Raw genomic sequence first — 115,343 nt, 5'->3', positions numbered from 1 at the left:
AATAAACTTTATAGTATTAGTCTATTTTTTTTCACGAACTTTTTCAAAAAAAATTGGTAAAGTCCTAGAAGATAGAAAAAAACTGGCTTTATCTGAAATGGAAATTGTTGAAAATGAAAAAGAAAAACTGGAAGATCAAAAAAAATCAATTGAAAAATTGAAAAAGGAATCTAAAAGACGTGCCAATGATATTTTGATAAAAGCTGAAAGACAGGCTGATGACAGAAAAGATCAAATTATATCGCTGGCTATGAGCAATCGTGAAAGAATGATGATGAAGGCGGAAGCTGATATTGAAAAAATGCGTCAAAATGCTAAATTTGAACTTCAAAAGGAAGTTGGAGAAATGGCGGTTGAACTTGCTGAAAAAATTATCAAGGAAAACATTGACGAAAAGCAGGATAAAACTATAAACAAGTTTATTAATGAGATAGGAGATTAAAATGGCTAATGATGAGATTGCAAAAAGATATGCATCAGCAATTTACAATATAGCAAAATCTTCTGAAAGTATAAATGAAGTTAGGGAAGTATTGAATATTCTTAAGGAAAATTACGCAGAGGAAGAGGAGTTCAGGAAGATTTTGGAAGATCCTCTTAAAAAGTTTCCAGAAAAGGAGAAATTTTTGGAAAAATCCTTTAGTCACGTATCTAGCGAAGCACTTGGAATAGTAAAATACATTGTAAGAAAGCAGCGGTTATCGTTGATTGGCGATATAAAGGAATATTTTTTGAAACTTTATTATGAGGAAAATAATAAACTTCCAATAACTGCTATATTTGCAAAGGAGCTATCGGAAAAACAAAGGGATCTGTTAGTACAGAAACTTGAAAAAAAATATGGTAAAAAAGTCGTTCTTGACCTTAAAGTTGACAAGGGAATTATCGGTGGAGGAATTTTAAGAATCGGTAATGAGGTTATTGACGGTTCAATAAAAAATCAAATTGATGAAATAAAGAAAAATTTTTAGAAATGGAGGTGCTTTTCTTTGAGAATCAAGCCAGAGGAAATAAGTAAAATAATCCGAAGCGAAATCGAAAATTACAAAAGTTCACTGGATATTTCCAATACTGGAACGGTTTTGGAAGTGGGAGATGGAATTGCCAGAATTTACGGATTAAGTGACGCTATGGCAGGAGAGCTTTTAGAGTTTGAAAATGGAACTATCGGAATGGCACTAAACTTGGAAGAAAGTAACATCGGAGCAGTAATTTTTGGGAAAACACAAGGAATAAAAGAAGGAAGCATAGTAAAAGGATTGGGAAAAGTAGCTGAAGTTCCAGCTGGAAATGAGCTGCTTGGAAGAGTTGTTGATGCGCTTGGAAATCCTATTGATGGAAAAGGTTCAATAACTGCTGACAAATATATGCCAATCGAAAGACAAGCATCAGGAATTATCGCAAGAAAACCTGTTACACAGCCTATGCAAACTGGAATTAAGGCAATAGATGGAATGTTCCCAATAGGAAAAGGACAAAGGGAATTAATAATCGGAGATAGACAAACTGGTAAAACAGCAATTGCAATTGATGCAATTATAAATCAAAAAAATAACGATGTTTTGTGTATTTATGTGGCAATTGGGCAAAAGAGATCGACTGTTGCGCAAATTTATAAAAAATTGGAGGAAGCAGGTGCATTGGAATATACAACTATTGTTGCGGCAACTGCTTCAGAATCAGCGCCACTTCAATATTTAGCACCATATTCAGGGGTTGCTATGGGTGAATATTTTATGGATCAGGGAAAAGATGTATTGATAGTTTATGATGACTTATCAAAGCATGCCGTTTCATATCGTGAAATGTCATTATTATTGAAACGTCCACCAGGAAGGGAAGCATATCCAGGTGACGTATTCTATCTTCACTCAAGACTTCTTGAAAGAGCGGCAAAATTAAGTGATAAATTAGGTGGAGGTTCGATTACAGCGCTTCCAATTGTAGAAACACAGGCTGGAGATATTTCAGCATATATTCCAACAAATGTTATTTCAATAACAGATGGACAAATATTCTTGGAAACAGATCTGTTTAATTCTGGATTTAGACCAGCGATAAATGCAGGAGTTTCAGTATCACGGGTTGGAGGAGCAGCACAAGTTAAGGCTATGAAACAAGTTGCTTCAAAAGTAAAACTAGAACTTGCGCAATACAATGAATTGCTGGCATTTACACAATTTGGATCAGATCTGGATAAGGCTACTAGAGATCAGCTTAACCGTGGATCTAAGATTATGGAAGTATTAAAGCAGCCGCAATATAGTCCATACAGAGTTGAAGAACAGGTAATTTCATTTTACTGTGTAACAAATGGATATTTTGACAATGTTCCAAATGAAAAATTGAGAACATTTGAAAAGGATTTAATTGAAGCAATTAGAAATGATTCAAATATTTTAAGTGAAATTTTAGAGAAAAAATCATTAGATGATAACTTGAAGAATGAACTTGATGAATTTATAATTAATTATAAAAAAGAATATGTCTGGTAAAGCAGGTGAAAATATATGGCAGCAAATATGAAGGAAATAAAGGAACGTATTGACAGCGTAAAAAATACCAGTCAAATTACAAATGCGATGAATATTGTATCTTCTACTAAATTTAAAAGATTTCAAGTTCTTACTTTAAAATCAAGAAACTATGCACGTGCTGTAAATGAAGCTTTTGATAATCTAGTTGCAAGCCTTACAGGAAATAAATTTGTAATTTTTGATGGAAAAACTGAAGTTAAAAGGGTTGGAATTATTGTGATGACATCGGATAGAGGACTTTGCGGAAGTTTTAACTCAAATACTTTTAGAAGGCTTGAAAGCATGAAGAAGGAATTTCAAAAGGAAGGCAAGGATGTTTCAGTTATAACAATTGGAAGAAAGGCTAAAGAATATTGTAAAAATCGGGATATTAACGTGGATAGCGAATATACGCAGATGATTCCTGAGACAATGTTTGAAACTGGGAAAAAAATTAGTGAAGATGTTGTGCAGTTTTACTTAAATGATTTTTATGATGAAGTTTATATGATTTATTCAAAATTTGTATCGGCAGTTGAGTATAATATTCAAGTGGAAAAATTGCTTCCAATTGAGAAAAAGGAAGGATTGCCGACAAAGGAATATGTATTTGAGCCATCAGAGGAAGAAGTATTAAATTCATTTGTGCCACAAGTGCTGAATATAAAACTGTATCAATCGTTGCTTGAAAATTCGGCAAGTGAACATTCGGCCAGAATGTCAGCGATGAAGCAGGCTAATGACAATGCTTCTGAAATGATAAGAAACTTGGAAGTACAGTATAATCGTGAAAGACAAGGAAAAATAACACAGGAACTGACAGAAATAATAAGTGGTTCATTAGGTGTACAGTAATTTTTAAATTAATAGAAATATTAACAAAATTAAAAGAGCAGAATTTTAAGAAGGAGGTTAGACTTAACCTATGAATAAAGGTAAATTAGTTCAAGTAATTGGACCGGTTATTGACGTAAAATTTGAAAAGCAGTTGCCGGATATTTACAATGCGCTTGAAGTATATAATGAAAATGGTGAAAAACTAGTAGCTGAAGTTCATGCACACAATGGAAATAATGTTGTAAGAGCAGTTGCAATGTCTGGAACTGAGGGATTAAGACGTGGACTTGAAGTTATAGATACTGGTAAGCCAATTCAAGTTCCCGTTGGAAGATCTACACTGGGAAGAATTTTCAATGTGCTAGGAGAAACAGTTGATGATGGGGAAAAACTTGATACAGATGTTTTAAGGGAATCTATCCATAAGGATGCTCCATCATTTGAACAGCAAGGTACTGATTCAGAAATATTGGAAACAGGAATAAAAGTAGTTGACTTATTGGCTCCTTACCTAAAAGGTGGAAAAATTGGACTATTTGGAGGAGCAGGAGTTGGAAAGACAGTATTAATTCAAGAATTAATTAACAATATTGCAAAAGGGCATGGAGGGCTTTCTGTATTTGCAGGAGTTGGAGAACGTACACGTGAAGGACGTGATTTGTATAATGAAATGACTGAAAGTGGAGTTATCGACAAAACAGCGTTGGTGTATGGGCAAATGAACGAACCGCCTGGTGCAAGATTAAGAGTTGGACTTACAGCGCTTACAATGGCAGAATATTTTAGAGATAAGGAAGGACAAAATGTGCTTTTATTTATTGACAATATATTCAGATTTACTCAAGCAGGTTCAGAAGTATCTGCACTTCTTGGAAGAATGCCGTCAGCTGTAGGATATCAACCAAACTTGGCAACTGAAATGGGAGCATTGCAGGAAAGAATTACATCTACAAGTACAGGTTCAATTACATCAGTGCAAGCTGTATACGTACCGGCAGATGACTTGACAGATCCGGCTCCAGCAACAACATTTGCCCATTTGGATGCAACTACAGTATTATCAAGACAAATTGCATCGCTTGGAATTTATCCGGCAGTTGACCCACTTGATTCAACATCAAGAATATTAGAGCCAGAAATTGTTGGAAATGAACATTATAAAATTGCAAGGGAAACTCAGAAAGTGTTGCAAAGATATAAGGAATTGCAAGATATTATAGCAATTTTGGGAATGGATGAACTGGATGAAAGCGATAAATTGACAGTAAACCGTGCTAGAAAAATCCAAAGATTCTTCTCTCAACCATTCTCTGTAGCAGAACAGTTTACAGGAATGAAGGGAAAATATGTTCCGTTAAGGGAAACAATACGTGGATTTAAGGAAATTTTAGATGGACTTCACGATGACTTGCCTGAACAAGCATTCCTATATGTTGGAACAATTGACGATGCAGTTGCAAAAGCAAGAGAATTAATGAGTGAATAATTAATTTTAAAGATTATATTAAAGGAAGCAGGGATTTAACATTCCCTGTTTTCCCATAAATTTTTTTAAATTTTTAAAAATCACTTTTAAATGGAAGGAGGCTTTATGGCAGCAGAATTTATTTTGGAAGCAGTAACTCCAGAAAGACTCGTTTTTGAAAAGCCTGTCGAATTTGTAAAATTACGTACAGAAAGTGGAGATATTGGAATACTTGCAAAGCATATTAATTACATAACAGCTATTGGTGCAGGAGAGATGCTTGTACGTGAAAAGGACAAGGAAGATGTGACATATTATCTGGAAGGTGGATTTTTAGAAGTTAGACAGGATAAAGTTGTTATTTTGGGAGTAAATATAGTTGAAACAACTAAGGCAGAAGCTGAAAGAATGGCAAGACAAGTTGCTATTGAAAAGGCAAAAAATCAAAAGTTAAAAGAAGATCGAGATATTTTAGGAACAAAAAAACGTATTCAGAGTAATTTGAGCAAAAAGTAAATTTTAAAAAATGTGTTAAAATAGTTTCAAAAAATCAAGTAAATTAAAATAAAAATATTTGAATTTCTCTTTTATTTATGATAAAATATAAACAAAGAAATAAAGTTCTTTTTATGAAGTAGTATTTGGTTTAAAAAATTTTTTAAACAAGGAATAGTAAAGAGATTCTTTAGAAAAAAAGCTAATAATAACAATTTTGTTAGATTTAGCAGTGGTATCCAGTATACCATTTATTAAGATTTAATTTTAATAATAAACTTAAAAAATATAAATTCTTATTTTTTAAGAACTGTTATAAATATTATAAATAAAAATTAAATAAATAATTAATGTAAAGGTGGAATGGGAATGGAGCAAGCAAGAAAAAATAGAAAAAGAACACATTATAGAAATTACATAAATGAAAAATTAGTTGGAAATAAAAGAAAAAGCTTTAAAAAAGTTGAAGAAATAGTTTCTTTTGAAGTTATTGAAAGAGAAATTATTGAGAGAATTTTAGTAAAATGTTTTTTAATAAAAAGAAGCAGAACGTTTTATAGAAATTTCATAAATAGAAAATTAGTTGGAAATTTTGGGAAAAAATATAAGAGAATGTTTAAATCTTTGAATTTTGACTTTGAAAAAATTTCGCCAGATCAAATAAGACGTAGATATGTAGAAACTGAAATTAACCGTTCAAAATTTGCAAAAGGTGTTGAATATGATGGAAACTCAAACCATGAGGATATTTACTTCGATAAAGCTCCATTGCCAGCAGCATATTTTGTTGATGAAATCGTGCTAATGCCAAAAAATCCTACAACATTGTTTATGTATTGGGAAATTCGTGATGATACGTATGAAAGATTATCATCAAATAATGGAGTCATTGACAATGTAGTTATAAAACTTTTCAAGGATGGACAAGAATACAGAAAAATTATAAGACATGAAAGAATAGGTTCACACTATATTACTGGCATTGATGTAAATCAAGATTATGAAGTATCTATCGGATATGAAGATCAGTACGGAAACTTTTCTGAAGTAGCTCGTTCGGTACAAGCTATAACACCAAATGACAAAGTTTCAGATAATTTTGACTTAGTATGGGGAACTGTAAGATTAGATGAAAATACAAATCAATTAATAAAATATATAAATACACCAGTTTCTACTCCAGAAGGAAGAGAACTTTTAGGAATACCTGAAGGTTCTTATGTTTCAGAAGAAAATGATGAATTTATAATTGAAGTTATAGAAAGATTGACAAAAGTTGGAGCTTCAGAATCATTAATTGAAAGAAGAGTAGTAAAAGGAAAACTTCCAGGTCTTAGACTTGATATGAGCGGAGCAAGAAGTAGTTAAAATATTCTTAAAATAAATTAAAATGAAAAGGAAGGGAATGAAATGGCTATTTTAAACATGTTGCACGCTTGCTTACGTGTAGAAAATTTGGAAGCGTCTATTGAATTTTATGAAAAGGCATTTGGATTTAAAGAAGATCGACGTATGGATTATCCAGAGCATAAGTTTACTATTGTTTATTTGGCTCTTCCAGGTGAACATTTTGAAATTGAGCTAACTTACAATTACGGTCACGGACCATATATGATTGGTGATGGTTTTTCACATCTTGCAATTGCTTCAAATGATTTGGAAGGTGACAATGCAAAACATAAGGCACTTGGATATGAAACAACTGATATTAAGGGCTTGCCTGGAAAGCCAGGACATTATTATTTTGTGACAGATCCAGATGGTTACCGTATGGAAGTAATTCGTGCAAGATAAAAATGTTAAGAGCAGTTAAATAGAAATTTTGATAAAAATAATATAAAAAGACCGAGATTTTCGGTCTTTTATAATAATGGTAAAAAATTGAGTTTAAAATTATAAGGAGGTTGTTAAATGAAAATAGTAGTTTACGGTGCTGGAGTTATGGCACAATATGTGAAGGAATCTGTAATAAATTCTGGAAATGAATTTGTTGGATTTGTTGACCCGCTTGGAAATGGAGATTTTAAAAATTTGAAGGAAAATAATGTGGATTTTGATGCAATTATAGACTTTTCACACTTTAGCCTTTTGGAAGATGTGCTGGAAGCGGGAATTAATAAAAAAGTTCCAGTGTTAATCGCTACAACTGGACATTCTGAAGCTCAAATAAAGGAAATTGAAGAAGCTTCAAAAAAAATACCGGTAATTAAGGCTACAAATACTTCGGTTGGAGTAAATATTGTCAATGAAATTGTAGCTTTTGCAACAAAATTATTAAAAGATTTTGATATTGAAATAGTTGAAAAGCATCATAACAGAAAAATTGATGCTCCAAGCGGTACGGCAGACACTTTGCTGGAAATTGTGAAAGAAAACTTGGATAATAATGGAAAAGATTACAGAACAGTTTATGGAAGAGAAGGACATAGTAAACGTGCTGAAAAGGAAATAGGAGTTCATGCTATCCGTGGTGGAAATATCGTGGGAGAACACACTGTGATTTATGCTAAAAATGATGAAATAATTGAGATAAAACATGAAGCATTGTCAAGAAAAATGTTCTCAGATGGTGCAGTTAGGGCTGTGGAATTTCTTTTTGGGAAGAAAGCAGGGCTTTATACTATGAAGGATGTATTGGGATTATAGGAAAAATTATTTTGAATAATTCAAAGAATTAATATTAAGGAAATTTTAGTATACAATAAAATTTAGTGTTTTTAACAAAAAGATAGCAAGAAGTCTCCGACTTCTATAGGTGGGAGATGAATTGCTTTTTTTGTAAAAAAATTGAAAAAAGGATATGCCTATGATACAATTTTTGTATAAAATATCGAAGAGAAATAATTAAAAATAATATTCAAAATCAAAAGGAGGTGTAATTTATGAAATATAATTTAGCATTCTTATCCAAATAAGGAACAGGAATTATTGATAAATAAGACTTTTGGATGTGTCCGTTTTGTTTACAATACGATTTTGTATGCTGCAAATAAATTTTATGAAGAAACTGGAAAAAATAAAATAGTTACACCTGCTAGTTTGAAAAGTGAAAATCAATTTCTAAAAGAAGTAGACAGTCTAGCACTTTCAAATGCTCAATTGAATGTAAAACGATCGTTTACGAATTTTTTTCAGAAGAGGGCAAAATTTCCAAGGTTCAAATCTAAAAAGAATAGTATTAAAAGTTACACGACAAATTGTGTGAATAATTCAATACGAATTGAGGAAAACAAATATTTGGTTTTGCCAAAATTGAAAAAAGTTAAATTAAAATATCATAGAGAAATACCGAAGGATTACAAGATAAAGTCAGTAACATTGACAAATAGCAATGGAAATTATTATGTTTCTGTTTTGACAGAATTTGAAAAAGAAATTCAAAAAAATCCAAGTAATGATAAAGTAATTGGACTTGATTTTTCAATGTCTGAATTATTTATCAGTTCTGAAAACCAAAGGGCTGATTATCCAAGATATTTTAGAATGTTGGAGGAAAAATTGAAGAAATTACAGAAATCATTATCGAGAAAAGTAAAGTTTTCTAAAAATTGGTATAAGCAAAAAATGAAAATATCAAAATTACATGAATATATTAAAAATTGTCGAAGAGATTTTTTACATAAATTATCGAAAAAATTGTCTGAAGCGTATAATGCTGTAGTTGTTGAGGATTTGAATATGAAAGGGATGAGCCAGGCATTAAATTTTGGAAAAAGTGTAGGAGATAATGGATGGGGAATGTTTTTGAGAATGCTTGAGTATAAACTGATGTTTTTTGGAAAGCAATTTTTGAAGATAGATAAGTGGTTTCCATCGTCGAAAACTTGTAGTAAATGTGGAAATGTTAAAGATGAACTGAAATTATCAGAAAGAAGTTATAAATGTGAGTGCTGTGGGATTGAAATTGATAGAGATTACAATGCGGCATTGAATATAAGAAACGTTGGAAAAGAAATAATGGGATATTAGAAAAATAAAAGAAAACAGGGCAGGGACTGCCCGAAGAGCTTGGTAAATATATTTGGCTAACAGAAGCAGATACTTCCCAAGAAGCTCCCGCTTCTAAAAGCGGGAGTAGTTCACTAATCTAAATATAAGAAAAAAATGGAAAAATCAGAGAAAGTGTGCTATACTATACGTAATAAAATCGCTTTAAAACCGAACTTACAAAGTTATAACTATTTTAAGGAAGATTCCGATATTATTTAATTTTATCAGTTTGATGTTAAAGAGATTCGAATATATAAAATTAGGAGGAAACTTATTATGAAAAAAAGTATTTTTGCATTATTTGCAATTTCTATGACAATGTTTGCGGCTGGAGAAAGTAAGAAAGTTCACGAAGTAACAGCAAAACTTCAAAAGGATTCTTATTGTAATGTTCCGAAGGAAGATGGTGAATTTAAAAAGGTAGACGGCAAGGATTATTCTAGAATGGATGTAAATTTTGAAAAATGTGTGTTTGATGGAGAAACTTATGAAAATGTAAAAGTTGGAGTGATAGTTAAGGATATTGAAAAAGCTAAAAACTATTTGAAAAAATATAAATACATGCATTTGAAGGCAGGTAGAAATTTAGTCTACAATTCAAGTGATAATAGCTATTATTATACTGGTTCTTGGGCTTTTAACAATGATAAGGCATATCCAACAGTATTTGACGGAAAATAGTAAAAAAGGTTTTAAGTGCGTTAAAATATGCAGCTAAAACAAATAAGAAAAGGAGAGGAATGTATGATTAGAAAAGTATCATTGTTAATGTTGTCGTTTCTGATGATAATGATGGCAGGCGTGATATCATACAGCAGGGAATATAAGATGAAAGTAAAAATTATGACTGAAAAGGGTGATATAAATATTAATTTATTACCTGAAAAATCGCCTGTAACTGTGGCAAATTTTGTAAATTTGGCTAAAAAGGGATATTATGATGGATTAAAATTTCATAGGGTAATTGACAACTTTATGGCTCAAGGTGGAGATCCTACGGGAACCGGTGCTGGAGGACCTGGATACCGATTTGAAGATGAAGTTAATAATGGACTGAATTTTTCAAAGGCTGGGAAATTAGCTATGGCAAATGCAGGACCTGGAACAAATGGAAGTCAGTTTTTTATTACAACTGTTCCAACAGAATGGCTAAATGGCAATCATACAATTTTTGGAGAAGTTGTGTCAGATGATGATTTAAAAGTTGTAAAAAAATTGTCTAATGGAGATGTAATGAAAAAAGTTGTAGTTGAAGGAGATGTTGATGCATTTTTAAAAACACAAAAAAATAGAGTTGACAGTTGGAATAAAACATTGAAACAAAATTTTCCAAACAAATTTTAATTGGATAAATCTTAAATTAGAAAGGACAAAAATATGGCAAAAGAAAAAGTAGTTTTAGCATATTCAGGTGGACTTGATACATCAATTATCATTCCTTGGCTAAAAGAACATTACGACTTAGATGTAATCGCATGTTGTGTTGATGTGGGACAAGATGATGATATGGAGGAAGTAAAGGTAAAAGCTATTGAATCAGGTGCTTCAAAAGTTTATGTGGAGGATATGAAAGAAGAATTTGTAAGAGATTATGCATTCCGTGCATTAAGAGCAGGAGCAGTTTATGAAAACAAATATCTTTTGGGAACTTCAGTTGCAAGACCTTTGATTTCTAAGGCATTGGTAGATGTGGCTCATAAAGAAGGGGCGGCATATATTTGCCATGGATGTACTGGAAAAGGGAATGACCAAGTTAGATTTGAAACTGGTGTATTTTCATTGGATCCGACATTAAAAATAATTGCACCTTGGAGAATTTGGGATATTTCTTCAAGAGAAGATGCGATTGACTATGCACAAAAAAAGGGTATAAAAGTAAGTGCAACAAAAGAAAAAATTTATTCGAGAGATCAAAATTTATGGCATATTTCGCATGAAGGTGGAGATATTGAAAATCTTGAAAATGAACATAAGGAAGATATTGTATACATGATGACAACTCCGCCTGAAAAAGCTCCAGATAAGCCAACTTATGTGGATATTACATTTGAACAAGGATGGCCTGTAAAAGTAGATGGTGAAGCTCTAGAGCCTGTGGAATTATTGAGAAGATTAAATAAAGTCGCTGGAGAAAATGGTGTTGGAGTAATTGACATTGTGGAAAATAGACTAGTTGGAATGAAATCAAGAGGGATTTATGAAACTCCAGGTGGAACATTGCTAATGGAAGCATTAAAGGAACTGGAAACTTTGATACTTGATAAAGATACTTTTGAATTTAAAAAATTGGTATCACAAAAATATGCGAGCATCGCATATTCAGGACAATGGTTTACACCGCTTAGAGAAGGGCTTGATGCATTTGTAGATGAAACTTCTAAAAATGTGACTGGTACAATAAAATTAAAATTGTATAAGGGAAGCATAAAAATCGCTGGAAGATTTACTGATTTTGCATTGTATGACGAAGAAATTTCTTCATTTGGTGCAAGTGAACTATACAGCCATAAGGATGCAGAAGGATTTATTAAATTATTCTCACTTCCAAATAGAATCAGATCTTACAAAAAACATAAATAAATTTTAGTTAAAAATTCCTGGAATTAAAAAATTCTGGGGATTTTTTTGTATTTTTTAATGTAGTTTAATACTATTTACACTTAAATAGTAAAACTCTAACGGAAACTAGTATAAATTTAAAAATTATAACTTTTAAATTTTGCTATAACTAAAATTTATTGTAAACAAAAACTAAAAAATATAGTTTAAAAATTTACAAAATGGATTTTTTGTAGTACAATATAAGAGAATTGATAATACAAATGTAAGTGATATTATAGTAAAATTGCTTTAAAACTGAACTTAAAAATTATAACTATTTTATTCAAATCCTAAGTTCATGTGATTTTTAATAGTTCGATTTTAAATAGAGTTGAGTATATTTTTTATTTAAATAGCAGAGTTGCTTTAAAAAAATATAAAAATAAAAAGTTTTTGCAAATTAATTAATAACGAATTTATGTAATCAGAAATTAAAAATTTTTGTTGTGAAATTGAATAAGAATAGGAAACATAAAATTGAAAAAGAGTGTGTTAATAGGGTTTTGTAAACTTTTAAAAATAATTTAAATTGGGAGGATTTATGAGAATAAAAGATTTGTTTGAGAAAAAGGAGCATCTGATTTCCTTTGAGATTTTTCCGCCAAATAAAAATTTTTCTGAAGAAAAATTAAAGGATGTAACGGCTGAATTAGTGCAATATAAGCCTGATTTTATCAGTGTTACTTATGGAGCGGGCGGAAAGACTAAAGGCGGGACTATTGAGATGGCTTCGCATATTAAAAATAATTTGAAAACGGAAGTGCTGGCTCATTTGACTTGTGTTGGAAGTAAAAAAAGTGAAATTAATGATTATTTGCAGGAGGCTAAAAAATGCAATATCAAAAATATTTTGGCACTTCGTGGGGATGTTCCGCAAGGAGAGACAGAAGATATTTATAATAGAGGGGATTATAAGTATGCTTCGGAGTTAATTAGCGACTTGAGAAAAAATAGTGAATTTAATGATTTGTCAATTGGCGGTGCATTTTATCCTGAAACTCACTATGAAAATAATGATTTAGTTGACTTGTTTCACTTAAAGAATAAAGTTGAAGCTGGTACTGACTTTTTGGCTTCACAAATGTTCTTTGACAATGATGTTTTTATAAAATTTAAGGAACAGGCTGAAAAATTAGATATAAAAGTTCCGTTAATTGCAGGAATTATGCCAGTTACAAATGCAAAACAGATAAAAAGAATTATAGAATTGTCAAAATGCTCTGTGCCTGAAAAATTGGATAAGTTATTGGAAAAATATGGAGATAATCCAGAATCTATGAAAAAAGCGGGAATAATGTATGCAAGTGAACAGATTATAGAATTACTGGCTTATGGAATTAGAGGAATTCATATTTATACGATGAATAAGCCTGAAATTGCTAAGGAAATTATGAAAAATATTGAATTTGCAAGATAATTTAATAAAAAAAATACAAAATAGGAGGTAGCATAATGTCTATAAAAAAAGTTTTAACAATTGCAGGATCTGATACGAGTGGAGGAGCTGGAATACAGGCGGATTTAAAGACTTTTCAGGAAAGAGGAGTTTATGGGATGAGCGCCCTTACGGTTATTGTTACCATGGATCCACGAAATAGATGGGCACATAAGGTTTTCCCAGTTGAAATGAATGTTATTAAAGAGCAAATTGATACTGTTATAAATGGAATTGGAGTGGATGCATTAAAAACTGGAATGCTTCCAACAGTGGAAATTATTGAATATGTGGGATCTGTTTTAAAGGATTTGAAAAATCCGATTGTTATTGATCCTGTCATGGTTTGTAAAGTAACTAGCGGATCGACTGAAAATCTTTTTCCAGAAAATGTAGAGGCAATGAAAAAATGCTTGTTGCCTTATGCAACTGTTGTTACTCCAAATCTATTTGAAGCAGCGCAGTTAGCTGGAATGGAAAAAATAGATACAGTTGAAGAAGCAAAGGAAGCGGCTAAGAAAATATGTGACTTAGGTGCAAAAAATGTTGTAATTAAAGGAAGAAAGTTTTTTGCAGGAGATAAATCTGTAGATATTTTATATGATGGAAAGGATTTTGAATTTTTTGAATCTGAAAAAATAGATACAGAATGGAATCATGGGGCAGGATGCACATTCTCAGCTTCAGTAACTGCAGAAATCGCCAAAGGGGCGACAGTATCTCAAGCTGTTGCTACAACTAAAAAATTAATAGCAGAAGCCTTGAAGCAATCCTTTAAATTAAATGATTATACTGGACCGTTGAACCATAAGGCATTTGCACTAAAATAATATTTTGAAGTATGAAAAACTAAAGGATAAAAATAATTTGGAGAAAATTTATTGTAATTGGATTTTACAGTTAATTTTCTCTTTTTTTTATTTTAAAATTTTTAAATATGTTTTTGTAGGAACTTTATTTTTGATAATTTTTTCAAAATATAGTATAATGTAAAAGTAAATCAAATATTGAATAAAATTAGGAAATAATATAATTTTTTATGAAATAAAAAAACAAAAAATTATAAAATTAAAGACTATGAAAATTAATCAACGTTAGTATTTATTGCAGTAGAAAATTAAGAACTTTTATTGGAAAATAATAGAATACTGTGTTAATTGGAGTTTTAGATTTTTACAAATGATTATATTGATAAAAATTGATAAGGAGGGAGAATGATTTATTTAGATAACTCTGCTAGCACAAAGCCGTATAAAGAAGTTATAGATGTGCTAGTTCAGACAATGGAGGAAAATTATGCGAATGCTGATGCGATTCATGATTTTTCTCATAAAATTCTTTTGAAAATAAAAAAGGCTAGAAAAATTGTGGCTGAATATCTAAAAGTGGAGGCTGACAGAATTTATTTTACAGCAGGAGGCGGAGATGGAAATAATCTTTTGCTGCAAGGGGTTATCAATGCAAATTCCCGTATAAAAAAGCATCTGATTACGACAAAGATTGAGCATCCATCTGTTTATGAAGTATTTAGGCATTATGAAAATGCTGGATTTGAAGTTGATTATCTGGATGTTGACAAGGATGGATATATAGATTTAAAGCAATTAGAAAATTTGGTTCGTGAAGACACGATTTTGGTTTCTGTGGGTGCTGTAAATAGTGAAACTGGAGCAATTCAGGATTTGGATAAGATTTCTAAGATTATTCGGAATAAAAATAAGGATACATATTTTCATACTGATTTTGTGCAAGGATTTGGGTGTACAAATATAAAATTTGATAAAATTCCTGTGGATGCGATAACGGTGAGCGGTCATAAAATTCATGCACCAAAGGGAATTGGGGCGATTTATGTAAATAAACATGTTAAAATTACTGATGTAGTTTTTGGTTCAAATGCAGAAAATGGGATTGTAAAAAGAACAATGCCGACAGAATTGATTCTTGCATTTGCGAAGGCTGTGGAAATTTTGTCAAAAGAGGATAAAAAAGATATGGAACATTCTCAAAATATAAAAAAAATGCTTGCTGATAAAATTTGTGAAGAAATTACGGAGATTAAACTTAATTCATCGCTTGATCCTGAAAAATCGAGTCCAAAGGTTTTGAATGTTTCTTTTAAGGGGACAAAAGGTGAAGTGCTGACACATTTTTTAGGGATGTATCAGATTTATGTTTCTACAGGTTCGGCTTGCTCTTCTAAAAAAGGGAATAGCAGAATACTGGAAGCTATGGGTCTTAATCAGTCGGAACTGGATGGGGCGATAAGATTTAGCTTTTCAAGTGAAAATACAGTGGAGCAAATTGATGAAGTTGTAAAAAGGCTGAAGGAAAGTGTGGCAAGAATTAGGAAAATGAGATAGTTTTATTATAAATTTAGATAAAATATGGAAAGGAAAAAAATGAACAATTATACTGACAAAAATTTATTGAATGCAGTGGGGCTTTCTTATGGGGAGTTGTCGTTAAAGGGGAAAAATAGAGGGCAGTTTGAAAAAAAATTGCGAAATAAAATTAATAAAGTGTTGAAGGGGTTTGAATATCAATTATTTGATGATTTGTCAAAATTATATGTTTTTATAAATCCTGAGAATTTAGATGAAATAACAGATAAATTAAAAAAGGTTTTTGGAATTGTGGGGCTTAATCAGTCGGCTAAGGTTGAGAGAAACGATGAATTTATTAAGGAAAAGGTGCTGGAGTTTGCAAATTATGCTTATGAACAAGGGGCAAGGACATTTAAGATAAAAGTTAATAGAAGTAATAAGGGATTTGAGAAGAAATCTATGGATTATGCACGTGAATTGGGGGCTTATGTACTTGTAAGCAGTCCCTTTGAAAAGGTTAAGATGAAGGATCCTGATGTTATGATAAATGTCGATATTAGAAAAAATGTTTATATTTATACAGATAGAATAAAAACTTATGGTGGACTTCCACTTGGGTCAACTGGAAAAGGGCTTGTGCTTTTATCTGGAGGAATAGATAGTCCTGTTGCGTCTTTTATGATGGCAAAAAGAGGAATGCGTCTGAATTTTGTAACATTCCATAGTTTTCCATTTACAAGTCAACAGGCTCTTGAAAAGGTGAAGGAACTGACAGATATTTTATCGCTTTATGTCGGAAAAACAAGACTTTATTCATTAAATATATTAAAAATTCAGGAAGCAATAAATACACAGACAAAAAAAGACCTGGCTACGATTTTAACAAGACGTGCTATGATGCGTCTGGCTGAGAGAATATCGAATACTATACAGTATCAGGCTTTAGTTACAGGAGAAAGCCTTGGGCAAGTTGCTTCCCAAACAATGGGAGGGCTTACTTGTACAAATGCTTCGGTAAAAAAATTGCCAGTATTTAGACCGCTTATTGGGATGGATAAAACGGAAATAATAGAAATTGCGAAGGAAATAGAGACTTATGAAAAATCTATTGAGCCGTATGAGGATTCCTGTGTAATTTTTGCTCCAAAACATCCAGTTACAAATCCTAAGTTGGAGGATGTGCTGGCTGAAGAGGCAAAAATTGAAAATTATGATGAAATTATGGATGAAATTTTTGAAGAAAGGGAATATTTTAATTTTGGATAAAAATTATAATAAAATTATTTTAGTTAGATAATTGTAAAAATAAAGTAATGGAAAATTAAATAAAAGCAGCAATTTAAAATTTTTTGTTAAAATTTTTAGAAAAAATAAGAAAAAGTATGGAAAAATTGCTATATTTAGGAGAAATTTGCTAATTTTTACGAATGGTTATTTAAAAAAATAATAGTGGATAAATTTATGAAAGAAAAAAAAGACTTGAAAGGAAAGAAGGAAAAAAAAGAAGCTAGATTGAAAAAAAGAATTGATGAAATCAGAAGGATAATTTATTTAATTTATAGAAATTACCGGGATGGAGAAACTCAAATACTTGCTATATCCCTGACTTATTATTCGCTTCTTGCAATTTTTCCTGTGGTTGCCCTTGTATTGGGAATCACAAAAGGATTCGGGCTAGACAAGATATTTATACAGAAATTTTTTGAACTGTGGCCTGGAAATAATAGCTTTTTAAAAGTAATTGTGGATATAGCCCAAAGACTGCTTTTATCAACTGAAAGCAGTATATTAACTGGAGTTGGAATTGTAATTTTAATTTATTCTGCGGTAAAAGTGCTCATAATGCTTGAAAATTCATTTAATAAAATATGGAAAATAAATAAAAAAAGATCACTTGCAAGAAGAATAGTTGACTATGTTGCAATTATATTTTTAGGGCCGATATTTTTTGTTTTATTATCTGCATTAAATTCAGTTGTAGTTGAAGAAATGGTAAAAAAATTTCCAAATAATGTCATTTTAACAAATTTATTTATTGGATTTTTTGGGCCTGCGACTTATATTATTTTATTTAGTTATTTATTTTATGTTATTCCAAATACAAATGTGAAAGTTAAGCCAGCTGTTTTTGCTGGAGTTGTTACAACTGGACTTACTTTTGGATGGAAATTGATATTTTTGCTGTTGCAATCTTCAATTACAAAATATAACATAATTTATGGAAGTCTTGCATTAATCCCAATTTTTCTAATCTGGGTTCAATATGTATGGGTAACAATTTTGCTTGGAGCCCAAATAGCCTTTTCAATACAGACTTCAGATGAATTTTTGTATAATGAAAAAATTGAAATGCCGATAAAGATAAAAAGGGAAGCAGGAATACTGATTTTATCGCTGATTATTAAGAATTTTGTAGAAAAAAAAGAAGCCTTCACATATCAGAAATTGACTGACAGGCTTGGAATGGAAGTGTTCTTTGTAAAGGAAGTGCTTTCAGACCTTGAAAAAATGGGATTTATAAATGAAGTATTCTATGACAAGAATTCAGATAGCCAATATCAGGTTGCTTATAGTCCAGAAGCTATAACAATTAGGGAATTTATGAAAAAATTTGATACTAAAAATATTGAATATTATGAAAATATTTTTGACAATTTAAATGAAGAAGATCGAAAATTACTTGAAAAAATACGGGAAAAACTGGCAATGAAAAAGATTGAAAATCCAGAAAGTGAAAATGGAAGTAAAAATGAGGGTGAAGATGAATTTCAAAAGCAGAAATCACCACTTCCAAAAGCAGAATATGCTGAAAATTTAGAACGTCCTGTAAAGCCAAGAAAATCAGAAGAATTAAAAATAGATTTTCAAATTTCAAAAGAGCCGAAGCAAAAGGATGAAAATATTCAAGTGAAAAAATCGCAGGAAACAGTAAAAAAAGAAATAATAAATTTTGAAGATAAAGAGCAAGAAACTGAAGAAAAAATAGAAAATCAAACTGAAGAAGAAATGGGTGAATCAGAAGATTCTGAAAACAATAGAAAAAAAGTTAGATATGAAGATGGAACTTGGAAATTTTTCTAATAGCAGTGTGAGTAATAAAAGAAGGAGAATAGCAAATGATGCTGATAGCAGTAGCAGTTATTATAAATATTCTTATAATAGCTATGATAATTGTTTTTTTAAATAAAAAAAATAATGAGAATTTAGAAAGATTAATGTTAAATCAGATTAATGAAAATAATCGACAAAATTTTGAAGAAAATAAGCGAAAATTTGATGAAATTGAAAAATCAATAAATTTAGGTACAAAAAATAGTTTGCTTGAAGGGACAGGAAATATTGGTACACTTTTGGCAGAAAATAATGAAAAAATGCTTTTGAGATTTAATGAGCTTGGGCAGAATATAAATGGGACGATAAATACGAATAATCAGCTTTTGTCTAAGAATTATACGGAAAATAGCCAACTTTTGACTGATAGTATGAATAATGCTATTCAAAAGCTGTCAACGGGATTGAGTGAAAATAATACAGTGCTGACAGGAGTTATGACTGAGAATAATAACAGGCTGACAAAAAATATAAATGAATTTAAGGATGTGCTTAATCAAAATATAAATGAGAATTTTGAGAAATTAAATCAGAAGGTGGAAAATAGACTTGATTTGATGAATACAAAAGTGGAACAACGTTTGTCGAAGGGTTTTGAGGAAACAACAAAAACTTTTGGGAATGTTTTGGAACGGCTTAGTAAAATTGATGAGGCACAGAAAAAAATTGAAGCATTGTCAAGTAATGTCGTTTCGCTTCAAGATGTTCTTACTGATAAGAAAAGCCGTGGGATATTTGGCGAAGTTCAACTTTATCAAATTCTGGCATCAGTTTTTGGAGAAAAAAACGACAAACTTTACCAGAAGCAATATAAACTTTCAAACGGCACAATAGTTGACTCAATTATTTTTACACCTGAACCATTGGGAAATATCGCAGTCGATTCAAAATTTCCGCTGGAAAATTATAGAAAAATGTATAATAATGAATTGAACCAAATTGAGCGGGAAAGTGCGAGAAAAGATTTTGTAAATGACCTGAAGAAACATATAGATGCAATTTCTTCAAAATATATAATAAAAAATGAAACAAGTGAACAGGCAGTGCTATTTTTACCTGCCGAAGCAATTTTTACTGAAATAAATGCCTATCATACTGACATAATAGAATATGCCAACAAGAAAAATGTAAGAATAGCTTCACCTACAACATTAATATCGGTATTAACCGTAATTCAAGTTATAATGACAAATATGGAACGTGATAAATATGCTAGCGTTATTCAGCAGGAACTTGAAAAATTAAATATTGAATTTGGAAGATACCAAACTCGTTGGAACAGTCTTCAAAAGGATATTGAAAAAGTTTCCAAAGATGTAAAAGACATTACAACAACTTCCAATAAAATAAGCAAACGTTTTACAGAAATTTCAAATGTAAAATTTGATAAAAAATCAGATAATTTATTTGAAACTGTTCAAAGTCAAATTACTGAAAATTAAATTAAGTAAAATATTTATTTTATCAAATAATAAAAAAATATAACTTGAAAAAATTGCAGACAAACTAAGAATAAAAACAATAGAGATAAATAATAACAAGATTTATAACCAGGAAGCAGAAAAAAATAATAAATCTAAAAATGCTGTGTTTATTGGAATTTTATAATCTTAAAAATGGTTAAATAAAAAACAGAAAAAGGAGAAAATTTAGATGTTAAAAAATGGAATAATATTTGGAAAATTTTATCCACTTCATATTGGACACGTTGATTTTATACAGCAGGCAAGCGGTTTTGTGGAAAATTTATACGTTGTTGTCTGTAGTGATGTTGACAGAGATAAGAAACTTTTTGAAGAATCAAGGATGAAAAAAATGCCGACTGTAAAAGATCGGCTTAGATTTGTTGAAAAAACCTTTAAACATCAGAAAAATATAAAAATCATACATTTGGCAGAAGATGGAATCCCATTTTATCCAAATGGCTGGAAATTATGGAGTGAAAGAGTACAGGAAACACTTTTGAAAAATAATATAAAAGTAGATGTGATTTTTACAAATGAAACTCAAGATGTAGAAAATTACAAAAACAATTTTTTAACATTACCAAATTTTGAAAGCACATTCAATAAAAATTTAAAAATCCAAATGATAGATACAAATAGAAATAATTTTCATATAAGTGCAACAGAAATAAGAAAAAATCCTTATAAAAACTGGTTTTTTATTCCAAAATACGTAAGAGAATTTTTTGTCTTGAAAGTGGCAATAATAGGTTCACAACATTCAGGAAAAACTAATTTAACCCATAAATTAGCAAATTATTACAATACAACTTATGTAAAAGAGTATAAAAAAGAATATGTAAAAGAAGAATTACAAAATAATGTAGATAATCTTCAATATGATGATTACAGCAATATAGCCTATGAACATAACAGAAGAATAATGGATTCTATAAAAAATGCAGAAAAATTAAGTTTCATTGATACAGATTTTTATTCTTTGCAATCCTTTTCAATTCTTGAAACGGGAGAAAAACATCCAGTAGTGGAGGATTTTGTAAGACATACAAATTTTGATGTATTATTATATATAAAAAAAGATACAACTGATAAAGCTATTTTAGATCAAGATTCTGAATATGATAAAATATTACAAAATTTATTAAAAGAAAATAATCAAAAATATATTGAATTATTACATAAGTCAAACAAGAGTCTTACAGAAAATTATATAAAAAGTATTCAAATAATAGATAATTATTTAGAAAATCAAAAAAATTAAGAAATATGCTCAAACTCTTTTAATATCGAATAAAAATAGAATAGCTGAATGGAAATAAATATGGAAAATTGAAAAATTTTAAAAAAATCAAAAAAAATTTCAAAAAAGTAGTTGACAAATATTTTCTTTTATGATAATATATATCTTGTCGATACGAAAATGTATCAACGGACAATAGAGATATTAATAACATAAAGAAGCAATTAAGTGTATAATCAATAAAGTCAAGTATCTTGAAAAAGATAACGTCAAGACTAATTAGGTGAAATTTAAATATATGTAAATATATTGAATGAAGAGTTTGATCCTGGCTCAGGATGAACGCTGACAGAATGCTTAACACATGCAAGTCTTTGGCGAAGTTGTGCTTGCACAGCCTAGCCAAGGCGGACGGGTGAGTAACGCGTAAGGAACTTGCCCTGCAGTCAGGGATAACAGACGGAAACGACTGATAAGACCTGGTAAAGTCAGGCGGACTCATGTCCAGCCTGATGAAAGGAGATGCTGCAGGAGAGCCTTGCGTCCTATTAGCTTGTTGGTGGGGTAACGGCCCACCAAGGCGATGATAGGTAGCCGGCCTGAGAGGGTGGACGGCCACAAGGGGACTGAGATACGGCCCTTACTCCTACGGGAGGCAGCAGTGGGGAATATTGGACAATGGGGGCAACCCTGATCCAGCAATTCTGTGTGCACGATGAAGGTTTTCGGATTGTAAAGTGCTTTCAGCAGGGAAGAAAAAAATGACGGTACCTGCAGAAGAAGCGACGGCTAAATACGTGCCAGCAGCCGCGGTAATACGTATGTCGCAAGCGTTATCCGGAATTATTGGGCATAAAGGGCATCTAGGCGGCCAGATAAGTCTGGGGTGAAAACTTGCGGCTCAACCGCAAGCCTGCCCTGGAAACTATGTGGCTAGAGTACTGGAGAGGTGGACGGAACTGCACGAGTAGAGGTGAAATTCGTAGATATGTGCAGGAATGCCGATGATGAAGATAGTTCACTGGACGGTAACTGACGCTGAAGTGCGAAAGCTAGGGGAGCAAACAGGATTAGATACCCTGGTAGTCCTAGCTGTAAACGATGATTACTGGGTGTGGGCATGAAGAGTGTCCGTGCCGAAGCTAATGCGATAAGTAATCCGCCTGGGGAGTACGGCCGCAAGGCTGAAACTCAAAGGAATTGACGGGGACCCGCACAAGCGGTGGAGCATGTGGTTTAATTCGACGCAACGCGAGGAACCTTACCAGATCTTGACATCCTGCGAAGGCCTGCGAGAGCAGGCTGTGCCTCCGGGAACGCAGAGACAGGTGGTGCATGGCTGTCGACAGCTCGTGTCGTGAGATGTTGGGTTAAGTCCCGCAACGAGCGCAACCCCTATTGCTAGTTGCCATCATTAGGTTGGGAACTCTAGCAAGACTGCCTGCGAAGAGCAGGAGGAAGGCGGGGATGACGTCAAGTCATCATGCCCCTTATGATCTGGGCTACACACGTGCTACAATGGCCGGTACAGAGAGCCGCAAGGCGGCAACGCCAAGCCAATCTTTAAAGCCGGTCCAAGTTCGGATTGAAGTCTGCAACTCGACTTCATGAAGCTGGAATCGCTAGTAATCGCAGATCAGCAATGCTGCGGTGAATACGTTCTCGTCTTGTACACACCGCCCGTCACACCACGAGAGTTGTCTGCACCTGAAGCTGCCGGTCCAACCGCAAGGAGGAAAGCATCTAAGGTGTGGATAGTGATTGGGGTGAAGTCGTAACAAGGTATCCGTACCGGAAGGTGCGGATGGATCACCTCCTTTCTAAGGAGTATAAGCACTGCTTCTTTATATATCTTATGGGCGTGTAGCTCAGGTGGTTAGAGCACTGTGCTGATAACGCAGGGGTCGCTGGTTCGAGTCCAGCCATGCCCACCATAAGAAGTCTTGGGGATATAGCTCAGTTGGGAGAGCGCTGCCCTTGCAAGGCAGAGGTCAGCGGTTCGAACCCGCTTATCTCCACCAATATTATTATTTAGGACAATGGGAAATGAATAGTAGGTAAAAGATTATAACTGAACTGGAGTAAAAAGTTATTCTGGATATAAAAGCTAATAAGGGCACACGGAGGATGCCTAGGCAGCAACAGCCGACGAAGGACGTGATAAGCTGCGATAAGCCGGGAGAAGATGCACATAATCATTGATTCCCGGATTTCCGAATGGGTAAACCTGCATGCCTGGAGGGCATGCGTGAAAACGGCAAGCCTGCGAACTGAAACATCTAAGTAGCAGGAGGAAAAGAAAGTAAAAACGATTCCCTAAGTAGCGGCGAGCGAACTGGGAAAAGCCTAAACCGTGCCAGTGTCAAGCGGACAGCGTTGCTGGCACGGGGTTGCGGGACTTCCATTAACGGATTGTCATAATGTTTAATCTGTATATGTGTAAGTGGAATCAGCTGGGAAGCTGGACCGAAGAAGGTGAAAGTCCTGTAGAACATAAAGCATATGTGGAGACTGGAAGCACCCGAGTAGCGTCAGGCACGAGGAATCTGGCGTGAATCAGCGTGGACCAAATCACGTAAGGCTAAATACTGTTGTTGACCGATAGTGAAGAGTACCGTGAGGGAAAGGTGAAAAGAACCCTGAGCAAGGGAGTGAAACAGAATTTGAAACCGTGTGCTTACAAACGGTAGGAGCACATTATGTGTGACTGCGTGGATTTTGGTTAATCATCCTGCGAGTTATGGCTGGTGGCAAGGTTAATAGACGGAGCCGAAGGGAAACCAAGTCTTAACAGGGCGACAAGTCGCCAGCCATAGACGCGAAACCTAGTGATCTAGGCCTGTCCAGGCTGAAGCTGAGGTAAGACTCAGTGGAGGGCCGAACTCACCGCCGTTGAAAAGTTGGGAGATGAGATAGGTCTAGGGGTGAAAAGCCAATCGAACTAGGAGATAGCTCGTTCTCTCCGAAATGCATTTAGGTGCAGCCTTGAACTGAGATATGTGGGGGTAGAGCTCTGTATGATCTAGGGGGCGTACTGCTTACCGAAATCAAGCAAACTTCGAATACCATATATTATGTTCAGGAGTGAGTCCGTGGATGACAAGGTCCTCGGACGAGAGGGGAACAGCCCAGACCGCCAGCTAAGGTCCCTAATTATGTCTAAGTGGGAAAGGAGGTGGACATTCATAGACAACCAGGAGGTTGGCTTAGAAGCAGCCATGCCTTGAAAGAGTGCGTAATAGCTCACTGGTCGAGAGTGCCTGCGCCGAAGATGTAACGGGGCTAAGACATAAACCGAAGCTGCGGAAGATACACCGTATCTTGGTAGGAGAGCGTTCTGTAGGCCGTCGAAGGGATGCCGCAAGGCCGTCCTGGAGGTATCAGAAGCGAGAATGCAGGAATGAGTAGCGAGAAGGCGGGCGAGAATCCCGCCGGCCGGAAGTCCAAGGTTTCCAGGGGAAGGCTTGTCCGCCCTGGGGAAGTCGGGACCTAAGCATAAGCAAAATTGTGATGGCGAATGGAAAACAGGTTAATATTCCTGTACCGCTGTTATCGCTTGAGAGACGGAGTGACGCAGGAAGGTATGCGAGAAGGCTGACGGTTTAGCCTTTCTAAGGGCCCAGCGTGGGCGTGCAGGCAAATCCGCACGCCTAAACGTGAGACCTGACGGGGAAGTGCATTTGCATAAGTCGCAGATCCTACACTGCCAAGAAAAACTTCTATCGATGAGAAGCAGCGCCCGTACTGTAAACCGACACAGGTGGACAGAGTGAGAAACTTAAGGCCGACAGGATAACTCTAGCTAAGGAACTCTGCAAAATAGCCCCGTAACTTCGGGAGAAGGGTGCCTGACATACCTGAAGGAGAGAAGCGCTCCCAGGGGAAACAGGCCGCAGTGAAGAGTCTCAAGCAACTGTTTACCAAAAACACAGGTCTATGCTAAGCTGAAAGGCGACGTATATGGGCTGACACCTGCCCAGTGCCGGAAGGTTAAGAGGAGGAGTGAGAGCTCCGATTTGAAGCCCCGGTGAACGGCGGCCGTAACTATAACGGTCCTAAGGTAGCGAAATTCCTTGTCGGGTAAGTTCCGACCTGCACGAATGGTGAAATGATTTGAGAGCTGTCTTGGCTGGAGACCTGGTGAAGTTGTAATGCCGGTGAAGATACCGGCTACCTGCAGTAGGACGGAAAGACCCCGTGGAGCTTTACTGTAGCTTGGCATTGGGTTCTGGCAATGTGTGTATAGGATAGTTGGGAGACTGTGATGTGATGGCGTCAGCCATTGCTGAGTCGCTGTTGGAATACCAACCATATGCTGTCGGAATTCTAATCTGGCAACGGAGACAGTGCTAGGTGGGCAGTTTGACTGGGGCGGTCGCCTCCCAAAGAGTAACGGAGGCGTTCAAAGGTTCCCTCAGGCTGGATGGAAATCAGCCTAAGAGTGCAAACGCATAAGGGAGCTTGACTGCAAGACTGACGGGTCGAGCAGGTACGAAAGTAGGAGTTAGTGATCCGGCGGTTCCGCATGGAAGGACCGTCGCTCAACGGATAAAAGCTACCCCGGGGATAACAGGCTGATACTTCCCAAGAGTCCATATCGACGGAAGTGTTTGGCACCTCGATGTCGGCTCGTCTCATCCTGGGGCTGGAGAAGGTCCCAAGGGTTGGGCTGTTCGCCCATTAAAGAGGCACGCGAGCTGGGTTCAGAACGTCGTGAGACAGTTCGGTCCCTATCCACTGCAGGCGCCTGAATATTGAAAAGATCTGACCTTAGTACGAGAGGACCGGGTTGGACAGACCTCTGATGTATCAGTTGTCACGCCAGTGGCATGGCTGAGTAGTCACGTCTGGCACGGATAACCGCTGAAAGCATCTAAGCGGGAAGCCGGCTTTGAGATGAATATTCGTAGTATCCATAGAGAACATATGGTCGATAGGCTAGGGGTGCAAGTGCAGCAATGCATTTAGCTGACTAGTACTAATATTACGTCTGCTTTTAAGATAATCTTTTGCTGCTGCTATTTATTTCTCATTGTCTTAATGGACAGTATATATATCTAGTTTGGTAATGATAACGACAGGGATACACCCGGAAACATTTCGAACCCGGCAGTTAAGTCTGTTAGTGCCTAAAATACTTGGATTCGTCCTGGAAAGATAGGTAGTTGCCAAACTTTTTTAAATATGTGTGTCTCCGTAGCTCAGCCGGTTAGAGCATCTGACTGTTAATCAGAGGGTCGTTGGTTCGAGTCCAACCGGGGACGCCATTTTTTTATTTGCAGAATTGAATTTATTTTTGTCATGTCATATTCTCCTTAGCGGAGTTTTTTTTATTTATAGTAAACTACTTTAAAACTGAACTTAAAAATTATAATTATTTTGCTCAAACCTTAAATTTATATAATTTTAAATAGGTTTCACTATATTATGATAATTTTTTGATTATTTACTAGATACTATTTAAAAAAAGGTCGAGATTTTGATTTATAATAGATCTGTTATTTTAATAGGAAATAGTATAAATAGAATTTAAGTATTAGATAAATATTTGTAAATTTGTGTAATATATATTACACTTTTTTTTGTTATTTTATGTTATAATTCACTCATAATAAAATTGTTTTAAAATCAAAATAAAAAATAGAGAAATTTAGGAGAATGTAGTATGTTTAATTTAGATGATACGCTTTATGAGATTATAAAAAAATATCCTGAGGCTTTAGATTTTTTTATTGCTAATGGGTTTGAGCAGCTTAAAAATAAGCAGATGCTTGAGGTTATGGGGAAAAATATTAAGTTGCGAATGGCACTTATGTCTAAAAAGATTAATCAGGAATTGTTTGTTGAGAAATTAAAAATGTTTTTGAAAAAGGATGCGGATATTGATGTTTCTTTGGATGAAAGTAAGGCTGATGAAAATAGTGATTTAATCATTGAGGGAGTTTTGCCTTGTCCTATTAGAATACCGCTTTTGGAGGGAATTAAGGATTGGGTAAATGAGCAAAATGTGAAAAATGATTATTCTATTTCGTATAATTTAAAATCGGCGAATTTGGGACTTGACTGGGTTGTGGAAAAAGTTAAGACAGGAAATCCTGATAAGGTTTCAGATGTGCTGCTTTCGGCTGGATTTGAGCTGTTTTTTGATAAAAATTTGATGGGTCAGTATATGGAAAATGGGATTTTTGAGACGTATATTGAAGATATGAATAGTGATTTTTGTAATGAAAATATTGATTTGAGAGATCCTAAAAAGTGTTATGCAATAATGGGAGTTGTTCCAGCAATATTTTTGGTGAATAAAACTTCTTTGGGTAATAGAAAAATGCCTGAAACTTGGTCAGATTTATTAAGTGAAGAATTTGAAGATTCTGTTGCATTGCCGATGGCTGATTTGGATTTGTTTAATGCATTGCTTGCTAATCTTTATAAGGATTTTGGAATGGATGGGATTCATAATCTGGCTCGTTCTTATAAAAAAAGTTTGCATCCAGCTCAAATGGTAAAGGCTAGAACTAGAACACCTGAAGCACCTGCAGTTAGTATAATTCCATATTTCTTTTCACAAATGGTTAATGGAACAGGAGATTTAGAAGTTGTTTGGCCTAAAGATGGGGCTTTGTTAAGTCCAATATTTATGATTACTAAAAAATCGAAGGCTGATAAAATTAAGCCGTTTATGGAGTTATTTATATCAAATGAAATTGGAACGATTTTTTCTGCAAATGGTAAATTTCCGTCAACAAATCCAAATGTGGATAATCATTTGGAAAAATATCAAAATTTCAAATGGATTGGATGGGATTTTATCTATAGTCACGATATTGGAAAAATTATTCGTGAATGTGAAGAGGAATTTAATAATGATGTGAAAAAAAGTCTTGAACAATAAAGTAAAACATTGATAAAAATTATAAAAATTTTGAAAAAATTTATGTTTATTGAAATTTTTGGATATTTAAAAATAATTAAATTGATTAAAGACTAAAGAAATTCAGGATTTGTGGCAGTAAAGATAAAAAGAGAAAGTAAAGAAAATAAATTTTTAGAAATAACTAAGAAATAAAAAAAGAAATAGACAATTATGAATGTAAAGATTAGAATTAGAGATTGAAGAAATGTTGTATTGATTTAGATTTTTAATTTTTAAAAATAGAAAAAAGGAGAAGAAATTATGAATTTAATAATATTTTCAGGTCCGCCATCTTCAGGGAAAACGAGTGTTATTTTAAAAACTGTGGAAGCCTTGAAATCGCAGGGAATGTCGGTTGGAGTGGTAAAATTTGACTGCCTTTATACAGATGATGATAAATTGTATGCGAAGGCAGGGATTCCTGTAAAAAAGGGAATTTCTGGGGCTTTATGTCCAGATCACTTTTTTGTGTCTAATATTGAAGAAGTTGTGCAATGGGGGAAAAGTCTTGGGCTTTCAATATTAATTACAGAATCGGCAGGGCTTTGTAATAGATGTTCTCCGTATATTAAGGATATAAAGGGAGTCTGTGTGATTGATAATTTATCAGGAATTAATACCCCAAAGAAAATTGGACCGTTATTAAAGGCTGCGGATATTGTTATTATTACAAAGGGAGATATTGTTTCGCAAGCTGAAAGAGAAGTTTTTGCTTCACGTGTGAACTCTGTAAATCCAAAGGCTGTGACTATGCATGTTAACGGGCTTACTGGACAGGGAGCTTATGAATTGAGTACGCTTCTTTATGAGAAAAAACTGGAAATAGACAGTGTTCAAGGAATGGAACTTAGATTTCCGATGCCATCGGCACTTTGTTCATATTGTCTGGGAGAAAAGAGAATTGGGGAAAAATATCAGATGGGTAATGTTAGAAAAATGAATTTACAGCAATAAAAAAATAATTAATAAAAAGGAAAAAATATGAAAAAAAAAGATTTGATAAATAAATTAAGTATTAGTGAACTTGTTCAGAAATATCCGTTTGCAGAGAATTTTTTTACTGAAAATAACTTGCCTGTGGAAACTTTTTACAATAGTACTTTTCACGAATTTATTGCAACTTTTGCAGAAGATAAAATTGAGGATTTTGCATTAGATGTGGAAAAAATTGAGGAAAGTTTAGTTGACTATATTGAGCAAATGAAATTATTTTTGGGAATGGAAGATGAAAATTCGATTGATGTGCTTACAATTGTCGCTGGGCAAGATAAATCGGGAAATAAAGAGGGGTTTGAAAGGCTTGATATTCATAAATCAGAAATTATTTCAATTGTAGGACCTACAGGTTCTGGAAAATCAAGGCTTCTTGCTGACATCGAATGGACTGCCCAGAAGGATACGCCGACAAAGCGTCAGATTCTTATAAATGGTGAATTTCCAGATAAAAAATGGCGTTATTCTTCAAATAATAAATTAGTCGCACAATTATCCCAAAATATGAATTTTGTTATGGATTTGTCAGTAAAGGAATTTCTGGAACTGCATGCACAAAGCCGAATGATTGAAAACATTGATGAAACTGTGGAAGAGATCATTAGTGCGGCAAATAAGCTGGCTGGAGAGCAATTTGACTTAACTACTGCAATTACAGCTTTAAGTGGTGGACAGTCTCGTGCCTTGATGATTGCTGATACTGCAATTTTAAGTTCATCTCCAATTGTTTTGATTGATGAAATTGAAAATGCTGGAATTGATAGGAAAAAAGCCTTGGAATTGCTTGTTTCTTCAGATAAGATTGTGTTAATGGCAACACATGATCCAACGTTGGCATTAATAGCAGATAAACGGATTATAATAAAAAATGGGGGAATTAGTAAAATTATTACAACAAGTGCTGAAGAAAAGAAAATTTTGAAAAAACTGGATGAAATGGATGATGTCATTCAGAAAATGAGAAGTGATTTAAGAAAAGGGGAAATTTTGAGAAATGAATTTTAGTCGAGAGATTTGTTTCACATCTAAACAGTAGGATAGTTATAAATTTTTTTACAAGGGGTCAAAACCCCTTGTTTGTAAAATATAATTTTTATTTTTTAAATAGTTTCCTTAAACATTATTATAAATACAAAAATTAGCAAAATACAGCAAATTAATAGAGAAATTATCCCATAAATATTTACTAAAATTACACAAAGTAATGATCCAATAAGGAAAAATCCATCTAAGCCTAAATATATCCAGAAACTTTGTAAATGTGATTTGTCTTTAGTTTTGATGTATTTAACTAAGTTGTCCATTCCGCTTCGCAGGTTTCCTGTGCACATTGTAGTGGCTCCTGCAAGACCTCTGATTTTTCTGAAGCCTTGATACTGAATGGCGGCGATGAAGGACATGATTATGTTTACGATAATGTTCCAGTTTCCGCTTGGTATGAAAGAAATAAAAAACATTACTATAACCTGATAGATTATTACGATTTGCTGCCATCTGAAAATCTTATGCTTTTCAAATTTCGTTTTTATAAGTTCAGTAAATAATATGCCAAGTGCAAAAAATAAAATTGGCATAAAGTAATCAAAGGATTTTACCCATTCTCTTTTTCCTAAATTTATTGCAAGGTAGACAATGTTTCCAGTTTGTGCATTGGCAAGTACTTTTCCACGTGTAATGAATGTGTATGCATCCATAAATCCTCCAACCATACACAGCATCATTCCTAATCGAAATGTTTCTGGAGGATATTCTTCTCCATTAAATAAGATTTTTTTTATTTTTTTACTCATTAAAAAAATCTGCTCCTTTCTTTTCTTTTTTTTCTTCAAATTAATTATTATTTTTCTAAAATATCAAATTTATACCCAACACCCCAAATTGTCTTAATATTCCATTTTTTATGCTCATAGTTGTCTAATTTTGCACGAAGCCTTTTTATATGCGTATCAACAGTACGGCTTTCTCCAAAATAATCAAATCCCCAAATTAAGTCTAACAAATTCTCCCTTGTAAAAACTTTATTCTGATTTGTTGCAAGAGTCCATAAAATTTCAATTTCTTTTTTTGTCAATGGAATTATCTCGTCATTTACCTTTACCGTAAAATTGTTTAAATCAATTTCAAGATTATCAAAAGTAAATATTTTTTCACTTTCATCATTTTTAGGCATTATTCTACGCAAAATTGCATTTATTCTGGCAATTATTTCTCCTGGCGAGAATGGTTTTACAATATAGTCATCTGCCCCAATTTCAAGCCCCATTATTTTTTCATAATCTTCTCCACGTGCTGTAATCATTATAATTGGAACATTTGAAAATTTTCTCGTTTCACGGCACACATCAAATCCATCTTTTTTCGGCATCATTACATCCAGCAAAACTATATCAAACTTATTTTTCTCGATTTCCTTTAATGCTTCTTCTCCATCAAAAACAGTACTTACAGTAAAATTATTTTTTTTGCAGTATTCTGAAAGTATTGACACAATTTGCTTATTATCATCTGCAATCAGTACTTTATACATATTTCCCTCACTTCTTTTCAAAACTAATATAATAAAATTTTATCATAAATTCCTTAAAATATAAACATTAATTTTTATGTTATAGTAAAACTGAACTCAAAAACTATGACTATTTTACTTAAATACTAAGTTTGTATAATCTTTAATAGTTTAATTTTGAATAGGTCTGAGTGTATGTTTAAATATTTAATTTCTTTAAAAATTAAGTTGAAAAAAATAATTGAATAAAATATTTTAGTATTTAGACTAGACTTAAACTAGTCTTTTTTATATAATATAACAAATAAAAAAGGAGAAAAGGAGGGAAAAATGAAAGAAATTATAAAAGTTTTACAAATTTTGTATAAAATTATTGTTTCTTATATTATTTCTACAAAAGTAAAACTTATGCGAAATGAAAATAAATATTTGAAAAATGATGTTCGTTTAAAGAAGTTTAAGTTTAAGATATTAAAAAATTAGAAGAACAAATAAAAAATTTGAAAAAAGAATGTGAAAAAGATAAAAATAAAAAAAATATACAAAAACTTTATTACAAGCGAAAAAAATATTTGAAAATAAAAAATAATCAAATTAAAATAATGGATTTTTCCCAATTCTTTTTGGAAATCACAGTTTATGCAATGTTGATATTGACTTCTTTAAATATCGCCTGGCAAATTAAAGTTTTGAATTATCACATTTATTTATTGATTTTTGTGAGCTGGATAACATTTGTCATAGTTTGGATGAGTTTGGTTTTTATAAGGTGGGCAAGTCTATTTTTAGTGCAGATGACGAAAAAGTTTTATATTGGTGCTTTTTATTTGCATATTAAATGGGATAAAATTATAATTGGGATAATTTTGCTGTTTTTGGCAAATCTTACTTTTCAGAATTATACAAAAAAACTTTTGGAGAAAAATCAGAGTTTTTTAATTTTGGAAAGCGATGATGTGGATGATACAAATTTATTAAAAAATTCAACTATTGAAATTTTGAATGAAAATTATCACTTTAAATGGTCGGTTGATAAAAATGGGAAAATTATTGATTCGAGAAATAAAATAGAAGGAAATTATAGAGTTGAAAATTTGTTAGTCAAGGAAAATAGCAGTCTTATGCTTTATTATGAAAAAAATAGAAGTAATTTTGAAGAAGAAAATGGAAATTTGAATTCACAAAAGGGTGAATATGTTGATTTAAAAAATAATGTTGTGAAAATTTTTTCCAAAAATAAAATTTATAGCGGAAATATTATTTCAGGAAAAGTTATAAAACTTTCAAATGGAATTTATTTACCGTTAAACAGCAGTTATCGGTATTTTCAAAAAGATAAAGGGAAAGAAATTTTCATTGTGGATAAAAAATTGAAAATAAAAAAACAAATTAATTATGTGATGTTTTTAATTTCTGTAATTTTTATGTTGCTTTTGACTTTAAAAAATAGATATTTTGAGTTGGAATTTATTACAAAAGAAAAAATTATGTATAAAATTTTGCAAAGAGAGAAAAAATATTCTTTTGAAATAAGAAAACTTGTACTTTCAATATTAAAAATAATCCGCATGGCAACTGCAATTTATATCCCTGTGCAAGTTTATTTGCTAAGAAATATCGTTTTTAGCCTTTTTTTGGAAAAAAGTTTGTACAAAATCAACAAAAACATAAATTTATTATTTTCATTATTATTTTCACAAACTTTTCTTTTGACAATTTTAATATTTTACGGATTGAGAAAACTTTATAAAATTTTGAGGGTTATTGCAAAAATAATTTATGAGGAAGGAAGCAATGATTTAAGAGATTTGATTGAAGATGAGAAAAATAAAATAAATTAGTGAGTAAGTTATAAAAAGATCACGACAATTTTTACATTGTATCAAAATTTAAAATGATGGAGTATTTTTAATTTGACTAATATTAATAAAGAAAAGGACTGGAAATATTTAATCAAAATATTAAAGAAATTAATTTTAGAAAGGAAATAATAAAAAATGGAAAAAAATAATCTTGAAAAATTGGAAAATTTGATGTGGAAAAAATATAAAAAACAAATAAGTTTTCAACAATTACAAAAGGAATTTTTAAAAAATGATGATGAAAGAATAGAGTATATAAAAACAGAGTTGGAAAAAGCATATAATGAAAAAAATGGAGACAGCGTATATATTTTAATTTCAGCAATTTACATGTTCGAATTATACAGTGAAAAATTTGTTGATATTTTATGCAAATTAACAAAAGAAGAATGGCATGGAAAACACGAAGACATAGTGTTTTATCTCCAGCAACTAGAATTACCTTCTACGATAGATTGCATTTATGAATTAGCAACTTCAAATTTTGAAAAATACCGTTGGGATGATAATTTCGCATTAGTGAGAAAATGTTGCTTTGCTTTAGGAGACATAAACACTCCTAAGGCGAAAGAAAAACTGGAACTATTGTTGCAAAGTGATGAAGAAATGATAAGAGAACATGCAATGGAGCAGTTGAAGAGATGTGATTTTACAAATAAGGATGTTGAATGAAAAGATTAATTATGAAATCCCACATCTTAAAATCTTTAGTCAATTGTGGTATAATAATTTATAAAATAAAATTGACAATATTAATTTAAGAAAGGAAAAAATTATGATAGCTGCCTTAAAAGGAATGAAAGATAGATATTCTGATGATGTGAAAAAATACGATGCGATTGTAGAGGCTTCAAAAAAAGTTTTTGGAAAATATGGATTTGAGCGAATAATTACGCCGATTTTGGAGGAAACGGAGCTTTTTAGAAGAGGTGTTGGAGATGAGACTGATGTTGTTTCAAAAGAAATGTATGATTTTAAGGATAAGGGAGAAAGAGATGTTACAATGCGTCCAGAAGGGACTGCGGGAGTTGTAAGAGCGTATCTTGAAGCTGGATTTCATAAGTCTTCTCCAATAGTGAAATGGTTTTACAACGGTCCAATGTACAGATACGAAGCACCGCAAAAAGGTAGAATGAGAGAATTTCATCAAACTGGAGTGGAAATGTTTGGTGTGAGAAGTGCTTATTTAGATGCGGAAATTATTAAAATGGGTTGTGATTTTCTTGAAGAGCTTGGAATAACTGGCTTAGTTGTGGAGATTAATAGCTTAGGAAATGTTGAGTCGAGAAAAAAATATATTGAGGATTTGAAAAAATTTATGTTTGAAAGACTTGATAAATTGAGTGAAGATTCGCAAAAAAGATATGAGAAAAATCCTTTGAGAGCTTTGGATTCTAAGGACAAAGGCGACCAAGAAGAGTTTAAAAATGCACCAAAACTTTACGATTATTTGGATGAAGAAAGTAAAAAATATTTTGAAGATACTAAAAAATATTTGGAATTGTTGGGCGTGAATTATGTCGTGAATGATAAATTGGTTAGAGGACTTGATTATTATTCGGACACAGTTTTTGAAATTAAATCGAATAAATTGGGATCGCAAGCAACAGTTCTAGCGGGTGGACGATATGACAGATTGCTTGAAATATTAGGAAATGCGAAAGTTCCTGGAATTGGATTTGCCGCTGGAATGGAAAGAATTGCGATGTTAATGGATGATTCTATAATTTCTGAAAATGAAGAAAAAATTTATGTAATTTATTTCGATGACACAAAAGAGTATTTTGTGAAAACTGTAAATGAACTTAGAAAAAATGGTATTAAAGTAAACTTTGACTATAACGCAAAAAGTTTTGGAGCACAAATGAAAAAGGCAAACCGTGAAAATGCTGAATATGTGTTGATTTTAGGAGAAGAAGAGCGAGATGAAAACGTGATTACAGTTAAGAAGTTTAGTACTGGGGAGCAGAAAAAATATAACTTCGAGGAAGTTTTGGAGATTTTGAAATAAGTTGTGCAAGTTAAACTGTGGGAAAGGGAAAAATTGAAGTTTGTGGAGTTGATGCGAGTATGAATATGAAAGAAATATTTTCGGATGTTTTGGCAAATTATGATAGTGAAGTTATAAAACTTATTTCAGAAAAATATGGATTTAGTGAAATGGAATCAATGAGAAAATTTTTGTATTCAGAAACTTATGAAATGCTTTCAGATTTTGAATTGGAAATGTGGGAATTTAGTCCATTAGTAATTTTAGACATGTAGGAAAATGAGAAAATTACTGGAGATCCTAGAAATTCTGTATATATCAGAGGTGAGAGCGGTGTCTAAAAAATGAAGTTTTTTGTGTATTTGCTCGAAAAATATGCAGAATGGAAAAATGAGAATGCAAAAAATATTTTAGAAAAATGGGATAAACTTCTGGTAACTGAAAAAATATTTGATATGTATGAAATGTATCATATAGAAGCGATAGAAAATGCATTTGAAGATATTGAGTTGATTTGTGCTGAAAAAGAGGCACTAGATTGAAAATTCAAAAAGATTTGACTATTTTTATTGATTAAAATTAAGAATAATAAAAAAACTTAGGTTATCAAATGTATCTTTAAAAAAAATAAAATATAAAATCATTAAATAAAAGAAAGGATAAAAAATGTATAGAGATTATAAATTAAATGAATTAAGAATGGAAAATATTGGCGAAGAAGTGACTTTGTCAGGATGGATTTCTAAAGTTAGAGATTTGGGTCACTTTGTGTTTATTGATTTGAGGGATAGATATGGGGTTACTCAAATTTTGTTGAATGAGGAAGTTTCTGGGAGTGAACTTTTTGAGGAAGCTAAAAAATATAAGAATGAATGGGTTTTGAAGGTTACAGGAGTTGTGGCTGAAAGAAGTAGTAAAAATAAAAATATTCCAACTGGGGATATTGAAATTGAAGCGAAAAAAATTGAAGTTTTAAGCCGTGCGAAACAGTTACCGTTTGAAATTAGTGAAACTGGGAATCTTAGCGAAAATATGAGATTGACTTATAGATATTTGGATATTAGAAGACCGAAAATGTTGAATAATATTATTAAAAGAAACGATATGCTGTTTTCGATTAGAAAATTTATGAATGAAAATGGATTTTTAGATGTTGATACTCCGATTTTGGCAAAAGCGACACCTGAAGGTGCGAGAGATTTTATCGTGCCAAGTAGAACTAACAAAGGTGATTTTTATGCATTGCCACAATCACCACAATTGTTTAAGCAGATACTTATGGTTTCTGGAATTGACAAATATTATCAGTTAGCAAAATGTTTTAGAGATGAAGATTTGAGAGCGGACAGACAGCCTGAATTTACTCAATTAGATGTGGAAATGTCGTTTGTTGAGCAAGAAGATGTGATTTCAATGGCTGAAGAATTAACAAAGACAGTATTTAAAGATGTTACAGGAATTGAAATTACTGAAAAATTTCCAAGAATGAGCTACGATGATGCGATGAATTTTTATGGTTCAGATAAGCCAGATTTGAGATTTGATATGAAATTGATTGATTTATCTGAAGAAACTGCTGATTGTGGATTTGGCGTTTTTGAAAATGCGTTGAAAGATGGCGGAAATGTAAAAGCGATTGTTGCACCAAATGCAGAAAAATTCTCGAGAAAATACATTAAAGATTTGGAAGATTATGTGAAAACTTACTTTAAAGCAAAAGGTTTAGCATATATTAAAATGAATGAAAATGGAGAGATAAATTCTCCAATTGCGAAATTCTTCTCAGAAGAAAAATTGGCACAAATTATTGAAAAATTGGGAATCAAAAATAATGAAGTTGCGTTAATTTTAGCTGATAAATATAAAGTTGTACATGATGGATTGGGAGCGTTGAGATTGAAACTGGGAGAAGAGTTGGAATTAATTGACAAAAATGCGTTTAAATTCTTATGGGTAGTTGATTTTCCTATGTTTGAATGGAGTGAAGAAGAAAATAGATATAAAGCGCAACACCATCCGTTTACTTCAATTAAGGAAGAAGATAGAAAATATCTTGATACGAATGAACTTGCAAAAATTAAGACAGATTCATATGATATTGTCTTAAATGGTTATGAAATCGGTGGAGGAAGTATCAGAATTCACGATGAAGATTTACAAGCGAAAGTTTTTGAAAAATTAGGATTTAGTCAAGAAGAATTGGAAGACAAATTTGGATTCTTCTTGGAAGTGTTGAAATATGGGGTTCCACCACATGGAGGACTTGCTTACGGAATTGATAGATGGCTTATGGCAATGTTGAAGGAAGATTCAATAAAAGAAGTAATTCCGTTCCCTAAAACTAATAAAGGACAAGACTTGATGACTGGAGCACCTGCAGGAATTGAAGAACAAGTGCTTGAAGATGATTTGAGATTGAAATTATTGGAAGTTGAAAAAGAAGATTAATAAAGTCTCCCACTTTATAGGAGTGGGAGCAATTTTACTCAAAAATTAAGAGGTGACTTTATTTAAAATGATTTTAGTATTTGGAACAAAAAGAAAATTTAAAAATTTAGGAGCATTGGAAAACTGTCATTGCACAAGATGTAACAACACATCTGACTGGAATTTTATGGAATATCGTGACTGGTTTACTTTGTTTTGGATACCAGTTTTTCCAATAAGTGGTAGAAAAGAATATTTGGAATGTCCAATTTGTCGTCAGATTTATGATGTGCCAAAGGATTAGTTATTTGAATTAATGAGTATTAGAAGATATTTTTTTGGGTTTTATACTATTTCCCGTTAAAATAATAGATTTATTATAACTTCTATTATGCAAGGGGTCAAGACCCCTTGTCAGGAAATAAATAAAATATAATTTCTATTTTTCAAATAGGATTTAGTATTAGATTAAAAGTGTGAGGAAATAAATGATTTATTTTATTGGAGGGAAAAAGCAGAGGGAATTTAAGTATTTCGAGATTTTGGAGAAAATACGGAAGGAAAATGTGGGGATTAGTGAGAGTTTTTTTGATGTGGATCTAAAGGAAAATGAGCAGTTTTTGGAGAAAATTAATATTAATTCGATATTTTCAAGTCGGGAACTGGTTGTGTTAAAAAGGGCAGAAAAACTGAAAAATATTGAGGAAATCTTGAAATACATAGCAAATCTTGAGATAGTAAATAAGGAAATTATTATTGATTATGACAAGGAAGATGGGAAATTTGGGGCAAAGTTAAAAAAGTTGCTGGATGAGCTGGAAAAAAATAGGAAAATGAAAGTCTTTTTGTTTCAGAAGGAGACTGAAGAGGAAATACGGGCCTATATTGTGAATGAACTAGGAATAAATGGCAGAGATCTGGCATTGCTTCTGGAGATGATTGGAAATAATCCGTTTAAAGTTAGAAATGAAGTGGAGAAAATTAAGGTTTTTTTGAATGGAGAGAAATTTGATATTGAAAAAATAAAAAATGTTGTGTCGGTTGAAAAGGAGTATCAGATTTATGAGATGACACGGAATATATTATTGAATAATCCAGCGGATGTAATGAGATATTTGGAGCAGAAGAAGGAATATATGGGAATTTTGTATTCTCTTTACAGTGAACTTGAAACGATGTATAAAATAAGTTCGTTAAAAAAACGAGGAAGAAAATTTAGTAAAAATTATAATACTTTCAAAATGGAATTTGAAGAGATAAAGGAAATTTTTAAATCCAATAACCGAATTCCAAATTCTTATGTGATTTTTAAAAAGCTGGAACTTGAGCAAAATTATACAAAATTAAATTTAAAAAAATTAGTTTTTAGATGCTGGGAAATTGAAAGAGAGATAAAGACTGGTAAAATAGAGATGGAAACAGGGGTTGAAATGTTAATTATGGAAATTTGCTCATTATTTAGAAAAAAATAATTTGAGAAATCGTAAAATATGAATAAATATAAACATTGAACCAAGATGTTTAAATAATTGATTTATAATTAGATTGCTTAAAAACTACTTTAACTGCAACTCTATGAAAAGTATGATAGAATCTCAGCAAAAAATTAAAGAATACGAATAAAATTTAAAAGCAAACAGAAAAGAGGTGTATTTCTAATGGGAATATTAAAAAAAATATGGGATATGCTGCCAGAAGGACGTCCGATTTGTGTGCCAAAACCTGAGGCTTGGGGAGTAAAACAGGAGGAAGAAAAGGAAACTGACAAAGATTTAAAGAAGAAAGATGATGTGGAAAAAGTAAAGAAATAAAACTTATTGTGAAATTAAATTTTAATATAAACTGATTATTGTTAGAAAATAACGAAAGAGGGTGCATTTAGACGCTCTCTTTTTTATTTTATAGGAATTTTTAAAATCCCATTTAAAAAATAGAAATAAAAAAATTTTTGAACAAACTTGACATTGATAAGATTTAATTGTATAATCTTTACAGTGATAAGATAATAAAAGTTAGGGGAATTTAAATATGGAAAAAACCAAAAAAAGTTACCACCATGGAAATTTACGGGAAGAATTGATTGAAAAAGGGATAGAGGTGATAAATGAAGAAGGAGAAGAAAAATTATCTTTAAGAAAAGTAGCTAAAATGTGCGGGGTAAGTAATGCGGCACCATATACATACTTTAAGAAAAAAAGTGATTTGCTTTACGCAATGAGCGATTATATATGGGGAATATTGGCGGCGGAACTTGATAGAACAAGGAAAAAATATGAAAATCAAGAGAATTTACTGGTAAAATTAGGAAAAACATACGTTATGTTTTTTTGTGAGAATCACAGATATTATCATTTTATGATTTCAAGAAAAAATATGAAAATAGATTTATTTTCAAAGTTTTCAGAAATAGAAAATAATAACGAAAAAGCCTTTAGTATATTAAAAATCGAGGCGATAAAAATACTTGAAAAAATGGGAGTGCCAAATCAGGCTATGCAAGATAAAATTATAGCAATGTGGGCATTAGTACAGGGATTAGTAACAATAATGATTATGAATGATATAACATATTCTGAAATTTGGGAAGAAAAAATAGAAGAGATAATAAAATCAGTTTGTATAGTAAAGTAATATTAAAATGAAATTTTAAAGTTGTTATGCTATATGAGTTTAAATCTTAAATAAGGTGAGAAATATGGAATTGGTTATACATGATTTAAATAATGAAAAATTGAAAAATTTGAAGTGGAAAATTGAAAAAAAAGAAAAAATTATAGATAAAATAAAAGAAAGTATAAATAAAAAGAAAATAATAGCTGATGAAGATATGTTTATAATTTGTGATAATAATAAAATTAAAAGCTGCATGGGGTGCTTTGAATGCTGGATTAAAACTCCTGGGAAATGTAAAATTAGGGATGGATATGAAAATTTAGCAAAATTATATTCAAAATCAGACAAAGTTGTGATTATAAGTCAATGTGTCTATGGTTCTTATAGTCCGTTTGTAAAAAATGTGCTGGATAGGACAATTCCATATTTGTTGCCATTTTTTAAATTTAAGAATAAGGAAATGCATCATATCGCACGAAATAAAACGAGATTTGATTTAAATGTATATTTTTATGGAGAAAATTTGACACAAAGTGAAAAAATGGCGGCTAAAGAAATAGTAAAGGCTAATAGTGTGAATTTAAATACAAAAAATTTTAAGGTTTCTTTTTTAGAAGATCAGGGAGAATGATAAAATATGAAAATCACTGTAATAAATGGAAGTCCAAAAGCAGTTAAAAGTAATTCTGAAATATTAAGAAACTATCTTTCGTCTTTACTTAAAGAAAATGAAATAAAAAAATATTATTCAATTTCTTTTAAGTTAAATGATAAAATTAAAAATGAAATCTATAATAGCGATGTTTTAATATTTCTTTTTCCTTTATATGTTGATGGAATTCCATCCAATCTGCTGAAATTACTTGTAGAATTTGAGAAGGAAAAAGTTATAAAGTCTGGAAGTAAAATTTATTGTGTGGTTAATAATGGATTTTATGAAGGAAAACAAAATCATTTAGCAATTCTGCAGATGAAGAACTGGTGTGAGAAGGTTCAGGCAAAATGGGGGCAAGGAGTTGGCGTGGGTGCAGGAGAATTGTTGCCATATTTGAAAAAATGTAAATTGGGTAAAGGACCTCTGAAAAATTTAGGTATAGCATTAGAAAAATTTTCTGACAATATTTTAAATTTGAAAAGTGATGAAGATATTTATATAAATCCAAATTGGCTAAGAATTTTGTATTTTGTACAAGGATCGATTTCTTGGATTTTAAAAGCGAGAAAAAATAATTTGCGAGTAAGGGAACTTTTTAGAAAAAATGATTAAAATTGTATAATTAGTTGTTCAAAAATTATATGTATAGTAAAACTGCCTTAAAACTGAACTCAAAAGTTATAACTATTTTACTCAAACTCTAGTTTTATATAATTTTTAACAGTTATATTTTAAATGGGTTCGAGTATATAATAAAAAGACTACCTTAAAAATAGGATAGTCTTTTTTTCATTAATCTTAAAAAAATTTTTTTAAAATCAATCAGTGGCAAAAAATTAATTTGCCAATGAATTAACTTTTAATGTAAGTCTTGATTTTTTTCTTGATGCGGCGTTTTTCTTGATAACACCTTTTGTTACAGCTTTATCTAATTCTTTGTATGCTGCGCTTAATGCTGATTTAGCTTCGTCGACATTTTTAGCTTCAACAGCGGCAAGCACTTTTTTAACGAAAGTTCTAGTTCTGCTTCTAATAGCTTGGTTTCTAGCTGCATTTCTTTCACCAATGAAAACTCTTTTTTTAGACGCTTTTGAGTGTGCCATTTATGCTTCTCCTTTCAATGATTTCTCTTTATTTAATAAAATGCCACATAATTTAAATATGTGCAAACTACATAATATATTATCATTTTTTTCAATAAAAATCAAGTTGTTTTCACTAGAATACAAAATAATTTTTATTTTTTATTTGCTTTAACAAAAGATAGCAAGAAGTCTCCGGCTTCTAAAAGCGGGAGTAGTTCACTAAGCTGCTAGTGTAAAAAATATAAAAATAAAACACATAATTTCTTGAAAATTTGTGAAAAAATTAGTATAATAAATGTAGTAAGTTAGCAAGTGAAATTTAATATATTAATTTGAAAGGACAATTAAGATGAAAAAAAGACCTGTAGTTTTAGTAATTTTAGATGGTTGGGGAATGAATCACCACGACGATCAAGTTAATGGGATTAAAATGGCAAAACCATTAAATTTTGAGAGATATAAAAAAGAATATCCTTTTACAGAACTTCGTGCTGATGGAGGACATGTTGGGCTTCCAGACGGACAATTTGGAAACTCTGAAGTTGGACATACAAATATTGGAGCAGGAAGAACAGTTTTCCAAATGCTTCCAAAAATTTCAAAAGCAATTAACGATGGTTCAATTTTAGAAAACGAAGTTTTAGCAAATGTGATGGACACAACTAAAAATAATGGTAAAGCTCTTCATATCTTAGGACTTGCATCTGATGGTGGAGTTCACTGTCACATTGACCATATTATTGGATTAGTTGACATGGCAGCTAAAAAGGGACTTACAGAAGTTTATGTTCACCCTATTACAGATGGAAGGGATACAGCGCCTGAAAGCGGAGTAAATTATTTGGCTCAGTTGCAAGAAGGCTTGGATAAAATTGGCGTTGGAAAAATCGCAACTGTAATTGGAAGATATTATGGAATGGACAGAGATAACAACTGGGACAGAGAAAAATTAGCTTACGATGCGTTGACTATCGGAGATGGAGAAGTTTACCCAACTGCTGATGAAGCAATCAAAGCGTCTTATGCAAAAGGTGTAACTGATGAATTTGTAGTTCCTGTTAAAATTGGTTCAAAAGACAATGGATTAATCAAAGATGGAGATGGAGTAATTTTTGCAAACTTCAGACCAGATAGAGCAAGACAGCTTACAAGAATATTTGTTGATCCAGAATTTAAAGGATTTGACAGAAAAGTTTATCCTAAAGTAAACTTTGTTACAATGGCTCAATATGATGCATCATTTGATTCGCCAATCGCTTTCCCACCTGAAAAAATAGTAAACTGCTTTGGGGAAGTTGTTTCAAAAGCTGGATTAATTCAAGTAAGAACAGCAGAAACTGAAAAATATGCACATGTTACATTCTTCTTCAACGGTGGAAAAGAAGAACCTTATCCAGGAGAAATCAGATTGCTTTCTGATTCACCAAAAGTTGCAACTTATGACTTGCAGCCAGAAATGAGCGCTTACAAAGTAAAAGACAGATTAATCGAAGAATTAAATACAGGAAAAGTTGACACAGTTATCTTAAACTTTGCAAATCCTGACATGGTTGGACATACAGGAAATGTACAGGCAGTAATTGAAGCTTGTCAAGCTGTGGATAATTGCTTAGGACAAATTGTAAGAAAAGTGCTAGAAATGGACGGAGCATTATTTATAACTGCAGATCACGGAAATGCTGATTTATTAGTAAATCCAGAAACAGGAGAACCTCATACAGCTCACACTGTAAATCCTGTTCCATTCATCTTCATTTCAAACGACATGAAAGATGCTAAATTAAGAAAAGGTGGAAAATTAGCTGATATTGCACCTACAATGTTAGAACTTTTAGGATTGGAAAAACCTGCTGAAATGGATGGAAGCAGTTTGATAGAAAAATAATTTTCTCATATTTTGATTAAATCTCGCTCATAAAATCTCTCTAAATAATATATTTGGAGGGATTTTTTATTGATTTTATAATTAAAAAATAATGCAATTAATAAATAAGGCTTAATAAAATATTATAAATAAATATATTGTAATGAAAATAAAAAAATGATATAATGTAATAAGTTCAGATTAAAAGTATATTCAAATTGTAATTTATACAAAAAATAATAAAAAAAATATGGAGTTTTGCAGGTTGATTATGGTTTTATGAAATAGGTTTTGTTATAAAAATTAAAATTATAAAAAAATTAGGATACTATAAAAGCAATAAAGATTGAATAATAATCGTAATATTTGCAGAAGAATGGAAAAAACAGGGAAATTAAGCGTAAAAAATACAGTGTTTATTGAATTTTTAGGCTTTTATAAATAACTAATTAAAAAAAATAAAAAGGAGAAGTTTATGAGTAACAATTTAAGACAGGCAAAGAAAGATCTAAAAGCATTTGCCAAAAGAGCAAAAGATGTAAAATATACAGAATCATTGCTGTTTTCATACTTGATAACGGGAATGATAACTTTTTCAATTGGGTTAAATACATCTTCAAACGTGCTTTATGAGCGATTAAATAAAGAGCTGGTAATGTCGGCAGATAAGACACGTACTGCGATTAAGAAAAAGAAAAAGGCAAACGAAGAGGCGATAGAAGACTTGAACTTGGAATTAATCCAGTTAATGGAACAAGGAGATCAGGTCGTAAAATCTCCATGGCAATCATGGCAATTCGGTGCAAATACCTTTATATCAAGCAATAACGGTACTTATAAAGGAAGAGGCGACAAAGCTGAGAAATATTCGTTTAACAGCATTTATAACCGTGGTAACTGGGCAGATACTGGGATTTTGTCAAACAGAAGAAAAAGTTACATGACTTCTTCACTTAGCACTTCCACAATAGGAAAGCAGTCTTACGGATTAGCTTCATTGCTTCATGTTCAAGAGCCAGAAGTGGAAATCCAGATAATGGCAAACGTACGTCCAAAATCAGTATCAAAAGAGGAAATTGCAATAAATCCAAAAATTGATATGCCAAGGGAAGTAGTGCGTCCGAATATTAATTTGAAGGTGACTGAGCCAATAACAGCACCAAATATTACATTTCCAAATGTTAAACCAATTAATATTGATATAAAAAATCCAGTTGCTCCAAGTGAACCAAAAGCAATTGGAGCACCAAATATAAATATTACTTTGGAAGCACCACAGGTTACATTGGGTATAACACCACCAAAAACACCAAATATCAATATTAGTGTAACTCCACCAGATATTACTCCGTTAACGATAGCTAAACCAAGTGAAGTGGATTTACCAACAGTAACACCACCAACAATAAATCCAGTAGACTTTTCTATTGATCCAACTGGGGATTCCAAACATTATAAAAATAAAGGTTGGAATAGTATTCCTAAAAATCATAACATAACTGAAATTGGAAATAGCGATTATATTACTCTTAGTGGTGATAACACAGGGACAACAATGTCTGATGAGTATACATTTAATGTAACACATGACAATAATAGAGCATTAGTTTTGGATGAAGCAAGTCACAACACAACATTTACAATGGCTGGAAAAATTTATTTAAAAAAAAGTCAAAATGTTGCAATTGATATTCAAGGAACTCATGTTAAAGGAACTCATGTTAGTAGTGCACCGAATAAATGGGAATTTACAGCAGTTAACACGGGGGAAATTATAGGTGAAAAGGGAGACGACAATAGTAATCAAGTTGCTTTTGGATTTAATAATCCAGATGCATCAGATAATAGAACTTTAACTAAAATGGTAAATAATGGAACGATTGAATTAAATGCAAGTGGAAGTGCAGCTTTTCAATTGAAACCCGAAGATCCACATAATTGGCTTCCTAAAGCAGGTCCAGGTGGATGGGATGCAACTCCTCCAATAAAAATTGAAAGAAGAAATTCATTAGATAATCGTGGAAAAGTTGCGATGAAAGCTATTAATCAAAAAAATATAGATATAAATGGAAAAAATAGTTTTGGGATTACAACTGTGTTTAATAAAGGACTTTCTATAACTTTTTTTAAAGACTCATTTAAAGCAAATTATGAAGATTTGAAATCTCAAAGACAAATTGCAAACCAAATAGTAAATCCAGGTGGAGAATTTGGTAATAGTAATATTTCTGGATTTGAAAGTGGGGTTTATAATGAAAGTACAGGAAAAATAAATATAAATGGAGAAAATAGTATAGCGATTGGTTTACTACATGATATTCAAGAAGCTAAAATTGATGGGATAATAAATATAAATTCAAACAAAGGAGTTGGAGTATTTACTGGTGTTCCTGTTGGACTTCCAACAGCAACTACACCTAATTTTGTCGAATTAAAAGGGAAAATAAATATAAACGATACGGCTGTAAACGCTGTAGGAGCTTATGTTGGAGATACTTCGACAGAGTTAAATCCTGGAAAAGTAAATGGTACTAATGAGGCAACTCGTAATTATTTAAGATCAGGAGATATAAAAGCTGAATCTACTTCTATTATTACAGTTAAAGGGACAACTAATTATGGATTTGTCGTTAATAATAGTTCAAATTATTCTAAATTTACTGGTGCATTGGATGACATGATCCAAGGAACAGATAAAACTAACTATGGTAGAGGTATAAATGAAGGAAAAATAAATGTAGAAGGAGTAAAATCTGTAGGATTTGCATTGATAAAAGGAGGGACATCTTCAAATAGTGGTACAATCAATGTAAAAGCAGATTCCACAAATTCTATTGGATTTTATGGGGAACAGGATGAATTTGCAAATTCAGGAACTATTGAAGTTACAACAACAGATAAAAAGAAAAATATTGGGGTTGCTTTAAATGGTAAAAACAGCAATCAAAAAATAGTCTTTACAAATACAGGTAATGTTAATATAAATAACAATGGTACGGCGGCTACAGATGGTTCGACAAATACAGGTGTCTATGCTATTGGAAATTATGAGTTTAATCATAATAGTGGAAATATTAATATTGGTAAAAATGCTACTGGATTTTATGTGCAAGGTGCTGATGGTGTTGTTAATGTAAAAGCGCCAGTAAATTTAGCAGAAAGTACAGATGGAACTACAATTGGATTTTATTCTGATGGAAAGGCTAAAGTTAATTTTGAGAATGGATCAGTGTTGAATATTGGAAATAGAGCAGTTGGACTTTATTCATCAGATTCAGAAAAATTTAATGACACATTTATAATAAAAACTGGAGAAAAATTAAATGTATCGCTTGGTGAAAATTCAACATTTGGATTTGTAAGTGGAAATAGCACAAGCCCTTCTTTGAAAAAATATTTAAATAATGGATCAGCAGATAAAATTAGTATAACAAATTTTGGTAAAGGTGCGACTATATTTTTTGCAGGAAATAGTGGAAAGGCAATTTTAGATGGGGATTACACTGTTAGTAATGGTCAAAAAGATTCAACTTCAGTTTTGTCTGCTAATAATGGATCAACTGTAGGAATTAAAAGTGGTGTGAAACTAAATACAAATACTCAAGTTGGACTTGTTGCAACAAAAGGAGAAAATGAAACAGATAAAAGTTCTACAGCTGAAAATGCAGGAACTTTGGAATCTTCAAGAGTTTCTGGAGTGGGTATTTATGCTAATGCGAGTGTTGGTAAAAATGCAAGTACTGGTAAAATAATAATGACTGATTCTAAATCTGTTGGTATTTTAGGATTGGCAGATTCTAACTTAACAAATGATGCAGGTGGTAAAATTACAGTCAAAAAAGCTTCATCAGCAGGAATATATGCAGAAAATAGTAATGTTACAAATAGTGGAACAATAACTACAGAAGATGAAAAATCAGCTGGAATATTTTCAAAAGTTTCATCAACTTCTGATAAAACTGTTAAAAATTTAGGAAATATTAAAATTACTGGTTCAGGAAAAACCAAAAATGCAGGAATTTATGGAGAATTAGATAGTTCTGCAACTGGTAAATTAACTTTAACAAATGAAACTGGTGGAGAAATTGAAGTTGCGACAGAAGAATCAGTAGGAATTTATGGTAAAAATGGAACATCTGATAAAGATAATCTTGTGATAGATAATAAATATAAAGTTACAATGAAAGCTGATTCATCGGTAGGAATATTAGCTGAAAAGGCAAAAGTAACAAATGAATCTACTGGAATAGTTGCGATAGAAGGTAAGAAGTCAGTAGGAATATTTGGTAAAAAAGGTTCTCAAATTGAGAATAGCGGAGATATTTTAGCGACAAGTACCGATCCTAATTCGGCTTCAGTAGGAATATTATCAGATGGCGGAAAAGCAACTAATAAAAAGAAAATAGAAATGTCAGGTGGAAAATCTGCTGGAATGATGGGAATAAATGATGCTGAAATAATAAATGATGTTTCTCCTGCAGAAATTACAATGAATAAAACAGGTTCAGCAGGAATTTATACACAAAATAGTAATGCTGCAAATAAAGGTACAATTAATTTAAAAGAAAACGAGTCAGCAGGAATTTATGCACAAAATACATCTGTAAAAGATTATGAACTCAATAATTCAGGAATTATTAATGCTGAAAAAGATAAAAGTATTGGGATGTATGCAAATGTATTTAAAGATACATCGGTTGCATCGCCTGTTATACCAGGAATAACTACAATGAATAATACTGGAACTATTAATTTAAAAGATGAGAAATCAGCAGGGATGTATATAAAAAATGATACAGATGATAAAACAAAGGCTTTAATAAATAATAGATCTAATGGTATAATCAACGTAGAAAAAGCTGAGTCAGTTGGAATAATGGCAGATACAGCGACTGTTCAAAATGATGGAGTAATCAATGTAAAGGATGAGAAATCAGCAGGAATTTATGCAATTGATAATTCTTATGTTACTAATAATGCTAATATTACTACAAAAGATGAGAAATCAGCAGGAATTTATATAAGTGATAGTGATGTTGTAAATAATGCAGACAAGACAATTACTGTAGAAAAAAGTGAATCAGCAGGAATATATGGTAAATTTAAGAATGATAAAGACCATACAATTAAGAATAGTGGGATAATTACTTTAGCAGCAAGCAGTTCTGAAAAAGGAAGTGCAGGGATTTATGGTGAATTGGAATCTAGTGCTACAAAGAAACTTGATATTGCAAACTTAGCTGGTTCAACAATAAGTGTCGGTATGAAAGAATCGGTTGGAATTTATGCTAAAAATTCTTCATCGAATGGAAAAGGAAATTTAACAGTTGATAATAGTGGAACAATTGTAACTTCAAAGGAAAAATCAGTTGGAATCTTTGGTGAAAAAGCTACTGTTACAAATAATAAGACTATAGAAGTAAATGGACAAGAATCTATTGGAATTTTTGGAAAAGCAGGATCAGAAATAAAAAATGTTTCGACTGATGAAGGAATTAAAGTTGTTGGTGAAAATTCAACAGGAATGTATGCGACAGATTCAGGAACAACTGGAGAAAATACAGGTAAAATTGTTCTATCTGGAAAAAAATCCACAGGAATGGGTGCAGCTGATAGTGCAGTTATAACTAATAAAAAAGAAATTTCTGGAACAGTTGAAAATGTAATTGGAATGTATGGTACAGGTAGTGGAACACAAGTTAAAAATAAAGGAAATATTAACTTGTCAGAAAAAAATTCTACTGGGATATTTACTAAAGATGATGCTGTAGCAGAAAATGACAATGGTGCAAATATTGAATTAGCAAAAGAAAATTCAGTAGGTATGTTTGGGCTTGCAAGTGTTGCAGGTAAAAAAATAGATTTAACAAATAAAGGAATTATAACTTTAAAAGATAAAGGATCTACAGGAATTTTCGCTAGTAACGTTGAAGATACTGTTACGAAAGGTACTTATACAGGAGCGCTTGCTGATTCTTCTATAAAAAATATAGGGACTATAACTTTAGATGCGGAAAAAACAGTTGGAATTTACACACCAAAATCAACTATTTCACAAGTAGGAAATATAACAATGACAACCAAGGCTGATTCATCAGTTGGTATTTATCTTACACAAGGAGCAACAGCAAATGGAACAGGAGCTGTAATTGATTTAAACAAAAATTCACAAAATCAGGTTGCCTATTATATTAAAGGTAATGGAACAATATCAAGTTCTATTGGTGAAGTTAAAGGATATGGAGTTGGAGTTTACTTAGATGGAACAGATAGCGATGGAAAAGCGTTGCCAACGCCAGCACAGTTAAATGCACCAGCACTTGATTTTGTAAGCGGAAGTTCAACGCAAGGAAAAGGAATGATTGGATTATTATTAAAAGGGAATACTGATATTTCAACTTACACTGGAGGAATAAAAGTTGGAGATTCGGTATTAGGCGGTAATTCAGGAGACTTTTATGCAATTGGAATTTATACTGATGGACAAGGAATTCCTGGAACTCCTGCTACTCAAACAACTCCTAGGGTTTTAGGAACTCCAAAAGCAATATCGACTAACATTACAACAGGAGCAAATGGAGTTGGATTATTTGCTGAAAATTCAAGTAATATCACTTACACAGGTACTATGAATATTGGAGATAATAAAGTAGCTGGAACTGGTATCTATGTTGGAAATGGTGGAACAAAAGCATCAGAAGTAACAATCGCAAGTGGTGCAACAATTAATTTGAAAGGATCAAATGGAGTTGGGGCAATTGTAACAACTGGTGCAACTGTTGATTTTCAAAGTGGAGCAAAAATTGAATTTGGCGGAGATGGAGTCGGTATCTTTGCTCAAAAAGGTGGACACATTATTGACAATGGTGGAACATTAGTTACTAATAAGCATTCTGTAGAAAGAACACGGGTTACTGAAGGAAGTTCTGAAACTGCACATGATTTGACAGTTGCAATTGGAAATGCTCTTGATACTGGAAATATTCTTTCACATGTTATAAATGGGGAAGCTATTATACAAACAGGGGTTACAGTTGAAGCAAAACCATCAACTGAAAATATCATTGGACTTATGGCAGATGGTAATAGTAATCCTGGATTGCCTTGGGTTGGAACATCTGGATATGATGCTGAAAATAGAGGAAAATTAGACTTATCAAATGCCGAAACAAGTACAGCGATGTATCTTGATTCTTCAAGAGGACTTAATTCAAAAGATATTCTTGTAGGAAATAAATCAACTGGAATTTATGGAATTTACAGGGATTCAACACCAATTTACAGTGGTGCACGAGCAGGAACTGTAAATACAGGGACAATTACAACGACAGCAGGATCTAAGATAAAGATTGGAAATGAGTCATCGGCTATTTACTCGATTGGATTTGATAAAGTTGAAAATAAAGGAATCATAACTGGTGGAGATAAGTCAGTTGGAATTTATGCAAAAAATACAGCAGCAAGCAGCAAAAATATAAATGTGGCAAATGAAGGGGATATTACATTAGGAAAAGGTTCTGCGGGAATTTATATCGCACCTGAAACTTCAAATAATCCAAATGCAACGGTTACAAATAGTGGAAATATTGTGATCGGAGATTCAACGTTAGATGCTAGCGGAAATGTTGATTCTACTTCTGTTGGAATATTTGTAAAAAATAAAACGAATTTGACTACTACTGGAGATGTGACTGTTGGAAATAGAGGGTTTGCATTGTATGGAAATGATTCAACATTGACAGTAAATGGTGGAAATTATAACTTTGCAAATAGTGGAAGCTTGGCATATTTGGAAAATAATGCTGTGTTAAATTATAATAATACTGGAACATTGACAACTTCTTCAGAGCCAATGTTATACATTATTAACAGTAAAGCTCATATGAATAATAATGATATTGTAGTGTCTGCAGGTGGAACTGGAGTTTATATGAATGGAACATCTACATTCAGCGGATGGAATAATATGACATTGAATAATAGTTCTACTGGAATTTATGTGGATAAATCTAGCGCTGTAATAGATGGTAACAAGATAACAGGTGTATCTAATAAGGCAAAAGGTATTGTTGCGATAGATTCTAATGTTACAAATAAAGCGAATATGGAATTTAGCAGTGATGATTCAATTGGAATTTTCTCTCAAAATAAATCAGGTGCAGCAAAAGCGATTGTAAATAGCGGAAATATTGATATTACTGGAAAACGTTCAATTGCAGCATATTTGGAAGGGACATCGGATCAGACATTTGAAAATAGTGGAATAATAAATGTTGATAGAACTGCAACTTCTGTTAAAAATGATTCTACAGTTGGAATTTATGCTCAAAACAGTTCAACAATTAATGTTAAGAATAGTGGAACAATTAATGTTGGAGAGTCTTCATTTGGAATTTATTCACTTAGTGAAAATGGAAAAGTGGAAACTGCAGGAAGTTCTGTGATTAATGTTGCAGATAAGGCAATCGGAATTTATAAAAAAGGTGGAGTTGCTAATGTTGGCGGTGTAATTAATGTTGCTAACCATACTGCTACGGATGCAAATAGTGAGCCTGTGGGAGTTTATGGATCTAATGGAATTACAATTACAGACACTACTTCAAGCTTTAATGTTGGGGATAAGTCTTATGGTGTAATTTTGGCAAATCCAGGATTGAGTAAGACAAATGTTTATTCAAATTCATCTTCATCAAATGTGAATTTAGGAAATGAATCAACATTCATTTATACAGAAGGTTCATCGAAAGTTACAAATAATGCGACAATTACATCTGGAACAAATGGTAAGATTATTGCCATTTACGGAAAAGATGGAGCAGATATTGTAAATAATGGAATAATTGACTTGTCACATGGAACTGGAAATCAAGGTATTCTTGTTACAGGGGCCTCTAATGCAGTAAACAGGGGAGTAATTAAAATTGGAAAGACAGACAAGTCTGATCCGAATAATATAATTTATGGAATTGGAATGGCAGCTGTAGGCGGAGCAAATATTTCAAATGAAAGGGATATTTATGTAACAGAAAACTTGGGTATCGGAATGTATGGAGATGACAGGGGAACAACATTGAGAAACTCTGGAAACATTTACTTGGATTCATCAAATGCATCAGCTTCTAATAAAGTTCAGACAATGATGGGAGTATTTGTAAATAATGGAGCAAAATTTGTAAATACAGGTAATATTACTACAACAGGTTCTTATCACGGAAATGACAACGTTCAGGGACTTGTAGGAGTTGCTGTATTAAATGGAAGTACACTTGAAAATTACGGTAAAATAGATATTGATGCAGACAGCAGCTATGGTGTGTTAATTAAAGGGACTTCAAGTAATAAATCTATAATCAAGAACTATGGAGAAATCAATATAAGTGGACTGAAATCTTATGGAGTCAGATATGATGCAGATTCTCAAGGAGTGTCAGGCGACTTGCCGATAGGAACTGATGCAACTCCAGGAAATGTATTGCCGGCATTGAGTTCAGGAAATGGAAGAATTGCTTCTGCAAATGGGGCACAGGATTATTATGCTCCAAAAGATCCAAGCAAAACCCTTGGAGGAGTAGGAATTGTTCAGCTGCCAAACGGAAGATTGGCAATCCAAAGAAATGGAGTAATATTAAATGACAGCCAAGTTCAAACAATAAATTATTCTGCACCTAATGTAAACTATGCATTCTCGAACTTTGGAGTTTATGTGGATACATTGGGAAGAACACGTCCAATTAACGTAAATGGAGCAACTTCGCTTGGAATTAACAGTGATTTATTAATCGGAACAGAATTTTCAGTGCTTACAAATTCTAAGAATGTAATTATTGGAAAACAAATATTGCAGCCGTTCCTGAATCAGATAAATGCTGGAATATTCAACTTTACTCCATATTCTGCTTCGTTAACTTGGATGGCAACGCCTGAAGTAGATCCGGCAACACAGCAGATTACACGTGTTCTTATGACAAAGATTCCTTATACGGCATTTGTTTTGCCAACTTCAAATGAATTTAACTTTACTGACGGACTGGAACAAAGATATGATGTAAATAGCCTTGATTCAAGGGAAAAAACATTATTTAACAAGTTGAATACTATTGGAAATAGTGAAGAAACTTTACTTGTTCAAGCAATTGATGAAATGATGGGACATCAATATGCAAATGTTCAGCAAAGAATTTTTGAAACTGGTAATTTATTAAATAAAGAATTTGGATATTTGAGAAATGAATGGGAAACAAAATCTAAAGATTCAAACAAAATAAAAGTATTTGGAATGAAAGGCAACTACAAGACAGATACTGCTGGAATCATTGATTATACAAATAAAGCTTATGGATTTGCATATTTAAATGAAAATGAAACTATAAAACTGGGAGAATCTTCAGGATGGTATGCAGGAGCAGTTAAGAACAAATTTGACTTTAGCGACATAGGAGGTTCAAAAGAGGAACAAACTATGGTAAAAGCTGGAGTGTATAAATCAAAACCGCTTGGAAGAGATCATAATAACGGTCTAAATTGGACTGTTGCGGCTGAAGGATTTGTAGGAACTGGTGATATGGATAGAAAATTCCTTGTTGTTGATGATATATTTGAAGCGAAGTCACAATTCCATACATACGGGCTTGGACTTAGAAATGAGCTTAGAAAGAATATCAGAACAAGTGAAAGAACAAGCATTTCACCTTATGGAAGCTTGAGAATGGAATATGGAAGATTTGGCGGAATAAAAGAAGACAGCGGGCAAATGCGTCTTGAAGTTAAGTCAAATGACTATTATTCTATAAAGCCTGAAGTTGGAGTAGAATTTAAATACAGACAGCCAATGGCAGTCAGAACAACTTTCATTGCAAAATTAGGACTTGCTTATGAAAATGAGCTTGGAAAAGTTGGAGATGTAAATAATAAGGCAAGAGTTCGTTATACAACGGCTGACTGGTTTAATATAAGAGGTGAAAAGGATGACAGACGTGGAAACGGAAAAGTTGATTTGAACCTTGGAATTGAAAATACAAGATTTGGTGTAACTGTAAATGCAGGCTATGATACAAAAGGTGAAAATGTAAGAGGTGGAATCGGATTTAGAGCGATTTACTAATTTTGATTATTATTTAACTGTATTTTATTTAAGAAGGGGGATTTTTTCCCTTTTCTTTTTTTATTTTATGCTATTTACTATTTAAACAGCAGATTCGTTATGAATTTCTTTGCAAAATATTAGGTATTGTTGTTAGAAAATAAATAAAACATAATATAATTTCTATTTTTCAAATAGAGTTTAGCATTATTATTAAATAATAAAAATTTTAGTATGGAAAAAGGCTTTAAATACATTTATTATAGCAGTTTTTTTTTTTTTGATTTTTAGAAAATAATGTGATATACTAAATTGAAGAATATTAAATAAGTTATTATATTTTTATTTAATAAAATATAAATAATAGCAAAAAAAAAACAATTAAATAAAATCTTGTTTATTTTTTAAACGGATTTGATATAAAATAGTTTTACTGTAAGATGGAGGCACATAAAAATGACTGAAGAAATGATAAAGAATCTTGTCGAATCTGCTAAAATGGAATATGTTCGCAATGAGATTCGATATCTTTTGAACGGATCGATAGAAAAAGTCGTAAATATTCACAAGAGAGATTTACACTATATTAATGATCTTGAGATGAAGGAATTTATGGAAAAGGATGAATTTTTGGAAAGTGAAGCAGGAAAAATAATTATTAGATATTTTAAATATATGTATGAACATTTTCCTGATGAATTAAGTTACCAGTTTACAAATTTTCCATTAAAATACAAAATTTATAAAATTTTAGGCTTTTCCTGTGAATTTGTAAAAAGAGATTTTGAAAATAATTCAGAAATTAAAAGCAAGGAAATTTTTTGGAATAACTGTAAATATTTTCTTGATTATTTTGGAGATTTGGCAGATGAATATATTCAAAATTATAAAATGTATTCAAATAACTTTTTGATGAAATTAGGAGTATTAATAATCGTTAAAAATGTTGAGGCTATAAATAAGGGTGAAGAAAAAAGCGAAGAGGAAATAGAAGCGCTGGATAATATTTTTACAGGCTATATTGCGAGTAAAATTAATAAAACTGGCATAAATGAAATTTTTGAGAAATATTTGGATAGCGGAAATTTCAGAAGACATTTTGAAAGTATGGAAATGCTTGAATTTGGAGAAGCGAGAAAATATCTTGAAAAAAGATTTTATGAGATTATAATAGAAAATAGCAAAATTTCAGATGTTATTACTGAAGGAATCAAATTATTTGTCATGTTTTCAGGGATAGAATTTTCGCCGACAAATAATAATTACAGCTATCGTAATAGAATGTTCAGAAAAATAACGGAAAATTTTGAGAAATATGATTTTTCTCAAGGACAGAAAATTTATCTTCTTGTAAATTATGGATCTAATACTGTTTTTGAAAATCTTAGAAATTCTGAGATAATGTATAAGTTGTTTCAAGATACAATTAAGGAGAATTTAGAGAATACAAAGGAAATTTTATATTATAATTTAAATGAAAACAGATTGGAATATTCGTTTTTATTACATTTTTTCATAAGAGAAAACTTGATTGGTGAAGATGAGAAAAATGAATTGCTAAGAAAATCTGAAAATATACTGGTTAACCGTCTGAAAAGACTGTTTGAAATGAAAGCATGGGAATGGAATCCGCCAAGTTTCAGAAACTTGGATTTTTTACAAAAAAATGATATTAATTGGGAGGACATTTCTGTAAGTTGCCAAGGAAACAAGGCGGCAATTATTTTAAATAAAAAGAGCAAAATAATATTTTCACTTTTAAAATATTCAAATATGTATCAAAAGATTTTTCAGCTTTTGACAAGATGTGTGAAAAGAGTAAATATATTTAAGGATATTTTTATTAAATATAGCATAGTTTATGGAATGAATGATCTAAAACAAGTAATGGATGAATTGTGGGCTTACAATTTGCCAATCAGCTTTATTAATGAAAAATATTTTGAATATATTGAGAAAACAGGGGATAATAATGAAAATAATAAAATTTGGATTGAATTTTTACATGAACATGAAAAAGAATTGTATGAAAGTTTTAAAAATGATGAGATACCAGGCAAGATTATTGAAAAGTATGTAAATATTCTATATTCAGAGAATAACGGGTTTGATTATGCGCAGCTGCCTGAGTTATTGATGAAGTCTGATAAAACTGTAAGAGATAAAATTAAAGAAATCTTGAAAAATCAAATGGATAATGAAGAAGTGAGACTTAAAATAGAAAAAATTTCTAAAAGTCAAATTGACTCTGTTGAGCATGTTGCCGGTAATCTTATTAAGCACTGGAAAAATATTAAGGCTCAGGAGGGAATAGAAGGTCTTGAAGATGCAAAGGACATTATTAAGTATGCAGATAGTCTGTGTCTTGAAAAACATGAGGAAAATGCAGTATTTAGTACAGAAGTTGACTATAACTCGATAAGAGTGAAGGATGAAGACAGGAGAATGCCATCTAGCTTGATGAAGTATTATATTTCAGAATACATATTGTCAAAGGATATAAAAAGCCTCGATATTTGCAACAAAATTGAGGAAGTGGCGCAAAAGGAAGATTTAAGAAAATTTATAGAAAAAATATTTGAAAGATGGAAGGTTCATAAATTTAATCCTAAGTATAAAAATCTTTTTGTACCGTTAATAAGAACTGCAAGCCTGGAACAGATATATGAGATGATAAATATAGTTGATATGCTTGTAAGCGAGTATAATAAAATTGCGCTTGCCGCTTATGGAATAAGAGTTTTGACCTTGCGAAAGGAAGTTAAGGAAATAGGGATACTTCTAAACGGGTTTAGTTTAAATTATAAGGACAAGAGAATTAGAATTGCCGCAGATGAGGCATTAGGCATGATTGCAGAAAGAGAAGGGATTTCCAGAGATGAACTAAATGATATTTTAGTTCCAGATTTTGGCTTTGGAATGGACAGGACAAAAATTTTTAATTATGGGGAAAAGAAAATAAAGGCAGTGCTTGAAATTGAAGAGGAGCCTCAAAAAATTCTTCTCTGTGATGAAGCCGGGAGAACTATGAGAAGTTTTCCAAGAACAAATAAAAAAAGAAACAGCAGCAATGGTGAACTTGAAAAATGTAAGAAAGAGTTAAAATATATAAAGAAACAATTAAGGGCAATATCATTAGTTCAAAATGACAGTTTACTAAAATCTTTTTTTACTCAAAGAAGATGGGAAACTGAAAAATGGCAGGAAGTCTTTGTAAAAAATCCTGTTATGCAGAAATATGCAATACTGCTTATCTGGAAGGAAATTGACAGCGAGAATAAAATAATAAATACATTTAGATATACGGAAAACGGAACTTTTGAGATAATTAACGGAAAAGAATATAAATTAAGCGAAGGCACTTATGTAAATCTTTTATATTTTCCTGAAATACCTGATGATGAACAGGAATACTGGAAAAAATATTTTAAGAAGAATAAATATTCTCAGCCAATAAAACAAGTAGACATGCCAGTTTGTAAATTGACGGAAAAAAATCAGGAAAATATAGAAATTATAGATTATAATGGAAAGGAATTCAGCATAAAAGAATTACGAAAACAAAATTTAAAACTGAACTTTGAAATGAGCTATGGAAATGATGGATTAATATATGGAACTCATTATTATGATAAAAATGCAAATATAAAAATTGTTATTATGACAGATTCATTTTCTCCAAAAGAATATGCAAAAATATCAAAGATAGACAAGATATTATTTTTTAAAGGTAATGTTTCAATTCAATATGAGAATATTTCAGAAGGTATTCAAAATCAGAGCATAGAACCTTTAAAATTAAAGGAAATTCCTGATCGTATATTAAGTTTAGCATGTTATATGGCTGAAATTCTATAATTCAGATTAAAAAAAAGTATTAAGGAGAAGAAAATTGACTAATAAAAAAAAGATAATATTATTTTTAGGAGCAGTTTCATTAGTTGCTTTTGGAAATTATAGACAATTTATAGATAATAATAAAGGTAAAACTACGGTAGAGGGAAAGGCTAGTGAAAAAGCCACTTCGTCAGCAGGCAGAAATTCAAAAGAAAGTAAGGTGAGTGAAAAGACGACATCATCTAAAGGAGGAAAAACTGTCGAAAAAACTGTTCCGCCAGCTAAAAATAATCAAAATAAGGCAAATCCTGAAGATAAGAAACCAGTGGCAGAAGCAAAATCTGTTCAGCAGACAAATAAGCCAGTAAATAATGCACCGCAAAAACTTTCAAATGAAACAGGAAATAAAAAGGCTGACAATAGTCAGAATAAAAAAAATAATCCTGAAAATACAAAAAAAATACAGCAAAATGAAGAAGGGCAACTGAAGATTGATAAAAATAAAGATGTTGAAAGTCAGTTTAAATTAAATACGCCAAATAAAGGTAAAGAAAGTGAAAATACTAGTTCATCAAGTGGAAAATAGGTAAAAAATATGATGTATAAGGTTCAAGTGCGTTTTTTATTTCATTCAGATATAAAAATAAAAATACCTGAAATTTATGATGATTCAGTTTTTGATGATTTGTTTGGAATTTTGGAAGAGGTGAATAAAAGCTATAATTCCTACTCAGAAAATTCATATATTGATAAAATTAATAAAAATAGCGGGTATTTTGTAAAAGTTGATATTGAAACTGTTGAGATTTTAAGAAAAGTTATTCATTTGTCAAAAATTATTGGTGGAGAATATGATATTACAATAATGCCTCTCATAAGACTTTGGGGATTTTATAAACAAAATCCCGTTTTGCCATATTTTGAAAAAATAAAAAAAGTAAAAAGACTTGTGGATTATAAGAAAATTATTATTGACAAAAAGAGAAATCGTGTAAAAATTGGGATAAAGGACGCAATTGTAAATGCTGGCGGGAGCAGTATTATTGCTATTGATGAATGGGGAATTATCGCTGAAAATCCTGAAGATGAAAAAGAGGTATTGAGAAATATAAATGGAATGCCTGTTAGAATAACGAAATATGAATATTCTGGAAATGGAGATAATGACTTGTTTGAAATAAAAATAAAAAATATGAGTTATTCGACTTCCAATCTTATGATAAATAATGAAAAATATAGGCATATAATAAGCCCCAAAACAGGTTTTCCATCTCAAAATAAGCAAGTTGGAGTAATTACAGAAAATGCCTTTTTTGGTGATATTATTTCAACGGGGCTTTATAATCAGACACCTGAAGGATTTTATGAAATTATGGAAAAGTTGTCTTGCGAAATGGAAATTTCAGGATTTTTGATTGATAAGTCTGGGAAAATACATTATTTTAATATGGAAAAGTATTTTTATTAAAATTTTTAGATTTTGGAAAAGTATTAAAAAAATTTTGTTGGAAAGGAGAAAAATAAATTGGCAAAGGATATTTTACATGAATTAAGGGATATAAATTCATTGAAATCACGAAGAAATAATGTAGTGCTGATATTCCTGTGCTTTGTTGTGGGGATTTTTTCTGGGATTATCGTTGGAAGTTATACGTTAATATTAAAAAAAATGACAATTTTTAGAGAATTTTTCACTACAAATTTGGGATTTTCTAAAATAATTATCGGAATAACAGTTTTTATATTATTGGGACTGGCTATACAGTTTATGCTTTCTAAATATCCGTTAATTAGTGGAAGTGGGATTCCGCAAGTTAGTGGGCTGCTTACGAAAAAAGTAAAGTTTAAATGGCTTGGAGAGTTAATTACAAAATTTGTGGGGGGAATATTGGCGATTGGGGCTGGAATGTCAATGGGACGTGAAGGGCCTTCGGTACATTTGGGCGCTTTAGTTGGATCTGGAATAAAGAAGCTTACAAGGCGTTCAGAAGTGGAGGAAAAATATCTTGTAACTTGTGGGGCAAGCGCTGGTATTTCTTCGACATTTAATGCTCCACTTGCGGGAGTTATATTTTCACTTGAGGAAATCCATAAATTCTTTTCTCCGCTGCTGCTAATTTGCGTTATGGTGGCAAGCGGTACCTCCAACTTTGTTTCTAGAATGATTTTAGGTTCACATACGTCTTTTCAATACAATTTCATATTGCCAAAAGATATTCCATATTACGTAATTGCACTTGTAACAGTTGTTTTTTGCATTGTAATTACAATTACTGGAAGAGCATTCAGCTATTTTTTACTGCTTATTCAAAAATATTATAGGAAAATAAATTTGAATAATTATGTGAAAATGTCAATATTTATGGTTATAGCGTATATTGTAGCTGTATTTTTCAGTGATATTACAGGCGGTGGACATGAGCTTATTGAGGAAATGTTTGGGAAAAATGTGATGTTAAAAACAATTATTGTAATTTTAATATTAAAATTCTTTTACACAATGCTTTGCTATGCAACGAGCGCTCCAGGAGGAATTTTTCTTCCAATGCTTGTAATAGGGGCTTTGACTGGAAAAGTCTATGGCGAAGTGTTAAATCATTATTTTTCAATTCCAAATGAAATAATTGTGCATTTTATGCTGCTTGGAATGGCGGCTTATTTTACGGCAGTTGTTAGAGCTCCAATTACTGGAATTACATTGATTTTGGAAATGACAGGCAACTTTTCATATTTGTATATGCTAATAGTTGTTTGTACAATAACTTACATTTTTACAGAACTATTAAAAATGGAGCCAATTTATGAAAGGCTTTATTTGAATATGTTTCAAAAGCAGATTTTGGAAGAAAACGAAGAAAATGAAAAAATCCAAAAACATGTCAAAAGATTGGAAATATTGGAAAAATGGTGGAAAAATAAAAAATTTGGAATTGGTGTAAGACCAGATGTAAAGGATAAGATTGTAACACTTTTAATTCCAGTAGGAGCAAATTCTGAATTTGACAATAAATCAGTAAAGGATCTTAAATTACCAGAAAATTTATTAATTGTAAGTGTGCGTAAGTCTGGAAAAGATACTATTGCACGTGGAGATACTCCAATTCAAAGTGGAAATCAGCTTGTAATTATAACGGATTATGAAACTGCCCGTAAATATGCTGGAGAATTGCGGGAAAGAGGAATGAAAATTATTGAATAGTTCACGAAATGTAATAGTAGAAAAAAAGTCAGGTTTGTGATAAAATATGTATATAATTTGTAAAAAAATATAAATAAAAATATCTAAAAATTTTAAAATTTAGAAATTTAAACAGGAGGATATAAATAAAATGTCAAATGAATTAAGTAAAACATATTCACCAACAGAAATAGAAGACAAATGGTACAAAATTTGGGAAGAAAAAGGATATTTTAACGCACAGCATAATAGCGAAAAACCAGGATATTCGATTGCTATTCCGCCACCAAATGTAACTGGGATTTTGCATATGGGACATATGTTGAATAATGCGATTCAAGATGCAATTATTAGATATAAAAGAATGAGTGGATTTGAAACACTTTGGATTCCTGGGATGGATCATGCTGGGATTGCGACTCAAAATAAAGTTGAGAGAATGTTAAAAGAAGAAGGAACTTCAAAAGAAGAAATTGGATACGATGAATTTTTGAGAAGAACTTGGGAATGGAAAGAAAAACATGGTGGATTAATCACTAAACAGTTGAGAAAATTGGGAGTTTCGCTTGACTGGGATAGAGAAAGATTTACGATGGATGAAGGTCTTTCAAGAGCTGTAAAAGAAGTTTTCATAAAATTGTATAATGATGGTTTAATTTATAGAGGAGAGTACATTGTAAACTGGTGTCCTCACGACAAAACAGCTTTGGCTGATGATGAAGTTAATCACATTGACAAAAAAGGGAAAATTTGGGAAATCAAATATAGAATAAAAGATACTAATGATTATGTTATTATTGCGACAACAAGACCTGAAACAATGTTAGGAGATACAGGGGTTGCAGTAAATCCAAATGATGACAGATACAAACATTTAATTGGTAAAAAAGTTATTTTACCGTTGATGAATAGAGAAATTCCTGTTGTTGCAGATGAATATGTAGATATGGAATTCGGTACAGGGGTAGTAAAAATGACACCTTCACACGATCCTAACGACTTTGAAGTAGCAAAAAGAACTGGACTTGAATTTATAAACATTTTTACTGAAGATGCGCACGTAAATTCAAATGGTGGAAAATACGAAGGATTAGAAAGATTTGCGGCTAGAAAAGCGATTTTGGCTGATTTAGAAGCAGAAGGATTGTTAGTTGGGACAAAAGAACACAATCATGCTGTGGGACATTGTTACAGATGTGATTCTATTATTGAGCCAAGAGTTTCAACTCAATGGTTTGTAAAAATGGAACCACTTGCAAAAAGAGCGTTGGAAGTTGTAAAAAATGGACAAATTCAAATTACTCCAAAAAGATGGGAAAAAGTTTATTACAACTGGCTTGAAAATATAAGAGACTGGACTATTTCTAGACAAATTTGGTGGGGACACAGAATTCCTGCATACTATGCTGAAGATGGAACAGTATTTGTCGCTAGAAATATGGAAGAGGCAAAAGCTCAAGCGAAAGAAAAATTTGGAAAAGAAGTTTCATTGAGAGAAGAAACAGATGTACTAGATACTTGGTTTTCATCAGCATTGTGGCCATTTTCAACATTAGGTTGGCCTGACAAAACTCCAGACTTGGAAAAATTCTTCCCAACAAATGCGTTAGTAACAGGAGCAGATATTCTATTCTTCTGGGTAGCGAGAATGGTTATGATGAGTTTGTACATTAATGATGAAATTCCATTTAGTTATGTATACTTGCACGGAATCATTAGAGATGAATTAGGTAGAAAAATGTCGAAATCATTAGGAAATTCACCTGATCCATTGGATTTAATTGCAAAATATGGAGCAGATGCGATAAGATTCAGTTTCTTGTATAATACTTCGCAAGGACAAGATATTCATTTTTCTGAAAAATTATTAGAAATGGGATCTACGTTTGCAAACAAAGTTTGGAATGCTTCAAGATTCGTTTTATCTAATTTGGAAGACTTTGATAAAAATGCAGTTATTGACGAGAAAGAATTTAAGCTAGAAGATAGATGGATTTTATCTAAATTGCAAACAGCTTCAAGACAAATTAACGAATATATGGATAAATATGAATTGGATTCAGCAGCAAAAGTTGCTTATGAATTTTTCAGAGGAAATTTCTGTGACTGGTATGTGGAAATCGCAAAAACTAGAGTTTATGGACAAGAAGGTTCAGATAAAACTGTGGCACAATATGTGTTGAAAACAGTTCTTGATAAAGGCTTGAGAATGCTTCATCCATTTATGCCGTTCATAACTGAAGAAATTTGGCAAAAATTAGGATTAGACGAAGAAACAATTATGTTATCAGAATTCCCAACAGAAAACAAAAAATATGTTGATTTGGCAGCTGAAAAAGAATTTGATTACTTGAAAGAAATCGTTAATGCAATTAGAAATATTAGAGGGGAAGCAAATGTTTCACCAGCGAAGAAAATTGAAGTAATCTTCAAAATCGTAAATGATGGAGAAAAAGAAATTTTAGAACATAATGCGAAAATATTAGATAAATTAGCAAATGTTGAAAAATATGAATTTAATACAGAAATTCCTGCGTTAGTTGGATTCAAATTAGTTGAAACAACAGAAATTTACGTTCCACTTGCTGATTTAATCGACAAAGAAAAAGAAATCGCAAAACTTGAAAAAGATATTCAAAAAACACAAAAAGAATTAGACAGAGTTTTAGGAAAATTATCAAATGAAAAATTCTTGTCTAAAGCACCAAAAGAAGTTATCGACAAAGAAAATGGCATAAAAGAAGAATTAGAAAACAAAATTGCTAAATTTAAAGAATCTATTAAATTGTATCAAGGATAATTGTAGATGTTCTAAGAGATAGCGATAAATATTAATTAGGAGGTCATCTTGTAAGTAAAAATAAATTTTTAAACTTGTGAGATGGCTTTTTTGAAAATAATACTTGCAAGAAAGTTAATAAAATTATAAAATAAGAAAGGTAGCAACAAAAAATAATAAATAAATTAAAGGAGTTGGTATGAAAAAGTTAATTTTGGTAATTTTGATGCTATTTTCATTGACTTCGTGCATAACTGGAGGAATTGGGGTTGGAAGCGATGGAAAAGTTAGAGGGAATATTGGAGTGTCTACAGGTGGATTGATTCGAGGTGGAATCGGAATTGATACAGATGGTAGACTTTCTGGAGGAATTGGATTTTAATTATTTAATTTAATTAAAAAATAAAAAATGAAAGGAAGATAGATTATGAAAAAAATTATTATTGCAATATTGATGTTATTGGCTTTGACATCATGTTTAAGTGCTGGAATTGGAGTAGGAACAGGAGGAATCCACGGAGGAATCGGAATCGGATTTTAATGAAAAATAAAATTGGGAGGAAGAAATTATGGGAGCATTGTTTTGGGCGATTTTGTCAGGAATAATGGCAATTCTGGAAATAATTATTCCAGGGCTTGTGACAATTTGGTTTGCACTTTCAGCTTTGATTGTAATGTTTCTTTCAAATTTTATTGGAGATTCGTTGACTCAGTTTTTAATATTTGCTGTGCTTTCAATAATTTTCTTGATTTTTACACGTCCAGTTTTGAGAAAATATATTGAATTACAGAGGAAAACGAATTTTGATTCAAGTATGAAGGGAATGGATGTAAAAGTTGAAAGAGTAGTTGACGCTAGAAAAGCTGAAAAGGAATATGAAGTGAAATTTAAAGGATCCATTTGGACTGGAGTAAGCGAGGAAATGCTGTCAAGTGGAGAAGTTGTAAAAATTAAAGGATTTAGAGGGAATAAAATTATTTTAGAAAAGAATAAGTAACTATAAAAATAAAAAAATAGGAGGTAGAATTATGTGGGCTTTGCCAATAGTAGTAATTCTTATTGTAATTGCATTAATTTATATTTTAAAATCAATAAAAATCGTGCCTGAATCACGTGTGCTTATTGTAGAAAAATTGGGAAAATACGATAGATCTTTAAGTTCAGGACTTAGTTTTCTGAATCCGTTTTTTGACAGAGTTGCAAGAAGCGTATCACTAAAGGAACAAGTTGTGGATTTTCCGCCTCAGCCAGTTATTACAAAAGACAATGCGACAATGCAAATTGATACAGTTGTTTATTTTCAAATAACTGATCCAAAATTGTATACTTATGGAGTGGAAAGACCGCTTTCTGCGATTGAAAATTTGACTGCTACAACTTTGAGAAATATTATCGGAGATATGACAGTTGATCAGACATTGACTTCAAGAGATATTATTAATACGAAAATGCGACAGGAATTAGATGATGCAACAGATCCTTGGGGAATAAAAGTAAATCGTGTGGAATTAAAGAGTATTTTGCCACCAGCCGATATTCGTGTTGCGATGGAAAAGGAAATGAAAGCCGAAAGAGAAAAGAGAGCTAATATTTTGGAAGCACAGGCTAAAAGAGAAGCAGCGATATTGGTTGCTGAAGGAGAAAAGCAGGCTGCAATTTTGAGAGCTGAAGCCAAGAAAGAGCAACAGATAAAAGAGGCTGAAGGGGAAGCAGAAGCTATTTTGTCAGTTCAAAGGGCAAAAGCGGAAGCATTGAGATTGTTAAATGAAGCATCACCAAATGAAAAAGTTTTATCTTTAAGAGGATTGGAAGCGTTTGAAAAAGTTGCCGATGGAAAAGCTACAAAGATTATTATACCAAGTAATATGCAAAATTTAGCAAGTATTGCGACAGCGTTTTCTGAATTGACTAAAAATGATAACGAGATTAAAAAATAGATTGAATGGGACTGAGTGAACTACTCAGTCTTTTTTTTTGTAAATATTTAAATACTGACTATAAAAAAGTTTATTAAAAAAAGTAGAAAAATACAATTAATAGGTGTATAATAATGTAAAATAAAATTGAAAGGGATGAAAATGATGGATAAAAAAATTGGGTTAGTTCTGGAAGGTGGAGGAATGAGAGGAATCTTTACAGCAGGAGTTTTAGATTTTTTTCTGGAAAAAAATATTGAAGTAGATAATCTAATTGGGGTGTCAGCTGGAGCGGCATTGGGTGCAAGCTATGTTTCAAAGCAGTATAAAAGAGGGTTTGATGCAATCGCTGATCATATAAATAAAAGAGAATATGCAAGTTTTTATAATTTACTAAAGACGGGAGATTTTTTTGAGGAGCAGTATGCCTATCACGATATTCCTGAAAAATATAATCCGTTTGATAATGAAACTTTTAAAAATAGTAAAACGAAATTTCAAGCAGTTATTACAAACTGCGAAACTGGAGAGGCAGAATATCCCGTGGTTAAAGATGCAATAAAAGAAATTGATACTTTAAGAGCATCGGCTTCACTTCCGTTTTTGTCAAGACTTGTTAAATTAAATGGAAAAAATTATTTGGATGGAGGAGTTTCTGATCCGATTCCTTTGGATTATTCAATAAAAAAGGGGAATGTGAAAAATATCGTTGTACTGACACGAGATAAGAATTATCGTAAAAAACAAAGTAGATTAGGAACAATTTCAGCAATTAGATATAAAAAATATCCTAGATTTGTAGAACTTATGAAAACTAGATATAGTCGATATAATGCAACTTTGGATCATATTTACGATTTAGAGAAAAAGGGAGAAATTTTTGTGATTCAGCCATCAGTTCCACTGACTTTGGGAAGAATTGAGAAAAATAGAGATAAGTTACAGAAAGTTTATAACATTGGGTATGAAGAAGCAAAGAAAAATTATGAAAAATTGAAAAAATATTTAGAAAAGTAATTTTTAAGAATATTTCTAATAAAAATAGACCTGTTCGATAATTATATAAATTTAATAAAATAAATGTCCTGAAGCAAGAGATTTTGACTTCTTTTACGAATAAAAAAACTTAGGCTGTTGAACAATCTAATATGAAACTGTAAATTTATAAATGATAATAAAAAACAAGAAGGGAGGGAAAAGTGAAAAATGAAAAAATCTGGTATGAGTTAGATGCCTTTGCAAAAACGTATTCTTCAATAATTAGCGAAGGGAGAACGACATGTTTCAGGCTTTCGGCATTGTTTTCTGAAAACATTGATTTGAAAGTATTGAGAAATGTGGCAGTTTTACTTGAAAGAAAGTATCCGTTTTATAATTCAGAATTGAAAAAGGGGATTTTTTGGAATTATTTACAGCAGAAAAAGACACATTTTATGATTGAGAAGGAAAAAACTTATCCTTGTACGGATATACAAAAGGATAATCCGTTGCGAATTATTTATTTTAATAATAAATTGTCAATAGAAATTGCACATTTTTTAACAGATGGAAAGGGTGCGATGCTATTTTTTCAAGATTTAATTGAAGAATATTTGGAAGAGAAGTATTTTTCTAAAAGAAGCAGGAACAGGAATTTTGAAAATGTAGATATTATTATTGAAAATAAGGGAAAAAATAAAGATGAAGACAAAATTGAAATAAAAGATAAAGATTTGATAAAAGATAAAAAAATAATTGATTTTCCGAAAATAAATGGTGAAATTAAAAATTTTGAGAATAAGAGTTTTTTAGAAAATAAAAAAAAGATTTTAGAAAAGAACGAAGAAATATTTGGAAACGATAATGAGGAAAATGGTGCAAAGGAAAGTAAATATATTGACCTTTATGAAAAATATATGCAGAAGGTAAGCAAGGAAACTACGATAAAGTCTGCATTTCATTTACCAATAAAAATATTGGAGAAGGGGCAGTATCATATTACAACTGGCGAGATTTCTACTGATGATTTGAAAATGGAAAGCAAAAAGCATAAAACTACAATTGGAAAATATCTGCTTGCAGTTTATTTTAAAGTTTTGCTGGATAGGTATTCAAGTGCAAAAAATCTGATTGTTATTGGAGTTCCTGTTGATTTGCGAAGAATTTTTGAGGAAAAGACGTATAGGAATTTTTTTATGAATATAACTCCAAGTGTGGATGCCAGTCTTGGGGCATATTCCCTCTCTGAAATTATCACTTATCTGGATAATTATTTTGCCTTGAAAATTACAAAAAAGGAATTTTACAAAAGTATTTATAAAGCAATGAATCCGATGAGAAATATAGTTATAAAGTCCGTTCCATATTTGGTAAAGCGGATATTTTTCCCATTTATATTTGATTATTATGGAGAACGTGGCTACACAACAGGATTTTCCAATTTGGGAGTTTTTAAAATTGAGAAAAAATACGAAAAATATTTAAAAGGATTCAGATTTTTGCCACCACCAAGCAAAAGGTGCAAAATTAAAATGGGAGTTATAAGCGATAGTAAAAAAGTTTATATAAATTTTGGAAATTTGACTGCAAATTATGATATTGAAAGAGATTTTTTTGTTTATTTACGAAAAAGAGGGATAAGATCTAAAATAATTACTAACTATTTTTAAAAATTAAGAAAATATTGTTAAAAAAAATGATAAAGAGGGAAATGAAAAATGTATTGCGTAAAATGTGGAGTAGAGTTGGAAGATGGAGTGAAAAGATGTCCGCTATGTGAAACAGCTGTTCCTGAAATAAAGGGAATGGAAGAGGAATTTGCAAAGGAATATCCGATTGTCAATATAAATTTGTATGAAATGAAGATGAAAAAAGTGAAAAAAGCTGTATTTATGTCATTTTTTACAATTTCAATTATTTCAATATTAGAAGTTTTTTTTCAAAATTTGATAATGTATGGGAAACTGGAATGGGGATATTATGCGATTCCATCTATTTTAATCTTTGATTTGGGATTATTCGTATTTTTAGATTCCTATAGAATGAGAACAAATTTATTTTTGATATTGACTGGTCTTACGGCTTTTTTCCTTTTGCTTGATTTTGGAGATAAAAAATTGACTTGGAGTATTGGACGTGGAATTCCTATTGTTGTTGCATTTTATCTCATTAGCCTTGTTTTTTCGTATGTCTGGGATAAGCATAAAAATGATCGGTTAAAAATATTGAATTTTTTTATTTTTTTTGTTGGAATATTTCTTCTAGTTTTAGAATTAATCATAAGCAAAAAGATGACATGGAGCATATTTTCTTCGATTCCGTTATTTATTTTAAGCATAATGTTACGATATGCCTATAAATCCTATAAAGAAGAGTTTAAGCGAAGGTTGCACAGATAACAAATATCGCTTATTTAGGCATATTTATATAAATTGTAAAACTATTAAAATTATAATTGATTTAATATTAAAAACAAAGTAATCTGTAGTATACTCATATTGAAATTTGAGAGATGAAAAAGATCAAAAATTTCAAAAAATAAATATAAAAGATTGAAGAAAAGAGAGAGTGATTATTATGAGATCTACAAAAAAAATGATTCTAGCAACTTTAATTGGAGTATTGGCTATCGGTTCTATTGGTTATTCAGCTGTATCAAAAACTTCTAGAAAAAAAGCTGTAAATAAAACAGCAGTAACTTCTAAAAATTTAACAAGAAAGTTTAGCTGCAGCAGCAGAAACGTAACAGTAGAAAATCTTTCAACAAATAAAGTTAGATTGACAGATGATAGCGGAAAAGTTTACAATTTAAAATTGACAAGATCTGCTAGCGGAGAGTTATATTCAGGTAACGGAGTTTCTATTCAAATAAAAGGAAATGATGCCGTATTTACAGCAAGCGGAAATGATGAAAGCTGTAATTTAACAAGCGATTCAAATTCAAATAGCGGAAACTCAAATAAAACTGCAAGTGGAAATTTATTAAGAAAATTTAGCTGTGACGGTTACCAAGATATAACAGTAGAAAATCTTTCAACAGATAAAGTAAAATTAGCTGATGGTTATGGAAGTATCTATAATTTAAATTCTACATCAGCTGCAAGTGGAGAAAAATATTCTGATGGAAATATTTCAATTCACATGAAAGGAAACGATGCTATTTACACAGAAAATGGAAAAGACAAAAGCTGTACTTTGAAAAGTACTGGTCACGGTTCTATTGAAGAATAATAGATTCGTTTAGAAAATTGTATTTAAAATTTGAAAAATAAAAATTTTAAAGCAAAGAGTTTTATCTTCTTGTAAAAAATTCTAATTATTGAAAAAATTTAACAATATCTAGCAAGAAGTCTCCCTCTTCTACAAGAGGGAGATGAATTGCAGAACATAACTTGAAATAATAATTATTATACGGTATAATACTCGTACATCAGGGCAGGGACTGTCCAAAGAGCTTGGTAAATATATTTGGCTAACAGAAGCAGATACTTCCCAAGAAGCTCACACTTCTAAAAGTGGGAGTAGTTCACCAAATAACAGTAAGCAGTTTCCCGCTTCTGTAAGCGGGAGTAGTTCACTATAAAAAAGTTATTTATGTAATTTTATTAATTATGCCAGGATACTTGTGACTTTAGTCATGAGATGAATGGCATATTTTTTGTTTACAAAAAACTTGAAACAGCTAAATGTACATGGTATCATAAAAGTAGTAAAATAAAACTTTTTAAAAGATGGATATAAATAGTGGAAAATAGAATACAAAGAGATTTGTATTCAGCATTTTTAATAAAAATATAAAAGAAAATTGAGAAGAAGCAGATATAGAAAAAGCTAAAAAAGGATTTAAAAATTTTGTAAAAATTAAATTAACAAATACGGTGAATCCGAAGTTTGAATAAAATTATTTTGGTTTTACTGTAAAGAAAAAGGAGTTTATAATAATGAAATGTAAAATTTTTTCTGTATTGGATATAAAAGATGATGAAAAAATTGTGGAAAGTATGTTTTTACTTATGAAAAATCATTATGAAAATATGAAAAAAGATAAATTTTTAAAAGATTTGTATGATAAAAATAATGTTTTTTTGTTATTTGAAAATGATGAATTAAAGGGGTTTTCTACAATAAAAAAAATGGAGTTAAATATTGAGAATGAAAAAGATACTGTTAATGGAAAAATAGTCGGTTTTTTTTCTGGGGATACAATTATCGAAAAGGGATTTTCTTGGGGAATCGAATTTCAGAAAGAATGGATAAAATATTGCCTTCTGGAAAGTGAAAAAAATATGAAAAATGGGCTAAAAACTTACTGGTTTCTGATTTCTAAAGGGATAAAGACATATATGTATCTTCCAACATATTTTAAAAAATTTTCTCCTAAGGCGGATTATACTGAAAATGAGATGGAGAAAAAAATAAAAGATATTTATGCTGAAAAAATATACGGAAATAGATATAATAAGGAAAATGGAATTGTAAAAAATGATGGAACAAATGATTTTTTACGGGAAAATGTCGTTGTACTTTCGGAAAAGCAGTTAAAAAATAAAAATGTGCAGTTTTTTTTAGAGAAAAATCCTAGCTATCAGAAAGGTGATGAACTGGTATGCCTTGCAGAAATTTCTTTTGAAAATTTGACAAATTTGGGAAAACGGGTTTTGAAGGAAATCTTTTAATTTTTAAAACTAAATAGTTTGATTTAAAAAGTAAAATTTACTTTAAAAAAAAATAAAATTCAATGATTTGCATGTTAAAATATTGGAAGTTAAATAAATAAAAAAAGGTGAATTTTATGAAGATGTTGTTTATTTATCCTGGATTTGGAAAGAAAAAGGGACAGAAGTATATTTTTCAGCTGAGGACGTTTGAGCCGCTTACGTTTGCTTACTTGCGGGCATTGACTCCTTATGATATTGAATGTGAGCTGATTGATGAAAGAGTTGAGGCGATAGACTATGATAATGATGCGGATGTTGTTGTAATTACTTTGGAGACTTATACGGCACGGCACGGATATGAGATTGCTAAAAGATTTAGGGAAAAAGGAAAGAAGGTTATTATTGGGGGGACACATGCTTCGCTTGTGCCAGATGAGGCTATGAAGCATGCAGATTCTGTAGTTACAGGATATGCTGATGATATTTGGGGGAAAATTATTGAGGATTATAGGAATGGGACAGAAAAGAAACTGTATATTGGTGGACTTAGCAATAAATTTTTAATACCAGACAGAAGTATCTTTAAGAAAAAATATTTAATTTCAGTTGTAGAAACTGGACGTGGATGTCCTCATCACTGTGAATTTTGTGCAATTTCGGCAGTTAATAAGAAACGGTATGCTAAAAGGCCCGTTGATAGTGTAATTGAGGAATTGAAGCATATAAAGTCAAAATATATATTTTTTGCTGATGATAACTTTGTTGCAGATCCTAAATATGCGTTGGAGCTTTGTGAGAAGATAAAGCCGTTAAAGAAAAAATGGATTTCGCAAGGGGCAATAACGATGGCAAAAAATGAGAAATTGCTTGCAGCTATGAGAGACAGTGGATGTCTTTTTATTTTAATCGGATATGAGTCGATAAATAAAGAGGCTCTTGACAATATGAAAAAGGAATGGAGCTACAAGCTGGGAGATGTTGAGGAATCAACACGGATTATACATAAATACAACATTGGAATTTATGCCACATTCGTTTTTGGATTTGAAGAAAAAATCGGCACTACGTTTGAAGATACTGTAAAATTTGCACAGAAAAACCATCTGGAATTTGTTCAGTTTAACTATCTCGTACCTTTTCCAAATACCGAACTTTATTTTAAAATGGAGAAGGAAGGGAGACTTTTGTACAAAAAGTGGTGGCTGGAGCCGCAAAAATATTCATATTTATTTTTTGAGCCTTATGACATTTCTACAAACGAGTTTCGTGACAGGTGTATTGCAGTAAGATATGCATATCATTCTGTAAAAAATATTTTGGGAAGAACTTTTGATGTATTAAAAAGGACAAAAAATATACCATTTTCCATTATGTATCTGTTTTTGAGCTTTGGGCAGAAGGCTGTTATAAAAAAATTTCAGGATTTGCCGATTGGAGATAATTTAGATGAAAAAATTCGGTAAAAAAAGTAAATTTTATGAAGTAAAAAATTTAAAATATGTGATTTTAAATAAATTATTTATATTTTTTTGTAAAAAATCCTATAAAAATTTTGTTTCCAATATAAAAAGTAAAAGTAAAATTCGGGAAACGCAAGTACAAATACTTTTGGAAATATTGAAAACTAATAAAAATACAGAATATTTAAAAATTTTTGAAACAGAAAGCCAAATTTTAAATGCAGAAAATGAAAAAGAATTAATAGAAAAGTTTCAGAATAAAATTCCGATTGTGAATTATGAGAATGTTAAGGAGTTTGTGAAAAGAGAGAAAAGTAGGGAAAGTAATGTTCTTTTGAGTGATAAAATTAAACTGTTTGAACTTACGAGCGGAAGCACATCCGATGTGAAATATATTCCGTATACAGAAAATTTTTTGAAAAGTTATATGAACGGAGTTTTTTCATGGCTCTATGACTTATATCAAAATAATAAAAATCTTTTTCTTGGAAGTTCCTACTGGTCTGTTTCTCCAATTTTAAAGCGAGAAGCTGTAACTAGCGGAGGAATCCGTGTGGGAATCGAAGATGATACTTCGTATTTTGATAAAATTTCTGCATTTTTTTTAAATAAACTGTTTACAGTTCCAAAAGAAATAAAAAATACCCAAAATATGGAGGATTTTTTGCTAATTACAGCAGTATTTCTGCTTTTATCAGAAAATCTTGCGATGATTTCGGTATGGAGTCCATCGTTTCTTATGATTTTGCTTGATTTTATTGAAAAAAATCATAAAGCGATTTGCAAAATTTTAAAAAGTGAGGATTTGAGTGCTGAATTTTTTGTTGAGAAAAATTTAGGAAGTAAAAAGTATTTTCAGATTATTAAGAAAAAATACAAAAAATTGTGGAAAAAAAGCAGAAGTGAATTTTTGATAAATTATTTTGAAAGAAGTGAAAATAATACTTTAAATCAAAATAATGAACTTGAAAATAGTGGAATTAAACAAAATGTTGGAAAAATAGTAAATGAAAAAATAGATTCCCAAAATAAAAAGTTAAAAAATAAAATGGAAAATAAAATTATGGAAAATTTTGTGGATTACTCTGTGATTTGGGAAAAACTTTCGCTTGTGAGCTGCTGGGCGGATAGTGATTCCTATGAAATTTTTATAAAATTGAAGGAGAAATTGAATTTTGATAAAAAAAACATGGATTTGAAATTTCAAGGAAAAGGGCTTATGTCAACAGAATGCATTGTAAGTTTTCCGCTGGAAAATGTGGAAAATGGGAGTGTTGTTGCCTATAACTCATTTTTTTATGAATTTATTCAAGTTTCTGGTGATGAGTTAGAAAACAGCAGTCCAAAACTTTTGGATGAATTGGAGATGGGAGAGCGTTATTGCGTTGTTGTTACTACAAATGCTGGGCTTTACAGATATAATACGAATGATATTGTGAAAGTTACAGGATTTTATCATAAAATTCCTGTTGTGAAATTTGTTGGAAGAATGAATAATTTTTCTGATATTGTTGGGGAAAAGCTGGAAAATTCATTTGTTGAAAAGCAAGTTTTAAATTTATTGAAGGAAAATAATATTAAAGAGGAATTTTTGCTATTTTCACCAGTAAAAAATGAAAATGGAAAAATAAGTTATACATTATTTTTAGAAATAAAGAATAAAAATAAGAAACTGGATTTTGAAAAACTGGAAAATAAACTTAATGAAAAACTGTGCCAGGCATTTCATTATGAATATGCGTATAAATTGAGGCAATTAGGGAAAGTAAGAATATTTTTAATAGAAAAGGACGGATTAAAAACATATACGGCTGAAAAATCGAAAAGGCAGAAAATAGGAGATATAAAATATCGAATACTGGATAAAAATTTTGGCTGGGAAAATAAATTTTTAGGAGGATTTGGAGAATGAAAGTGGCATTACTGGCACCAGCAGGGGCAATGTACAGATTTAATGGAACATTTAAGAAGGCGATTCACTATGCACCGCTCACATTATCAACACTTGCGGCGTATATTCCAGAAGATATTGAAGTTGTAATTTATGATGAAACGATTGAAAAAATACCGCTTGAACTGGATGCGGATATTGTGGTTATGACTTCTATTACGGGAACATCAGAAAGAGTGTATAAATACGCAAGATACTTTAAAAGCAAAGGGAAAAAGGTTATTTTAGGTGGACCGCATCCGACACTTTGTCCAGAAGAAGCGATACAGCATTGTGATTCTGTTGTAATTGGCCGTTCAGAGTGGCTTTTTACCGAAATAATGGAAGATGCGAGAAATAATAGGTTAAAGAAATTTTATGTCCAGAAGGAAAATAGTCTTGAAAATTTAAAATTACCAAAAAGGGAACTTCTGAAAAAGGAAAGATATGTTTCGATAAACAGCATTGAGGCAACCAAAGGCTGCTCTTTTGACTGTTCATTCTGTGTTGGGAAGGCTTTATATCCAACATTTTTAAAAAGACCGATTAATGAAATTATTGCAGAAATTGAGACTTTTAAGAAAAAAGAAGTTTTGTTTATAGATTTAAATTTGATTGCTGACAAAAATTATGCTAAAAAACTGTTTATTGAATTGACACCTCTAAAAAAATGGTGGTTTGGGCTGGCAACTTCCAACCTTGTTCATGATGATGAAATGATAAGGCTAATGGCAAAAAGTGGCTGTAAAGGCTTGCTTATTGGATTTGAAGCTGTCTCGAAGGAATCATTGAGGGCTATGAATAAAGGAGTAAATGTTATGGCTGATTACCATTTGCTTATGAAAAAGCTGCATCATTATGATATTGCTGTAAACGGAACTTTTACATTCGGAGCAGATGGTGATGATAAGGATATATTCAAGCGAACTGTGGAGGAAGTAATAAAAATGAAAGTTGACTTGCCAAGATACTCTATATTAACTCCATTTCCTAAAACAAAACTTTATAATGATTTGGAAAAGCAAGGCAGAATCTTTGAAAAAAACTGGACAATGTACGATGTTCAGCATGCTGTATTCCATCCAAAAAAAATGACAGCGCAGGAACTGCAGGAAGGTGGAATTTACGCTTGGAGGGAAACTTATAAAGTAAGCTCAATTTTAAAAAGAATTGCAAGATTTAGCATTATTGCGCCAATTATGCTTAATACTAACTTGGGGTATAGGCATTATGCCGATAAATTGGAGGAATTTACTTTTGAAAAAATGACAGATAATTCTGATATTCCAAATATCTAATAGTATAGTTATTTTTAAAATCTACATTAATTAAATAAGTGATTTTTGTAAAATATTTTGATTAATAATTATTCTTTCTTTTATATTTATGTTTTTTCTTTTTATTTTCGCAGGATTGCTCATTGCCGCAAATCCTGCACCTATGGCTAGACTCCGATTTTTATTTGCCCAACTCCGAAACTCCTCCTTTCAGTCGTCAGACAGTCGTAGTTGAACAAATAAAAACTCCGTCGGTTTATTAAACTAAAAAATATTTATTATTAATTTCCAAGATTTTAATTATTTAGATAAACTTAAATTACTACGAAAATGAAACTTGCTTTGCTCGGACAATCAATTTTATTCCAAAAAAATCACGATATTTTTATTCAATAATACCAATTGTGATACTAAAAAATAGTTAAAAACTTTATATAAATAAGATTTTAAATTTAATTATAATGTTTAAGATAATAAATTAAATTATTGATAAGGAGAAGAAAAATGAAAATAGCTTTTTTACGTCCAAATATGGGAGGGAAGCGTTCCAATGATGCGATAGAGCCGCTTGCTTTTGCGGTGCTTTCGGGGCTTACAGATAAGACTAAACATGAACTTATGCTGTTTGATGATAGGATTGAGGATATTCCAATGGATCTTGAGGTTGATTTAGTTGTGATTTCTACGTTTACGATGACGGCTAGGCGGGCTTATGAACTGGCAAAAAATTATAGGGAACGTGGAGTTTATGTGATGATTGGAGGGTATCATGCCTCGCTTATGCCTGATGAAGTGCAGGAACATGCAGATACAGTTTGTGTGGGAAGTGGAGAAGTTACTTGGAATGAATTTTTGAACGATTTGGAAAACGGGGTGCCGAAAAAGAGGTATGAATGTAGAAAATTGCCGGATATTAATAATGTTGTTTATGATAGAAGCATTTACAAGGGGAAAAAATATTCTTTTGTCGTGCCAGTTCAGTTTGGGCGAGGCTGTATGCACCAATGTGAATTTTGCACGATTGGGGCAGTTCACAAAGGAGATTTTCAACATAGGGATGTTGAGAACGTGATAAATGAGGTAAAGGAAATTTTTAGAACGAATAAAAGGGCGAAAATTGTTTATTTTGTGGACGATAATATTTTTGCCAATAAGAAAAAGGCTTTGCAGCTGTTTGAAGAATTGAAAAAACTGAAAATAAAATGGGCTTGTCAAGGCAGCATTGATATTGCAAGAGATGAGAAATTGATAAAATTGATGTCAGAAGCAGGATGTATTGAAATGCTTCTGGGATTTGAGAATATAAATATAAAAAATATTAAGAAAATGAAAAAGGTTGCAAATTATGAGTTTGACTATGAAAAAATCATTAATATCTATAAAAAATATAGAATACTTGTGCATGCAAGCTATGTAATTGGGTATGATTATGATGATAAAAACTGCTTTGATGAAATTTTGGAATTTTCTAAAAAGCATAAATTTTTTCTTGCAGGCTTTAATCCAGCATTGCCGATACCAGGAACTCCTTTTTATGAAAGATTGAAAAAAGAAGGAAGACTTCTTTATGAAAGATGGTGGCTGGATGAGAACTTTCGTTATGGGAAAGCATGCTTTGAGCCATATAATATGACGATTGAGGAATTTGAGGCTGGAATTTTGAAGTGCAAGGTGGAATACAACAGACATTCGAGTATCTGGAAAAGGCTATTTGACGGTGCTGCTAATTTTAAACATGCCCTTGTATTTCTTGCTGTGAATTATATCAACCGAAAAGAAGTTTATAACAAAAAAGGAATAAAATTATGAGAATAATGCTTGTTTTAGCAAAGGATAACATCTACAAATACAACTCGATTCACAAAAGAAAATATTATCCGCAAATCACGTTAATAACGCTGGAATCACTAATTGACAGAAAGTATAACGCTGATGTTGTTATTGTGGATGAAGGTGTGGAAAAATGGGATGCTACTTCTAAAAAATATGAAAATGAAAAATTTGATGTAATTTGTATTTCTTCGGTAATTTCAGGATCGAAAAGGGCAAAAGAGATTGCCAGGTTTTGGAAAAGTAAAGGAGCGCATACATTAATTGGCGGGCATTATGCGACTGCTTTGAAGGAAGAGGCGTTACAATATTTTGATACGGTAATTACGGGAGCTGCTGAAATTTCATTTCCGATGTTTCTTGAAGATTTTACAAATGGAACTCCAAAAAGAGAATATTTTAACCTCGTTGGAAATGATTATGAACCGAAGCCATTAAACCGAAAACTTTTGAAAAATAAAAAATATTTTAAAAATTACGGCACAATCGTCGCAAACAATGGCTGTCCCAATAAATGCTCCTACTGCTCCATCACAAAGATGTATTCTGGAAAAAATCAGATAAAAAGCATAGAGTACGTGATAAATGAAATAAAAACGAATAAGCCAAAAAAATGGATATTTCTTGATCCAAACTTTTTAGGCAATAGAAATTACGCTATTCAGCTAATGGAAGAATTGAAGAAGTTAAAAATAAAATGGACTGCTTCTGCAACAATAAATATCGGTAATGATAAAAAAATTCTTCAGTTAATGAAAAAGTCTGGCTGTATAGGTTTGGTTATTGGCTTGGAAAGTTTTGTTCAGGAAAATCTTGATGGAGTAAATAAAAAATTTAACAATGTCGCAGAATACAAAAAACTTGTAAAAACGATCCAGTCTTATGGAATATCAGTCCTTTCTACACTTATGATAGGAATGGAAACTGACACAGTGGAGTCAATTCGCCAAATTCCTGATATTATTGAGGAAATTGGGGTAGATGTGCCAAGATATAACATAATTACTCCGTATCCAGGAACACCTTTTTTTAATCAGTTAAAAGAAGAAGGCAGATTGCTTACAGAAGACTGGTATTACTACGACACCGAAACAGTCGTATTCAAGCCTAAAAATATGAGTTATGAAACATTGCAAAAGGAATTCTATAAATTGTGGCTTGACACTTTCACTTTCAAGCGAATTTTAAGAAGAGTGAAAACTTCTAGGAATAAAGGGTTGAAATTTATTTTGGAGGTGTTTTCTAGGCAGCATGCACGGAAATTTAGGAAGTATGGGAAGATTAAATTTGATAAATAGAAGTTGAGAAAAAAGGAGAAAAACAGTGAAAATAACATTTATACTGCCAGCCATTGGGAAGAAAAAAGGGCAGAAATATATAAAAACATGGAAAAATATGGAACCGCTTATGATTGCAGTTTTAAAATCTTTAACTCCTGAGGATGTTGAAACGAATTTTATGGATGACAGGAATGAATTTATAAATTATGAGGAAAATACAGATTTAGTTGTAATTTCCGTGGAAACTTATACTGCCAAAAGGGCTTATGAAATAGCAGAAAAGTTTCAGAAAAGGGGGATAAAGGTACTTGCAGGGGGATATCATCCAACTGTAGAGCCTGACGAGTGTCTGGAACATTTTGATTCGATTATTTTGGGAAATGCGGAAAGCGTGTGGACAAAGATGTTGAACGATTTGAGCAAGAATAAGCTGGAAAAACGGTATTATGGGGTAACTACGTCTTTTGCAATGCCTGACAGGAGTATTTACAAGGATAGGAAATATTCACCGCTTGCACTGATTGAAACAGGGCGTGGGTGCAATTTTGCATGTGATTTCTGTGCGATTCATTCCTATTATGAGAAAAAGTATTTTAGGCGGCCTATTGAGGAAATTGTGCAGGATATAAAAAATTCTGGGAAGAAGTATGTTTTTTTTATTGATGATAATTTTGTGGCGGATCATAAACATGCGATTGAGATTTGCAAGGCAATTGAGCCGTTAAATATAAAATGGGTAACGCAAGGGGCTATTACCATTGCGAAAAATGATGAATTGCTTTACTGGATGAAAAAAAGCGGATGCAAAATGATTTTGATTGGGTATGAGTCAATGAACCCAAATATTTTAAAGGATATGGGGAAAGGCTGGAGAAGTGGCGTTGGAGAAATAAATGAACTGACAGAAAAAATTCATAGTTATGGAATCGGAATTTATGCTACTTTTGTATTCGGTTATGGAAATGACACTAAGGAAACTTTTGATGAAACGGTAAAATTTGCCAAAAAACATGGATTTTATTTTGCGGCATTTAACCATCTTGTACCATTCCCAAAAACAGGCATTTATAGAAAATTAAGAGAAGAAAAACGACTTCTTAGTGAAAAATGGTGGCTGGATGAAAATTATCCTTATGGGCGAATTTCCTTTCTTCCAAGTGATCAGACTCCCGATGAGCTTTCCAAAAAATGTGCCAATGCAAGAAAAAGCTTTTTTGGATGGCGTTCAATACTTAAAAGAGGATTTATGCAGCTAAGACGAAACCATGATTTGGGAATGTTTGCAATATTTTTTGCACAAAACTTTAATTTAAAAAAAGAAGTTATGGGGAAATATGATTTACCGTATGCACAAAACTTGGATGAAGCTCCAAAATAATTTTCAGTAAAATAAGCCGTAAGTATTGTGAGAATAAAAAAACCTTATGTTATTGAACAGATTCAGTAAGTTTTTAAAAGATGTATTAGAACTGTTCGACAACCTAAATTTTTTATTTCCACAAGGGGTCAAGACCCCTTGTTTCAGAATATTCGTTTTATTAAATTTTAGAAGTTTCCGAATAAGTCTATTGAAAATCAAGGACAGAAAAAATAAAAATTAGATTCCATCCCGCCATCTGTCCTGAAACCAGAACCATTGTTCTGGCAGTTTTAAGATAATTTTTTCATATTCAGCTAAAATAGATTTCATTATTTCGTGTCTATTTTTGTAATTTTCAGGATGGATAATTTTGTCTATAAAAATATGGCAAATATTATTCTCATCAACTTCATTATGAATAATAACAATTGGAATATTCTCTTTCTTGGAAAAATAGGCAGGAAAGCCTGAATTAGTTGTAGGTAAGTCAAAAAATGCTATTTTATCCCCATCTGGTTTTCGTACGTCACTTAAAAGCACAAAAACGCCCTTTGAATTTTTATTTTTCAAAAAAGATTTGTAATTTTGTTCTGGAAAATAAGTCATGTTATTCTTAAAACGGATTTTATCCATATAAGATTCAATAAATTTGTTTGGAATAATTCTAATAGGAATAAACATTGTATCGTTTCTCGTTGGAAAAAGGCTGGCATGAAAAAATCCAAAATGTGAAGTAACAAGAATAATCCGTTCATTTTCACTCTTTAATTTTTCCAGTAATTCAGAATTATATATTTTTGGTGAAAAATTTTCAAAATATTCATAAATCCAGAAGGGCAGTAAAAACGACTTTGCAGTATTTTTATAAGATTTTATTGCAATTTCCTTAATTTTTTTCTTTGAATAATTAAAACTATTTTGCTCATTTAAAATCAAATTTAAGTTACGATACGACAATTTTCTTCCTTTTGGAATGAGATAAAAAAGCAAAACACCAATAAATTCAGATATTTTTAGCCTAATTTTGGGTGAAAGAAAATTAAAGATTTTTATAAAAATATAAAAAATTGAGAATATTATAAAATCTATGGTTGTTTTCATAAAATGCTCCTTTAAATATAATCTATTTAACAAAAAGATAGCAAGAAGTCTCCGACTTCTATAAGTGGGAGATGAATTGCTTTTTTGCTTGATATTTATAATAAAACACATCAGGGCAGGGACTTCCCGAAGAGCTTGGTAAATATATTTGGCTAATAAAAGCAGATACTTCCCAAGAAACTCCCGCTTCTAAAAGCAGGAGCAGTTCACTAAATTATACCACAGAAAATAAAAAAAATTAATTTTTTAGTATTGAAATTTATCTTTAGAAGTGTTATAATATTTTTGAGCAAAAACCAACAGATTGAATGTAACAAATTGTGAAAAAAAAGTCTTGTTCATTATTGAATGGGACTTTTTTTTATGTTATAATCATTTGTCAAGGCTTCACAAACCTTGATGTTATATTCGATATGTTGGGAGGTGGTCTCAATGATGAACTGGGATTTGACTGTTTTAGCAGTTATAATCGCTGCTTTTTTATTTTTTAGCAGTCAAAAATAATTAAGTAAATTCCCATTGTTCTTCCCACCTTATGCCTGTCAGTTCTATCTACTGGACTGGCAGTTTTTTCATTAAAACATCAAGGAGCTTTCTAAAAATGATAGAAAAAATAAAAATTGGTTTAAATAATTTGTATTTATTTAAAAATAAAAATGATGAATATTTATTGCTGGATACAGGAGTAAATGTGAAAAAGAAAAAAATTTTGAAGAAAATAATTCAGAAAATTGAAAATGTAAAAAAGATAAAAGTGATAGTTCTAAGCCATTCTCATTCTGATCATGTGGGAAATCTGAAAATGCTCGTTGATGAAATTGGAGATGTTAGGGTTATTGCACATAAAAATTCTGAAAATGTATTAGTAACAGGAAAAAGTGTTATTCCAAATGGATTTTATCCGTTTACAGAAAAAATTTCTAAAAAATTGAAAAGTAAAAAGAATTTTAGTAAAAATATCTTTCCAAAATTGGAGAAAACTGATATGGAAAAGGTGATTTTTATTGATTTTTTACAAAAGAAAAAAAATTTACTTTCAGAATATGGTTTTGGAAATATGGAAATTATTGAAACAAAAGGACATTTAGATGATTCGGTTTCGGTTGCAGTTTTTGATGAAAAAAATAATAAGAAATATTTATTTTGTGGAGATCTGGTTCAGAATTTATGTTTTAAAATTCCGTTAATTCCGTTATTTGGGGAGAATAAGGAAGAGTTGATTGAAAATTGGAAAAATATTATTCTGAATGGATATGATAAAATTTTTCCTGCAACTGGGAAAGAAGTTATAATACGGGATTTAATCAGAAGATTGGGGAAAGATGAAAAAAATAGAATTTAAAATTATTCAAAATAGTGATTACAGTGATGAAATAAGAAATATTCTGAATGATGAAGAAATGGAGTCGCTTGTACAGGTAATGTATGAAAAAGTGCCGAATTTATTTGAATCATTGCAAAAGGATAGTGAAAAGACACCTATTATTGTTGCAGGAATTGATGTTAAAACTGGTTATCTTGTGGGTGTTGGAGCTTGTTCAATTTTCAAAAATAATATCGGATATTTAAATTCATTTAGAATAAAAAAAGAGTATCGGAATAAAGTTAATTTTGGCAAGGCTTATGAAATGCTGATAACAGAAGCAAAAAAACTTGGGGTAAAAAACATAGTTACGACTATTTTGGAAGAAAATAAAATAGCACAAAAAATTTTGACAAAAAGGCGAAAAAGTATGCCAATTTATGAGTTTTATAAAAATATTGTATTTTTTAGCTTGAAAAATGTGAAAAAGGGTGATTTAATAGTAAAGGATGAAGAAATTTTGAAATATGGAAATTTTGAGATTCATCTGAAAAATAAGACAAATAAAAAATATGTTGTGAAAGATTACAAAAAAATTTATAAATTTTTGTATAAATTTAGGAAAGTAATAGCTTTTTTTGGATATCCAGAAATGCCTGAAATTAATAAAATTTCAAATTTTTTGTATACGGATTTTGTTTTAAAGGGAAAAAATGCAGATGAGAAAAAAAATAAAAATGAATTTAGAAAAGCTGTAAAATTTGTTCAAAATAAAGGCTATAATTGTGATTTTTTTATGATTGGAAGTTATGAAAACTCGTTTTTGGAAAAGAATTTGGATAAAATGAAGGTTTTTAAGTATAAAAGCAAAATGTATAAAGTTTTTTATGAAAAAATTGAAAATGTTGAAAGAGATAATAATTTTAGAAATGAAAATATTGAAATTTTATTTTGGAATTTGTAGAATAATTGAACCCAAAAGTTATGACTATTTTACTTTAACCATAAATTTATATAATTTTTAATAATTTAATTTTAAATAGTTCAAGTATAAATAGCGAGATGGTTATGGACTTCTTTACAAGGAGTTGACATTTCTTGTCACTAAATAATATAATTTTAAATGGAGCCTAGTACAAACAATTTGATGTTAATAAATTTTAGAGAGGAGAAGTTAAGTGTTAAAAAATATAAAAGAAAGCTATCAACATTCGTATTTTCTGTATTTAAAATTGATAATAGCAAGTATTATTATTGGTCTTATCGTTGGAATAATTGATACGATTTTTGGAAGAGGATTGCTTTTAATTGGAGATATTCGGAAGGGATATTTGTATTATTTTGTGCCTTTTTTGGCTTTGGCTGGACTTTTGATTGTTTTTATTTATCAAAAATTTGCTGGGAAGACTGGCAAGGGGATGGGACTAATTTTTGAAGTTGGTCATGGGACTGAAAAGGAAATTCCTTTGAGACTTGTTCCAATTGTGACGGTTGCGACTTGGATTACGCATTTGTTTGGAGGAAGTGCTGGGCGTGAAGGAGTTGCTGTGCAGCTAGGGGCGACGCTTTCCCATAGATTTAATAAGTACTTTAATTTTCCTGATAAGTCTAAAGTCTTTTTGGTAACAGGAATGGCGGCAGGTTTTGGAGGATTGTTTCAAACACCGATTGCAGCGTTATTTTTTGGTTTAGAAGTTTTAGCATTGGGAAATTTGCAGTTGTATGCTTTGCTTCCAGCTATTGTTGCAGCATTTACTGCCAGTTGGACTTCATCTTTTTTAGGATTGGAAAAGTTTACTCATATTGTAAATATAACTTTATCAATAACTCCAATGACATTTGTAAAATTTGCAATTTTAGGAATAATTTTTGGAATTGCTGGAAATTTATTTGTCTATTTACAAAGTTTTTTGAAAAAATTTGCTACAGAAAAAATTAAAAATCCATATTATCGAATTTTTCTTATCGGAATTTTTCTTAGCGTAATACTTTTATTATTGCACAAAGGTCGATATACTGGGCTTGGAACAAATTTAATTGAAAACAGTTTTTCAGGGAAACAAATTTTTGGATATGACTGGATATTAAAATTGTTATTGACAACATTGACATTGGCTGCTGGATTTCAAGGTGGAGAAGTGACGCCACTATTTTCAATTGGAGCTTCATTGGGTGTTGTGATAGCGATTTTCTTTGGTCTGCCGATTGAATTTGTTGCAGCTGCAGGTTATATAAGTGTATTTGGAAGTGCGACAAATACTTTACTGGCACCAATTTTTATTGGCGGAGAAGTTTTTGGATTTAATAATTTGCCATTTTTTGTGATAATTGTGATTTTTGCTTATTTGGTTAATCGGAAAATATCGACTTATGGATTGCAGAAAAACTATTTTGAAGAAATTGGGTAATTGATAAATAATGAAATAAAAATATGGAATTAAGGTAAAAATATAGATTAATATATAGAAATTTTGTATAATACATGTAAAATATAGGAATCGTAATCGTCTACAATGATAAATTAATTTTAAGGTTATAACTGTTTATGGATAATTGTAAAAGATAAAATTATAGAAATTAAGGTTACAGATTTCTATAAATAATACAAAAGTGAAATAATAAGGAGGAAAAATGAAAAAAGTATTTGGAATTTTATTGGTTGGATTATTATCGATGTCGTTGGAGGCACATAGCAAGGATGTAAGTAGAAAGGTGGCAAAACCAGTGGGAATAAATCAGAATGTTTCTGTTAAAAATAATGAAAATAAGGATTTAAATGAAGATTTTCCTGAACAAAAAATGATTGGAATGGGTAATCCTGCTTCGGTTTATTGTGTGGAACAAGGTGGCGAGTCGATTATAAAACAGGATAAAGATGGAAGTGAATATGGAATTTGTAAATTTAAGGATGGTAAAGAAGTTGACGAATGGGAATTTTATAGAAAAAATCATGATTTGACAGAAAAGGGAGTTCCTGAAAATAATAAAAAATAAGAAAATCAATTTCTAAGTAAATAATCATTGTTGTATAAGCAATGGTTATTTTTTTGTAAAGAAAAGTTGAAAAAAAACTTTTTATATAGTAAAATCTTTAGTATAGGAGGAAAAATGAAAATTTCTGAATTTATTAGTGAAAAAGTGGCAAGCGGGATGCGGTCAGAAATAAAGAAATATGGCGGGAATGAGATATTTTTTAGGGGAATTCCTGATAAGAATGGAGTTGTTTCTGAAGTTGAGGTTATTGCTAGAGGAAATGCTGGCTCTGTTGCTGCGTTGCTGAATATGATGAGAAAAAATGAGGTTATAATACATAATCATCCATCTGGAGTGCTGATTCCATCTGATGAGGATGTGAATATTTCTAGTATGTATGGAGAAGTTGGTGGAGCTTCGTATATTGTAAATAATGATGTGGATGATATTTGTGTGGTTGTGCCTTTAAGGGAATTTATAAAAATTGATATTGATGATTATTTTGGAGAAAATGGGATTATTCATAAAAATTTTGGAAAGTTTGAAGTACGGCGGGAGCAGTATGAGATGGCTAAGTTTATTGAAAAAAGTATGAATGAGAATAAAAAGCTGATAGTGGAGGCTGGGACTGGAACTGGAAAAACGATTGCTTATCTTTTACCTACATTGATTTATGCCATTGAAAATAATTTAAAAGTAATTGTTTCTACAAATACAATTAATTTGCAGGAACAGCTTATTAATAAGGATATTCCACTTTTGAAAAAAATTATTGATGAAGATTTTGATTATCAGATTGTAAAGGGAAGAGGAAATTATCTTTGTAAAAGGAAACTTTATAATTTGGAGGTTGTTGATAAGGAAACGGATACGGAAGATGAAAAAAAGGAAAAAAATATTATAAGAAATCTTATAGAATGGGATAAAAAGGTTACGAAGACAGGTGACAGGAATGAACTGAAATATGAGATTTCAAACAGTATTTGGGAAAAAGTGAATAGTGAAGCTGATATGTGTAAAGGCGTAAAATGCCCATATTATTCAAAATGTCATTTTTTTAATGCAAGAAAAAATATTTCAGATGCGACACTTCTTATTGTGAACCATCATATGTTCTTTGCTGATTTGGCAATTAGAAATCAGACGGGATTTTATACAAATTATTCAATTTTGCCAAATTATGATATTTTAGTTTTTGATGAAGCGCATAATATTGAAGATACTGCTAGAAATTATTTTACTTTTGAAACGTCAAAAATTTCCTTTGGACGGCTTATGGGAAATATTTATAATAAGCGTGTTGTAAAATCAAGCAATGGCGGGGCTCTTGTAAAACTTCTGGCTTATTTGAATGAAAGCCTTTCGAGTGAAGAATATAAGGAAGTTGATGAATTGCAGGAAAATGTTGTTGAAGAGCTAAATAAATTTTATGATAAGGGAATTGATATTTTTGATAAGTTGACTTTTCTTTTTTCGGAAAATAATGACAATAGGGAAATCAAAGCAAAAATTGATAAAGAAAAAATGCGAAGTAATAAATTATTTCGTGAAACTATGGAATTAAATAGCCAGTTTAAGGAAATTTATGGAAATTTGGTTATGAAAATTAATAAATTTCTAAATAAAGTGAATAATTATAATCTTGAAGATAAAGATGGATTTTTATTTGAATTTTCAAGATATTATGAAAGGCTGAAGCAATATTATAAAAAGTTTGAGTTTATTTTGGAAGGGAAAGAGGAAGGCTATGTTTACTGGGCAAATGTTACGACAGTACGTCCAAATGTGAAATTGTACGCAACACCTTTTGATATTTCAGATGAACTGAATGATAATTTGTTTAATAAATTGGATAGAATGATTTTTACTTCGGCGACACTTGCTGTTGACAATAAATTTGACTATTATAAAAAAAGTGTTGGGCTTGTGAAGGAAAATCCCAAAAAAATAGATGAAAAAATTGTAAAATCGCCGTTTGACTATGAAAAGCAAATGAAGGTCTATATTCCAGAAGATGCGCTTGATCCAACGAATACTGAATTTATGAGAGATTTGGAAGGATTTGTTGAAGAAGTGATAAAAAGTACGAAGGGACATTGCTTTTTGTTATTTACTTCGTATAGTACCTTGAATTTTTTGTATAGCCGGCTAAAAACACGGCTTTCGCAAAAGGAATATACGCTTATAAGGCAAAATGACTTTCCACGGCATGAAATGATTGAAATATTTAAAAATTCTAAAAATCCAGTATTATTTGGGACAGACAGTTTCTGGGAAGGTGTCGATGTGCAGGGAGATCAGCTGAAATCGGTAATTATTACAAAACTGCCGTTTAAGGTGCCGAACGATCCTGTGACAGAGGCGATTATTGAAAATATAAAAAGGAATGGACAAAATCCGTTTAATGATTATCAAGTCCCGCAGGCTGTGATTAAATTTAAGCAGGGAGTTGGAAGGCTTATTAGAAGCAAGTCAGATAGCGGAAATATAATTATTCTTGATAATAGAGTAATAAAAAAAATGTATGGGAAGAAATTTTTGGCTGCTCTTCCAAGGAATAAAATAGTTGGAAGTAAAAATGAGATTTTAGAGAGAATGAAGTAAAAATTTTGAATATGATAAAAATAAAAAGGGAGGATTATAAATTTTAGGAAAGGATAGGGAAAATGAGAGTAAATATATTAGGGCGGGAATTTCTTTTTGAAGTTAAAGAAAAAAATAAAAAAAATGATGAATCCCAATCTTATATCAAAAATAGATTTATGTTCAGGTTCGTTATTTTGGCGATAACATTTATGATATTTGGAATAATTATAGAAATGTCAAGACTGAATGTGAACTACAATGTTGGAAGTATTGCAAAATCTGATATTGTGGCATATAAAAATATGTCATATTTTGTAGATATTTTAGATGACAGCATTGAGGAAAAAATAATGAGAACAACACAGCCTGAATATGATAAATTAAAGGATGTAAACAGGGAAACGGTGATTGCTCTTAATAAATTTTTACGGGATATACGGAATATGAACTTGTCTGATGATGCAACGATTGCAAAGTATATAAAAGATAATAAATATACATTTACAAATGCTGATATTAGGGAAATAGTGGCAAGAACAGAAAATGTGGAATATTCTGTAAATCTAAGTGAAACTATGTCTGAAATTTACAGCACAGGAATTTATAAAATGGAGAATTTGCCAAAAATAATCAGAAGAAAGAATATACAGGCAGATAATCTGGATATGAAAGTTCTTCAAAATTTTATAAAGCCAAATTTGGTTATAAATGAGGAAGCTACAAAGAAAAAAATTGCAGATAATATGATGTCATTGAAAGATAAGGAAATCAAAATTTATAAAGGGGACATTATTGTAAAAAAAGGTGAAATAATTGATTCAGATGCATTTTTAAAATTGGAAAAACTAAATTTGGTAAGAAATGGGGATAAATTTAAAAAGGCGGTTGGACTAATAACAACATTTTCATTGCTTTTAATTTTAATATATTTTCTTCTTAAAAAAAACGTAAGAAAAGTTGTGGAGTCAAATGCATTTTATCCAACATTGCTTACAATAATAGTTGTAAATATGTTTTATGTTTTATTTTTAAATAATCAGTTTCTTATTTACTTGCTTCCTTTTGCAATGCTTCCGATTATTTCGACAATTATAGGAAATAAAACTTATGCGATTATTATGACATTTTCTAATATGGTTATGCTATCTCAGGAGGAATCGTGGTTTTTTGTCACAATAGCGGTTTCACTTGTTGCAGTTTATAAGGCGGATGATCTTGTTGGAAGAAGCGATATTATTAAATTGAGCTTCTTTTTGGGAATATTTCAGGCATTGCTGGCATTTAGCTATGGATTGGTAAACCAGTCAAATTTTGGATTAATTATGCTGATGATAGTGTTTTCAGTATTTTCTGGGATTCTTACTGGAATGATGTCGCTTGCGGTATTGCCATATTTTGAAGATTATTTTGATATTTTAACAACGATGAAATTGCTGGAATTAAGTGATTTTTCACATACATTGCTTAAACAGCTGCTTATAAAAGCGCCAGGGACTTTTCATCATAGTATAATGGTTGGAGCGCTGGCTGAAGGAGCGGCTGAAAGTATAGGAGCAAATGCGACTTTTGCGAGAATTGCTTCGTATTATCACGATATTGGAAAAATGAAGCGTCCAGAATTTTTTGTGGAAAATCAGCGGGATGGAATTAATCCGCATAATAAGATAAAGCCATCGTTAAGTGCGTTAATATTAACTTCACACACAAAAGACGGATATATAATGGGTAAAGAAAATAAATTGCCAAAGGAAATATTGGATGTGATTTTACAGCATCATGGAACAACTTTGACTCAATATTTTTACTATAAGGCGCTGGAAAATGGAGAAAAAGTTGTGGAAAGCAACTTTAGATATAGCGGGCCTAAACCAAAGACAAAGGAATCAGGGATAATACTTTTGGCGGATACGGTGGAAGCAGCTACGAGAACGCTTGAAAATAAAAGTAAGGAAGGAATTGAGAATTTTATCCGATATTTAGTAAAATCAAAAATCGAAGACAAGCAATTAAGCGATTCTGATTTAACTTTGGGAGAATTGGAAAAAGTTATTCAATCCTTTATAAATACGTTGCAAGGTGTTTATCATGAAAGAATAAAATATCCAAAAATGGATGAAAAAATGAAAAAAATTGAGAAAAAATAAAATTATGAAAATGGAGAAAATATAAAGAATGGAAAAAGAAAAAAAATTAGAAATAGATATAACCTATAACATTGAAAAAATTGACAGTTTTTTTGATGAAGAAAAGATAAATGAATTTGTAAGCTACATTTTAAAGGATGAATACAAGAAAGATTTTGAAAAAAGTGAATACTATCTTTCGCTATTGATTACGACAAATGATGAAATCCAGGAAATAAATCGTGAATATCGCCAAAAAGATGTTCCAACGGATGTAATTTCTTTTGCCTATAATGAAACAGAGAATATTGGGGCGGTCAATATGTTAGGTGACATCGTAATTTCAATTGATCGTGTGAGAGAGCAGTCTAGTGAATATGGACATTCTGATGAACGCGAATTTTACTATGTTTTATGTCACGGAATGTTGCATTTGCTGGGATATGACCATATTGAGGAAGAAGATAAGGCTGTTATGAGAAAGCGGGAAGAAGAAATTTTGAGCAAGTTTAACTATATTCGATAAATTTTTGTAAAAATTTAGGAAGGAGTGAAAATTTTAATGGGAAAAAATAAAAATGAAAATAGTGATAAAAAAAAGAAAAGATCGATATTTTCATTGTTCCATAAAAAGAATAGATATAATTGGGATATAAAAAAAGAAAGGGCAAGGGATAAAAGGCTTGTTGACAGCTTTAACTTTGCGATAGAAGGGCTAATTTCGGCATTGAAGAATGAAAAGCATATGAAAGTTCATATACTTGCGGCAATTATTATTGTGATTTTGGCGATTGTTATAAATGCGAGCAAAGTGGAAATTTTGATAATTTCCTTGTCGGTTTCATTTGTAATAATTACAGAACTTGTAAATACTGCAGTTGAAGCAATTATTGACTTGGTTTCTCCTGAGCGTCATCCACTTGCAAAATTGGCTAAGGATGTAGCGGCTGGAGCGGTTCTGGTTGCTGCGATTAATGCACTTTGCGTGGGATATTTGCTATTTTATGATAAATTGCTGGATATTTTTGATGGCGCGAATAAATTGCATGTTATTGCTGGAAGAAAAGGTAATATTTCAATTTTGATATTGATTTTAGTTTCAATTTTAGTAATTGTTCTGAAAACATTTTTTAGGAAAGGCACTCCACTTGAAGGAGGTATGCCTAGCGGACATAGCGCGATAGCTTTTGCTGCTTTTGGAATACTTGTATTTATGACTTCAGATGTGAGAATACTGGTTTTGGGATTCTTTATGGCTGCATTAGTTGCTCAAAGCAGAGTTAAGTCTGGAATTCATAGTATAAGGGAAGTTCTGGCGGGTGGACTGCTTGGATTTTCAGTTGCATTTGTCATATTATTTATAATGATGCAATTTGGAATTTTATATAATTAAAAATTGAAAAAGATAAAAAAATGTGCTATAATACTTAACGTTAAAAGTTATCTAAAAAGAGTTGATTAGAAAATTTATTTTAGGTAATTAAAAAAATTAATATAAAAAGTTCAGAAATAGTTTGGATTATAAATTATTTAAATAAAATAAAGAATTTAGGAGTTGGAAAATTAATTATGTTTCAAAAATTAGACGATGTTGTTTTAAAGCATAAGGAACTTACAGAAAAGCTTATGGATCCTGAAGTTGTGTCAGATCCAAAGAAAATTATGGAGTATAATAAGGCTTTGAACAGTATTGATGAAGTTGTTAAAAAATATACATATTACAAAAGCCGTAAAGAGGAATTAGAAGGTCTGAAGGAAGACTTGAAAATTGAAAAAGATGCGGAAATGAAGGAAATGATGAATGAAGAAATTCATCTGATTGAAGAAGAAATTCCACATCTTGAAGAAGAATTAAAAGTTCTCTTACTTCCAAAGGATCCCAACGATGACAAAAATGTTATCATGGAAATCCGTGCTGGTGCGGGTGGAGATGAAGCAGCATTATTTGCAGCTGATATTTTCAGAATGTTTACAAGATATGCAGAAAGAAACCGTTGGAAAACTGAAATCATTGAAAAAAATGAAATCGGTGTTGGTGGATTAAAAGAAGTAACATTTTTGATTAAAGGACACGGAGCTTATTCAAGATTAAAATTTGAAAGTGGAGTTCACCGTGTGCAAAGAGTTCCAGCTACTGAATCTTCAGGAAGAGTTCATACATCTACAATTACAGTTGCAGTATTGCCTGAAATAGATGATGTAAGTGAAGTTGAAATTAATCCAAGTGATTTGAAAATTGATACGTACAGATCGAGCGGTGCAGGTGGACAGCACGTAAATACGACTGATTCTGCTGTAAGAATTACCCATTTGCCGACTGGACTTGTGGTCACTTCGCAAGATGGACGTTCACAAATAAAAAATAAGGAAGCTGCAATGAAAGTGCTAGTTTCTAAATTGTATGAAATGGAATGTGAAAAACAAAGAAGTGCAGTTGAAAATGAAAGACGTTCGCAAGTTGGAAGTGGAGACAGATCTGAAAAAATCAGAACTTATAATTTCCCGCAAGGAAGAGTTACAGATCACAGAATTAAATTGACGCTTCATAGGCTTGAAGGAATTTTGGATGGGGATCTGGATGAGATGATAGATGCCTTGATAGCTTATGAACAAGCTGAATTATTGAAAGAGGTTGGAAGTAACAATGAATAATTTGCTGGATATTTTAAATAAATCGGTTAATTATTTGGAAAAAAAAAATATAAAAAATGCTCGGCTAACGGCAGAAAGCATAATTGCTGAAATAATGAAAATGGAAAGAATTATGCTGTATGCTGAATTTGAGCGAGTATTATCAGAAAATGAATTAAAAAAAATTCGGGAAAAACTGAATGAAATTGTAAATAAATCAAAAGAGAAAAAAAAATCTGATAATAATGATTTTGAAAATACAGTAAAGTCTGAAAAACAATTGAAATTGCTGCTTGATAAAAGTGTTCAATATCTTGAAAAAAACGATATTCAAGAGGGAAAATTAATTGCAGAAATTGTATTTTCACACGTTTTGAATATTGATAGAATGATGCTTTTTACAAAGTACAGGGATGATGTTGAAGATGAGGAAATCGAAAAAATCAGATATTTTATTCAAAAAATTGGACGTGAAAAATTTCCAGTTCAATATTTGCTAAATGAGCAGGAATTTTATGGAAGAAAGTTTTACGTTGACAAAGGGGTTTTAATTCCACGGCAAGATACGGAAATTTTGGTTGAAAAAATGATTGATACTTTGAAAGATAAGGTTTTAAAAAATGAAATTCATCCAAAAATACTTGATATTGGTGTTGGAAGTGGTATAATAGGGATTACAGCCGCATTGGAAATAGAAAGTTCTTATGTGCTAGGTGTGGATATTTCAGACAAGGCGCTTGAAACTGCTCAAAAAAATAAAGAGATTTTAAAGGTTTCAAATATAAAATTTTTAAAATCTGATTTATTTGAAAATGTGGAATTTAGGGAGTTTGATATGATAGTGTCAAATCCGCCGTATATTTCCCTTAATGAAGTTGGTATTATGTCAGATGACACTTTATTACATGAGCCAAGCGAAGCACTTTTTGCAGAAAATGACGGATTATATTTTTATTATGAAATTTGTCAGAAGGCATCTGATTATTTGGCTGATTTTGGGTATTTGTTATTTGAGATTGGCTATAAGCAGGGAAAAAATGTTGCTAAAATTATGGCAAGTTCAGGTTTTAAAAATATTGAAGTTGTGAAGGATTTAGCGGGATTGGATAGAGTTGTTATAGGACAGAAAATTATAAATAAAATTGAAAATTAGTTAAGCATTAAATGATTTTTACTATTTAAAAATATAAAAATTGTTTAATTAAAAAAAGAATGGAGATGAGTTAATGATTAGTGATAGGAAATTTTTTAAAAGAACAGGAATATTATTATTGGGTATAACATGCTCAATAGCATTATTTGGAAATGAAAATATTAAGGAGGTGTCGTTAAAAGGGAACATTGAAAGCGTAAGTACGCCTAAAAAAGAACTTGTATCGGTAGCTTCAACTAAAACTAATAATTCTCAATTGGAAAAATTAATTAAAAATCAATATAATAATAAAAGCATAGATTTAAATGTAAATACAAGCTTGAAAAATATGCGTGATAGTGGAAGTTACGAACGTCCAAATGAAAATACCTACACAGCAAACAGAAAAACTCAGCAAGGAACGCCTGATATGAAATTATCAAGAGAACAATTACTTGCTGTAGCGGAGAAAATTTTCCAGAATGAAACTGGTGGAGTTAGAAATAATCTAGTTGACTGGAACGATGGAGAAAATTTTCCGTCACTTGGAATTGGACATTTCACGTGGTTTAAGGCTAGCGGTGGAAGAAGTGGATTTGGAGACAGTTTGCCTGATATGATTGCCTATTATAAGGAAAAAGGTATTGCATTGCCAAAATTACTTGCAGAATTTAAACATTCCCCTTGGAACAGCAAATCAGAGTTAATGGCTAAAAAGGCTAACGGGGATAAGGATATTCAAGAATTAATCGCATTTTTTGACAATACAAGAGATATTCAGGTAATGTTTATTTATGACAGGTTAAAAAGCTCGCTTGATAAAATGATACAGGCTTCTTCAAATAAGGAGAATTTAAAAAATCAATTTGATAGAATGGTAAACACTCCCAATGGGCTATATGCGTTAATTGACTATGTAAACTTTAAAGGTGAAGGATTGAAAGGTGTTTCATCGTATAACAATGTTGCTTGGGGATTGAGGCAAGTACTTGAAAATATGAAGGGAACAGCGACTGGACAAAGTGCATTGGTAGAATTTAGTAATTCTGCTAAAGATATATTGGCAAGACGTGTAAAAAATGCTCCAAGAAATGAAAGCAGATGGCTGCAAGGATGGTATAATAGAGTAGACACTTATAAAACATTTGAAATTGGAAGTGCATATTAATAGATATATTTAAAAATAAATAAAAATTGTGGAAATTGGCAGGGAATTATTAAATTCCCTGTTTCCTTTAAAATAAGAGAAAGTGAGAAAAATAAGTTAAATGAAAATTTCAGATTTTGATTTTGAATTGCCAGAAGAGCTGATAGCACAGCATGCAGTTAATCCAAGAGATCATTCAAGATTGCTAGTATTAAATAAAACAGAAAAAACATTGGAACATAAAAAATTTTATAATATAATAGATTATTTAAAAAAAGATGATGTTCTTGTAATTAATCGTACAAAAGTTATTCCTGCAAGATTGTTTGGGCATAAGGAAAATGGAGTTGTACTTGAATGTTTTCTTTTAAAAAGATATGATTTGTATACGTGGGAAGTTTTGTTAAAGCCTGCTAAAAAGTTGAAAATTGGGCAGAAAATCATATTTTTAGAAGGGGTTCTGGAGGCGGAACTTTTGGAAATTAAGGAAGATGGGAATAGAGTTGTAAAATTTAATTTTGAAGGAAGATTTGAGGAAATATTGGATAAGTTGGGGGAAATGCCGCTTCCGCCATATATTATGGAGAAATTGGAGGATAAGAACCGATATCAGACTGTATATGCAAAGGAAGGGGAATCTGTCGCTGCTCCAACTGCAGGACTTCATTTTACAAATGAACTTTTAGAAAAAATTCGTGAAAAGGGAGTTATCATTGCAGAAGTATTTTTGGATGTGGGACTTGGAACGTTTAGACCTGTACAGGTAGAAAATGTACTGGATCATAAAATGCACAGTGAAAAATACCGTGTACCTGAAGAAACGGCTAAAATTGTCAATGAGGCTAAGGAGAAGGGAAATCGTGTAATTGCAGTAGGAACGACATCAGTAAGAACATTGGAATCAGCTGCTTATGAAAATGGTAAAATTATGGCGGATGAAGGAAATACAAGTATTTTTATTAAATAGTGCAAGAACACTCGCAACTTTAGTCGTGAGATGAATTGCACGAAAATTTTAGTAAGCATATAGGGAAACTTGTATGTAGACACGGAGCAAAACCGTGCAACAAAGAAACTGAACTGCTGGGAACTCTTAAAGCTAGTATAACCACAACATAATACCTTCGTTAAAATATGGTATAAGTGTGATGGTGGCGAAAGCAGAAAAAATATACTAGATGGTGCAAGGTTAAATCCTAAACATTATGATAATAGACAATCAGCAGCTAAGCCTGAAAAGGAAAGTTCAACGACTATCCCTCGTGAGGGGAGTACAATACAAGCGATAGGTATTGGAAGTGGTTTCGCCTAAGTCCTTGAAATAGGATAAGGATAAGATATAGTCTGTGCTTGTTAGAGATAACAAGAAGTTCAAGGCTAAGCTCCTTAATTTATTAAGGAGTATATATGCCAAGAGAACTGCATAAGTAGTAGCGCACTTATGTGAACGACGCTTCCCACTGTTGTGGGGTTTTAAAAACTTTAAAAATATTTAAAAATAAATAAAAAATATTACTTTTTTGACAGATAAAATGTAGAATACATGGTATAATATCTCTGATGAAAAGGAGGTGGTTATATATGTATTTAACATTAAAACAACAGGTAAAACATCTTAGTAAAAAAGAGTTTAAAAATTTAAAATATTTATCTCATATAGCCAAGAACTTAACTAATGAAGCTATATATAATGTTAGACAACACTATTTTCAAAATAAAAAGTATTTAAGTTATAATGAAAACTATAAAATGCTTAAAAATAGTGAAAATTACAAGAAATTAAATTCTAATATGGCTCAACAAATTCTAAAAAAAGTAGATGGAAGTTTTAAATCATTTTTTGGACTTTTAAAACTTGCTAAGAATGGTCAATATAATTTTAAAGATATAAAATTACCTAAATATCTTGCTAAAGATGGATTTACAACTCTTGTTATAAGTTTTGTTAGATTAAAAGACGATATGCTGATTATTCCTTATTCAAATTCATTTAGAAAGACACATAAGGAAATCGCAATAAAACTACCACCAGTATTAAAAGGCAAGAAAATAAAAGAGATTAGAATAATGCCAAAACAACATTCTAGGTACTTTGAAATTCAATACATTTATGAGGTAGAAGAAGTTCAAAGGGAACTAAATAAAGAAAATGGACTAGGAATTGATTTAGGTATAGACAATCTTTGTACTTGTGTAACTAATAATGGAGCATCATTCATAATAGATGGTAGAAAATTAAAATCAATAAATCAATACTATAACAAGATAAATGCAAAATTACAAAGTATAAAAGATAAGCAAAAGACCTCCAGCACAACATTAAGACAAAAGAGAATAGCTAGAAAGAGAAATAATCACATAAATGATTATCTTTCAAAAGCGGCAAGAATAATTATAAATTATTGTCTTAATAATGATATAGGAAAACTAGTTCTAGGATGTAACGAAGATTTTCAAAGAAATTCAAATATATATAGGAAGTATAAATAATCAAAACTTTGTAAACATACCATATGGAAAATTAAGAGATAAATTAATATATCTATGTAAACTATATGGAATAGAATTTAAAATGCAAGAAGAGAGTTATACATCAAAAGCAAGTTTCTTTGATAGAGATGAAATTCCAATATATGATAAAGAAAATTCGCAAGAATATATATTCAGTGGAAAAAGAATAAAAAGAGGACTATATCAAACAAGTAAAGGCTATCAATTAAATGCAGATTGTAATGGAGCATTAAACATATTAAGGAAAAGTAAAGTTGTGGACTTAAATGTCCTATACAATAGAGGTGAGCTGAACACACCTAAAAGAATAAGGGTAGTGTAAAGCTATCAAACTTCTTAGAAAATTTTTGAATGTTTTTAAAGATTTTAGAACTCTGCGACTTTAGTCGTGGGAGGTTCAGTTATGGAGATTATAAATTTAAAATTGTTGATGCAATAATTACAAATTTTCATTTGCCAAAATCTACGTTAATTATGTTAATTTCAGCATTTGGCGGAAAAGAATTTATTTTTGAGGCTTATAAAAAGGCTATTGAAGAGAAATATAGATTTTATAGCTTTGGAGATTCTATGTTTATTTATTAAATTTTATTTAACTTGAGATCAAAAACCTTTTGTCAAGGAGTATTTTAATGAAAAGTGATGATTTTAGATGTAAAAATTGTGGCGGAATGATGCGGTTTGATCCGAAATCTGGGAATCTGAAATGTGAAAATTGTGAAACAGAAGAAGAATTGCCAAAAGTTTTTACGCATAAAAGACACGATATAAATGATTATGAAAAAAGGATAAAAAATAGAATAACTGAAGAAAAAACTATTGTTCAATGCAGTTCCTGCGGTGCTATGGTCGAGATGGAGCCACTTGAAACTTCAAAAAAGTGTCCCTATTGTGATACAAATATTGTATTAAGTGAAAAGGCGGTATCTGTATTAGAACCTGATGGAATAAGACCTTTTCTTGTGGATAAAAGGGAAATTGGAAATCTTTTTTCAAATTGGATAAAAAGAAGATGGTTTGCTCCGAATGTTTTAAAAAATTTGTACCAAAGCGGAAAAGTAACTGGAATATATCTTCCATACTGGTCTTTTGACAATAGTGCAGATACTGAATATACTGCTCAGGGAGGGATTGACAGGACAGAAACTTACGAAGAGGATGGAAAGACTAGAACAAGAATAGTCACAGACTGGTATTATGTAAGTGGAGAAGTTGGAAACAAATTCAGAAATGTTATAATGAGAGCTTCCAGAACGCTAAATGACAGGCTTTTAAAAAGTCTTGGAGGATTTAATGTGGAAGATACGATAAATTTTGATTCAAGATATTTGTCGGGGTACAATTCTGAGATTTTTAAAGTTCCCATGAGACAAGGCTATGAAGAGGCTAAAGTAAAAATGGAAGATGAAATTTACAATACAATTTCTTCAGATGTGCTAAGAAGATATGATAGAGTACGAGATATAAGATATTCCATCTATTGGAGCGATGAATATTACAGACTCTTGTTGTTGCCTGTATATTCAATGTCTTATTCATTTAATGGAAAATCCTATCAAATTATTATAAATGGGGAAAATGGGAAAATAGTTGGAGAATATCCAAAATCGGCTGTAAAAATAACTATTGCAGTTATATTGGCTGTAATAGCATTGGGATTATTATTTTACTATATGAATAAATAAAAAAAATATATTGGAGGAATTTGAAATGGCTGGTATTTTAGAAAGATTTAAAACAATAATGGCATCGAATATTAATGCGATGCTGGATAAAATGGAAGATCCTGAAAAAATGATAGATCAGTATTTAAGGGATATGGAAAAGGATCTTGGGAGTGTAAAGGCTGAAACAGTTGCTGTAATGGCACAGGAAAGCGCTGCAAAGAGAAAAGTTTCAGAATGTGAAGATGAAATAAAAAAAATGGAAAGTTATGCGAAAAAGGCTCTTCAAGCTGGAAATGAAGCTGATGCAAGAATGTTTTTGGAAAAAAAGGAATCTATTAAAATAAAATTGGAATCGCTTGAAAAGGAAAAAATGGTTGCAGTTGAAAACTCTTTAAAAATGAGAGAAATGCACGATAAACTTACATCAGATATACAAAAACTTAATGCTAGAAGAAATGAAATAAAGGCAAAAATCAAAATGGCAAAATCTGCTCAAAAAATTAGTAAATTATCATCTTCTAATGGCATAAGCGGAAAAATGGATGCCTTTAATTCTGTTGAAGAAAAGGCTAACAGAATGTTAGATGAAGCAAATGCAAGTATAGAACTTAATTCTCCAAAAAGAGATGAAGTAGATGACCTTATGAAAAAATATGATGATGCAGAATCTAAGGAAAATTCATCTGCGGTTGATGATGAGCTTGAAAGATTAAAAAAGGAAATGGGGATATAAAAAATAAAAATTGAAAGGAGAAATTTATAATGGGATTATTTGGAAATCAGCTTGCTAACGTTATAGAATGGGAGCAGTATAATGATGAAACTCTTTTCTGGAAATGGTCAAACAAAGAAATAAAAAAAGGATCAAAATTGATTATAAGACCTGGACAAGATGCAATTTTTCTTTTTAATGGAAAAGTGGAAGGTGTTTTTGAAGATGAAGGAAGTTATGATGTTGCTTCACAGATAGTTCCTTTCTTGTCAACATTAAAAGGATTTAAATTTGGGTTTAATTCAGGAATGAGAGCCGAAGTGCTTTTTATCAATACAAAGGAAGTTACTGTAAAATGGGGAACTAAAAATGCCATTAATATTCCGGCACCAGGGCTTCCAGGAGGGATGCCAATAAGAGCCTTTGGCGTAATGGCCTGTAAAGTTGATAATTACAATGTATTTATTGATAAAATTGCTGGAATTAAGCAGCAGTATAATATTGATGATGTAAAAGAAAGAGTAATCTCAATGCTGGATCAGCTGCTTATGAAATGGATAGTTAGAGAAGGAAAGGATATGTTCAATCTTCAGGCAAATTCTTATGAAATTGGAAATGGAATTAAAGAAGATATGGATTTTGAAATGAGAAAAATCGGACTCTGTATTCCAAGTTTCACTATTTCCAGCTTCAATTATCCAGAAGAAATAAAACGTATGCAGGAAAAGGCAGCAGGACAAAGTATGGTCAATGATGTAAATAAATACACTCAAATGGCAATGGCTGATTCTATGGAAAACGGAGGAGGTGCAGGAAATATGGCTGGAAATGTTGCAGGAATGCAAATGGGAATGATGATGGGACAACAGATGGCAAATCAGATGAATCAGCAAAACCAAGCTCCCAATAATAATCAGCAGCCATCAGAAAATAATCATCCTGCAGGAAATACCGCCGCTCCGAAATTCTGTCCAGAATGTGGAACAAAGACAAATGGAAGCAAGTTTTGTCCAGAATGTGGAACAAAATTATATTAATTTTATGAATTAGAATCAGTATTAAATTTATGTACTAAATCCCTTTTTGAAAGGGGGAAATCATAGTCTATTTTTTTGACAAGGGGTCTTTTGACCCCTTGTATTATATAGTAAAACTGCTTTAAAACTAAACTTAAAAACAATGACTATTTTACTCAACTCTTAAATTTATATAATTTTAAATAGTTTTGGCTATAATAAATCTGTTATTTTAATGGAAAATAGTATAAAAAAAGGACTTAAAGCACAAAACTTTAAATCCTGATAAATTTTAAAAACTGAAACTTAATTAATAAATTTATTCAATGCCAAATGCTGATTTTATAGCATCATATTGCATAGTTCCACCTAAAATTTCTTGAATTTTTGAATTTTCAATTTTTATGTTGTATGGAATACTGTTTACTTTGAATCCCTTCATTATTGAATCATCGGCATCGTAGTAAACTGGGAAAGTAAATTTGCTTTCTTCTGCATATTTTTTAGTTTCTGATAAATTTGTTTTTCTTCTTGTAAATACAACTACTACATTTACGTTATCCTTATTTTCTTCATAAAATTTTTGAACATCAGGCAATTCTGAACGGCAATATGGACACCATTCTGCTGCTAAAACTAATAATGTAGGCTTTCCGTTATTAAATATTTTTCTGCTATTTGTGTATTTTCCGCTGAAGTCCCTTAACTGAAAACTAGGAATTTTAGCTCCAGTTTCCATATTCACATCAAGTGCCTTTCCCTTTCCATACCCAATCATAAATACCATAAACATTGAGATAATAAGCAGTACTTTTTTCATCTTGAATCATTCTCCTTTTTTATTTAATGTTAAACTTCAGAATAATTAAATAATAAATATTTAACATCTTTAATTGTTGAATTTAGTATAGCACATATTTTAAAATTTTTCAAAAATATATTTTTTTGTTTGACATTATGTATAAAAATTATTATAATTGTACTAAGGAAGTAAAATGGATTTAAAATAAAACTCAAAGAAATTTAGATGAAAAATTGCCTGAAAATTATGTTGAATACTAGAAATTGATGGAATGATTATAACTCTTTAGATTGAGTTTTAAGATAAATTTGTTATAAATTAGAAGGAGGAGTGAAAACAATTATATGAAAAAAATAGGGATAATAGTGCTAGTTATGCTAGGAATAGTGATTTTATCAATGATGTCGGGAAAGGTGGAAAAGAAATCGTTGAGCGGAATTTCCAAAGAGCAGGAGATATTGGACAGAAATAAAGATAAATATAGTAAGCACATACGTTTTTATAATAGAATACTTAATATTGACAAGGGGCTTTTATATTATTTTGAAGATGCTGGAACAGATAAGAAGTTTAGAACTATTCAAAATGAGGATATTACGGCGGATATTGCAATTGATAAGGATTTTATTGATAAGTTGAAGGAATTGGAAACTAGCAAGGAAAGAAAAGATGAAATGGATAAAAAGGCGATTGCGATGATTCCGATACTTGAAAAAATGATGCCAATTACAGATGAAATGAGAACATATTATAAAAATAAAGAATACTTAAAAGATAATTATGAAAAGGCACAGGTTTTGCATACACAATTACTTGCAACTTTGGATAAATATAACCAAGTTACTAAAAGCTATAAAAACGTATTTGAAAAGAAATCTGATGAAATAAAAAAATTGATGATAAAGGATTATGATAAACGAAAACAGTTTATTACATATAATCAATTTATGTTTATTACTGAAGGTGAAAAAATTATAAAGGAAATACATAAGCAGGAATTAGATGCAAGCGACTTTATTTCAAAGGGAAATGCTAAACAATTTAAGAAGATGGAAGAAAAAATGGATAAGGCCCTTATAAAATTTGAAAAATCCTTAAAAAATACAAAACAGCTTGAAAAAGAAGGATATATGCCTGGAGATCACAGCGAATTTGTTCAAAAGGCTAATAAATTTAATCAATCTGTAAATGTATTTATTCAAAGAATAGAGAAAAAGGAAAAAGCCTCACATTCTTCAGTAAGTGACAGTTTCTTTGCACAGACAGAAGATGGAACACCTGAAAATGTACTTGCAAACTTTAATGAAGTAATAAAGGAACATAATAAATTATTGGCTAAGAAAACCAAAAAATAATACAAGTAGTATTTAAGATTAATTTAGAAAAGAAAGATTTGAATTTATCAGATTTTTCTTTTTTTTTTGAAAAAATAAAAGATAAAGGAGGAAATAAGAGAGGAGTTAAGATAATTTTTACTATAGTAAAACTACTTTAAAACGGAACTCAAAAATTATGACTATTTTACTCAAATCCTGAATTTATATGATCTTTAATAGTATACTTTTAAATTAAGTAGATTTGAGTATAATGTGAAATTTAAAAATTTTTAAAGTAAATAAAAAAACTATTTTATTTTAATAAAATAGTTCAAAATTCATAATATGAGTGATATTTTTAAAGTGGTGCCGCTTGTCGGACTCGAACCAACCACCTACTGATTACAAGTCAGTTGCTCTACCAGATGAGCTAAAGCGGCAAAACTAACAAAAATATTATACCGAATTTTTTACCTAATGTCAAGTAAAAATTTAGAAAAGGACAGAGTAAAAAATATAGGGGCAGCCAAAATATGGGTGCATAAAAATTTTTGTGTAAATAGAACAGTAAAGTATTAGATTTACTGGATTTATCTATTAGTTTACACAAAATTATGGATACTCTCTAAAATATTTTTATCTGTCTTTTTTATCTGCATCTTTTCTTCATCATCATACATTTTTATTCTTGAAGTTGATAAAATTTCATATTTTTTTTTATCAAAATTTCTTATTTTCCCTATCATATTCCCTCCATTCCCTAAAAATTTTCTTCACTTACTAATTCATCTTCATGAAACTTTTGCTTTAATATTAAATTTCCTAGTTCATCATAGTATTCGGCTATTCCTTCCAGTTTATCATTCAGGTATCTTTCTATACTTTCGACTGTCTTTCCATCATCATTATATGAAATTTTTTCTCCATTTTTCTTACCGTTTATATAATCAACTTTTTTTGAAATTAAATTTCCTCCATAATCAAAATATGTAACTATTTTCCCATCTAATTCCCCATCTTTCATAAATCCTGACTGTTTAATTCTACCATTTGGATAGTAATCCGTATATTCTCCATTTAATTTATTATTTTCATACCTTTCTATGCTTTCAGGAGTTCCATCTTCATAATATCTTTTCACTATTCCTTCCAGCTTACCATTTTCCCAATTAAATTCACCCTCAATGTTCTTATTTCTATAATAAAAAATTTGATAGCCATTTAATTTGTTTTTGCTCCATTGCTCTTGTGCTTCAATCTCGCCAGTTTCAAAATATGAAATCCACTTGCCTTCCCTTTTTCCATTGATTTCCAGCCCCTGATACTTTGTATTTCCATTTTCATAATATCTTCTGTATTCCCCTTCCGTTAAGCCATCTACTCTTTTATATTCTGCCTGAATATTTCCATTCTCATAGTATATTTTCACTTTCCCATTTTCAAGTCCATTTTTATAGCATGTTTCCATAAAAAGATTTCCACTTTCAAAATTTTGGATAAACTTCCCTTCCCTTCTATCTTCGATATATTCCCCTTCTACTTCAATTATTCCATTTTCATGATACCAGCACCAATGTCCTGATTTCTTTCCTTTTTTAAACTGTCCACTAAATATTTTTGAGCCATCTCTTCTGTACTCCTCATTCAGCCCATCCAGTAGTCCACTTTTATATTCATTGACTCCTTTTGGTTCTCCTGTATCAAAGAAATGCTCCCATCTTCCTTCCCTTAATCCGTCAATAATTTTCCCTCGTGTAATTACCACATTTTCTGAAAAAATTTCTATTTCCGCTGTTACTTTTTCACCATTCTTGCTTAAAATTTCTGTTTTATCTACTGTTTCCACATCAAAATATTCATAAAACTTTTCATGCTCGTCTATTTTCAATACTTTCATTATTTTTTAACACTCCCTTTCCTTAACATTGTCCTATTTTCATTTTAGAATAAATAAAACCTTCCTATTCTTCCTCCCTTATCATCTCCAATATCTGATAACCATACAAATATCTCTCCTTCATCGCCCTCTTTTCACTTTCAACCTTCTTCTCATCAATTTCTATCATATCCAAGAATGCCTCATAACTGTCCGCTATCGGCACAAACCTTCTATTTCCCTCTTCTTCTGAATTAAAATACGTTATTCTCGGTTCTTTCAGCGTCGTATTCAGTTTTCCTCTGTAGTCAAGGCAGATGTAACGTTCATACAAGCAGTCAAATATTGGAATTAATTTCTTCGGATATGGTTTAAATTCATCCAGTAAAAATTGATAATCTTCTTTTACTTGATCTAACATCATATAAGCCCCATTTTTAAAATTCGTTTGTTCTAATTTTTCTTTATATTCTTTTTTATACTTTTCAGGATATATTCTTATTCCATTTTCATCAATTGCCTTATACAAAAAATTCAAATATTTTTCTGGAAACTTTAAACCAATCTCTTTCTGAAACTCCTCTATCTCCTCTTTTGTTGAAAATTCCTCAAATAGCCATCCTGGTTTTATCTCTTCTGGTTTGTCATCTGTTAAATATAAATAATCCAGTATTGCCAAACTATCATTTCCTAATTTTTTTTCTGTAACACTATCTTCTATATATCTATATCTTTCATAACTTTTACCAGTATCTTTAGCTTTATAAGTTATAAAGATTATTTCAGGATTATTAATATTATTTGTAAAATCATATGCAATAACAAACTCCTTTAATTCACTTGGTTGAGTTAAAAACTTAGTATTAGATATTATAGGAATGATTTTTCTATTTTCAAAATAATTTCCTGTCAGTCTATGAAAATATTTTAAATTTTCAGAAAAATATTTATATTCCAAAGTATCAAATTTTAAATAAAATTTTTCATTTTCAATATTAAAAATTACATTTACACTTTTTCCACAGTTAAAAACTTTCAAATATTTTATATCATTTTCAGGAAATTTTATTCCCAACTTCTTTTCTATTTTTTCAAAGTCTTTACTATCAACTTTAAAAATTTCTTTCCATATCATATCACCTAAATTTTTATTATTCAATTTTTCTTTTAGCATATATAAATCTCCTATCTTTACTATTTTCTTAAATTTTTTTGATTTTTAATAAAAATCCTGTATTTATGAACTTTTGCTTTGCGATATTTCCTTATTCCTTTTGGAAATCACCAGATGGAACTTGTCATAGATGTGTATGGGATTGTAAATTCTAAGTTCTCCTACAAACCTGTCTATCCATTTTCCGCCATCAGAGTTCACAATCGGTTTCTTTTTATCCATACTGTATCTTTTTTCAAGGTAGTTAAGCACATACTCCGACACTTCCTCAACTTTTTTGACATAACTCTAAACAGTGTTTCAAAAGCCTTTACGACAAATAGTTTAAATGGATACTCAAATGAAAGTTTGAAGGAAAAAATATTTTAAAAAAAAGTCTTTACAAGTGAATAAAAATTTGATATTTTGATCATAGAGGAAACCACCTTTCAATAGGATTGGGGGATTATATTGTAACTGGTTTTCTCTTTTTTGTTAATTAAAAATTTAATTAAATTTATTTGCCCCTATATTTTTTACTCTGTCAACTAAAAATTATTTATTTGAAATTATAAATAAAAAATGTTATAATGATAAAATATAAAAAAATTTATATGTTATATTTTCAGTTGGGAAATATTAAACTGACCTGATTAAAATATAATGGATAGGAGGAAAATATGAGTGAAAAGAATTTAAAAATTTTAGGATGGCTTGGAACATTACTTTCTGTAATAATGTACGTATCTTATGTTCCCCAAATTATGGGAAACTTACACGGTCACAAAACATTTTTTTTACAACCTTTGGCAGCTACTATTAACTGTGCAATATGGACAAGTTATGGACTTTTAAAAGAACAAAAGGATTATCCATTATCAGCAGCAAATTTACCAGGAGTAATTTTTGGATTTTTAGCAACAGTAACAGCGTTTTAAATAATTTAAATTTAGTGGTAAAAAAATAGCAAGAAATTTTTGACTTTTATAAGTGAAAGATGGATTGCTTTTTTTTATGATTAGTTTTCTGTTTAAATGGAAATAGTGTTTATGGATTTATTTTGCAGTTTTATTTAACAGGGAATTGCAATTTTCCGTTGCTGAATACAGAAAGATTATTTTATTTTTTAAATAGAATTTAGTATAATTTTTCTAAAAAAAATTCTTGAAATTAAACTGAAAAAATGATATTATTAAATATGATATATTTATTAGAATAATCATATTTTTTTAGATGTGTCATTGTAGTTTTTATATTAAATTTAGGAGATGAATTGAGTTTATTTGTTTTGAAGGTAATTGGGATAGTGACAATGTTTTTGGATCATTATCATTATGTAATTGGTGGAAGTGAGATTTTAAATGTTGCTGGAAGGATTGCGTTCCCGATATTTGCATTTACACTTAGTGAAGGGTATGTGCATACTCGGAGTTTGAAAAAGTATCTTTTAAGGTTATTTATTTTTGCTGTTAGTATTCAAATGCCATCAGTCCTGCTTGGTTACAATTATCCAATGAATATCTTTTTTACGTTATTTTTAGGGCTTTTGTCCATTTATATTTTTAGTTTGAAAAAAATAAGTATAATTTTGAAAATTATTCTGATTGGATTTATTTTATTTTTTTCGCAAAAATTTAAATTGGATTATGGAATGTATGGGATTTTACTCATTATGAATTTTAGTATTTTTAGAAATGATAAATTTAAAATTTTGATGAATTTTCTTGTATTAAATGTTTTCAATGCAATTTTTCCTGAGGTCTTTGATTTACCTGATACTCAATTTTTTTCACTAATTTCGTTAGTATTTATTTTTATGTATAACGGTGAAAAGGGAAGAAGTATGAAATACTTTTTTTATTTATTTTATCCAATACATTTTTTTATTTTAGAAGCAATAAAAAATTTTTTTTGAAATTTTGGAGAGAGAAATGACAAAAAAGGAAAGATTTAAAAAGGTATTTCCAATATTAAAGGAAAAGTTTGGAAATCCAAAAGCGGCTTTGGAATTTGAAACACCTTATCAGCTGATGGTTGCGGTGATTCTCTCGGCTCAATGTACTGATGCACGTGTCAATATTGTTACAAAGGAACTTTTTAAAGTTGTGAAGGAACCTGAGGATATAAGGCAAATGGACTTGGAAACATTGGAAAAGTACATAAAGTCAACGGGATTTTACAGAAATAAGGCTAAGAATATAAAATTGAATGCTGAAATGATATTGGAAAAGTACGATGACAAAATTCCAAAGGAACTGGAAAAGCTAGTGGAACTGCCAGGCGTAGGTCGAAAAACTGCAAATGTCGTTCTAGGTGAACTTTGGAACATTCGTGAAGGAATTGTAGTCGATACACATGTAAAAAGGCTATCCAACCGTATTGGATTTGTAAAAAGTGAAAATCCTGAAATTATCGAGAGGGAACTTATGAAATTCGTGCCTAAAAAGGACTGGTTTGTATATTCGCATTATATGATTTTACATGGGCGGGATAAGTGCATTGCTAGAAGTCCGAAATGTGATATATGTGAAATTCGGAATTATTGTAAGTATAATTTAGATAATTTAAGGAAAGAGTAATATAATTTGTAAATTTTGTTTTATGCTATTTTTTATTTAAATTAAATAAAAATTAGTGTAAGGTTGTTTTAAAGTGGTTTAGTGTAATTATTAATTTTAAATAATATGAGAAAGGAAAAGAATGGTTAAAAGAGTAAAAAGAGTTTTGGTTTTGGGAGTTGTTGCATTGCTTGCATCGTTAGTTTATGCGGAAGGTGAACAGGAAGTTGGAAGTACTGCTCCAAAAGAAAGTGTTACAGTTAGGGAAGAGAAAAAAAGTGCTCCGGCTGTAAGGGAAAACAGTGAAAGACATAGCGAGGTTGAACATCGGTCTGTAAAAAGGGAAGAACCGAGAAACGAAAAAATTGAGAAAAAGAAGAAAATTGAAAAAAGCAATGAACAGGTAAAAACTGTAAATGAAAAAAATTTAAAGGATAATAAAGCAAAAGAAGTTAATAATAATGAAAATAAATCTGTAAAAGTAGAGAATAGCAGCAGCAATAATAAGCCTGCTCCAAAAAGAAAAGTTGTAAAAGCGATAGAACATGAGCAAGAAGGCGTTTCACAATATTCTGGAGAAGTAATAAAATATATTGCGACTACAGATGGAAAAGTTTTGAAGGATAAAATGTCAAGACAAAAACATCCGATAGCATCACTTACAAAAGTTATGAATATTCTTGTTACACTTGATCAAGTGGATAGAGGAAATGCAAAACTTGATGATAAAGTATGTTTTACGCCTGAAACAGTAAATATGGGAGGAAGCTGGCTAAATGCAAAAGCTGGTGACTGTTATACATTAAGAGATTTATTGCGTGCAGAAATTATTTATTCTGCCAATAATGCTGCATATTTGGTGGCATATCACATTGGGCATGGAAATTATGATAATTTTGTAAAATTGATGAATGAGAAGGCTAAAGAACTTGGAATGAAGGATACACATTATTATACTCCAGCAGGTCTGCCATCTTCTATGACTAAGAAAAATATGGATATTTCTACAGCTTATGATATGTATCTTCTTGGAAAAAGAGCAATTAGAGATGAAAGATTAAGAGCATGGATGAAGGAATCTGAATTGGTATTGCAAAATTCTGAAGGAGAAGATGTAGTTTATAATAATAGAAATCATCTTTTGGATCAATTTGGAATTTATGGTCTAAAAACAGGATTTCATGCACAGGCTGGATACAATATGATTGTTTCAAGCAAAATTGGAAATCTTGAAATTATTTCAGTAACATTGGGAAATAAGACAGATAGCGACAGAACTGAAGATCAGAAAAAAGAATTTACACAGCTGGAAAAAAGAATGATCCCAGTTTATAAGGCAGGACAGGAAATAGGAAGCAAATTTAAAGTAAAAAATGCTCAACAGAAGGAAATAAACGGTGTCCTTTCAAGCAATGTGTATCAAATTGACAATACAAATTACAAATTTGAAGTAAAGGATTTGCAAGTTACAGCTGAAAAACAAGGAATTTCAAAAGGAGATATAATCGGTAAGCTGGAAGTGCTGTCAAAGGATAACCAAGTTGTAGGAACTGTGGACATTTTAGCTCAAAATGATTATAAGCAGTTATCTGTGTTTGGACGTATTTTAAGATTTGTAACATTTGGAATGGCATAGGATAAAAAATATGGAGTTGTTTAAAGATTTAAATGACTCTTTTTTTTATATTTTTTGTTAATATAAGATTATAAAATAAAATAATGTAATTTATCTTAAAATATGGTAAAATAAAGCAGATTGTTTTTAATAAAAAATAAAAAGAGATTGCAGATTTTTTAAAATTGGAAAAAATTAAATATTAGAAAATACTGTATTTGCTGAAAGTTTTAGATTTTTACAAATGGCAGATATAAATTATAAATAGGAGAAAATAGTTATGAGAATATTAGGAGTAATACCGGCAAGATATGCGTCTAGCAGGTTTGAGGGAAAGCCGTTAAAGGATATTTGTGGACATCCTATGATTGAGTGGGTTTACAAAAGAGCTAAAAATGCAGATATTGATGAATTAGTTGTGGCGACTGATGACGAGAGAATTTTTGAGGCTGTGAAAGAATTTGGCGGAAATGTGGTTATGACTGCTGAAAATCATCAAAATGGAACTTCCAGAATAATTGAAGTTATAAATAAAGATGAGTTTAAAAATTATGATTTTGTAATAAATATTCAGGGGGATGAGCCGTTAATTGACATTGAATCAATTAATATTCTTGCAAATAATTACAGAAGTGAAAAGTCAGAAATTGTTACGTTAAAGCAGGAAATAAAATCTAAGAAGGAAATTGAAAATCCAAATCATGTAAAGGTTATTACAGACTTTAATGACAATGCCATTTATTTTAGCCGTTCAGTAATTCCTTATGAACGTAATGGAAGTGAAAACTTTAAGTATTTTAGGCATATAGGAATCTACGGATATACAGTGAAATTTTTGAATGAACTGAATAGCCTGAAGGAAGGTGTGCTTGAGAAAATTGAGTCGCTTGAGCAGTTGAGATTTATTGAGAATGGGTATAAAATAAAGGTTTTAGAAACTGAGTCAAATGTGATAGGAGTAGATACTGAAGAGGATTTGAGAGAAGTTATTAAGTTTGTAAAGGAAAAAGGAATAAAAATTATGGGACAATAAAAATATTGTAAAGAGGAGGAGATTTTTTATGGAAAATGGAGTAATGATACAGTATTTTGAATGGAATTTGCCAAATGATGGGAAACATTGGAAAAGATTGAAAGATGATGCGAAACATTTAAGTGAAATTGGAGTTAGTGGAGTTTGGATTCCGCCTGCATATAAAGGAACTTCTCAAGCGGATGTTGGTTATGGAGCTTATGATTTGTGGGATCTGGGAGAATTTGATCAGAAGGGGACTGTCAGAACGAAATATGGAACGAAGCAGGAATTGATTGAGGCGATTGAGGAACTTCATAAATACAATATAAATGTGTATTTGGATGCAGTTTTGAATCATAAGGGAGGAGCTGATGAAACGGAGAATTTTTTGGCGATTGAAGTTGATCCGGAAGATAGAACTGTGGAAATATCAGAGCCTTTTGAAATAGAAGGATGGACAAAATTTACTTTTCCTGGGAGAAACGGAAAATATTCCGCATTTAAGTGGAACTATAATCTTTTTGACGGTGTGGATTTTGACAATAAGACAGGAAGAACTGCAATTTATAAAATTGTTGGAGAAAATAAGGACTGGGATGAGGGAGTTGATTCTGAACTTGGAAATTATGACTATTTGATGAATGCTGATATTGATTTTTCTCATCCTGAAGTGCGTGAGGAAGTAATCCGATGGGGAAAATGGGTTGTAAATGAACTAAAAATTGATGGATTCAGGATGGATGCGGTGAAACATATAAAAGATGAGTTTATAGCAGAATTTTTAACACAAGTAAGGGCAGTTTATGGAGAAAAATTTTATTCTGTGGGAGAATACTGGAGAAATGACTTGGAAAAATTGAAGGAATATTTGGATAATGTTGGCTATAAAACTGATTTATTTGATGTTGGACTTCACTTTAATATGTATGACGCTTCTAAAAAGAAACAAGATTATGACTTGCGAGAAATTTTTGAACATACAATAGTTGCAACAAATCCAATGGCAGCTGTAACATTTGTGGATAATCATGATTCACAAAAGGGAAGCGCTTTAGAATCACAGGTAGAAAACTGGTTTATTCCACATTCCTATGCTATAATTTTATTATCCAGGGATGGTTATCCTTGTCTGTTTTATGGAGATTATTATGGTGTAGGCGGAGAAAATAGCCCGCATCAATGGATAATTGACAAACTTTTGGAAGTCAGAAGCCTGCATGCCTATGGTGATCAAATAAATCACTTTGAAGATCCAAATATAATTGCAATTCAAAGAACAGGAAGAGATGAATGGACTGGATGTGTGGCTGTGCTTTCAAATTTAGATAAAGAAGGAGAAATTCAGGTTGAAGTTGGAAAGGAACGGGCTGGTCAGGTTTGGCAGGAAGTTACAGGAAGCGGATTTGAGGATGTTATAATTGATGAAGAAGGAAATGGTAATTTTAAAGTTGAGGCTGAAAAAATTTCTGTTTGGATACGTAAAAACTAAGAAATTATAATAGAATGTAAAAATCTAAAAAAATTAAATTGAGAGGTTAGGAAAGATGAAAAGAGTTAAAATTATAGGAGCAGTAATTGCATTGATGTTGAGTTTGAGTTCTTGTACAGCAGTAGCATTGGGGGCTGGAGCTGTTGCAGGTGGGTATACTTGTGTAAATACAAATCTTTGCAATAGATTGAAAAAATAAAAATAAAATATAGAAAAGGGGAATAAAAGAGATGAAAAATAATAATAAGAGAGAAGAAATATTAGAGAATGTTCAAAGAGTCGTTGTAAAAGTGGGAACATCGACCCTTACGACTGAAGATGGACGTTTAAATATTGATAAAATAAAAAAAATTGTAATGGAATTGAGTAATTTGCAAAATAAGGGATATGACGTGATACTTGTAACTTCTGGAGCAGTTGGTGCTGGGATGGGACTTCTTAATATAAATGAAAAACCTAAAACATTGGCAGAAAAACAGATGTTATCAGCTGTTGGTCAGGTTTCGCTTATGCAGATTTATCAGACGCTTTTTAAAGAACATAACAAAATAATTGGGCAACTTTTATTGACAAAAGAGGAATTTTCAAATAGAAAAAGATATTTAAATATGAGAAACGTTTGTAACGCATTTTTGAAAAGAAAGATTATTCCAATTATAAAT

At 31.1% G+C, this 115,343-nt stretch carries 89 protein-coding genes, 4 tRNA genes, 3 rRNA genes and 4 pseudogenes (2 of these 100 cut by a window edge); 90 read left to right on the top strand and 10 right to left on the bottom strand.

Going from position 1 to position 115,343, the window contains the following annotated elements; genetic code table 11:
• From atpF to FVE74_RS08270, 29 genes are all read left to right on the top strand, one after another.
• Nucleotides 1-442: the 3' portion of a F0F1 ATP synthase subunit B gene (atpF, locus tag FVE74_RS08410; RefSeq protein WP_147004122.1), read on the top strand. 47 nt of this gene lie to the left of the window's left edge; only the last 442 of its 489 coding nucleotides appear in the window; its start codon lies beyond the left edge, outside the window; it ends in the stop codon at nucleotides 440-442.
• 1 nt (nucleotide 443) lies between these two features.
• A complete protein-coding gene (gene atpH, locus FVE74_RS08405; protein ID WP_147004121.1) occupies nucleotides 444-971 on the top strand; it encodes an ATP synthase F1 subunit delta in 528 nt (175 codons plus the stop codon).
• A gap of 18 nt (nucleotides 972-989) precedes the next feature.
• Nucleotides 990-2,495 (top strand): F0F1 ATP synthase subunit alpha, encoded by a 1,506-nt coding sequence (gene atpA / locus FVE74_RS08400; RefSeq protein ID WP_147004120.1) that lies wholly within the window; start codon nucleotides 990-992, stop codon nucleotides 2,493-2,495.
• A gap of 15 nt (nucleotides 2,496-2,510) precedes the next feature.
• Complete coding sequence (gene atpG / locus FVE74_RS08395; RefSeq protein WP_147004119.1) at nucleotides 2,511-3,371, top strand: ATP synthase F1 subunit gamma; 861 nt, start codon at nucleotides 2,511-2,513, stop codon at nucleotides 3,369-3,371.
• Between the two features lie 70 nt (nucleotides 3,372-3,441).
• Nucleotides 3,442-4,839 carry a F0F1 ATP synthase subunit beta gene (gene atpD, locus FVE74_RS08390; protein ID WP_147004118.1) on the top strand — a complete coding sequence of 466 codons (1,398 nt, stop codon included), beginning with the start codon at nucleotides 3,442-3,444 and terminating at the stop codon, nucleotides 4,837-4,839.
• Nucleotides 4,840-4,944: 105 nt separating this feature from the next.
• A complete protein-coding gene (atpC, locus tag FVE74_RS08385; protein WP_018498553.1) occupies nucleotides 4,945-5,334 on the top strand; it encodes an ATP synthase F1 subunit epsilon in 390 nt (129 codons plus the stop codon).
• A gap of 348 nt (nucleotides 5,335-5,682) precedes the next feature.
• Complete coding sequence (locus tag FVE74_RS08380; protein ID WP_147004117.1) at nucleotides 5,683-6,681, top strand: DUF4912 domain-containing protein; 999 nt, start codon at nucleotides 5,683-5,685, stop codon at nucleotides 6,679-6,681.
• A gap of 42 nt (nucleotides 6,682-6,723) precedes the next feature.
• Nucleotides 6,724-7,107 carry a VOC family protein gene (locus tag FVE74_RS08375; RefSeq protein ID WP_147004116.1) on the top strand — a complete coding sequence of 128 codons (384 nt, stop codon included), beginning with the start codon at nucleotides 6,724-6,726 and terminating at the stop codon, nucleotides 7,105-7,107.
• Between the two features lie 117 nt (nucleotides 7,108-7,224).
• On the top strand, nucleotides 7,225-7,959 hold the full coding sequence (gene dapB / locus FVE74_RS08370) for a 4-hydroxy-tetrahydrodipicolinate reductase (RefSeq protein ID WP_147004115.1): 735 nt from the start codon (nucleotides 7,225-7,227) through the stop codon (nucleotides 7,957-7,959).
• A 282-nt stretch (nucleotides 7,960-8,241) separates the two neighbouring features.
• The gene (locus FVE74_RS08365; protein WP_232053927.1) at nucleotides 8,242-9,282 is read left to right on the top strand and encodes a transposase; all 1,041 of its coding nucleotides are present in this window, start codon (nucleotides 8,242-8,244) and stop codon (nucleotides 9,280-9,282) included.
• A 297-nt stretch (nucleotides 9,283-9,579) separates the two neighbouring features.
• Nucleotides 9,580-9,984, top strand: a complete 405-nt coding sequence (locus FVE74_RS08360; protein ID WP_147004114.1) for a MarR family transcriptional regulator — start codon at nucleotides 9,580-9,582, stop codon at nucleotides 9,982-9,984.
• A gap of 111 nt (nucleotides 9,985-10,095) precedes the next feature.
• Nucleotides 10,096-10,647 carry a peptidylprolyl isomerase gene (locus FVE74_RS08355; protein ID WP_172617483.1) on the top strand — a complete coding sequence of 184 codons (552 nt, stop codon included), beginning with the start codon at nucleotides 10,096-10,098 and terminating at the stop codon, nucleotides 10,645-10,647.
• A gap of 33 nt (nucleotides 10,648-10,680) precedes the next feature.
• The gene (locus FVE74_RS08350; RefSeq protein WP_147004112.1) at nucleotides 10,681-11,883 is read left to right on the top strand and encodes an argininosuccinate synthase; all 1,203 of its coding nucleotides are present in this window, start codon (nucleotides 10,681-10,683) and stop codon (nucleotides 11,881-11,883) included.
• 562 nt (nucleotides 11,884-12,445) lie between these two features.
• A complete protein-coding gene (gene metF / locus FVE74_RS08345) occupies nucleotides 12,446-13,321 on the top strand; it encodes a methylenetetrahydrofolate reductase [NAD(P)H] (protein WP_147004111.1) in 876 nt (291 codons plus the stop codon).
• A 35-nt stretch (nucleotides 13,322-13,356) separates the two neighbouring features.
• On the top strand, nucleotides 13,357-14,169 hold the full coding sequence (gene thiD / locus FVE74_RS08340; protein ID WP_147004110.1) for a bifunctional hydroxymethylpyrimidine kinase/phosphomethylpyrimidine kinase: 813 nt from the start codon (nucleotides 13,357-13,359) through the stop codon (nucleotides 14,167-14,169).
• A 384-nt stretch (nucleotides 14,170-14,553) separates the two neighbouring features.
• Nucleotides 14,554-15,702, top strand: coding sequence for a cysteine desulfurase family protein (locus FVE74_RS08335; RefSeq protein ID WP_147004109.1), 1,149 nt, complete (start codon nucleotides 14,554-14,556; stop codon nucleotides 15,700-15,702).
• 39 nt (nucleotides 15,703-15,741) lie between these two features.
• Nucleotides 15,742-16,932, top strand: coding sequence for a tRNA uracil 4-sulfurtransferase ThiI (gene thiI / locus FVE74_RS08330; RefSeq protein ID WP_147004108.1), 1,191 nt, complete (start codon nucleotides 15,742-15,744; stop codon nucleotides 16,930-16,932).
• Nucleotides 16,933-17,127: 195 nt separating this feature from the next.
• Complete coding sequence (locus FVE74_RS08325; protein ID WP_147004107.1) at nucleotides 17,128-18,747, top strand: YihY/virulence factor BrkB family protein; 1,620 nt, start codon at nucleotides 17,128-17,130, stop codon at nucleotides 18,745-18,747.
• Between the two features lie 35 nt (nucleotides 18,748-18,782).
• The gene (locus tag FVE74_RS08320; RefSeq protein WP_147004106.1) at nucleotides 18,783-20,219 is read left to right on the top strand and encodes a DNA recombination protein RmuC; all 1,437 of its coding nucleotides are present in this window, start codon (nucleotides 18,783-18,785) and stop codon (nucleotides 20,217-20,219) included.
• A 211-nt stretch (nucleotides 20,220-20,430) separates the two neighbouring features.
• Complete coding sequence (gene nadR / locus FVE74_RS08315; RefSeq protein WP_147004105.1) at nucleotides 20,431-21,504, top strand: multifunctional transcriptional regulator/nicotinamide-nucleotide adenylyltransferase/ribosylnicotinamide kinase NadR; 1,074 nt, start codon at nucleotides 20,431-20,433, stop codon at nucleotides 21,502-21,504.
• Between the two features lie 289 nt (nucleotides 21,505-21,793).
• Nucleotides 21,794-23,303 (top strand): 16S ribosomal RNA (locus tag FVE74_RS08310).
• A 37-nt stretch (nucleotides 23,304-23,340) separates the two neighbouring features.
• Nucleotides 23,341-23,417 (top strand) — tRNA-Ile (locus FVE74_RS08305).
• Nucleotides 23,418-23,428: 11 nt separating this feature from the next.
• Nucleotides 23,429-23,504 (top strand) — tRNA-Ala (locus FVE74_RS08300).
• Between the two features lie 79 nt (nucleotides 23,505-23,583).
• Nucleotides 23,584-26,485, top strand: a 23S ribosomal RNA gene (locus FVE74_RS08295).
• Nucleotides 26,486-26,544: 59 nt separating this feature from the next.
• Nucleotides 26,545-26,657: ribosomal RNA gene (rrf, locus tag FVE74_RS08290) — 5S ribosomal RNA — on the top strand.
• Together the 16S, 23S and 5S rRNA genes with 3 tRNA genes alongside form the textbook arrangement of a ribosomal RNA operon.
• A 16-nt stretch (nucleotides 26,658-26,673) precedes the next feature.
• Nucleotides 26,674-26,750, top strand: a tRNA-Asn gene (locus FVE74_RS08285).
• A 398-nt stretch (nucleotides 26,751-27,148) separates the two neighbouring features.
• Nucleotides 27,149-28,375 carry an ABC transporter substrate-binding protein gene (locus tag FVE74_RS08280; protein ID WP_147004104.1) on the top strand — a complete coding sequence of 409 codons (1,227 nt, stop codon included), beginning with the start codon at nucleotides 27,149-27,151 and terminating at the stop codon, nucleotides 28,373-28,375.
• Between the two features lie 282 nt (nucleotides 28,376-28,657).
• Nucleotides 28,658-29,350: a GTP-binding protein gene (locus tag FVE74_RS08275; RefSeq protein WP_147004103.1), complete on the top strand. Its 693-nt coding sequence runs from the start codon at nucleotides 28,658-28,660 to the stop codon at nucleotides 29,348-29,350.
• A gap of 27 nt (nucleotides 29,351-29,377) precedes the next feature.
• Nucleotides 29,378-30,394: an ATP-binding cassette domain-containing protein gene (locus FVE74_RS08270; protein WP_147004102.1), complete on the top strand. Its 1,017-nt coding sequence runs from the start codon at nucleotides 29,378-29,380 to the stop codon at nucleotides 30,392-30,394.
• Nucleotides 30,395-30,489: 95 nt separating this feature from the next.
• Here FVE74_RS08270 and FVE74_RS08265 read toward each other — a convergent pair whose 3' ends face one another.
• Both FVE74_RS08265 and FVE74_RS08260 read right to left on the bottom strand, forming a co-directional pair.
• Nucleotides 30,490-31,083, bottom strand: a complete 594-nt coding sequence (locus FVE74_RS08265; protein ID WP_232053925.1) for a YoaK family protein — start codon at nucleotides 31,081-31,083, stop codon at nucleotides 30,490-30,492.
• A gap of 143 nt (nucleotides 31,084-31,226) precedes the next feature.
• Nucleotides 31,227-31,916 (bottom strand): response regulator transcription factor, encoded by a 690-nt coding sequence (locus FVE74_RS08260; protein WP_147004100.1) that lies wholly within the window; start codon nucleotides 31,914-31,916, stop codon nucleotides 31,227-31,229.
• A gap of 309 nt (nucleotides 31,917-32,225) precedes the next feature.
• On the opposite strand from FVE74_RS08260, the gene FVE74_RS11975 reads away from it, so the two are divergent.
• The 13 genes from FVE74_RS11975 (at nucleotide 32,226) to FVE74_RS08205 (ending at nucleotide 42,054) form a co-directional block, all read left to right on the top strand.
• On the top strand, nucleotides 32,226-32,378 hold the full coding sequence (locus FVE74_RS11975; protein ID WP_232053923.1) for a hypothetical protein: 153 nt from the start codon (nucleotides 32,226-32,228) through the stop codon (nucleotides 32,376-32,378).
• 17 nt (nucleotides 32,379-32,395) lie between these two features.
• Complete coding sequence (locus tag FVE74_RS08255; RefSeq protein WP_232053922.1) at nucleotides 32,396-33,736, top strand: hypothetical protein; 1,341 nt, start codon at nucleotides 32,396-32,398, stop codon at nucleotides 33,734-33,736.
• A 156-nt stretch (nucleotides 33,737-33,892) separates the two neighbouring features.
• On the top strand, nucleotides 33,893-34,429 hold the full coding sequence (locus tag FVE74_RS08250) for a HEAT repeat domain-containing protein (RefSeq protein WP_147004099.1): 537 nt from the start codon (nucleotides 33,893-33,895) through the stop codon (nucleotides 34,427-34,429).
• Nucleotides 34,430-34,532: 103 nt separating this feature from the next.
• Complete coding sequence (gene hisS / locus FVE74_RS08245) at nucleotides 34,533-35,768, top strand: histidine--tRNA ligase (RefSeq protein WP_147004098.1); 1,236 nt, start codon at nucleotides 34,533-34,535, stop codon at nucleotides 35,766-35,768.
• Between the two features lie 17 nt (nucleotides 35,769-35,785).
• On the top strand, nucleotides 35,786-36,022 hold the full coding sequence (locus FVE74_RS08240; protein ID WP_232053921.1) for a hypothetical protein: 237 nt from the start codon (nucleotides 35,786-35,788) through the stop codon (nucleotides 36,020-36,022).
• Between the two features lie 69 nt (nucleotides 36,023-36,091).
• Complete coding sequence (locus tag FVE74_RS08235; protein ID WP_147004097.1) at nucleotides 36,092-36,289, top strand: DUF3791 domain-containing protein; 198 nt, start codon at nucleotides 36,092-36,094, stop codon at nucleotides 36,287-36,289.
• A 124-nt stretch (nucleotides 36,290-36,413) separates the two neighbouring features.
• Nucleotides 36,414-38,195, top strand: a complete 1,782-nt coding sequence (gene aspS / locus FVE74_RS08230) for an aspartate--tRNA ligase (protein ID WP_147004096.1) — start codon at nucleotides 36,414-36,416, stop codon at nucleotides 38,193-38,195.
• Nucleotides 38,196-38,262: 67 nt separating this feature from the next.
• Nucleotides 38,263-38,478 carry a zinc-ribbon domain-containing protein gene (locus FVE74_RS08225; RefSeq protein WP_147004095.1) on the top strand — a complete coding sequence of 72 codons (216 nt, stop codon included), beginning with the start codon at nucleotides 38,263-38,265 and terminating at the stop codon, nucleotides 38,476-38,478.
• A gap of 184 nt (nucleotides 38,479-38,662) precedes the next feature.
• Nucleotides 38,663-39,646, top strand: coding sequence for a DNA polymerase III subunit delta (gene holA, locus FVE74_RS08220; RefSeq protein WP_147004094.1), 984 nt, complete (start codon nucleotides 38,663-38,665; stop codon nucleotides 39,644-39,646).
• Between the two features lie 186 nt (nucleotides 39,647-39,832).
• Nucleotides 39,833-39,985, top strand: a complete 153-nt coding sequence (locus tag FVE74_RS11585; RefSeq protein WP_018451519.1) for a hypothetical protein — start codon at nucleotides 39,833-39,835, stop codon at nucleotides 39,983-39,985.
• Nucleotides 39,986-40,202: 217 nt separating this feature from the next.
• A complete protein-coding gene (locus FVE74_RS08215) occupies nucleotides 40,203-40,805 on the top strand; it encodes a TetR/AcrR family transcriptional regulator (RefSeq protein ID WP_147004093.1) in 603 nt (200 codons plus the stop codon).
• 64 nt (nucleotides 40,806-40,869) lie between these two features.
• Nucleotides 40,870-41,418: a flavodoxin family protein gene (locus FVE74_RS08210; RefSeq protein WP_147004092.1), complete on the top strand. Its 549-nt coding sequence runs from the start codon at nucleotides 40,870-40,872 to the stop codon at nucleotides 41,416-41,418.
• 6 nt (nucleotides 41,419-41,424) lie between these two features.
• A complete protein-coding gene (locus FVE74_RS08205; protein WP_147004091.1) occupies nucleotides 41,425-42,054 on the top strand; it encodes a hypothetical protein in 630 nt (209 codons plus the stop codon).
• Between the two features lie 224 nt (nucleotides 42,055-42,278).
• Here the strand turns inward: FVE74_RS08205 and rpsT are convergent, their stop codons facing one another.
• Nucleotides 42,279-42,545: a 30S ribosomal protein S20 gene (gene rpsT / locus FVE74_RS08200; protein ID WP_147004090.1), complete on the bottom strand. Its 267-nt coding sequence runs from the start codon at nucleotides 42,543-42,545 to the stop codon at nucleotides 42,279-42,281.
• A gap of 331 nt (nucleotides 42,546-42,876) precedes the next feature.
• Between rpsT and gpmI the strand changes: the two genes are divergently transcribed.
• From gpmI to FVE74_RS08095, 22 genes are all read left to right on the top strand, one after another.
• Nucleotides 42,877-44,412 (top strand): 2,3-bisphosphoglycerate-independent phosphoglycerate mutase, encoded by a 1,536-nt coding sequence (gene gpmI / locus FVE74_RS08195; RefSeq protein WP_147004089.1) that lies wholly within the window; start codon nucleotides 42,877-42,879, stop codon nucleotides 44,410-44,412.
• Nucleotides 44,413-44,866: 454 nt separating this feature from the next.
• A complete protein-coding gene (locus tag FVE74_RS08190) occupies nucleotides 44,867-55,492 on the top strand; it encodes an autotransporter-associated N-terminal domain-containing protein (protein ID WP_147004088.1) in 10,626 nt (3,541 codons plus the stop codon).
• Nucleotides 55,493-55,927: 435 nt separating this feature from the next.
• Nucleotides 55,928-59,329: a DUF4132 domain-containing protein gene (locus tag FVE74_RS08185; protein ID WP_147004087.1), complete on the top strand. Its 3,402-nt coding sequence runs from the start codon at nucleotides 55,928-55,930 to the stop codon at nucleotides 59,327-59,329.
• A 34-nt stretch (nucleotides 59,330-59,363) separates the two neighbouring features.
• A complete protein-coding gene (locus tag FVE74_RS08180; protein WP_147004086.1) occupies nucleotides 59,364-59,894 on the top strand; it encodes a hypothetical protein in 531 nt (176 codons plus the stop codon).
• A 9-nt stretch (nucleotides 59,895-59,903) separates the two neighbouring features.
• Nucleotides 59,904-60,776, top strand: a complete 873-nt coding sequence (locus FVE74_RS08175) for an FAD:protein FMN transferase (protein ID WP_147004085.1) — start codon at nucleotides 59,904-59,906, stop codon at nucleotides 60,774-60,776.
• 57 nt (nucleotides 60,777-60,833) lie between these two features.
• Nucleotides 60,834-62,507, top strand: coding sequence for a ClC family H(+)/Cl(-) exchange transporter (locus FVE74_RS08170; RefSeq protein ID WP_147004084.1), 1,674 nt, complete (start codon nucleotides 60,834-60,836; stop codon nucleotides 62,505-62,507).
• A 130-nt stretch (nucleotides 62,508-62,637) separates the two neighbouring features.
• On the top strand, nucleotides 62,638-65,286 hold the full coding sequence (locus FVE74_RS08165; protein ID WP_147004083.1) for a valine--tRNA ligase: 2,649 nt from the start codon (nucleotides 62,638-62,640) through the stop codon (nucleotides 65,284-65,286).
• 178 nt (nucleotides 65,287-65,464) lie between these two features.
• On the top strand, nucleotides 65,465-65,647 hold the full coding sequence (locus FVE74_RS08160; protein WP_147004082.1) for a hypothetical protein: 183 nt from the start codon (nucleotides 65,465-65,467) through the stop codon (nucleotides 65,645-65,647).
• A 45-nt stretch (nucleotides 65,648-65,692) separates the two neighbouring features.
• Entirely contained in the window at nucleotides 65,693-65,806 is a 114-nt protein-coding gene (locus tag FVE74_RS11580; protein ID WP_172617466.1) for a lipoprotein, read from the top strand.
• A 28-nt stretch (nucleotides 65,807-65,834) separates the two neighbouring features.
• Entirely contained in the window at nucleotides 65,835-66,263 is a 429-nt protein-coding gene (locus tag FVE74_RS08155; RefSeq protein ID WP_147004081.1) for an NfeD family protein, read from the top strand.
• Between the two features lie 31 nt (nucleotides 66,264-66,294).
• The gene (locus FVE74_RS08150; protein ID WP_010128574.1) at nucleotides 66,295-67,203 is read left to right on the top strand and encodes an SPFH domain-containing protein; all 909 of its coding nucleotides are present in this window, start codon (nucleotides 66,295-66,297) and stop codon (nucleotides 67,201-67,203) included.
• Between the two features lie 144 nt (nucleotides 67,204-67,347).
• Entirely contained in the window at nucleotides 67,348-68,199 is an 852-nt protein-coding gene (locus FVE74_RS08145) for a patatin-like phospholipase family protein (protein ID WP_147004588.1), read from the top strand.
• 182 nt (nucleotides 68,200-68,381) lie between these two features.
• Nucleotides 68,382-69,830, top strand: a complete 1,449-nt coding sequence (locus tag FVE74_RS08140) for an alcohol acetyltransferase (protein WP_147004080.1) — start codon at nucleotides 68,382-68,384, stop codon at nucleotides 69,828-69,830.
• A 48-nt stretch (nucleotides 69,831-69,878) separates the two neighbouring features.
• Nucleotides 69,879-70,559, top strand: coding sequence for a DUF6320 domain-containing protein (locus tag FVE74_RS08135; protein WP_147004079.1), 681 nt, complete (start codon nucleotides 69,879-69,881; stop codon nucleotides 70,557-70,559).
• Nucleotides 70,560-70,737: 178 nt separating this feature from the next.
• Complete coding sequence (locus FVE74_RS08130) at nucleotides 70,738-71,391, top strand: MliC family protein (protein WP_147004078.1); 654 nt, start codon at nucleotides 70,738-70,740, stop codon at nucleotides 71,389-71,391.
• Nucleotides 71,392-72,101: 710 nt separating this feature from the next.
• Nucleotides 72,102-72,836 carry a hypothetical protein gene (locus FVE74_RS08125; RefSeq protein WP_232053919.1) on the top strand — a complete coding sequence of 245 codons (735 nt, stop codon included), beginning with the start codon at nucleotides 72,102-72,104 and terminating at the stop codon, nucleotides 72,834-72,836.
• A 116-nt stretch (nucleotides 72,837-72,952) separates the two neighbouring features.
• On the top strand, nucleotides 72,953-74,281 hold the full coding sequence (locus FVE74_RS08120) for a B12-binding domain-containing radical SAM protein (RefSeq protein ID WP_147004076.1): 1,329 nt from the start codon (nucleotides 72,953-72,955) through the stop codon (nucleotides 74,279-74,281).
• Complete coding sequence (locus FVE74_RS08115; protein ID WP_147004075.1) at nucleotides 74,265-76,190, top strand: GH3 auxin-responsive promoter family protein; 1,926 nt, start codon at nucleotides 74,265-74,267, stop codon at nucleotides 76,188-76,190. Before FVE74_RS08120 ends, FVE74_RS08115 begins: the two co-directional genes overlap by 17 nt.
• A complete protein-coding gene (locus FVE74_RS08110) occupies nucleotides 76,187-77,506 on the top strand; it encodes a B12-binding domain-containing radical SAM protein (protein WP_147004074.1) in 1,320 nt (439 codons plus the stop codon). Before FVE74_RS08115 ends, FVE74_RS08110 begins: the two co-directional genes overlap by 4 nt.
• 483 nt (nucleotides 77,507-77,989) lie before the next feature.
• Entirely contained in the window at nucleotides 77,990-79,294 is a 1,305-nt protein-coding gene (locus tag FVE74_RS08105) for a B12-binding domain-containing radical SAM protein (RefSeq protein ID WP_147004073.1), read from the top strand.
• Nucleotides 79,291-80,613: a B12-binding domain-containing radical SAM protein gene (locus FVE74_RS08100; RefSeq protein WP_147004072.1), complete on the top strand. Its 1,323-nt coding sequence runs from the start codon at nucleotides 79,291-79,293 to the stop codon at nucleotides 80,611-80,613. The genes FVE74_RS08105 and FVE74_RS08100 overlap by 4 nt, the downstream gene beginning before the upstream one ends.
• 25 nt (nucleotides 80,614-80,638) lie before the next feature.
• On the top strand, nucleotides 80,639-81,973 hold the full coding sequence (locus FVE74_RS08095) for a B12-binding domain-containing radical SAM protein (RefSeq protein WP_147004071.1): 1,335 nt from the start codon (nucleotides 80,639-80,641) through the stop codon (nucleotides 81,971-81,973).
• Nucleotides 81,974-82,192: 219 nt separating this feature from the next.
• Here FVE74_RS08095 and FVE74_RS08085 read toward each other — a convergent pair whose 3' ends face one another.
• Nucleotides 82,193-83,056 (bottom strand): lysophospholipid acyltransferase family protein, encoded by an 864-nt coding sequence (locus tag FVE74_RS08085; RefSeq protein WP_147004069.1) that lies wholly within the window; start codon nucleotides 83,054-83,056, stop codon nucleotides 82,193-82,195.
• A gap of 601 nt (nucleotides 83,057-83,657) precedes the next feature.
• Between FVE74_RS08085 and FVE74_RS08080 the strand changes: the two genes are divergently transcribed.
• The 17 genes and pseudogenes from FVE74_RS08080 to FVE74_RS07990 all read left to right on the top strand — a co-directional run bounded on the left by FVE74_RS08080 (nucleotide 83,658) and on the right by FVE74_RS07990 (nucleotide 102,878).
• Nucleotides 83,658-84,398 (top strand): MBL fold metallo-hydrolase, encoded by a 741-nt coding sequence (locus FVE74_RS08080; RefSeq protein WP_147004068.1) that lies wholly within the window; start codon nucleotides 83,658-83,660, stop codon nucleotides 84,396-84,398.
• Nucleotides 84,379-85,323, top strand: coding sequence for a GNAT family N-acetyltransferase (locus FVE74_RS08075; protein WP_147004067.1), 945 nt, complete (start codon nucleotides 84,379-84,381; stop codon nucleotides 85,321-85,323). Before FVE74_RS08080 ends, FVE74_RS08075 begins: the two co-directional genes overlap by 20 nt.
• A gap of 214 nt (nucleotides 85,324-85,537) precedes the next feature.
• On the top strand, nucleotides 85,538-86,767 hold the full coding sequence (locus FVE74_RS08070; RefSeq protein WP_147004066.1) for a chloride channel protein: 1,230 nt from the start codon (nucleotides 85,538-85,540) through the stop codon (nucleotides 86,765-86,767).
• Between the two features lie 223 nt (nucleotides 86,768-86,990).
• Nucleotides 86,991-87,353 carry a DUF333 domain-containing protein gene (locus FVE74_RS11970; RefSeq protein WP_232053914.1) on the top strand — a complete coding sequence of 121 codons (363 nt, stop codon included), beginning with the start codon at nucleotides 86,991-86,993 and terminating at the stop codon, nucleotides 87,351-87,353.
• 114 nt (nucleotides 87,354-87,467) lie between these two features.
• Complete coding sequence (locus FVE74_RS08060) at nucleotides 87,468-89,936, top strand: helicase C-terminal domain-containing protein (RefSeq protein WP_147004065.1); 2,469 nt, start codon at nucleotides 87,468-87,470, stop codon at nucleotides 89,934-89,936.
• 62 nt (nucleotides 89,937-89,998) lie between these two features.
• The gene (locus tag FVE74_RS08055; protein ID WP_147004064.1) at nucleotides 89,999-92,062 is read left to right on the top strand and encodes an HD family phosphohydrolase; all 2,064 of its coding nucleotides are present in this window, start codon (nucleotides 89,999-90,001) and stop codon (nucleotides 92,060-92,062) included.
• 28 nt (nucleotides 92,063-92,090) lie between these two features.
• Complete coding sequence (ybeY, locus tag FVE74_RS08050) at nucleotides 92,091-92,567, top strand: rRNA maturation RNase YbeY (RefSeq protein WP_147004063.1); 477 nt, start codon at nucleotides 92,091-92,093, stop codon at nucleotides 92,565-92,567.
• 36 nt (nucleotides 92,568-92,603) lie between these two features.
• Complete coding sequence (locus FVE74_RS08045; protein ID WP_147004062.1) at nucleotides 92,604-93,434, top strand: diacylglycerol kinase; 831 nt, start codon at nucleotides 92,604-92,606, stop codon at nucleotides 93,432-93,434.
• Between the two features lie 176 nt (nucleotides 93,435-93,610).
• Complete coding sequence (gene prfA, locus FVE74_RS08040; RefSeq protein ID WP_147004061.1) at nucleotides 93,611-94,693, top strand: peptide chain release factor 1; 1,083 nt, start codon at nucleotides 93,611-93,613, stop codon at nucleotides 94,691-94,693.
• Nucleotides 94,686-95,825, top strand: coding sequence for a peptide chain release factor N(5)-glutamine methyltransferase (prmC, locus tag FVE74_RS08035; protein ID WP_147004060.1), 1,140 nt, complete (start codon nucleotides 94,686-94,688; stop codon nucleotides 95,823-95,825). The genes prfA and prmC overlap by 8 nt, the downstream gene beginning before the upstream one ends.
• A 73-nt stretch (nucleotides 95,826-95,898) precedes the next feature.
• Entirely contained in the window at nucleotides 95,899-96,972 is a 1,074-nt protein-coding gene (locus tag FVE74_RS08030) for a hypothetical protein (protein ID WP_147004059.1), read from the top strand.
• A 100-nt stretch (nucleotides 96,973-97,072) separates the two neighbouring features.
• Nucleotides 97,073-97,912: pseudogene (gene queA / locus FVE74_RS08025) on the top strand (tRNA preQ1(34) S-adenosylmethionine ribosyltransferase-isomerase QueA); the annotation flags it as partial.
• Between the two features lie 620 nt (nucleotides 97,913-98,532).
• A pseudogene (locus FVE74_RS08010) lies at nucleotides 98,533-99,784 on the top strand (RNA-guided endonuclease InsQ/TnpB family protein).
• A gap of 68 nt (nucleotides 99,785-99,852) precedes the next feature.
• Nucleotides 99,853-100,047 (top strand): annotated as a pseudogene (locus FVE74_RS08005) (S-adenosylmethionine:tRNA ribosyltransferase-isomerase); the annotation flags it as partial.
• Nucleotides 100,048-100,094: 47 nt separating this feature from the next.
• A complete protein-coding gene (locus tag FVE74_RS08000) occupies nucleotides 100,095-101,147 on the top strand; it encodes a hypothetical protein (protein ID WP_147004058.1) in 1,053 nt (350 codons plus the stop codon).
• A gap of 25 nt (nucleotides 101,148-101,172) precedes the next feature.
• Nucleotides 101,173-101,862 (top strand): PspA/IM30 family protein, encoded by a 690-nt coding sequence (locus FVE74_RS07995; RefSeq protein WP_147004057.1) that lies wholly within the window; start codon nucleotides 101,173-101,175, stop codon nucleotides 101,860-101,862.
• 29 nt (nucleotides 101,863-101,891) lie between these two features.
• Nucleotides 101,892-102,878, top strand: coding sequence for an SPFH domain-containing protein (locus FVE74_RS07990; RefSeq protein WP_147004056.1), 987 nt, complete (start codon nucleotides 101,892-101,894; stop codon nucleotides 102,876-102,878).
• Between the two features lie 298 nt (nucleotides 102,879-103,176).
• On the opposite strand, the gene FVE74_RS07985 is transcribed toward FVE74_RS07990, so the two are convergent.
• The gene (locus FVE74_RS07985; protein WP_147004055.1) at nucleotides 103,177-103,677 is read right to left on the bottom strand and encodes a TlpA family protein disulfide reductase; all 501 of its coding nucleotides are present in this window, start codon (nucleotides 103,675-103,677) and stop codon (nucleotides 103,177-103,179) included.
• Nucleotides 103,678-104,003: 326 nt separating this feature from the next.
• Here FVE74_RS07985 and FVE74_RS07980 point away from each other — a divergent pair, with 326 nt between their 5' ends.
• Complete coding sequence (locus tag FVE74_RS07980) at nucleotides 104,004-105,014, top strand: YiiG family protein (RefSeq protein WP_147004054.1); 1,011 nt, start codon at nucleotides 104,004-104,006, stop codon at nucleotides 105,012-105,014.
• Nucleotides 105,015-105,339: 325 nt separating this feature from the next.
• On the opposite strand, the gene FVE74_RS07975 is transcribed toward FVE74_RS07980, so the two are convergent.
• From FVE74_RS07975 to FVE74_RS07960, 5 genes and pseudogenes are all read right to left on the bottom strand, one after another.
• Nucleotides 105,340-105,415: transfer RNA gene (locus FVE74_RS07975), tRNA-Thr, on the bottom strand.
• Between the two features lie 162 nt (nucleotides 105,416-105,577).
• Nucleotides 105,578-105,721: a hypothetical protein gene (locus FVE74_RS11575; RefSeq protein ID WP_172617465.1), complete on the bottom strand. Its 144-nt coding sequence runs from the start codon at nucleotides 105,719-105,721 to the stop codon at nucleotides 105,578-105,580.
• A 14-nt stretch (nucleotides 105,722-105,735) separates the two neighbouring features.
• Nucleotides 105,736-106,872, bottom strand: coding sequence for a toxin-antitoxin system YwqK family antitoxin (locus tag FVE74_RS07970; protein WP_147004053.1), 1,137 nt, complete (start codon nucleotides 106,870-106,872; stop codon nucleotides 105,736-105,738).
• Nucleotides 106,873-106,936: 64 nt separating this feature from the next.
• Nucleotides 106,937-108,025, bottom strand: a complete 1,089-nt coding sequence (locus FVE74_RS07965; RefSeq protein WP_147004052.1) for an SMI1/KNR4 family protein — start codon at nucleotides 108,023-108,025, stop codon at nucleotides 106,937-106,939.
• A 75-nt stretch (nucleotides 108,026-108,100) separates the two neighbouring features.
• A pseudogene (locus FVE74_RS07960) lies at nucleotides 108,101-108,298 on the bottom strand (ISLre2 family transposase); the annotation flags it as partial.
• A gap of 386 nt (nucleotides 108,299-108,684) precedes the next feature.
• Here FVE74_RS07960 and FVE74_RS07955 point away from each other — a divergent pair.
• From FVE74_RS07955 to proB, 8 genes are all read left to right on the top strand, one after another.
• On the top strand, nucleotides 108,685-108,942 hold the full coding sequence (locus FVE74_RS07955; RefSeq protein ID WP_018449618.1) for a SemiSWEET family transporter: 258 nt from the start codon (nucleotides 108,685-108,687) through the stop codon (nucleotides 108,940-108,942).
• 335 nt (nucleotides 108,943-109,277) lie between these two features.
• The gene (locus FVE74_RS07950; RefSeq protein ID WP_147004051.1) at nucleotides 109,278-109,919 is read left to right on the top strand and encodes a TraX family protein; all 642 of its coding nucleotides are present in this window, start codon (nucleotides 109,278-109,280) and stop codon (nucleotides 109,917-109,919) included.
• 16 nt (nucleotides 109,920-109,935) lie between these two features.
• Entirely contained in the window at nucleotides 109,936-110,583 is a 648-nt protein-coding gene (gene nth / locus FVE74_RS07945; protein WP_147004050.1) for an endonuclease III, read from the top strand.
• 121 nt (nucleotides 110,584-110,704) lie between these two features.
• Nucleotides 110,705-112,198 (top strand): D-alanyl-D-alanine carboxypeptidase family protein, encoded by a 1,494-nt coding sequence (locus tag FVE74_RS07940; RefSeq protein ID WP_147004049.1) that lies wholly within the window; start codon nucleotides 110,705-110,707, stop codon nucleotides 112,196-112,198.
• Nucleotides 112,199-112,457: 259 nt separating this feature from the next.
• The gene (gene kdsB, locus FVE74_RS07935) at nucleotides 112,458-113,210 is read left to right on the top strand and encodes a 3-deoxy-manno-octulosonate cytidylyltransferase (protein ID WP_147004048.1); all 753 of its coding nucleotides are present in this window, start codon (nucleotides 112,458-112,460) and stop codon (nucleotides 113,208-113,210) included.
• A gap of 28 nt (nucleotides 113,211-113,238) precedes the next feature.
• On the top strand, nucleotides 113,239-114,681 hold the full coding sequence (locus tag FVE74_RS07930) for an alpha-amylase (protein WP_147004047.1): 1,443 nt from the start codon (nucleotides 113,239-113,241) through the stop codon (nucleotides 114,679-114,681).
• Nucleotides 114,682-114,736: 55 nt separating this feature from the next.
• Nucleotides 114,737-114,880 carry a hypothetical protein gene (locus FVE74_RS11570; RefSeq protein ID WP_172617464.1) on the top strand — a complete coding sequence of 48 codons (144 nt, stop codon included), beginning with the start codon at nucleotides 114,737-114,739 and terminating at the stop codon, nucleotides 114,878-114,880.
• A 31-nt stretch (nucleotides 114,881-114,911) separates the two neighbouring features.
• Nucleotides 114,912-115,343 carry the start of a glutamate 5-kinase gene (gene proB, locus FVE74_RS07925; protein WP_147004046.1) on the top strand. Its footprint extends 711 nt past the window's final position, so the window shows 432 of its 1,143 coding nt (coding positions 1-432); it begins with the start codon at nucleotides 114,912-114,914; its stop codon lies beyond the right edge, outside the window.

The sequence above is a fragment of the Leptotrichia wadei genome (genome assembly GCF_007990445.1).
Classification (GTDB): domain Bacteria; phylum Fusobacteriota; class Fusobacteriia; order Fusobacteriales; family Leptotrichiaceae; genus Leptotrichia; species Leptotrichia wadei_A.
Note: the sequence above shows the minus strand (reverse complement) of the source record. Positions and strands in the feature narration are given on the sequence as shown.

What these genes read in the sequence shown, in the direction of transcription:
- atpH (WP_147004121.1), top strand. Translation starts at nt 444, where the DNA reads ATGGCTAATGATGAGATTGCAAAAAGATATGCATCAGCAATTTACAAT.
- atpG (WP_147004119.1), top strand. Translation starts at nt 2,511, where the DNA reads ATGGCAGCAAATATGAAGGAAATAAAGGAACGTATTGACAGCGTAAAA.
- atpD (WP_147004118.1), top strand. Translation starts at nt 3,442, where the DNA reads ATGAATAAAGGTAAATTAGTTCAAGTAATTGGACCGGTTATTGACGTA.
- atpC (WP_018498553.1), top strand. Translation starts at nt 4,945, where the DNA reads ATGGCAGCAGAATTTATTTTGGAAGCAGTAACTCCAGAAAGACTCGTT.
- FVE74_RS08380 (WP_147004117.1), top strand. Translation starts at nt 5,683, where the DNA reads ATGGAGCAAGCAAGAAAAAATAGAAAAAGAACACATTATAGAAATTAC.
- FVE74_RS08375 (WP_147004116.1), top strand. Translation starts at nt 6,724, where the DNA reads ATGGCTATTTTAAACATGTTGCACGCTTGCTTACGTGTAGAAAATTTG.
- dapB (WP_147004115.1), top strand. Translation starts at nt 7,225, where the DNA reads ATGAAAATAGTAGTTTACGGTGCTGGAGTTATGGCACAATATGTGAAG.
- FVE74_RS08360 (WP_147004114.1), top strand. Translation starts at nt 9,580, where the DNA reads ATGAAAAAAAGTATTTTTGCATTATTTGCAATTTCTATGACAATGTTT.
- FVE74_RS08355 (WP_172617483.1), top strand. Translation starts at nt 10,096, where the DNA reads ATGGCAGGCGTGATATCATACAGCAGGGAATATAAGATGAAAGTAAAA.
- FVE74_RS08350 (WP_147004112.1), top strand. Translation starts at nt 10,681, where the DNA reads ATGGCAAAAGAAAAAGTAGTTTTAGCATATTCAGGTGGACTTGATACA.
- metF (WP_147004111.1), top strand. Translation starts at nt 12,446, where the DNA reads ATGAGAATAAAAGATTTGTTTGAGAAAAAGGAGCATCTGATTTCCTTT.
- thiD (WP_147004110.1), top strand. Translation starts at nt 13,357, where the DNA reads ATGTCTATAAAAAAAGTTTTAACAATTGCAGGATCTGATACGAGTGGA.
- FVE74_RS08335 (WP_147004109.1), top strand. Translation starts at nt 14,554, where the DNA reads ATGATTTATTTAGATAACTCTGCTAGCACAAAGCCGTATAAAGAAGTT.
- thiI (WP_147004108.1), top strand. Translation starts at nt 15,742, where the DNA reads ATGAACAATTATACTGACAAAAATTTATTGAATGCAGTGGGGCTTTCT.
- FVE74_RS08325 (WP_147004107.1), top strand. Translation starts at nt 17,128, where the DNA reads ATGAAAGAAAAAAAAGACTTGAAAGGAAAGAAGGAAAAAAAAGAAGCT.
- FVE74_RS08320 (WP_147004106.1), top strand. Translation starts at nt 18,783, where the DNA reads ATGATGCTGATAGCAGTAGCAGTTATTATAAATATTCTTATAATAGCT.
- nadR (WP_147004105.1), top strand. Translation starts at nt 20,431, where the DNA reads ATGTTAAAAAATGGAATAATATTTGGAAAATTTTATCCACTTCATATT.
- FVE74_RS08280 (WP_147004104.1), top strand. Translation starts at nt 27,149, where the DNA reads ATGTTTAATTTAGATGATACGCTTTATGAGATTATAAAAAAATATCCT.
- FVE74_RS08275 (WP_147004103.1), top strand. Translation starts at nt 28,658, where the DNA reads ATGAATTTAATAATATTTTCAGGTCCGCCATCTTCAGGGAAAACGAGT.
- FVE74_RS08270 (WP_147004102.1), top strand. Translation starts at nt 29,378, where the DNA reads ATGAAAAAAAAAGATTTGATAAATAAATTAAGTATTAGTGAACTTGTT.
- FVE74_RS08265 (WP_232053925.1), bottom strand. Translation starts at nt 31,083, where the DNA reads ATGGATGCATACACATTCATTACACGTGGAAAAGTACTTGCCAATGCA.
- FVE74_RS08260 (WP_147004100.1), bottom strand. Translation starts at nt 31,916, where the DNA reads ATGTATAAAGTACTGATTGCAGATGATAATAAGCAAATTGTGTCAATA.
- FVE74_RS11975 (WP_232053923.1), top strand. Translation starts at nt 32,226, where the DNA reads ATGAAAGAAATTATAAAAGTTTTACAAATTTTGTATAAAATTATTGTT.
- FVE74_RS08250 (WP_147004099.1), top strand. Translation starts at nt 33,893, where the DNA reads ATGGAAAAAAATAATCTTGAAAAATTGGAAAATTTGATGTGGAAAAAA.
- hisS (WP_147004098.1), top strand. Translation starts at nt 34,533, where the DNA reads ATGATAGCTGCCTTAAAAGGAATGAAAGATAGATATTCTGATGATGTG.
- FVE74_RS08235 (WP_147004097.1), top strand. Translation starts at nt 36,092, where the DNA reads ATGAAGTTTTTTGTGTATTTGCTCGAAAAATATGCAGAATGGAAAAAT.
- aspS (WP_147004096.1), top strand. Translation starts at nt 36,414, where the DNA reads ATGTATAGAGATTATAAATTAAATGAATTAAGAATGGAAAATATTGGC.
- FVE74_RS08225 (WP_147004095.1), top strand. Translation starts at nt 38,263, where the DNA reads ATGATTTTAGTATTTGGAACAAAAAGAAAATTTAAAAATTTAGGAGCA.
- holA (WP_147004094.1), top strand. Translation starts at nt 38,663, where the DNA reads ATGATTTATTTTATTGGAGGGAAAAAGCAGAGGGAATTTAAGTATTTC.
- FVE74_RS11585 (WP_018451519.1), top strand. Translation starts at nt 39,833, where the DNA reads ATGGGAATATTAAAAAAAATATGGGATATGCTGCCAGAAGGACGTCCG.
- FVE74_RS08215 (WP_147004093.1), top strand. Translation starts at nt 40,203, where the DNA reads ATGGAAAAAACCAAAAAAAGTTACCACCATGGAAATTTACGGGAAGAA.
- FVE74_RS08210 (WP_147004092.1), top strand. Translation starts at nt 40,870, where the DNA reads ATGGAATTGGTTATACATGATTTAAATAATGAAAAATTGAAAAATTTG.
- FVE74_RS08205 (WP_147004091.1), top strand. Translation starts at nt 41,425, where the DNA reads ATGAAAATCACTGTAATAAATGGAAGTCCAAAAGCAGTTAAAAGTAAT.
- rpsT (WP_147004090.1), bottom strand. Translation starts at nt 42,545, where the DNA reads ATGGCACACTCAAAAGCGTCTAAAAAAAGAGTTTTCATTGGTGAAAGA.
- gpmI (WP_147004089.1), top strand. Translation starts at nt 42,877, where the DNA reads ATGAAAAAAAGACCTGTAGTTTTAGTAATTTTAGATGGTTGGGGAATG.
- FVE74_RS08190 (WP_147004088.1), top strand. Translation starts at nt 44,867, where the DNA reads ATGAGTAACAATTTAAGACAGGCAAAGAAAGATCTAAAAGCATTTGCC.
- FVE74_RS08185 (WP_147004087.1), top strand. Translation starts at nt 55,928, where the DNA reads ATGACTGAAGAAATGATAAAGAATCTTGTCGAATCTGCTAAAATGGAA.
- FVE74_RS08175 (WP_147004085.1), top strand. Translation starts at nt 59,904, where the DNA reads ATGATGTATAAGGTTCAAGTGCGTTTTTTATTTCATTCAGATATAAAA.
- FVE74_RS08165 (WP_147004083.1), top strand. Translation starts at nt 62,638, where the DNA reads ATGTCAAATGAATTAAGTAAAACATATTCACCAACAGAAATAGAAGAC.
- FVE74_RS08160 (WP_147004082.1), top strand. Translation starts at nt 65,465, where the DNA reads ATGAAAAAGTTAATTTTGGTAATTTTGATGCTATTTTCATTGACTTCG.
- FVE74_RS11580 (WP_172617466.1), top strand. Translation starts at nt 65,693, where the DNA reads ATGAAAAAAATTATTATTGCAATATTGATGTTATTGGCTTTGACATCA.
- FVE74_RS08155 (WP_147004081.1), top strand. Translation starts at nt 65,835, where the DNA reads ATGGGAGCATTGTTTTGGGCGATTTTGTCAGGAATAATGGCAATTCTG.
- FVE74_RS08150 (WP_010128574.1), top strand. Translation starts at nt 66,295, where the DNA reads ATGTGGGCTTTGCCAATAGTAGTAATTCTTATTGTAATTGCATTAATT.
- FVE74_RS08145 (WP_147004588.1), top strand. Translation starts at nt 67,348, where the DNA reads ATGGATAAAAAAATTGGGTTAGTTCTGGAAGGTGGAGGAATGAGAGGA.
- FVE74_RS08135 (WP_147004079.1), top strand. Translation starts at nt 69,879, where the DNA reads ATGTATTGCGTAAAATGTGGAGTAGAGTTGGAAGATGGAGTGAAAAGA.
- FVE74_RS08130 (WP_147004078.1), top strand. Translation starts at nt 70,738, where the DNA reads ATGAGATCTACAAAAAAAATGATTCTAGCAACTTTAATTGGAGTATTG.
- FVE74_RS08125 (WP_232053919.1), top strand. Translation starts at nt 72,102, where the DNA reads ATGAAATGTAAAATTTTTTCTGTATTGGATATAAAAGATGATGAAAAA.
- FVE74_RS08120 (WP_147004076.1), top strand. Translation starts at nt 72,953, where the DNA reads ATGAAGATGTTGTTTATTTATCCTGGATTTGGAAAGAAAAAGGGACAG.
- FVE74_RS08115 (WP_147004075.1), top strand. Translation starts at nt 74,265, where the DNA reads ATGAAAAAATTCGGTAAAAAAAGTAAATTTTATGAAGTAAAAAATTTA.
- FVE74_RS08110 (WP_147004074.1), top strand. Translation starts at nt 76,187, where the DNA reads ATGAAAGTGGCATTACTGGCACCAGCAGGGGCAATGTACAGATTTAAT.
- FVE74_RS08105 (WP_147004073.1), top strand. Translation starts at nt 77,990, where the DNA reads ATGAAAATAGCTTTTTTACGTCCAAATATGGGAGGGAAGCGTTCCAAT.
- FVE74_RS08100 (WP_147004072.1), top strand. Translation starts at nt 79,291, where the DNA reads ATGAGAATAATGCTTGTTTTAGCAAAGGATAACATCTACAAATACAAC.
- FVE74_RS08085 (WP_147004069.1), bottom strand. Translation starts at nt 83,056, where the DNA reads ATGAAAACAACCATAGATTTTATAATATTCTCAATTTTTTATATTTTT.
- FVE74_RS08080 (WP_147004068.1), top strand. Translation starts at nt 83,658, where the DNA reads ATGATAGAAAAAATAAAAATTGGTTTAAATAATTTGTATTTATTTAAA.
- FVE74_RS08075 (WP_147004067.1), top strand. Translation starts at nt 84,379, where the DNA reads ATGAAAAAAATAGAATTTAAAATTATTCAAAATAGTGATTACAGTGAT.
- FVE74_RS11970 (WP_232053914.1), top strand. Translation starts at nt 86,991, where the DNA reads ATGAAAAAAGTATTTGGAATTTTATTGGTTGGATTATTATCGATGTCG.
- FVE74_RS08060 (WP_147004065.1), top strand. Translation starts at nt 87,468, where the DNA reads ATGAAAATTTCTGAATTTATTAGTGAAAAAGTGGCAAGCGGGATGCGG.
- FVE74_RS08055 (WP_147004064.1), top strand. Translation starts at nt 89,999, where the DNA reads ATGAGAGTAAATATATTAGGGCGGGAATTTCTTTTTGAAGTTAAAGAA.
- ybeY (WP_147004063.1), top strand. Translation starts at nt 92,091, where the DNA reads ATGGAAAAAGAAAAAAAATTAGAAATAGATATAACCTATAACATTGAA.
- FVE74_RS08045 (WP_147004062.1), top strand. Translation starts at nt 92,604, where the DNA reads ATGGGAAAAAATAAAAATGAAAATAGTGATAAAAAAAAGAAAAGATCG.
- prfA (WP_147004061.1), top strand. Translation starts at nt 93,611, where the DNA reads ATGTTTCAAAAATTAGACGATGTTGTTTTAAAGCATAAGGAACTTACA.
- prmC (WP_147004060.1), top strand. Translation starts at nt 94,686, where the DNA reads ATGAATAATTTGCTGGATATTTTAAATAAATCGGTTAATTATTTGGAA.
- FVE74_RS08030 (WP_147004059.1), top strand. Translation starts at nt 95,899, where the DNA reads ATGATTAGTGATAGGAAATTTTTTAAAAGAACAGGAATATTATTATTG.
- FVE74_RS08000 (WP_147004058.1), top strand. Translation starts at nt 100,095, where the DNA reads ATGAAAAGTGATGATTTTAGATGTAAAAATTGTGGCGGAATGATGCGG.
- FVE74_RS07995 (WP_147004057.1), top strand. Translation starts at nt 101,173, where the DNA reads ATGGCTGGTATTTTAGAAAGATTTAAAACAATAATGGCATCGAATATT.
- FVE74_RS07990 (WP_147004056.1), top strand. Translation starts at nt 101,892, where the DNA reads ATGGGATTATTTGGAAATCAGCTTGCTAACGTTATAGAATGGGAGCAG.
- FVE74_RS07985 (WP_147004055.1), bottom strand. Translation starts at nt 103,677, where the DNA reads ATGAAAAAAGTACTGCTTATTATCTCAATGTTTATGGTATTTATGATT.
- FVE74_RS07980 (WP_147004054.1), top strand. Translation starts at nt 104,004, where the DNA reads ATGAAAAAAATAGGGATAATAGTGCTAGTTATGCTAGGAATAGTGATT.
- FVE74_RS11575 (WP_172617465.1), bottom strand. Translation starts at nt 105,721, where the DNA reads ATGATAGGGAAAATAAGAAATTTTGATAAAAAAAAATATGAAATTTTA.
- FVE74_RS07970 (WP_147004053.1), bottom strand. Translation starts at nt 106,872, where the DNA reads ATGAAAGTATTGAAAATAGACGAGCATGAAAAGTTTTATGAATATTTT.
- FVE74_RS07965 (WP_147004052.1), bottom strand. Translation starts at nt 108,025, where the DNA reads ATGCTAAAAGAAAAATTGAATAATAAAAATTTAGGTGATATGATATGG.
- FVE74_RS07955 (WP_018449618.1), top strand. Translation starts at nt 108,685, where the DNA reads ATGAGTGAAAAGAATTTAAAAATTTTAGGATGGCTTGGAACATTACTT.
- nth (WP_147004050.1), top strand. Translation starts at nt 109,936, where the DNA reads ATGACAAAAAAGGAAAGATTTAAAAAGGTATTTCCAATATTAAAGGAA.
- FVE74_RS07940 (WP_147004049.1), top strand. Translation starts at nt 110,705, where the DNA reads ATGGTTAAAAGAGTAAAAAGAGTTTTGGTTTTGGGAGTTGTTGCATTG.
- kdsB (WP_147004048.1), top strand. Translation starts at nt 112,458, where the DNA reads ATGAGAATATTAGGAGTAATACCGGCAAGATATGCGTCTAGCAGGTTT.
- FVE74_RS07930 (WP_147004047.1), top strand. Translation starts at nt 113,239, where the DNA reads ATGGAAAATGGAGTAATGATACAGTATTTTGAATGGAATTTGCCAAAT.
- FVE74_RS11570 (WP_172617464.1), top strand. Translation starts at nt 114,737, where the DNA reads ATGAAAAGAGTTAAAATTATAGGAGCAGTAATTGCATTGATGTTGAGT.